Raw genomic sequence first — 114549 nt, forward strand, 5'->3', positions numbered from 1 at the left:
CAAGAAGGTCCTCGACAATATCCACCTGTCCTTCTACCCGGACGCGAAGATCGGCGTGCTGGGCGTCAACGGCTCGGGCAAGTCCACGCTGCTGCGCATCATGGCCGGCATCGACAAGGAGTTCGTGGGCGAGGGATGGGTCGCCGAGGGCGCGCGCGTCGGCTACCTGCCGCAGGAGCCGCAGCTCGATCCCAACCTCTCGGTCCGCGACAACGTGATGCTCGGCGTCGGCCCGCAGAAGGCGGTGCTCGACCGCTACAACGAGCTGGCGATGAACTACTCGGACGACACCGCCGACGAGATGATGAAGCTGCAGGACGAGATCGAGGCCAAGGGCCTGTGGGATCTCGACAGCAAGGTCGACCAGGCGATGGACGCCCTGCGCTGCCCGCCCGACGACGCCGAGGTCGCCAAGCTCTCGGGCGGCGAGAAGCGCCGCGTCGCACTGTGCCAGCTGCTGCTGTCGCAGCCCGAGATGCTGCTGCTCGACGAGCCCACCAACCATCTCGACGCCGAGACGGTGGCCTGGCTGGAAGGCCATTTGCGCACCTATCCCGGCGCCATCCTGATCGTCACCCACGACCGCTACTTCCTCGACAACGTCACCGGCTGGATCCTCGAGCTCGACCGCGGCCGCGGCATCCCCTACGAGGGCAACTACTCCTCGTGGCTGCAGCAGAAGCAGAAGCGCCTGATGCAGGAGGGCCGCGAGGAGGAGGCGCGCCAGCGCGCGCTGGAGCGCGAGAGCGAGTGGATCGCCGCGTCGCCCCGCGCCCGCCAGGCCAAGTCCAAGGCGCGCATCCAGCGCTACGAGGACCTTCTGCAGAAGCAGAACGACAAGGCGCCGACGACCGCGCAGATCGTCATCCCCGTCGCCGAGCGCCTGGGCACCAACGTCATCGACTTCGACGGGCTGTCGAAGGGCTTCGGCGACCGCCTGCTGATCGAGAACCTCACCTTCAAGCTGCCGCCCGGCGGCATCGTCGGCGTGATCGGGCCGAACGGCGCGGGCAAGACGACGCTGTTCCGCATGATCACCGGCCAGGAAAAGCCGGACGCCGGCAGCATCTCGATTGGCGAGTCGGTGAAGCTCGGCTATGTCGACCAGTCCCGCGACGCGCTCGACGACAAGAAGACCGTCTGGGAGGAAATCTCCGGCGGCAACGACGTCATCTATCTCGGCAAGCGCGAGTTCAATTCGCGCGCCTATTGCGCGGCGTTCAACTTCAAGGGCGGCGACCAGCAGAAGAAGGTCGGCATGCTCTCGGGCGGCGAGCGCAACCGCGTCCACCTCGCCAAGATGCTGAAGTCCGGCGCCAACGTGCTGCTGCTCGACGAGCCGACCAACGACCTCGACGTCGACACGCTGCGCGCGCTGGAGGAGGCGCTGGAGGACTTCGCCGGCTGCGCCGTCATCATCAGCCACGATCGCTTCTTCCTCGACCGCGTCGCCACGCACATGCTCGCCTTCGAGGGCGACAGCCATGTCGAGTGGTTCGAGGGCAACTTCCAGGACTACGAGGAGGACAAGAAGCGCCGCCTCGGCATCGACAGCACCATCCCGCACCGCATCAAGTACAAGAAGTTCGGCCGCTGAGGCGGCCGGTGGCGAGCCGAGGCGGAGCGGTCAGAGTCCGTTCCGTCGCGGCTGCCCGTTCTCCGCCGACGCCGCTCCCGACCGGTCAGTCCGTCAGGAGCGGCTTCTGAGGCGGATGTTCTTGTTGTCGATTTGCAGGTCGAACCTGGACAGGAAGCTCATGCCGAGCAACCCGTCGACCTTGTTCCCGAACCCGACGGCGGTTTCCTGGACGACCACGGCGACGCCCTCGGCCTTGATGCTCCTGAACTGAACCGTCTGCGCTTTGCCAGTGCGTGCGCTGGCGACTCCGTTGGCGGTGCGGATCTGGACGAGGCTGGCGCCGTCCGTCTGGATCCCGGCCCTGGCGGCGAAGTCCCGCGTGAGCGACACGAAGGTTGCGCCGGTGTCGAGGATGAACAGGCCCTTCGCGCCGTTGACGGTGACGGGAATCGTCACCGTCTCGCCGAGCCGGGCGATCGGGATCGTCTCCTCGCGACCCGTCGTCGCCGGGCAGCCGCCCTTCGCGCGCAGACCGGCGAGGATCGCCTGCGTCTGACTGTTATCGTTCCGGACCGGGTCGATCGCGACCCATGTCGCGATGGGGGTCATCGCGTCGCACGGACGACCGAGCTCTTCGTAGCTCTTCGACATGGTCACGTAGGCCGAGCTCGAGATGCGGGTTTTGTCGCCGAACAGCGCGACGGCGGTCGCCATGTCGTCGATCGCGCGCTCGTAGTCCTTCGCGCCAAATCGCGCCAGCCCGCGCAAATAATAGCCGTTGTCGTCGTAGGGGCTCAGCTTGATCAACTCCGTCGCGGCATCGGCGGCGCCGGCGTGGTCGGACAGGCGGTAGAGGATGTTCACGGCGGTGCGGAGGGATCCTGCGTCGCCGCCGCAATCCCTTGAGAACGCGATCAGCGCGCGCGCCGCGTCCCGTCGCCTTCCCGCGGTTTCAAGCGCGGCGCCCAGGTTGCGGATTGCGGTCTTGTCGCAGGGCTCGCGGGACAGCTCGTCCAAGCTGTTCCAAACCTTCTTTTGCTCCACCACTTCGAGCGGCAGGTTCAATCCAAATCTCTCGAGAGCGGGAAGGCGGTCCACGTAGGGACTATCCTGCGCGAGAGACGGAGCGGCCAGCACCAGGACGGCTGCGGCGGCAAGCGGCGATAGCAATCTCACAATCAAAAATCCCGATGAAAAACGGCTGAAGCTTAGCAAGCGGATTTGGCCCGCGAAAGACGGCGCTCGTCGCGCCCGTCGCGATTGGGTCGGCGCTGTCGGAGGGGCGCAACGACGTTCTATCGCGCTCGCGCCGGACTGGACGCGGTGGGCCGCGCCGGCTTAGTTTCGAGCCCGTGAGCACCATCGACATCCCGGGCGCGGCGGGGACACGCAGCCGCGAAGCCATCGCCACTCCCGAGGAGGCGGTCGACCGCCTCGCCGAGCTTTTCAACGCGGCGACCGGCGCTCTGCGCGCCAGCGTCGAGCGGTTCCTGGATACCGGCGCGCCGCCCACTCCCGAGGAGCGGCTGACGTTCCGCTATCCCGAGCTGACGCTGACCTACCGGCCCGAGGGCGTGCCGGCGACGAGCCCGCGCGCCTTCGCCAAGTTCGCCGAGGCGGGCATCTACACGACCACGGTGACGCATCCCACGGCGTTCCGATCCTACCTGCTGGAGCAGCTGCGCCCGCTGGTCGGCGAGTTCGGCGCGACCATCGAGGTCGGCGTCGGCCCGCAGGAGATCCCCTATCCCTACGTGTTCGAGCGCGGCGACGAGCTGGGCCGCGGCTCGGCGACGGCGGCCGAGCTGGCGCGCTTCTTCCCGACGCCGCTGCTCTCCAGCGTCGGCGACGAGATCGCCGACGGCGTCTTCGAGTTCGTGCCGGGCGAGCCGCGGCCGCTCGCTCTGTTCGACGCGGTGCGGGTGGACTACTCGCTGCGCCGGCTCGTCCACTACACGGGCACGGACTGGCGGCACGTGCAGCCGTGGATCCTGCTCACCAACTATCATCGCTATGTCGACCAGTTCGTGCAGTGGGGCGTCGAGCAGCTGAGAGGGGAGGGCGCTTACGAGCGGCTCGAACTGCCCGGCGGCGTGCGCCTGACGCGCGACATGGATGACGCCGAGATCGAGGCCAGGATCGCCGCCGCGCCCTGGCACCGCTTCCAGATGCCGGCCTACCACGCGGTGGCGCCCGGCGGGCGCGGGGTCACGCTCGTCAACATCGGCGTCGGCCCGTCCAACGCCAAGAACATCACGGACCACCTCGCCGTGCTGCGTCCCCATGCGTGGCTGATGGTGGGCCATTGCGGCGGGCTGCGGCAGTCGCAGCACATCGGCCACTACGTGCTGGCGCACGGCTATCTCCGGCAGGATCGCATCCTCGACGCGCTGGTCCCCACCGACGTGCCGATCCCGGCGCTGGCGGAGGTGCAGGTGGCGCTGCAGGAGGCGGCGGCGCGGATCACGGGCGACCGCGGCGAGGCGCTGAAACGGCGGCTGCGGACCGGCACCGTCGTCACCTATGACGACCGCAATTGGGAGCTGCGCTGGAGCCAGGAGCGGCGGCGCATCAATCTCTCCCGCGCCATCGCCGTCGACATGGAGAGCGGCACCGTCGCGGCCCAGGGCTTTCGCCTGCGCGTCCCCTACGGCACGCTGCTGTGCGTCTCCGACAAGCCGCTGCACGGCGAGATCAAGCTGCCGGGCGCCGCCAACGCCTTCTACGAGCGCGCCGTGAGCGAGCACCTGCGCATCGGCCTCGCGGCGCTCGACCAACTGCGCAGCCAGCGCGAAGGGCTGCATTCGAGGAAGCTCAGGAGCTTCGACGAACCGCCGTTCAGGTAGTGCGAATTGCGGGCTCCCGCCACGACCCCTTGCAGCTTGACAGGCCCGCCGCGTTTGGCGAGGCAGGGGTGTCCTGCCTCCGCTCCAGCCCGGTCCGCGTGATGCCCCTCAGCCTCGACATCGGCGAACTCGTCCCCGCCTTCCCCGACTTCTCCGCTGCGCTCGTCGTCGCGGAAGGGCTGTCGATCCCGGCCGAGCGGCCCGAAGCGCTCGACGCGGAGATCAGGAGGCGCGAGGCGGAGTGCCGGGAGCGCTGGGGCGGCACGGAGTTGTCCGCCATCCCCGGCGTCGCCGCGTGGCGCGCGGCCTACCGGGCGTTCGGCATCAAGAAGACGAGCTATCGCTGCTCCGTCGAGCGCATCGTCAAGAACGTGCTCGCCGGCCGCGAGCTGCCGCGCATCAACGCCTTCGTGGACGCCTACAACGCCGTGTCGCTGGCCCACGTGCTGTGCGTCGGCGCGGACGACGTCGACCGCATCGAGCCGCCGCTCGCCTTCCGCTATTCGCGCCCGGGCGACAGCTTCGTCGACATGGCGGCGGAGCCGGGCGAAGACCCCAACGATCCGCCCAAGCCCGGCGAGGTCGTTTACGCCGACGCGCGGCACGTGCTGTGCCGGCGCTGGAACTGGCGGCAGGACGCGCGCACGCTGGTGACCCCGCAGACCACGGGCGCGGTGGTGACGCTGCAGGCGAACGGCGTGGGCGATCCACTGGCCGCCGCCGACGACCTGGCGCGGCTGCTGCGCGACTCGTGCGGCGGCGCGTGCCGGGTCGCTGTGGTGTCGGCGGCGTCGCCTCGCGTGAGCCTCTGAGCGGCGACGCGCAGGCCCCAGAGATTGCAGACTTCGCCTCGGGGGTGCTGCCCTCGCGCCGATTTCGCTTGTCTCCACAAAACCGTCTTGCGCACATAAAGATATGTTTATATCAATCATGATGGAGATTGACGCGGGACGGCGATGGACCAGCAGGGAATGAGGATCGGGCTCGACGCCCTCGTCGCCAGCCTTCGGGCGGCGGGCGAGGACACGCGCCTGCGCATCCTCGCTCTGCTCGACCAGGGCGAGCTGAGCGTCTCCGACCTCACCGACATTCTCGGCCAGTCGCAGCCGCGCATCTCGCGCCATCTCAAGCTGATGGCGGAGGCGGGACTGGTGGTGCGCCATCGCGAGGGCGCGTGGGCGTTCTTCCGCATCGCCGACCGCGACCCGGCCGGGCAGCTGGCGCGCCAGATCGTCGGGCGGGTCGACCCGGTCGACCCCGTGCTGGCCGCCGACCGGGGACGGCTCGCCGCCGTGCGCTCCGCCCGCGCGGCGGTGGCGCAGGCTTATTTCGACCGCCACGCCGCCGAGTGGGACCGCATCCGCTCCCTGCACGTCGCCGACGACGTCGTCGAGGCGGCGATCCTCGATTGCATCGGCGCTGAGCCGGTGCGCGCGCTGCTGGATCTGGGCACCGGCACGGGCCGCCTGCTGGCGCTGCTCGCCGGCCGTGCCGGGCGGCTGGTGGGGGTGGACACCAACCACGCCATGCTGGCGGTGGCGCGCGCCAACCTGGAGCGCGCCGGCGTGATCCGCGCCGAACTGCGCCAGGGCGACATCTACGCGCTGCCGGTGGAGCGCGGGGCGTTCGACCTCGTGCTCGTCCACCAGGTGCTGCACTACCTCGACGATCCTGGGCGCGCCATCCGCGAGGCGGCGCTGGCGCTGGCCCCGGGCGGCAAGCTCGTCGTCGTCGATTTCGCGCCGCACGGCCTCGAGTTCCTGCGCGAGCGCCACGCCCATCGCCGCCTCGGCTTCGAGCGCGCGCAGGTGGAGGCCTGGTTCGAGGACGCCGGGGTCGAAGCTCTCGACCACCGGACGCTGGAGACGGCCGGCGAGGCCGGCGACAAGCTGACGGTGTCTCTCTGGGTCGGCCGCGGCCGGCGAACGGCGCCCGGCCCGGTGAAGGAGGTTGCGTGATGACCCTGTCCCCCGTCCGCCTGAGCCGCCGCGCCGGGCCGCTGGGCCTGCGCGTGTCGTTCGAGTTCTTCCCGCCGAAGAGCGCCGAGGCCGAGGCGACGCTGTGGGACGCCATCGCGCGGCTCGCGCCGCTGCGGCCGGACTTCGTGTCGGTGACGTACGGGGCCGGGGGCTCGACGCGCGAGCGCACGCTCAACACCGTGGCGCGGCTGGTGCGCGAGACGCCGCTGAAGCCGGCGGCGCACCTGACCTGCGTCGGCGCGACGCGCGACGAGATCGAGACGGTGGTGCGCGGCTTCGCGGAAGCGGGCGTGCGCCACATCGTGGCGCTGCGCGGCGACCCGCCGGGCGGCGCGGGCGCGCACTACGAGACGCATCCGCAAGGCTTCGCCAGCACGGCCGAGCTGGTGGGGGCCGTGAAGGCCATCGCCAATTTCGAGGTGTCCGTCTCCGCCTATCCGGAGAAGCATCCCGACAGCCCGAGCATGGCGCACGACCTCGACGTGCTGCAGGCCAAGGTCGACGCCGGCGCGACGCGCGCCATCACCCAGTTCTTCTTCGATAACGACGTGTATTTCCGCTACCTGGACAAGGTGCGCTCGCGGGGCATCGACATCCCGGTCATTCCCGGCATCGTGCCGGTGCAGAATTTCCGCCAGACGGCGGAGTTCGCGCGCCGCTGCGGCGCGAGCATCCCGGCCTGGCTGGCGCACCGCTTCGAGGCGCTGGACGACGACCCGGCCACGCGCCGGCTGATCGCGGCCGCCGTGGCGGCCGAGCAGGTGATCGACCTGCTCGACCGCGGCGTCAGGGACTTCCACTTCTATACGATGAACCGCGCGGACCTCGTCTACGCGATCTGCCACCTGCTCGGGCTTCGCCCGACGCCCGCCGAGGACGCGGCCTGAACGCTCAGGCGCGGCCCTCGCGGCTGGCGCGGAACCGCTCGTAGGTCTCGCGTCCGCCGGAGCGCTCGCGGGCGAGGAAGGCGCGGAAGGCTTCCACTTCCTCCTCGATGCGGCGGCGGTCGGCCTCCAAGCGGGCCCAGTCCTCGCGAATGTGGGCGTCGAACGCCTCGTTGCCGGTGACCGGCGGAGCGCCCGCCGGCGCGGCGGCGCCGGCGCCGAACGACGCCATCATCGAATCGAAGCCGGCCTGAAGCCGCTCGAAGCCGACGCGCAGCACCTGCTCGAGGTCCTGCGGGTTGGGCTGGCGGTCGTTCCAGATCTTCCACGCCAGCACGACGAGGCCGAGCGGCCAGAACACGATGAAGGCGACGACGAGCAGCGCGATGTCGAGAGGCTTCCAGCGCCAGCCGCGACCGCCGCCGTAGCCGTGGCCGTAGGCCGGGCCCGTCTGGTTGGGGTAGTCATTCGAGTGGTTCACGGAGACCTCCTGCGTGGCGCGGACGCGCGCCGATGGGATCGCAGATGGGGACCGATTACGGCGCACGCAAGGCGCGTCAGGCGGCGGACGCGGGGAGGGCGCGCAGCAGGTCGCGCAGCGTGGTCAGGGTCGAGCGGTCGGCCACGCCGTCCACCAGCTCCTGCCGGAAATGCCGCTGGAAGGCGCGCACCACCGCCTCGGTCGCCTCGTCGAACACGCCGGTGACGTCGAGCCCGTAACCGTACATCGCGAACATCGCCTGCAGGGCCTGGACGGGCTGGCCCTCGTCGCCGCGCGCGAAGGCGCGGCCGTCGCCGGGCGGCGTCGGCTCGACCCAGTGACCGACGCCGTCGCGGTGCAGGCGACGCCACGGGAACTTCTCGCCGGGGTCCGCCTTGCGGCGGGGCGCGATGTCGGAGTGCGCGAGCACGCGCTGCGGGGGAATGCCCCAGCGCGCCGCGATGTCGGCGCACAGCGCGCTGGTGGCGGCCACCTGCGCCTCCGGGAAGTCCGGGTAGCCGCCGTCATGGCCGGGGTTGACGATCTCGATGCCGATCGAGGCGGAGTTCAGGTCGGTGTCGCCGGCCCAGTTGGAGACGCCGGCATGCCAGGCGCGCGCCGATTCCGGCACGAGCTGGAAGATGCGCCCGTCCTCGAGCACGAGGTAGTGGGACGACACCTCGGCGAGCGGGTTGCACAGGCGCTGCAACGCCGAGGCGGCGCCCGGCATGCCGGTGTAGTGCAGGACGATCATGTCCGGCCGGCGCGCGTCCCGCCGCTCGCCTTGGTTGGGCGAGGGCACGACCTTCGCCGCCAGGCGGCAGTCGGGGGCGGGGAGGCCGCTCACCGCAGTCCCCGCTGGCTGGCGACGCGGTCCCAGGCGGCGTTGATCCGCGCGAGGCGGTCGCCCGCGATGCGCACGGCCTCGGCCGGCAGGCCCAGCGCCATCTGGCGGTCCGGGTGGTTCTCGGCGACGAGCCGGCGATAGTGCCGGCGCAGCGTGGCGTCGTCCCAGTCGCGCGACGCGCCGAGCACCAGCCACGGATCGTCGCGGGTGATGACGTGGCGGGCCTCGACGCGGGCGAACGCCGCCTCGTCGAAGCCGAAGATGCCGGCCACGCGCGCCACGTAGCGGTGCTCGGCCTCGTGGACCGCGCCATCCGCCTTGGCGATGTGGAACAGGCCGTCGAGCACGTCCTCCAGCAGTTCGGGCTTGTCGGAGAACCGCTCGGCGATCTGCGCGGCGTAAGCCTCGAAGCCGTCCGAGGTCTGGCGCGCCAGGTCGAACAGGCGATGCACGCGCGCGGCCTCGGTCGGCGGCACCTCGACGATGCGGCGGAACGCGGCCTCCTCGTCCAGCGTGACGACGCCGTCGGCCTTCGCCATCTTGGCGGCGAGCGCGATCAGGCCGGTGGTGAAGACGATCTCGGGATCGGCGGCGAAGGGGGAGCTGTCGCTGTCGACGACGTAGTGCCCGGCCAGCGCGCCGAGCAGCGCGCCCAGCGGGCCGCCCAGCGCGAAGCCGAGGCTGGCGCCGCCGATCTTGCCCCACAGGCTGACGCCGCCGGCTTTCGATTCGCTCATGGATGGCCCAACAGGGTGGCCCGACGAGAAACGACGCCGACGGGGGGCCGGCGTCGTGTCCGCTTCGCGTGGGATGGCTCAGTAGTTCTTGGTGCAGACCCGCCGGCCGTCGGAGCGGCGCGTGTAGCACTTGGTGGGCGTGGTGGCTGCGCCGATGATGGCGCCGCCCGCCGCGCCGATCACGCCGCCGGCGACCGCGCCGCCGACGCTGTTGGACGCCAGGCCGCCGATGATCGCGCCGCCCGTGCCGCCGATGGCCGCGCCGGTGAGGGCCCGGTCGCCCTGCCGCGTGCCGGTCCCGGTGCAGGCCGAAAGCGACAGCGCGGCGGCGGCCACGATGACGCAACTACGAACGTAAGTCAGCAAAGGACCCTCCTTTTGGTTGCTCCCGGCGCATCCTAATCGGCCCGGTGATGTGGCGCTACCACAACTTACGCGAGTGGTTCCGTCAACTGAGGGTCTGTGTAGAACGACCGATGGATATTCCGGAGGTAAGAAGAAGGTTTTGCATTCTTAAGAATAGATTAAAGAACTGTATATGGCCGAGTAATTGGAGTTCTGTCCTATTTGGCGATCCGTAATGGCCTGCCACATCATGGCCGCATTTGCTGCTACTTTGTTGTTCCCGTGTCGGGGAGGGGGAACATCAGGATGAAGTCGGGCTAATCGAAAAGGAGTTGCCATGAAGATCGGAGCATGCGGGTCCGCGCTGCGGACCAGCTTTGCCCTGGCCATGATGGCGGGGGCAGCCCAGGCCGGCGAAACCGGCAAGGCGGCCGGAGCCCCCGGCGAGAACGCCGGCGGCATCCGCGCCATGATCGCCCGCCACGCCGCCGCGCAGGGCATTCCGGTTCCGCTCGCCGACGCCGTGGTGCGCGTCGAGAGCCGCTACAATCCCCGGGCGCGCAACGGCGCCAATCTCGGCCTCACCCAGATCAGCTTCCGCACCGCCCGCGCCATGGGCTACGACGGCGCCCCCGCCGGGCTGCTCGACGCCGACACCAATTTGCGCTTCGGCATGATCTATCTCGCCCGCGCCTACCGGCTCGCCAACGGCGACACTTGCCGCACGGTGCTCAAGTACCAGGCCGGCCACGGCGCCACGACCATGACGTCGGCGGCGCGCGGCTATTGCGCCAAGGTCAACCAGCAGATCGCCTCCCGCTGATCCCACCTGCCGGCCGCCGGTCCGGGCGCGCTCGACGCGTCCGGTCGCGGTCGTTTCCCGCCGATCTCCGGCCCGCCCGGGCCGGCCCGCGCCTGCGCGGGGGCGGTCTCGCGGACGCCGCCCGGCGTCCACTTCCGGCGCGGACGCTCCGTCCTGTCCCGCCGTCCCCCACCTCGGAGCCAGTGAATGAACGTGAAATTCCCGACGCTGCCCATCCTGTTCGCGTGCGCGGTCGTCTCGGCCGGTCCCGCCCTCGCCGAAGGCGGGGAGAGCATCGCCAACATGCAGTCGATGATGGGCGGTGTCGTCCCGCGCACGGAGGCGGCCGCGCCGGAGACCACCGGCAGCCTCGGCGTCGCGGCGTCCTCTCCCACGGCCGAGCCGGCCGGCAAGGTGACGCGCTCCCGTAACGGCGCGCTTGGCTACGTCAGCGGCGAACGCTCGCGCTTCCAGGACCTGATCGCCCGGCACGCGGCCGAGAACGGCGTCCCCTTCGCGCTCGCCGACGCGGTGGTGCGCATCGAGAGCCGCTACAACCCCGGCGTCACCAATGGCGGGGCGGTCGGCCTCATGCAGATCAAGCCGCAGACGGCGCGCGGCCTCGGCTACGAGGGCGGCGCGGCCGGCCTGAAGCAGCCCGAGACCAATATCCGCTACGGCATGAAGTACCTCGCCCAGGCGTACAGGATGTCGCGGGGCGACACCTGCGCCACGGTGATGCGCTACCAGAGCGGCCATTACGCGACGCGTCTGTCGGGCGCCAACCGCGCCTATTGCGCCAAGGCGCGAACCATCATGGCGGCGAATTGAGCCGCGCCGGACGTCGGCGCGCTTGACCCGGCGCGCCGGTCCTCCTAACTCAGCCCGGCCAGTCGGCCGGACGGCCGCCGCCCTCGCGGGCGGAGGAAAGTCCGGGCTCCATGGAAACACGGTGCCGGATAACGTCCGGCGGGGGCGACCCCAGGGAAAGTGCCACAGAAAGCAAACCGCCTCGCCCCGGCTTCGGCCGCGGCGCGGCAAGGGTGAAAGGGTGCGGTAAGAGCGCACCGCGCAACCGGCAACGGGGGCGGCACGGCAAACCCCACCGGGAGCAAAACCGAATAGGGGCGACGGCGGCGGGCAACCGCCGCGGGGGCGTTTCCAGCCCTTGTCGCCCGGGTTGGTTGCTCGAGGCGGCCGGCGACGGCCGTCCCAGAGGAATGGCCGTCACGCGCGGGGCGACCCGCGCCATACAGAACCCGGCTTACAGGCCGGCTGGCGCTTTTCTCCTTCCCGCCGCGGCGATTCACGGCCGCCGGAGTCCCTTGCGCCGACGGCCGAAAAGGCCCGCCGACGTCGCGGGAATCCGTGTTTCTCAACCCATCGTTAACCCTAACGCGGTGTTATGCGGGAGAGCCGGCAAAGGCCGACTTGCGGCCCCGTGTCCATTGACGACCATGTAATCCCATGCTATCCCAAACCATCCCGTTTCAAGTCACGCGTATCGGTCTGCGGGGCGTAAAGGCGCGGCTCCTCGCCGCCTCGACCGCCGCCGGCCTGTCGTGTCTTGAGGGGACTGGTGCGGAGCGGGTGCAGGGTTTCGATGGATCGCTTCGTCTCCAGCTTCACGAACCGGCTCGACGCGAAGGGCAGGGTCTCGATTCCGGCGCCGTTCCGGGCGGTTCTCGCCAGGGACGGCTACGAGGGGCTGTACGTGCATCCCTCGCTGGAGGCGAAGGCGCTGGACGCCGGCGGCAACGGCCTGCTGGCGGAGATCGACGCGCTGATCGGCCAGCTGCCGCCGTTCTCGGACGAGCGGGATCATTTCTCGACCGCGCTCTACGGCATGAGCGAGGTGCTGAAGGTGGACCCGGAGGGCCGCGTCGGCCTGACGGAGAGCTTGAAGGCTCACGCGGGGATCGGCGACGCCGTGACCTTCGTGGGGCTGGGACACAAGTTTCAGATTTGGGAGCCCTCGCTTTTCCAACGTCATCTCGACGAGGCCAGGCGAAAGGTGAGGGAACTCAAGAAGGAGCTCGGCTCGCTCACGCGGCCGGGCCCCGCTCCCGGAGCGCGGGAACGATGACGGGTCGCGGCGTTCGGACCTCCGACGCCGCTGGCGGACCGGCTCGTCACGTTCCCGTGCTGCGGCGGGAGGTCATCGACGCGCTCGGATTGAAGCCAGGCGGCGTCTATTGCGACGGCACGTTCGGCGCCGGCGGCTACACTCGCGCCATCCTCGAAGCCCGGCCCGACATCCGCGTCCTCGCCATCGACCGCGACCCGACCGCCATCGCCGGCGGGCAGGATCTCGTGCGCGAGGCGGACGGGCGGCTCACCCTCGTCCACGGACGTTTCGGCGATCTCGACGCCATCGCGCGCGACGCCGGCCTGACGCCGCTCGACGGCGTGGTCCTCGACATCGGCGTCTCCTCCATGCAGATCGACGACCCGTCGCGGGGCTTCTCGTTCCGCCACGACGGGCCGCTCGACATGCGCATGGAGATGGCGGGCGAGAGCGCCGCCGACCTCGTGAACGGCCTCGAGGAAGGCGCGCTCGCCGACCTGATCTACCTTTATGGCGAGGAGCGGCGTTCGCGCGCCGTGGCGCGCGCCATCGCGCAGGCCCGCAAGGTCGAGCCCATCGTCACCACGAAGCGGCTGGCCGACATCGTCGCCGGCGTCGTCCGCGCCGCGCGCGACGAGATCCACCCCGCGACCCGCACCTTCCAGGCGCTGCGCATCGCGGTGAACGACGAACTCGGCGAGCTGGAGCGCGCGCTGGCCGCGGCCGAGGCCGCGCTGGCGCCCGGCGGCCGCCTGGTCGTGGTCACCTTCCATTCCCTCGAGGACCGCATCGTGAAGCGTTTCATGACCGAACGGACCGGCCGCGAGGCCTCCCCGTCGCGGCACGCGCCAGCCGCGGCGGCGCGCACGCCGACCTTCGCGACGGTATCCCGCAAGCCCGTCGTCGCGGGCGAGGCCGAGGTCTCCGCCAACCCCCGCGCCCGCTCGGCCAAGCTGCGCGTGGTGGAGCGCACCGACGCGCCGCCGGAGCCGCCGGCGCGCGTCGCGGGCCGGGGGAGGCGCTGATGGGCCGCTTCCTGCACCTTGCCGCCATCCTCGCGCTGATCGGCTCCGCGCTGTTCGCCTACCGGATCAAGTACGACACCATCAGCCTGGGCGAGGAGGTGGTGAAGCTGAACCACCAGATCGCCCGCGAGAAGACGGCGATCGCCGTGCTGCGCGCCGAATGGCAACTGGTCGGGCGTCCGGACCGCATCCAGGCCCTCGCCGACAAGCATTCCGACCTCGTGCCGGCTTCGATCAACCAGCTCGTGCGCTGGCAGGACGTGCCGAACCGCCCCGCGCCGTCGGACGGCATCGGGCAGAAGCTCGAGGCGCTCGGGCTGTTCGCTCCCACCAACACGCCGACGACGGCGAAGGCGACGGACGCCCGCACGCCGACCGGCCGCAAACCGTGAGGCGAGGATGAACGCGCCCGTCGATCCCCGTCACGACCTGCACGATCCGCGCCCAGCCGTCGGCTACGACGACGCGCATCCCGACGCCGGATTCCACGACCGCACCCGCGAGGCGGAACAGCCCGGCCGCACGCGCCGCCAGATCGTCTGGGACCAGCTCACCGACCTGTTCCGCATGCGGCTCGACAAGAGCGGGCATCGCGTCTTCCTGGTCGCCGCCGCCTTCACCATCCTCTACGCGCTGATCGCCGGGCGGCTGGTGCAGCTCGGCCTGCGGCCCGACGCACCGACCGTTCACCGCCGCGCCGCGGCCGAGACCTCCGGCGCGCGCCCCGACATCGTCGACCGCAACGGCGAGATCCTCGCCACCGACGTCAAGACCGTCTCGGTGTTCGCCGAGCCGCGCCGCATCGTCGACAAGGACGAGGCGGTGGAGCTGCTGACCGCGGTGCTGCCTGGCCTCGACGCGCGCGAACTGCGCGAGAAGCTCGCCCAGAAGCGCGGCTTCGTCTGGATCAAGCGCGAGATCACGCCCAAGCAGCAGCAGGAGGTCTATCGCCTCGGCCTGCCCGGCATCGGCTTCGCGCCCGAGAACAAGCGCGTGTACCCCAATGGCCCGGTGGTCTCCCACGTGCTGGGCTCGACCAACCTCGACAATGTCGGCATCGCGGGCATCGAGAAATACATCGACGGGCAGGGCCTGGCGGCGCTCAGCCTCGCCGGCCTCACCACCGACTCGTCCGAGCTGAAGCCGGTGGCGCTGTCGCTCGACCTGCGCGTCCAGCACGCCATGCGCGACGAGCTCGTCAAGGGCATGGAGAAGTTCAAGGCCAAGGCGGGCGCGGGCCTCATTCTCGACGTCAACACCGGCGAGGTGATCTCGCTGGTGTCGCTGCCCGACTTCGATCCCAACAACGCCGCCGACGCGCTCGATCCCAACCGGATCAACCGCATCAATGTCGGCGTCTACGAGATGGGCTCGACCTTCAAGGCCCTGACCACCGCGATGGCGCTGGACTCCGGCAAGGTCAACATCAACTCGAGCTTCGACACGCGCGGTGTGCTGCGCTTCGGGCGCTTCACCATCCACGATTATCACGCCACCGGCCGCGTGCTGAACGTGCCCGAGATCTTCATCCACTCCTCGAACATCGGCTCGGCCCGCATGGCGCTGGCGGTGGGCGTGGATGGGCACAAGGCCTTCCTCAAGAAGATGGGCCAGCTCGACCGTCTGCGTACCGAGCTGCCGGAGACGGCGGAGCCGATCCTGCCGGCGCGCTGGGGCGAGCTGAACACCATCACCATCGCCTTCGGCCACGGCATCGCGGTCGCCCCGCTGCAGGCGGCGGCGGCGGTCGGCGCGCTCGTCAACGGCGGCAACTGGGTGACGCCGACCTTCCTCAAGCGGGACTCGCACGACGTCGAGCTGGCCAGCCACCGCGTCATCAAGCCCGAGACCAGCGAGGCGCTGCGCTTCGTGATGCGCCTCAACGCCGAGCGCGGCTCGGCGAGCAAGGCCGCCATTCCGGGCTTCTTCGTCGGCGGCAAGACGGGCACGGCCGAGAAAGTGATCGGGGGCCGCTACAGCAAGAACCGGCTGTTCACGACCTTCATGGCCATCGCCCCGGCGGACAAGCCGAAATACCTCTTCGTCGTGCTCTACGACGAGCCGCAGGGCCTGCCGGAGACCTACGGCTTCGCCACCGCCGCGTGGAACGCCGGCGCGACGACCGGAAAAATCATCGAGCGCGCCGCCCCTCTGCTCGGGATTCCGCCGCGATTCGAGCCTCCTGTGACGCCATTCCCGACCATGACCCGACTCGGGGCCTGGGGGACGCGGTGAGAGCGGAGGCGGCATGATTCTCGGAGAACTCTTCCCCGGCGAGATCGGCGGGCCCGAGGCATGGATCCCGGTCGCCGGGCTCACCGCCGACAGCCGCGCGGTCGGACCCGGGAGCGTGTTCTTCGCCGTTCCGGGCACGCGGGCGGACGGCCTGGCCTTCGCCGGCGCGGCGCTGGCGGCTGGGGCGGTCGCCGTGGTGGCGGAAGCCGAGAAGCCGGCCGACTTTCCTGCCGACAAGCCGTTCATCCGGGTGCGCGACGTGCGGCGCGCGCTGGCGCTGGCCGCTGCCGCCGCTCATCCCGCCCAGCCCGGCGTCGTGGCGGCCGTGACCGGCACCAGCGGCAAGACCTCCGTCGCCGACTTCACGCGGCAGATCCTCGCCGCATGCGGGCGTCAGGCCGCGAGCCTGGGCACGATCGGCGTCGTCGCTCCGTCAGGGGCACATTACGGCACGCTGACCACGCCGGATCCGGTGACCCTGCACGTCATGCTCGAAACGCTGGCGCAGGACGGCGTCACCCATCTCGCCATGGAGGCCTCCTCGCACGGGCTCGACCAGCGCCGCCTCGACGGCGTCAAGCTCGCGGCCGGCGCGTTCACCAATCTGGGCCGCGACCATCTCGACTACCACCCCACGGTCGAGGACTACCTGAAGGCCAAGCTGCGGCTGTTCGACACGCTGCTGCCGGACGACGGGGTCGCCGTGGTCAACGCCGACGGCGCCCATGCCCGCGAAGTGATCGAGACCGTCAAGGCGCGCGGCCTCAAGCTCATGACGGTGGGCCGGGCCGGCAAGCAGCTCCGGCTGGCCTCGCTGGCGCGCGACGGCTTCGGCCAGGCGATGATCGTCGAGGCCGAGGGCCGGCGCTTCGACGTCCATCTGCCGCTGGCGGGCGAGTTCCAGGCGGCCAACGCGCTGGTCGCGGCGGGGCTCGCCATCGCCGTGGGCGAGGACATGTCGCGCGTGCTCGCCGCCCTGCCGAAGCTGGCCGGCGTCAAGGGCCGACTCGAGAAAGTGGGCGAGCGCAACGGCGCGCCGGTGTTTGTCGACTACGCCCACAAGCCCGACGCGCTGGCGCAGGTGCTCGACACGCTTCGGCCCTACGCGACGGGCCGGCTCGTCTGCGTGTTCGGCTGCGGCGGCGACCGCGACCGCGGCAAGCGCTTCATCATGGGCCAGATCGCCGCCGACAAGGCCGACGCGGTGATCGTCACCGACGACAATCCGCGCAGCGAGGACGCGGCCTCGATCCGCGCCGCGATCATGGCCGGCGCGCCCCGGGCCCGCGAAATCGGCGACCGCGCCCTTGCGATTCGCTCCGCGATCGGCGAACTGCAGCCGGGCGACGTGCTCGTCGTCGCCGGTAAGGGCCATGAAACCGGCCAGGTCGTCGGCGATCGCACGCTTCCCTTTTCCGACCATGATGCGGTGGCCGCGGCGCTCCGCGACGCTGGCGAGGCGCCATGACGACGAACTCCACCCTGTCCCGCCCGGCCGACGCCGCCGCGCCGCTGTGGCAGCCCGACGACCTGCTCGCCGCGATGGGCGCGCGGGCCGACGGCGCGCCGCTGCGCGAGGTGACGGGCGTCTCCATCGACACGCGCACGCTGCAGCCGGGGGACCTGTTCTTCGCCATTCGCGGCGAGGCCCGCGACGGCCACGATTTCGTGCCGGCGGCGCTGGCGCGCGGCGCCGCCGCGGCCGTCGTGGCCGAGGACCGCGCCGCCGAGTTCCGGGAGCTGGGGCCGCTCTGCGCCGTGCCCGACGTGCTCGACGCTCTGGTGGCGCTCGGCCTCGCCGCGCGGGCGCGCACCGGCGCGCGCATCGCCGCCATCACCGGCTCGGTCGGCAAGACCGGCACCAAGGAGGCGCTGCGCGCCGTGCTGGCGGCGCAGGGGCCGACGCACGCCTCGGCGGCGTCCTACAACAATCACTGGGGCGTGCCGCTGACGCTGGCGCGCATGCCGTCCGCGAGCCGCTTCGGCGTGTTCGAGATCGGCATGAACCACGCCGGCGAGATCACCCCGCTCACCGGCATGGTGCGCCCGCACGTCGCGGCGATCACCACGGTCGAGCCGGTCCACCTGGAGAACCTCGGCTCGATCGAGGCCATCGCCGACGCCAAGGCGGAGATCTTCGACGGGCTGGAGGAAGGCGGCGTCGCCGTGCTGCCGCGCGACAATCCGCACTTCGAGCGCCTGCTGCGCCACGCCGAGGCGTCGCGCGCGACGCGCATCGTCACCTTCGGCGAGCACGCGGAGGCGGACGTGCGCCTCGTCGGGCTCGCCATGAAGCCGGACATGTCGATCGTGGAGGCCAGCGTTCATGGCTCGGCCGTGGCCTACCGGCTCGGGAGCCCCGGCCGCCATGTCGCGCTGAACAGCCTGTGCGTGCTGGCGGTGTGCGCCGGTCTCGGCGCGGACGTGACGCTGGCGGCGCTGGCGCTGGCCCATGTGCGCCCGCCCTCCGGGCGCGGCGAGCGCATCGTGCTGTCCGCGCCGGGCGGCGACATGGCGCTCTACGACGAGAGCTACAACGCCAACCCGGCCTCGATGCGCGCGGCGCTGTCGATCCTGGGCCAGGCCCCCCTGGGTCCGGGCGGACGGCGCGTCGCCGTGCTCGGCGACATGCTGGAGCTCGGCCCGGAAGGGCCGGCGCTGCACGCCGGGCTTGCCCCTGCCATTGCTGACGCCGGCGTCGACGTCGTGTTCTGCGCCGGGCCGCTGATGAAGAACCTGTTCGACGCGCTGCCGGCCGCGCGGCGCGGCGCTTGGGCCTCCTCCGCCTCCGAGCTCGAGCCCGCCGTGGTCGCCGCCGTCCGGGCCGGCGACGCCATCACGGTGAAAGGCTCGAACGGCAGCCGCACCGCCACCATCGTCGCCGCCCTCAAGTCCCGCTTCGCGCCGCCCGCTTCCTGACCAGGACCACGCCTCATGTTCTTCTGGCTCGCCGACTACGCGACGCAGTTCAACTTCCTGAACGTGTTTCGCTACATCACGTTCAGGACGGGCGCGGCGACCGCGACGGCGCTGTTCTTCGTGTTCTTCTTCGGGCCGGCGGTCATCGCCGGTCTACGCCTGAAGCAGGGCAAGGGCCAGCCGATCCGCGAGGACGGGCCGCAGTCGCACCTGCTCACCAAGAAGGGCACGCCCACCATGGGCGGGCTGATGATCCTCTCGGGCGCCATCGCCTCGACGCTGCTGTGGGCCAATTTGAAGAGCCCCTATGTCTGGATCGTGCTGTTCGTCACGCTGGGCTTCGGCGCCATCGGCTTCTACGACGACTACCTGAAGGTGACGAAGCAGAGCCACAAGGGCTTCTCCGGCCGCTCGCGCCTGCTGATCGAGGCCGCGATCGCCGCCATCGCCTGCTATTTCCTCGCCCGGCACGGCGCGCCGCGTCTCGCCACCTCGATCGCGCTGCCGTTCTTCAAGGACCTGCTGATCGACATCGGCATGTTCTTCGTCGTGTTCGGCGCGCTGGTCATCGTCGCCTCGGGCAACGCGGTCAACCTCACCGACGGGCTGGACGGCCTCGCCATCGTGCCCGTGATGATCGCGATGGGCACGTTCGGCTTCATCGCCTACCTGTCGGGCAACGCCATCTTCGCCAACTACCTGCAAATCAACTTCGTGCCCGGCACCGGCGAACTGGCGGTGATATGCGGGGCGGTGATCGGGGCGGGGCTGGGCTTCCTGTGGTTCAACGCGCCGCCGGCGCAGATCTTCATGGGCGACACCGGCTCGCTGGCGCTGGGCGGGTTGCTCGGCGCTGTCGCCGTCGCGGTGAAGCACGAGATCGTGCTCGCCATCGTCGGCGGCCTGTTCGTGCTGGAGGCGCTGTCGGTCATCATCCAGGTGACCTCGTTCAAGCTCACCGGAAGGCGCGTGTTCCGCATGGCGCCGATCCACCATCATTTCGAACAGCTCGGCTGGTCCGAGCCGCAGGTCGTCGTGCGCTTCTGGATCATCGCGGTGGTGCTCGCGCTGGTCGGCCTCTCGACGCTGAAGCTGAGGTGAGGCGATGATCCCCGTCGCAAGCTTCGCGGGCCGGGAGGTCGCCCTCTTCGGGCTCGGCGGGTCGGGCCTGGCCACCGCCCGCGCGCTGGCCGAGGGCGGCGCGCGCGCCGTGTGCTGGGACGACAGCGACAAGTCGCGCGGCGCGGCCGCGGCGGCGGGCCTCGCCGTCGAGGATCTGGCGCTGGCCGACTGGTCGCGCTTCGCCGCGCTGGTGCTCGCGCCCGGCGTGCCGCTCACCCACCCCCGCCCGCACTGGACGGTCGAGAAGGCCAGGACCGCCGGCCTGCCCATCCTCGGCGACATCGACCTGTTCTGCCGCGAGCGCGCGCGCCTCGCGCCCGACGCGCCGTTCGTGGCGATCACCGGCACCAACGGCAAGTCGACGACGACGGCGCTCACCGCCCACCTCGTCGCCGCCGCCGGGCTCGACGCCCAGATGGGCGGCAATATCGGCACGGCGATCCTGTCGCTCGCGCCGCCGGCCGCCGGCCGCGTGCACGTCGTCGAGTGCAGCTCCTACCAGATCGACCTCGCGCCGACGCTCGCGCCGAGCGTCGGCATCCTGCTGAACGTCACGCCCGACCATCTCGACCGGCACGGCACGATGGAGAACTACGCCGCCGTCAAGGAGCGCCTCGTGGCGCGCGCCGGGACGGCGGTGGTGGGCGTCGACGACGACTGGTGCCGGGCCATTGCCGACCGCCTGGAGGCCGCCGGCCGCCGCGTGCTGCGCGTCTCGGTGGAACGCGCCCTGCCGGAAGGCCTGTACCTGGACGGCTCGGCGGTGGTGTGGGCCGAAGGCGGGTCGCGGCGCGTGTTCGACCTCGCCGGCCTCGGCTCTCTGCGCGGCGCGCACAACGCCCAGAACGCCGCCGCTGCCATCGCCGCCGTCTCGACCATCGGCGTGGCCGACGACGCCATCCGCGCCGGGCTGCGCGGCTTCCCGGGCCTCGCGCACCGCATGGAGCAGGTCGGCCGCGTCGGGCGCGTGCTGTTCGTCAACGACTCGAAGGCGACCAACGCCGACGCGACGGAGAAGGCCCTCGCGGCGTTTCCGGGCGCGATCCACTGGATCGTCGGCGGCGTGCAGAAGGAAGGCGGCATCGCGCCGCTGGCGCCGCTGTTCGGCCGCGTGGCGCGCGCCTATCTGATCGGCAAGTCGATGGACGACTTCGAGGCCACGCTGGCGGGCCGCGTGCCGATCACGCGCTCGGGCACGATGGACCAGGCCGTCGCCGACGCCGCCGAGGCGGCGCGGGCCTCTGGCGACGCCGAGCCGGTCGTGCTGCTCTCGCCCGCCTGCGCCTCGTTCGACCAGTATCCCAACTTCGAGATTCGCGGCGCGCACTACCGCGACCTCGTCCTCGCGCTCCCCGGCATCCTCCCGCTCGGAAAGGCCTGACCATGGCATCGCGCCTCGAACGCACGCCCTTCGCGGAATGGTGGTGGACCGTCGACCGCCTGCTGCTGTTGGCGCTGGTCATCCTGATGGTGGCCGGCATCGTGCTGGGCATGGCGGGGAGCCCGCCGGTCGCCGAGCGGCTGGGCCTCTCGACCTTCCACTTCGTCAACCGGCAGGTGATGTACCTGATCCCGGCCGTGCTGGTGATGCTGACGATCAGCTTCCTGTCGCCGCGGTACGTGCGCCGCACGGCGCTGCTGGTCTACGTCGTCGCGCTGGCGATGGTGGTGGGCACGCTGTTCTTCGGCGCCGAGGTGAAGGGCGCGCGGCGCTGGCTCAACTTCGCCGGCATCGCCGTGCAGCCGTCGGAGTTCGTCAAGCCCGCCTTCGTGGTGATGGCGGCGTGGGCCTTCTCGGAAGGCGGGCGGCGCACCGACGTGCCGGGCAACATCGTCGGGTTCCTGCTGCTCTTCCTCACCATCATCCCGCTGGTGATGCAGCCCGACATCGGCCAGACCATGCTGATCACGCTCGTCTGGGGCGGGCTGGTGTTCCTCTCCGGCCTGCACCTGTTCTGGGTGCTGGGGCTCGGCGGGCTCGGGGCGCTGGGGCTGTTCGCCGCCTATACGGTGCTGCCGCACGTGGCGGCCCGCATCGACCGCTTCCTCGATCCCCAGTCCGGCGACACGTTCCAGGTCGACAACGCCATCGAGAGCTTCGTGCAGGGCGGCTGGCTGGGCAAGGGACCGGGGGAGGGCACCGTCAAGCGCATCCTGCCGGACAGCCACACCGACTTCATCTTCGCCGTCACGGCCGAGGAGTTCGGTATCGTCGTCTGCCTCGCGCTGCTGGCCATGTTCATGCTCGTGGTGCTGCGCGGCATGGTGCTGTCGCGGCGTAACGAGGAGCCGTTCTGCCGGCTCGCGGCGGCGGGGCTGATCATGCTGTTCGGCCTGCAGTCGGTCATCAACATGGCGGTGAACGTCCACCTCATGCCCGCCAAGGGCATGACGCTGCCGTTCATCTCCTATGGCGGCTCGTCGCTGATCTCGCTGGCGCTCGGCATGGGCTTCCTGCTGGCGGTGACGCGGCGCAGGCCCCGCGCCGAGTATTTCGACCGCATCGTGCCGGCGGGCAGCATGGAGCGCACGCGCTGATGGCGACCGCCCGCCCCATCCTCCTCGCCGCCGGCGGCACGGGCGGGCATCTCTTCCCGGCCGAGGCGCTCGCCGTGGCGCTGGGCCGGCACGGCGTGACCGTGCACCTCGCCACCGACGAGCGCGCCTCGCGCTACGGCGGCCAGTTTCCGGCCGAGGCGATCCACGAGATCCCCTCGGCGACGCCGAGCGGCGGCTCGGTGGGCGGCAAGGTCGTCGCGGCGCTGAAGCTCGGGCAGGGCGTGCTCGAATCCTTCTTCATGGAGAACCGCGTCAAGCCGCTGGCGGTGGTCGGGTTCGGCGGCTATCCCACCGTGCCGCCTGTTCTGGCGGCCTCGCTGCGCGGCATCCCCACCGTCATCCACGAGCAGAACGGCGTGCTCGGCCGGGCCAACCGGCTGCTGGCCCCGCGCGCGCGGGTCATCGCCACCGGCTTCGCCGAGGTTCGCGGCCTCGCGCCGGGCCTGCGCGGACGGCTCGTGCAGACCGGCAACCCCGTGCGGCCCGCCGTGCTCGAAGCGGCGAAGACGCCGTTCTCGCCGCCGGGGCCCGACGGAACGCTCGACCTCGTCGTGTTCGGCGGAAGCCAGGGCGCGCGGGTGATGAGTGACATTCTGCCGCCCGCGCTGGCGCTCATGAAGCCGGCCCACCGGGCGCGCCTCTCCATCGTGCAGCAGGCGCGCGAGGAAGACCTGGAACGCGTGCGCGCCGCCTACGCGGAGCTCGGCGTCAAGGCCGAACTGGCGCCCTTCTTCCGCGACCTGCCGGCGCGCATCGCCGCCGCCGACCTCGTGGTCGGCCGCTCCGGCGCGTCGACGGTGGCGGAGCTGGGGGTGATCGGCCGCCCAGCGATCCTGGTGCCGCTGCCGCACTCGCTGGACGGCGACCAGGCCGCCAACGCGGCCGCGCTCGCCGCGGCCGGCGGAGCGGTGGTGATCCCACAGGCGGACTTCACACCTGAGCGGCTGGCCGGCGAACTCGCCGCCCGCCTCGAAGACCCCGACACCCTCGTCCGCGCGGCCGACGCCGCCCGGCGGTCCGGCATCTCCGACGCGTCCGAACGGCTCGCCGCCGTGGTGATGCGGCTGGCCGGGCTTCAGCTCAAGGAGACGGCCGCATGAAGCTGCCCGCCACGCTCGGACCCATCCACTTCGTCGGCATCGGCGGCATCGGCATGTCCGGCATCGCCGAGGTGCTTCACAATCTCGGCTACACGGTGCAGGGCTCGGACGCCACCGACAACGCCAACGTCAAGCGCCTGCGCGACAAGGGCATCCGGGTCGCCGTCGGGCACGACGCGGCCAATCTCGGCGAGGCCGAGGTCGTCGTCGTGTCGACCGCCATCCGGCGCGGCAATCCCGAGCTGATGGCGGCGCGCGAGAAGCGCCTGCCGGTGGTGCGGCGCGCCGAGATGCTGGCCGAACTGATGCGCCTGAAGCAGTGCGTCGCCATCGCCGGCACGCACGGCAAGACGACGACCACGTCGCTGGTCGCCACCCTGCTCGACGCGGGCGGGTTCGACCCCACCGTCATCAACGGCGGCATCATCAACGCCTACGGCACCAATGCGCGCCTCGGGGCCGGCGACTGGATGGTGGTGGAGGCCGACGAGTCGGACGGCACCTTCCTCAAGCTCCCGGCGGACGTGGCCATCGTCACCAACATCGACGCCGAGCACCTCGACCACTTCCACACCTTCGAGGCGATCAAGGACGCGTTCCGCGCCTTCGTCGAGAACCTGCCGTTCTACGGCTTCGCGGTGATGTGCCTCGACCATCCCACCGTGCAGGAGCTGGTCGGCAAGATCGAGGACCGCCGCGTCGTCACCTACGGCGAGAACCCTCAGGCCGACGTGCGGCTGATGGACGTCGACCTCACCGGCGGGCGCTCGCGCTTCCGCGTCGTCATCCGCGACCGCAAGACGGGACGGCTGACGGGCATCGAGGACATCACGATGCCCATGCCCGGCCACCACAATGCGCTCAACGCCACGGCCGCGATCGCGGTGGCCTACAATCTCGGCATGCCGCTGGAGACGATCCGCGAGGCGCTGAAGGGCTTCGGCGGCGTCAAGCGCCGGTTCACGCGCACCGGCGAATGGCACGGCGTCGCCATCTTCGACGATTACGGCCACCACCCGGTGGAGATCGCCGCCGTGCTGCGCGCCGCGCGCGCCTCGACGCCGGGGCAGGTGATCGCCGTCGTGCAGCCGCACCGCTATACGCGCCTGTCGTCGCTGTTCGACCAGTTCGCGACCTGCTTCAACGACGCCGACACGGTGATCGTCGCCGACACCTACGCCGCCGGAGAGGCTCCGATCCCGGGCGCTGACCGCGACTCGCTGGTGCAGGGCTTGAAGGCGCACGGCCATCGCCACGTGCTGCCGCTCGGCTCGCCGGCCGACATCGCCGGCATCGTCCGCGACCTCGCCAAGCCGGGCGACTACGTCGTGTTCCTCGGCGCGGGCACCATTACCAACTGGGCCTACGCCCTGCCGGGCGAACTGGCTGCGCTGGACGGGAAGTGAGCACGCTCGACGACCTCCCGCCCGTGCGCGGCGCGCTACAGCGCAACGCGCCGCTCGCGCCCCTGTCGTGGTTCCGCACGGGCGGCGCGGCCGACGCGCTGTTCACGCCGGCCGACGAGGACGACCTGGCGCGCTTCCTGGCGCGCTGCCCCGCCGACGTGCCGGTCACCGTCATCGGACTCGGCTCCAACCTGCTGGTGCGCGACGGCGGCGTGCGTGGCGTCGTGATCCGCCTCGGCAAGGCGTTCCAGGACATCGCCGTCGAGCCCGGATCGCGCGTGCGCGCCGGGGCCGGCGCGCCGGACGTGAAGGTGGCGCGCGCCGCCGCCGAGGCCGGCGTCGCTGGGCTGTCTTTTCTGCGCGGTATCCCCGGCACGATCGGCGGAGCTCTGCGCATGAACGGCGGCGCGTATGGCGGCGAGACTTCCGACGTGCTGGCGTCGGCGCGCAGCCTCGACCGGGCCGGCAACGCGCGCGTCTGGACCAACGCCGAGATGGGCTTCGCGTACCGCCATTGCGGCGCGCCGGAGGACGTCGTCTTCGTCGAGGCGATTTTCGCGGGGCGGCCCGGCGACCCGCAGGCCATCCTGGCCGAGATGAACGCCATCACCGAGTCGCGCTCGGCCACCCAGCCGGTCAACACGCGCACCGGCGGCTCCACCTTCCGCAACCCGGACGGCGACAAGGCGTGGCGACTGATCGACGCCGCCGGCTGCCGCGGCCTGCGCGTCGGCGGCGCGCAGGTGTCGGAGATGCACTGCAACTTCCTCATCGCCCACCCCGGCGCGACCTCCGCCGACGTCGAGGCGCTGGGCGAGGAGGTGCGCCGCCGCGTCCGCGAGACGAGCGGGGTCGACCTGCACTGGGAAATTCGGCGCATCGGCGAACCCGCGCCGGCGTGACGCGGGGCCGCAGCGGCCGCAACACGATTCGCACGAGAGGCCAGGACGGCCAGGAGGGACGATCATGACCAAGCACGTCGCGGTTCTGCTGGGCGGCCTGTCCGCCGAGCGGGAGGTGTCGCTGCGGACCGGGGCGGCCTGCGCCGACGCGCTGGAGGGCGAGGGCTATCGCGTCACCCGCATCGACGTGGGGCGCGACATCGCGCAGACGCTCGCCGCGCTGAAGCCCGACGTCGCGTTCAACGCCCTGCACGGGCGATTCGGGGAGGACGGCATCGTCCAGGGAATCCTGGAGATGATGCGCATCCCCTACACGCATTCGGGCGTGCTGGCCTCGGCGCTGGCGATGCAGAAGGACAGGGCCAAGGCGGTGATGGCCGCCGCCGGCGTCCCGGTGCCGCACGGCGTCACCGTCCACCGTCTCGAAGCGGCACAAAAGCACGTGCTGGAGCCCCCCTATGTGGTCAAACCCGTTAACGAGGGTTCTTCGGTCGGCGTCATCATCGTGCGCGAGGAGCGCAGCCATCCGCCGCAGGAGCTGAGCCGCCCCGACTGGCCGCTCGGCGACATGATGCTGGTGGAAAAATACGTTGCGGGACGGGAACTTACCTGCGCCGTCATGGGCGACAGGGCGCTCGGCGTGATCGACATCCAGCCCGCCGCGGGGGTCTTCTACGACTACGAGGCGAAGTATGCGAAAGGGGGGTCGATCCACGTCCTGCCCGCGAAAATTTCACCGAATATTTACCAACTCGTTCAACAGTTGGCGTTAACGGCGCATCAATCTCTCGGATGCAGGGGCGTCAGCCGTGCCGACTTTCGATACGACGACCGCCCGGACGGTACGGGCGAGCTGGTCTGCCTCGAAGTCAACACGCAGCCCGGAATGACCGAGACATCTCTTGTGCCGGAGTTGGCGGCCCATGCGGGCATGACATTCGGCGGGTTGGTTCGATGGATGGTGGAGGACGCCTCCTGCGATCGTTGAGTCTGCACCAGGGCGTGCAGCTCCCGGCCGCGCCCGCCTACGCGGGTTCCGGCGCGATCGCGGTTCCGGCGCGGACCGGACTGCCGGCCCGGCGGGCGACGCCGCGGCCGCGCCAGCCGGTGCGCGTCGCCGAGCGGGGCGTCGCGGGGCGCGCGCCGCGCTTCCTCGGCACCGTCCTGCTGCTGCTGTTCTTCGGCATTGTCGGCCTCTACGGCGCCGTGCGCGGAGGCCAGTACGAGACCTTCGTCGCCATGCAGGGCGACCCGCGCGACCTCGTCGCCCGGGCGCTGGGCATGGGCATCGCCGAGGTCCGCATCTCCGGCTTCGTCGACCTCGACAAGACCGAGATCCTGCAGATCGCCGGCATCGACCCGCGCGGATCGCTGCCCTTCTTCGACGCCGCCGCCGCGCGTGAGCGGCTGCTCGCCGCGCCGCTGGTGAAGGATGCCACCGTCCGCAAGCTCTACCCCAACGCGCTGTCGATCACGATCGTCGAGCGCGATCCCTTCGCGCTGTGGCAGCGCGACGGCGAGGTGTTCGTGGTGGCGGCCGACGGCACGGTGATCGACCAGCTCCGCGACGAGCGCTTCGCCCGTCTGCCCCTGGTGGTCGGCGAGGGCGCCAACCGCCGGGTGGTGGCGTTCGGCAAGCTGCTCGAATCGGCGAGCCCCGAGTTGCGCGCCCATGTCCGCGCCGGCACGCTCGTCGGCCAGCGCCGCTGGACGCTGAAGATGGACAACGGCGTCGACGTGCGCCTGCCGGAAGAGGGCGCGGCGCAGGCCGTGGCCCGCCTCTCGGAGCTGCAGCGCGACCACCGCATTCTCGACCGCGACATCCTCGCCATCGACCTTCGCCAGCCCGACCGTGTGGTGATGCGCCTGGGCGAGGAAGCCGCCTCCGCCCGTGCCGCCGAGCTGGCCAAGAAGCCCAAGCAAGCCAAGGGGAACCCCACGTGAGCCATCGCAGGCCGAGCCTTACGCCGCGTCTGAAGCCGCTCTCGCCCCGCAAGAGCGCGGTGCTGTCGGTGCTCGACGTGGGCACCAGCAAGGTCGTGTGCCTGGTGGCGCGGCTCGACCCCGTGGCGGAGAGCGAGGCGCTGCGCGGTCGCACCCACCGCGCGCGCATCATCGGCATCGGCCACCAGCGTTCGCGCGGCCTCAAGGGCGGCGCCATCGTCGACCTCGAGGGCGCGGAGCAGGCGATCCGCCTGGCGGTGGACGCCGCCGAGCGCATGGCGAAGGTGGAGATCCGCGCCGCCATCGTGAACATGTCGGGCGGCCGGCTCGGTTCGGAATCCTATCACGCGGACGTCGCGCTGCGCGGCCACTCGGTGAGCGACGGCGACGTCCAGCGCGTGCTGGAGGCGGCGAGCACGACAGGCTCGCGCCCGGGCCGCACCGTGCTGCATTCGCTGCCCACCGGATTCGCGCTCGACGCGACGCGCGGCATCAACGACCCGCACGGCATGGTGGGCGAGAAGCTCGGCGTCGACATGCACGTCGTCTCCGCCGACCACAACGCGGTCCGCAACCTCATGCTCGCGGTCGAGCGCTGCCACCTCGACGTCGAGGCCGTGGTCGCCACGCCCTACGCCGCCGGCCTCGCCACGCTCGTCGACGACGAGGCGGAAATGGGCGCGGTTGTCATCGACTTCGGCGGCGGCACCACCTCGATGGGCGTGTTCATGGGCGGGCACCTCGTCCACACCGACGCGGTGGCCGTCGGCGGCAACCACGTCACCATGGACATCGCGCGCGGCCTGTCGACCACCGTGTCGCACGCCGAGCGGCTGAAGACGCTCTACGGCTCGACCATCCTGTCGGCCTCCGACGATCGCGAGACGATCGCCGTGGCGTCGGTCGACGACGACGACCGCGACGCCGTGAACCACGTTCCCAAGTCCCACCTCGTGCGGATCATGAAGCCGCGCGTGGAGGAAATCCTCGAGCTCGTTCGCGACCGGCTGAAGGCGGCCGGCTACTCGGCCGAAACCGGCCGTCGTGTCGTGCTCGCGGGCGGCGGCGCCCAGCTCACCGGGCTGGCCGAGCTGTCGCGAACGCTTCTGTCCAAGCAGGTCCGGATCGGGCGTCCGCTCGGCGTACAGGGCCTGCCCGAGGCGGCGAAGGGGCCCTCCTTCGCCGGGCCGGTCGGCCTCCTGGTGTATCCGCAGGTGGCCGCGCTGGAGCACTTCGTGCCGCGCCAGTCCGGGGCTTTCCTCGGCACCGGCACGGACGGTTACCTGTCGCGTGTCGGACGGTGGATCAAGGACAGTTTCTGAACCAGCGGGGTCCGGCGCGGCGGCCGGGCTTCGTGATGAAAAAAAGACGGCGCTGCCGGGCGCCCATACCGAGAGGCCTACTATGACGATCAATCTCCATGTTCCGGATATCCGTGAACTGAAGCCCCGCATCACGGTGTTCGGCGTCGGCGGCGCCGGCGGAAACGCCGTCAACAACATGATCGAGCTGGGTCTCGTCGGCTGCGAATTCGTGGTGGGCAACACCGACGCCCAGGCGCTGACCATGTCGAAGGCCGACAGGGTCATCCAGATGGGCGTGCAGGTCACCGAGGGCCTGGGCGCCGGCTCGCAGCCCGAGGTCGGCCGCGCCGCCGCCGAGGAGGTGATCGACGAAATCCGCGACCAGCTGGCCGGCGCACACATGGTGTTCGTCACCGCCGGCATGGGCGGCGGCACCGGCACAGGCGCGGCCCCCGTGGTCGCCCGCGCCGCGCGCGACATGGGCATCCTGACGGTCGGCGTCGTCACCAAGCCGTTCCAGTTCGAGGGTCAGCGCCGCATGCGGCTGGCCGACAGCGGCATCAACGAGCTGCAGAAGGCGGTCGATACGCTGATCGTCCTGCCGAACCAGAACCTGTTCCGCGTCGCCAACGAGCAGACGACCTTCGCCGACGCCTTCGCGATGGCCGACCGCGTGCTCTACTCCGGCGTCTCCTGCATCACCGACCTCATGGTGAAGGAAGGCCTCATCAACCTCGACTTCGCCGACGTCCGCGCCGTGATGCGCGAGATGGGCAAGGCGATGATGGGCACCGGTGAGGCCACCGGCGAGAAGCGCGCCCTGCGCGCGGCCGAGGCGGCCATCGCCAACCCGCTGCTGGACGACGTGTGCATGAAGGGCGCGAAGGGCCTGCTCATCTCGATCACCGGCGGTTCCGACCTGACGCTGTACGAAGTCGACGAGGCGGCCACCCGCATCCGCGAGGAGGTCGACCAGGACGCCAACGTGATCTTCGGCGCGACCCGCGACGACTCGCTGGAAGGCATCGTGCGCGTCTCCGTGGTCGCCACCGGCATCGACCAGGAGATCGGCCGCGACGCCGCCCCGGTGATGGAGCCGCGCATCGCCGAGGTCACGCAGCGCCTGCGCGAGGAGGCCCGCCAGCGCCAGGACACGCTGACGCAGCACCGCCAGGCGCGCATCGAGACCCCGGTCGAGACGCAGGCCTACCAGCAGCCGACCTTCCAGCCGCCGGCCTACCAGCCGTCGCAGATGGCTCCGGTCGCGGTCTCCGAGGACGTCACGATCCGCCAGGCGCCGCCCAAGCCGGTCTACGCCGAGCCGGTCGCCGAGCGCGCTCCGCAGCCCGAGCCGGCCGCGCCGCAGGCCGCCTTCATCCCGCCGCGCGCGGAGGAGGTGGTGCGGGCGCCGCGCATGCCGCGCGCCGACGAGCTGCCGATCCCCGGCCAGCGCATCCTCGAGCAGAAGGGGGCCGCCGCGCCCGCGCCCGAGAAGAAGCGCGTGACGCTGATGGAGCGCCTCGCCCAGGCGGGCTTCGGCCGCCGCCACGAGGACGACCACGCTCCGGCTCCGCAGCCCCGGCCCGTGCAGCAGGGCTATGCCCAGCCGGCGCAGCAGGCCCCCGCGCCGGTTCACCAGGAGTACGCCAAGCGGCCCGCGCCGCAGCCGGCCCACCGCCAGCCGGCCCAGGGCCAGCTCGACATGCACGGCCGCCAGCCGGCCCCGCAGCGGCCCTACGAGGACGATCACCTCGACATTCCGGCCTTCCTGCGGCGCCAGTCGAACTGATCGAAGCGGACCGCGCAATCGGGACGAGAAAAAGCGAAGGCCCGGCCCACAAGCCGGGCCTTCATCCTTTTGAAACCATGATGAAAATTCCTTTTCGCATTTCGTGAAGATGCAACCGAGGCGAGTGTTACAAACCGTAAAAAAGCGTGATTTGGAACGACTCCGCCGGGCGACTAAGGTCCGGGTCAACAAAAGGAGCCCACGAGAGGCTCCACTTGCGAGGGTGTGCACGGCCGGTAGCGCCGCAGTTCATCCCGCGAAGGCGGTCTTCGGTCGCCTGGGGCGCGTCAAAGAGAGCACGGACACCCATCGGATGGCGGCAGCCGTCGTGAATCCGGTCGGCGAAGTGTGGAATCGGAAGCATGGCATTTCAGAAACAGGTCACTCTTCGCGACCGCACTGAACTCACGGGGATCGGCGTCCATTCCGGCGCTCCCGTCAGGATCAGCCTCAACCCCGCGGACGCGAACACCGGCGTGACCTTCCTGCGGACTGGCCTCGATGGCGGCCGCGAGCGCCTGATCGAGGCGCGGCACACCGCCGTCAGCGCCACCGAGCTCTGCACCATCATCGGCGACACGCAGTCCGGCTCGGTCGCCACGATCGAGCACCTGATGTCGGCCCTGTCCGGGCTCGGCGTCGACAACGTGCATGTCGAGATCGACGGCCCCGAAGTGCCGATCATGGACGGCAGCGCGGCTCCGTTCGTCGAGGCGATTGACCGGGTCGGCCTCGCGCGGCAGGCCGCCGGCCGCCGCTACATCAAGGTTCTCAAGCCCGTCCGCGTCGAGCACAACGGCGCCTTCGCCGAGTTGCGGCCCTTCGCCCGCGGCTTCCGCCTCGACATCGAGATCGACTTCCCGACGCCGCTGATCGGCCGCCAGAAGCGGTCGCTCGACCTCGACCCGACCGTCTTCCGCCGCGACATCGCGCGCGCCCGCACCTTCGGCTTCATGAAGGACGTCGAGAAGCTCTGGAAGGCGGGCCTGGCGCTCGGCGCATCGCTCGACAACACGGTGGCGCTGGGCGACGACCGGGTGATCAATCCCGAGGGCCTGCGCTTCGCCGACGAGTTCGTGCGCCACAAGACGCTCGACGCCATCGGCGACCTGGCGCTGGCCGGCGTCCCGCTGCTGGCCCACTACCGCTCCTACCGCGGTGGCCACCGCATGAACGTCGCGGTGCTGCAGGCGCTGTTCGCCGACGCCTCGGCCTTCGCCGTAGTCGAAGCGCCGCGCCGCGAGGCCGCGCACGCCGACGTCGCAGCGCTCGCGCCGGCGCTGGCCTACGCCGCCGACCACCACTGAAGCTTGCCGACGCCGTCGCGCGCTACTCCCGCGCGCGGCGTGCGCGTTTGCGCGCGATGGCCGGCCGTCCCCGCTAGCCGCGGGGCCTCTGTTGCGCTACACAGTCCGGCGCGCCGCGTTCCCGGCGCCTCCGAATCCCCCAGGAATTCAGCGAGGGCCACCCCTTTCATGCGTTCTGGATTGCGACCCGTTCCTGGCTCCACCGGTGCGTTGGCCCGGCCCGGCGCCGGCCTCATCCGCGCCGCCGCCGCTCTCGCGCTCATCGCGCCGCTGGCCGCGTGCGACACCATTTCGTCGTTCAACCCGTTCGACAAAAGCGAGACCTACAAGCCCGAGATCGTGCCGGAGGTCCCGGCCGAGCAGCTCTACAACGATGGCCTCGGCTACCTCGCGAAGAACGACTACGAATCGGCGTCCAAGCGCTTCGCGAGCCTCGACCGGCAATATCCGTTCTCGAGCTGGGCGAAGAAGGCGCTGATCCTGCAGACCTTCGCCAATTATTCCAACCGGCAGTACGACGACGCCATCGCCAACGGCAAGCGCTTCCTGGCGCTGAACCCGACCTCGCCGGACGCCGCCTACGCGGCCTATCTGGTGGCGATGTCCTACTACAACCAGATTCCGGACGTCTCGCGCGACCAGGAGCGCTCGGAGAAGGCGCTGGTGGCGTTGCAGGAAGTCGTGCAGCGCTGGCCCAAGTCCGAGTACGCCGAGGACGCGCGCTTCAAGCTGAACGTCGTGCGCGACCAGCTGGCCGGCCGCGAGATGACGATCGGCCGCTACTACCTGCAGCGCCGCAACTACACCGCGGCGATCAACCGCTTCCGCAACGTGGTCAGCCAGTACCAGACCACGAACCAGATCGAGGAGGCGCTGTCCCGCCTCACCGAGGCCTATCTGGCGCTGGGCGTGGTGCAGGAGGCGGAGACGGCGGCGGCGGTGCTGGGCCACAACTTCCCCGACAGTCCGTGGTATCGCGACACCTACAAGCTCATGCAGAGCAAGGGTCTTGAGCCGCGCGAGAACGAGGGGTCGTGGATCAGCAAGGCGTTCAAGTCGGTCGGCCTCGGCTGAGGCGCCGACGGGCGCGGCGGGCTCTCCCGGCCTGTTGACGTTTCGCCCACCGGCCGCGAGGAATAGGACATGCTCGTCCAGCTCGCGATCCGCGATATCGTCCTGATCGAACGGCTCGACATCGGCTTCGCGGCCGGGTTGAGCGTGCTGACCGGCGAGACGGGCGCCGGCAAGTCGATTCTGCTCGACGCGCTGTCGCTGGCGCTCGGCGGGCGGGGCGACGGCGGGCTGGTCCGCCACGGCGAGTCCAGGGGGCAGGTGACGGCGGTTTTCGACCTGCCGGGCGACCACGCGGCCCGCGTTCTGGCGCGCGACAACGACATCCCCGACGACGGCGACCTGATCCTGCGGCGCGTGCAGTTCGCCGACGGGCGCACGCGCGCCTTCGTCAACGACCAGCCGGTGAGCGTCCAGGCGCTGCGCGCCATCGGCGCGGCCCTCGTCGAGATCCACGGCCAGCACGACGAGCGCGCCCTGGTCGACCCGGCCGCGCACCGCGCGCTGCTCGACGCCTTCGGCGGCCACGACAGCCGCGCCACGGCGCAGGCGCACCAGCGCCTGCGGGCGGCGCGGCAGGCGCTCGACGACCACCGCGACCGCATCGAGCGCGCCCGTCGCGAAGCCGACTTCCTCGCCCACGCCGTCGACGAGCTGAAGACGCTCGCGCCGATGCAGGGCGAGGAGGAGGAGCTGGCCGCCAGCCGGCAGCGGATGATGCAGGCAGAGAAGGTCGTCGGCGAGATCAACGAGGCCTACGACGCGGTGGCGGGGCACGCCTCGCCGTCGCCGGCGCTGTCCTCGGTGCTGCGGCGGCTGGAGCGGCGGGCGGCGCAGGCTCCGTCCTTGTGCGAGCCCAGCGTCAAGGCGCTCGACGCCGTGCTCGCCGCGCTCGACGAGGCGCGGCTGGCGCTGGAGGCGGCGCAACGCGAGGCGGCGTTCGACCCGCGCGAGCTGGAGCGGACCGAGGAGCGGCTGTTTGCGCTGCGCGCCGCCGCCCGCAAGTACAACGTCGCCGCCGACGACCTCGCCGCGCTGCGCAAGCGCTACGAGGCGGACCTCGCCGCCATCCACGCGGGCGAGGAGGAGCTGGCCGCCCGCGAGACGGCGGTGGCCGAGGCCGAGGCCGCGTATGGCGCGGCGGCCCGCGCGCTGAGCGCGGCGCGGCGCGCGTCGGCGTCGGCGCTGGAGGAGGCCGTCAACCGCGAGCTGCCGCCGCTGCGGCTGGAGCGCGCCCGCTTCATCGTCCACATCGAGACGGACGAGGAGCAGCGCGCCGCCGAGGGTTTCGACCGCGTCGAGTTCTGGGTCCGCACCAATCCGGGCACGCGGCCCGGCCCGCTGATGAAGGTGGCCTCCGGCGGCGAGCTGTCGCGCTTCATGCTGGCGCTGAAGGTGTCGCTCGCCGACCGCGGCTCGGCGCCGACGCTGGTGTTCGACGAGATCGACAGCGGGGCCGGCGGCGCGGTGGCGGACGCCATCGGCGCGCGGCTGGCGCGGCTGGCGGCCCGGGTGCAGGTGATGGCCGTGACGCACGCGCCGCAGGTGGCCGCGCGCGCCCAGCGTCACTTCCTGATCAGCAAGGACAGCGTGAGCGAGGAGGCAGGCGGAGCGACCGAGCGCATCGCCACGCGCGTGCTCGCCATCGAGGCGGCGGCGCGGCGCGAGGAGATCGCCCGCATGCTGGCCGGCGCCACCATCACCGACGAGGCGCGCGCCGCAGCGCAGCGCCTGCTCGAAGCCGCGGATTGACCATGGCCAAAGCCGCTTCCTCCGTCACGGCCGCGCGCCGCGCCGCCGCCCCCGACCAGTTGACCGCCCGCGAGGCCAAGGCCGAGCACGCCGCGCTGGCGGCCGAGATCGCCGAGCACGACGTCCGCTACCACCAGCAGGACGCGCCGGTGATCTCCGACGCGGAGTACGACGCGCTGCGCCGGCGGCTCGAGGCGCTGGAGGCCCTTCACCCGTCTCTCGCCGGCAAGGAGGAGGTGTCGGTCTCGGTCGGGGCGAAGCCGTCGGAGAAGTTCGCGAAGGTGCGCCACCGCGTGCCCATGCTGTCGCTCGCCAACGTGTTCGCCGACGAGGAGGTGCGCGACTTCGTGGAGCGCGTGCGCCGCTTCCTCGCGTGGCCGGCCGACCGGACGCTCGCCTTCACGGCGGAGCCGAAGATCGACGGCCTGTCCTGCTCGCTGCGCTACGAGGGCGGCCGCCTGGCCGTGGCGGCGACGCGGGGCGACGGCGAGGAGGGCGAGGACGTCACCGCCAACGTGCGCACCATCGCCGAGATTCCCCACGTGCTCGACGGCGCGCCCGAGGTTCTGGAGGTGCGTGGCGAGGTCTACATGACCAAGGCCGACTTCGCGGCGATGAACGCGCGGCAGGAGGCGGAGGGTAAGCCGGCGTTCGCCAACCCGCGCAATGCGGCGGCGGGCTCGCTGCGTCAGATCGACCCGCGCGTCACCGCGGCGCGGCCGCTGCGCTTCTTCGCCTACGCCTGGGGCGAGTGGAGCGAGCCGCTGGCGGAGACGCAATCCGGCGTGGTGCGCCGCTTCGCCGAATTCGGCCTGCCGACCAATCCGCTGACGCGCGTGTGCGACGACGTCGAGGCGATGCTGGCGCATTACCGCGCCATCGAGGCGCAGCGCGCCAGCCTGCCCTACGACATCGACGGCGTCGTCTACAAGGTGGACGATCTCGGCCTCCAGCGCCGGCTCGGTTTCGTGTCGCGCTCGCCGCGCTGGGCGACCGCGCACAAGTTCCCGGCCGAGAAGGCGACCACCCGCCTCGTCGGTATCGACATCCAGGTCGGCCGCACCGGCGCGCTGACGCCGGTGGCGCGGCTGGAGCCGGTGACGGTCGGCGGCGTGGTCGTCACCAACGCCACTCTGCACAACGAGGATGAGATCGCGCGCAAGGACATTCGCATCGGCGATACGGTGCAGGTGCAGCGCGCCGGCGACGTCATTCCCCAGGTGCTCGGCCACGTGCCCGAAAAGCGCCCGGCGGACGCCGAGCCCTACCAGTTCCCCCATGAATGTCCCGTCTGCGGCAGCCACGCGGTGCGCGAGATTGACCCCAAGACGGGCAAGGCGGACGTGGTGCGCCGCTGCACCGGCGGCCTCGTTTGCCCGGCGCAGGCGGTGGAGCGGCTGCGCCATTTCGCCTCGCGCAACGCCTTCGACATCGAGGGGCTCGGGGACAGGCAGATCGAAGCCTTCTACGCCGACGGGCTCATCCGCGCCCCGCAGGACATCTTCACGCTGGCGGCCCGCGACGCGGCGCAGGGCTCGCCGCTGAAGCGGCGCGAGGGCTACGGCGAAACCTCGGTGCGCAACCTGTTCGCGGCCATCGAGGCCCGGCGCAGCGTGCCGCTCAACCGCTTCCTGTTCGCGCTCGGCATCCGGCACGTGGGCGAGACCACGGCCAAGGTGCTGGCGCGCCATTTCGGATCGCTGGAGGCGCTGCGCGCCGCCGTAGCGGAAGCCGCGCCGCCGGACTACGGCCAGCTCACCCATGTCGAGGGCATCGGCGCGGTCGTCGCCGAGTCGATCTGCGACTTCTTCGCCGAGCCGCACAACACGCAGGTGGTGGACGCGCTGCTGGAGCAGGTGACGCTGGAGCCGATGGAGGCAGTGGCCTCGGAAAGCCCGGTCGCCGGCAAGACGGTCGTGTTCACCGGCTCGCTGGAGCGCATGACGCGCGAGGAAGCCAAGGCGATGGCCGAGCGCCTCGGGGCCAAGGTGGCGGGCTCCGTCTCCAGGAAGACGCACATCGTCGTGGCGGGCCCTGGCGCGGGCTCGAAGCTCGACGCCGCGCGCGCGCTCGGCGTCGAGGTGATGGACGAGGACGCCTGGCTGAAGCTGGTGGGCGAGGAGGCCTGACGCTCAGCGCCCGATCGGCCGCGTCGCGCCTTCCAGCCAGGCCAGCGTCTCGCCCTCGACCTGCGGAGCCACCAGCTCGCGCACGCGGGCGTGGTAGTCGTCGAGCCAGGCGATCTCCTCGGCGTTCATCAGCGACGGCTCCACCAGGGCGAGATCGATGGGCGCGAAGGTCAGCGTCTCGAAGCCGTACATCTCGCGCTCCGCCCCCGGGATCTCGCGCCGCTCCACCAGGATCAGGTTCTCGATGCGGATGCCCCAGTGGCCGGCCTTGTAGTAGCCCGGCTCGTTGGAGAGCAGCATGCCGAGCTCGAGCGGGGTGACGCCCGTCTTGGCGATGCGTTGCGGGCCCTCGTGCACCGACAAATACGAGCCGATGCCGTGGCCGGTGCCGTGGTCGAAGTCGAGCCCGGCCTCCCACAGCGGCTTGCGGGCGAAGCTGTCGATCTGGGCGCCGGAGGTTCCCTTGGGGAACACGGCCCGCGCGATGCCGATGTGGCCGCGCAGCACGCGGGTGAAGCGGTCGCGCATCTCTGCGGTCGGCTCGCCGATGGCGACGGTGCGCGTGATGTCGGTGGTGCCGTCCTGGTACTGCGCGCCGGAGTCGATCAGGTAGATGCCGGGCTCGAGCACGCGGTCCGTCTCGTGCGAGACGCGGTAATGCGGGATGGCGGCGTTGGGCCCCGCGCCTGAGATGGACGGGAAGGAGATATCGCGCAGCGCGCCGGTGGCGTGGCGGCATTCCTCCAGATGCACGGCGGCGCTCACCTCCGTGACGACGCCCTTCGGCGCCTCGCGCGCCAGCCAGGCGAGGAAGTTCGCCATTGCGGCGGCGTCGCGCAAATGCGCGGAGCGGCTGCCGGCGATCTCCGCCGCGTTCTTGGCCGCCTTCATCAAGGCCACGGGGTCGACGCCGATGTCGGCGCTGCCGCCCGCTTCGACGACGAGCGAGACGAGGCGGTGCGAGGCGGTCGCCTGGTCGAAACGGACACTGGACTTCGCCGCGCCCAGCTCGCGCAGCGTGGCGTCGAGCGCCGACGGCTCCTCGATATCGGCCACCGAGGCCAGCGCGTCGCGGACGGCATTGGAGAGCTTGCGGCCGTCGATGAAGAGGCGCGGCCGGCCTTCGCGCGGCGTCACCGCGTAGCCGAGCGGCAACGGCGTGTGCGACACGTCCGCGCCGCGGATGTTGAAGGTCCAGGCGACGGCGTGGGGATCGGAGATCACCAGCGCGTCGGCCCCGAGCCCGGCGAGCTTGGCGCGGATGCGGTCCAGCTTGGCGGCGACATCCTCCCCCGCCAGCTCGGCCGGATGCAGGGCGACCGCGCCGAGCGGCGGGGCGGGCCGGTCCTCCCAGATCGCGTCGACCGGGTTGCCGTCGACCGGCGCGAGGCTCGCGCCGGCGCGGGCAGCGGCCTTCTCGTAGCGCTTCACCGCGTCGGGCGTCTTCAGGGCGGGGTCGTAGCCGAGATTCATGCCCGGCTTCAGATGCTTCTCCAGCCAGGCCTCGGGCGGCGTCTCGATCAGATGCTCGGGCGTGAAGACGTCGGTGTCGACCTGCTCGCGCACCTGCACCGTGTAGCGGCCATCGACGAAGATCGCCGCCTCGTCCCTGAGCACGATAGCGACGCCCCACGAGCCGGTGAAGCCGGTGAGCCAGGCCAGCCGCTCGGCGTGCGGCGGCACGTACTCGTTCTGGTGCTCGTCGGTGCGCGGCACGATGAAGCCGTCGAGGCCGCGCCGCGCGAGTTCGGCGCGCAGACGGGCCGCGCGGGCCGCGCCCTGGCTGCGGTCGGAACGGCTTTCGAAGGACTGAAACCTGGCGGTCTTCTTCACGGACATGGACGCCTCGCGCGGACTGGTCCGGCGAACGCGCCGGGCGACAACGGGTGCACGCGACGAACCCGCGCGTCAAGGCTGCCCTCCGCCCCAAGCCGTTGCGGCGGCGTGACAAACCCCGGAAGTCGCTCTGCACCGGCGGGAGACGGGACATGCGCGCTGCGCAGTGGGCCGTGTCCGCGAATTCGACTAAGGATGGAGCCGGTACGCGGCGTCATCGCACGCCCGACCGGAAACGCCCGGATGGCTTCACGATTGGAGCGATCCCATGGCCCAGGCCATTCCCCTCCGGCATTACGCCGGCGTCACCGCCACCGTCCACGCCCGTCCGCAGTCGGGCGTCGCCATGCGCCTGCTGCGCGCGGTCGCGTCGCACATTGTCGAGCGCCGGGCGCGCCGCGCCGAGGCGGAGCTGCGCCGCCACCAGACGTTCGGGCCGCTGATCAAGGTGAAGCACATCGGGCTCGCGACGGGCGACCTGCTGCCCTTCCTCCGCGACGAGTGAGGCGAGGCGAGCCGTTCAGCCCGGCGTCGCGCCGCCGGCGCGCACCAGCAGGGTGGCCCAGCCTTCCAGTTCCAGCCGCCGCGCCAGGGTGAGCCCCTGGGCGCGATAGGCGGCCAGCACCCCCGGCACGTCCCGAGGGATGAGCCCGGAGAGCACGACGTCCGCGCCGGGCGCGGCGACCGACGCGATGGACGGCGCCAGCCGCATCAGCGGCCGGGCCAGGATGTTCGCGAAGATCAGGTCGTAGGGGCGGCCGGCCGCCAGCAGCGGATGATCGACGCCCTTGGCGACCACGGGCCGCACATACGCGCCGGCGCGGTTGTTGCGCGCGTTCTCGCGGGCCGCTTCGACCGCCACGGGGTCGATGTCGCCGGCCGCGACGGGCCGGCGCAGGGCGCGCGCCGCGGCGATGGCCAGCACGCCGGTGCCCGTGCCCACATCGAGCACGCGCGCCGGGCGGCGGCGCTTGAGGATTGAGTCCAGCATCAGCAGGCAGCCGCGCGTAGTGCCGTGATGGCCGGTGCCGAAGGCGAGCGCCGCCTCGATCTCGATGGCGATGGCATTGCCGGCGATCCGTCCGCGGTCATGACTGCCGTGGACCACGAAGCGCCCGGCCGGAACGGGCGCGAGTCCCTCCAGCGACGACTTCACCCAGTCCTTCTCGCCGATGGCGTCGAAGGACACGGCGGCCGCGGCCTGCGGCCCGGCGGCGGCTTCGATCAGCTCGCGCACCGACGCCTCGTCGGGAGGGGCGGAGAAATAGACCTCCACTTCCCAGGCCAGCGTCTTCTCGTTCTCGAACGCGGCGGCGGCGGTCTCGGCGGGGTCGAAGGTCTCGACCACGATGTCGGCGACACGTCGCGCGGTCTCCTCGTCCGTGACGAGGCGCATGAGGTGGGTGGGCTTGTGCGGAGGCAGTCCTTCGAGCATGGCCGTCGTCCTATACGAGCGGACGCGCGGTGTCGACCGGCGCGCGCTCAGGCCGCCTGCACGAAGCTGTCGAGCACCATCTTGCGGCCGGCCTTGTCGAAATCGATGGTCAGCTTGTTGCCGTCCACGGCGGCCACGGTGCCGTTGCCGAACTTGATGTGGAACACGCGCTGGCCCTGCGCGAAGGCTGACGACGCGCCGGTCGACTTCGCCACCAGCTCGCCTTCCAGCAGCATCGGCCCACTCTTTCGGCCCGGCGGGCGGTAGGACCCGGCGTCGCGCTCCCCGAATCCGCCGCCCGAGCCTCCGGAGCCGCCGCCCTGCCGCGTGCGCTCCTGCGCGCGCTGCCAGCCGGGCGTGTTGTAGCTGGAGCCGAACGGCGTCATGCGGTCGAAGCGGCTGCCGCCATAGCCGCCGAAGCTGGCCGGCGCTTCCGTCACCTCGACGTGGCTCTCGGGAAGCTCGTCGACGAAGCGCGAGGGAATCGTCGATTGCCACATGCCGTGGATGCGGCGGTTGGAGGCGAACATGATCTTCGCGCGGCGCCGCGCGCGGGTGATGCCGACATAGGCCAGCCGCCGCTCCTCCTCGAGGCCGGCCTTGCCGCTCTCGTCGAGCGCGCGCTGGTTGGGGAACAGGCCTTCCTCCCAGCCCGGCAGGAACACGGTGTCGAACTCCAGTCCCTTGGCGCCGTGCAGCGTCATGATCGAGACGCGCTCGGTCGCGTCGTCGTCGATCATCTCCATCACCAGCGAGACGTGCTCGAGGAAGCCGGCGAGGTCCGGGAACTCCTCCATGGAGCGCACCAGCTCCTTCAGGTTCTCCAGCCGGCCGGCGCTCTCGGCGGTCCGCTCCTTCTGCCACATCTCGGTGTAGCCGGACTCCTCCAGCACCATCTCGGCCAGCTCGTTGTGCTTCATGGCGTCCACCTGCGCCGCCCAGCGGGCGAACGAGGTGGAGAGGTCGCGCAGCGCGCCGCGGGGCTTAGGCTTCAGCTCGTCCGTCTCGACCAGCAGCCGGGCCGCCTGCATGAGCGGGATGGATTTGGCGCGGGCGAAGCGGTGCAGCACCTCCAGCGTCGCGTCGCCCAGGCCGCGCTTCGGCGTGTTGAGGATGCGCTCGAAGGCGAGGTCGTCGGCGGGGTTGGCGACGCAGCGCAGATAGGCGAGCGCGTCCCTGATCTCCAGGCGCTCGTAGAAGCGCGGGCCGCCGATGACCCGGTAGGGCAGGCCGAGTGTGAGGAAGCGGTCCTCGATCTCGCGCATCTGCGCCGAGATGCGGACGAGCACGGCGATGTCGGCGAGCGAATGGCCCTTGGCCTGCAGCGCCTCGATCTCCTCGCCGATCAGGCGGGCTTCCTCCTCGCTGTCCCATGCCCCGGTGAGCGTGACCTTCTCGCCCTCCTCGTCCTCGGTGTGCAGCGTCTTGCCGAGGCGGTCGGTGTTGTGGGCGATGAGGTGGGAGGCGGAGGCGAGGATGTGCCCGGTCGAGCGGTAGTTCTGTTCCAGCCGCACCACCGTGGCGCCGGGAAAGTCGTGCTCGAAGCGCAGGATGTTGTCGACCTCCGCGCCGCGCCAGCCATAGATCGACTGGTCGTCGTCGCCGACGCAGGCGACGTTGCGGCGGCCCTGGGCCAGCAGGCGCAGCCAGAGATACTGCGCGACGTTGGTGTCCTGGTACTCGTCCACGAGGATGTAGCGGAAGCGCTCCTGATAGCCCATCAGCACGTCCGGGTGCTCGCGGAACAGGCGCAGATTCTCCAGCAGGAGGTCGCCGAAATCGGCGGCGTTGAGCTGCTTCAGCCGCGCCTGGTAGAAGGCGTAGAGCTTGGCCCCGCGCCCCGCCGCGAAGGCCGCCGCCTCGCCGGAGGGCACCTTGTCCGGGGTGAGGCCGCGGTTCTTCCAGCCGTCGATGAAGGCGGCGAGCGCGCGCGCCGGCCAGCGCTTCTCGTCGATGCCCTCGGCCTGGATGACCTGCCGCATCAGCCGCAGCTGGTCGTCGGTGTCGAGGATGGTGAAGTCCGAGCGCAGGCCGACCAGTTCGGCGTGGCGGCGCAGGATCTTGGTGCCGATGGCGTGGAACGTGCCGAGCCACGGCATGCCCTCGGCCACCCCGCCGAGCAGGTGGCCGATGCGCTCCTTCATCTCGCGCGCCGCCTTGTTGGTGAAGGTGACGGCCAGGATCTGCGAGGGATAGGCGAGCCCGGAGGCGATCAGATGGGCGATGCGCGTCGTCAGCACGCGGGTCTTGCCGGTGCCCGCGCCGGCCAGCACGAGGACGGGCCCGTCGGTGGCCTCCACGGCGCGGCGCTGCTCGGGGTTGAGCCCGGAGAGATAAGGCTGCGGCGTCGCGACGGAGGCGCGCGCCCGCGCGGCGAGGCCGCCGGGGCGGGGCGTGAAATCGTCGTCGAGGCTCAGCGGGTCGGTCACGTGCGATGTTCCAGGGGCTTCGGCGGGGGAGGCGGGCCGCGCCGCTCGTCCTTGCGTCGGGATTGGCGTGGCCGGCCGCGAGCCCGATTCGTTCTCGGTCCAAAATGAAGCGAAAGGACGGCGCTGTCGACCGTCGGGCGCGTCGCGCGGCGGGAGGTTGCAAACACGCGCCCGATATGGCCAGAGGGAGGGGCGGCCCGAACGGGGCCGCGCCCGCCCCGCCCGAGGTGCCCCATGAGCGCCAATTTGTTCACCGCCACCGTGATCGCCGGCTTCATCTACGCCGTGACGCCGGGGCCGGCCTTCCTCGCCGTATTCGCCCTGGCGGCGCAGCACGGACGCATGGCGGGCGGGCGCTTCCTGTTCGGGCACCTGGCAGGCGACATCGTCTGGGGGGGGCTCGCCCTGGCCGCCATCGTCGGCGTCAACCAGCTCGGCCCGGCGCTGTTCGACGCGCTGGGCGTCGCTTGCGGCGTCTATCTCATCTATCTCGGCGGCAAGGCGGTGCTGGCGAAGGGCGACGGCGCCGGCGCGGTGGCCGGCGGGCTGCGGCCGCTGCGCACCGGGCTGATCTTCGGCCTCACCAACCCGAAGGCCTATCCGGTGTCGCTGGCCGTGTTCACCGCGCTGACGGTGCGCTACGCCTCGCAGATCGGCTGGGACACCGCGCCGGGCCTGATGGCGGCCGCCATCGCCGGGTTCCTGCTGGGCTACGTCGTCATCCTGTTCTGGGCCGGCCTGCCGCGGGTGCGGCGCTTCTTCCTCAAGCACGGACGGGTGGTGAACCGCGTCGTCGGCGTCACCTTCGTGCTGTTCGGCATGAAGTCGATCGCCGACGCCGGGCGGAGCATGCTCGGCCGCGCCTGACGAGGCTTAGTGGACGCCCGGCCGGCCGGACTTCGCCTTCTTCGGGATGCCGATGGCCTCCCCCAGCGTCGGCGGCCGGGGCAGGCCGGAATGCGCCGCCTTCATGATGGCGAGGCTGGCCAGGATGTCGGCCGGGAACGGCGCCACCTTGCGGCGCGCGAGGTCGACATGGAGGTTCAGGCTCTCCACGGCGGCGGCCATCCACAGCTCGCGGGCGTGGCGCATCTCCATGTAGAAGTGCATGCGCTTGTCGTCGAACTCGATGAGCTGGACGGTGACGCGCACCGGGTCGTCGAGGCCCAGTTCGCGGGCGTAGCGGATGCGCCATTCGCCGGTGAAGGTGGAAAAGCCGGCGTCGCGCGCGTAGTCCGGCCCGAGCCCGAGCGCGCCCAGCGCCTCGTCCAGCGCGCGGTCGAACAGAACGGCGTAGTAGGCCATGTTGAGATGGCCGTTATAGTCGATCCAGCCGGGTTCGATGGCCATGCGCGAGGACACGAAGGGCGCGAAGAATAGCGGCTTGGCGTCGATGCCCGCGCTCATGGTTCGTCTCTCGCACCTCTCGCTCGCGCGCGGTCGCGCCGACTTCGGAGTCGGTCGCTGTTGCCCACCCTCGCCGTGAATGCAAAATAGTCCTGAATCGAAGCAGAATTGGCAAGCCTCCGCCCATGATTCCGTCGTCCGACACCCCCGCGCCGCCGCGTCCGCGCCCGGAGGCCGCCGCCATCGCCGCCGTGCGCGAGGGGCTGGAGGCGCGGTTCGGCAATCGCCTCACGACCAGCCTGGCGGTGCGAGAGCAGCACGCCAACACGCTGAGCTGGGCCGCCAACCAGCCGCCCGACATGGTGTTCTTCGCCCACGACGTCGATGAGGTGGCGGCGGCGGTGACGCTGTGCGCGCGCCACGGCGTGCCGGTGATTCCCTACGGGGCGGGCAGCTCGTTCGAGGGCCACACCAACGCGCCGCTGGGCGGGCTGTGCATCGACGTGGCGGCGATGGACAAGGTGCTCGCCGTCCACGCCGAGGACCTCGACTGCGTGGTGCAGCCGGGCGTCACGCGCAAGCGGCTGAACGAGCACCTGCGCGACGCCGGCCTGTTCTTCCCCATCGACCCCGGGGCGGACGCCTCGATCGGCGGCATGACCTCGACCCGCGCCTCCGGCACCAACGCGGTCCGCTACGGCACCATGAAGGACAACGTGCTGGCGCTGCAGGTCGTGCTGCCGGACGGCCGGGTGGCGCGCACCGGCACGCGGGCGCGCAAGTCCTCCGCCGGCTACGACCTGACGCGGCTGATGGTGGGCGCGGAGGGCACGCTGGGCGTCATCACCGAGATCACGCTGAAGCTGCAGGGTATTCCGGAGGCGATCTCGGCGGCGACGTGCCCGTTCCCGACCGTCAGGGCCGCCTGCGACGCCACCATCCTCGCCATTCAGTCCGGCTTGCCGGTGGCGCGCATCGAACTGGCCGACGCCGCGCAGGTGCAGGCGATCAACCTCTACTCGAAGCTCGGCCTGCCCGAGACGCCGATGCTTTTCATGGAGTTTCACGGCACCGAGGACGGCGTGCGCGAGCAGGCGCTGCGGTTCGGGGAGATCGCCGCCGAATTGGGCGGGGGGCCGTTCGAGTGGGCCACGGCGCCGGAGCACCGGACGCAGCTGTGGCAGGCGCGGCACGACGCCTACTGGGCGGCGATGGCGCTGCGGCCGGGGGCGCGCACGCTCGCCACCGACGTCTGCGTGCCGCTGTCGCGCCTGGCCGAGTGCGTCGAGGAGACCCAGCGCGACATCGCCGAGAGCGGGCTGGTCGCGCCCATCGTCGGCCATGTCGGCGACGGCAATTTCCACGTCTGCCCGGTCGTCGACCCCGACGACGCCGACGAGGCGCGCCGGCTGCAAGGATTCCTGGAGCGGCTGGTCGACCGCGCGCTCGCCATGGAGGGCACCTGTACCGGCGAGCATGGCGTCGGACAGTCCAAGATGAAATACATGGAACGGGAGCACGACGCCGCGTCACTCGACATGATGCGCGCGGTCAAACGGGCTCTCGACCCCGCGAACATCATGAACCCCGGAAAGATCATCAGGCTGTGACCCTGGGAAACCATGTTCAACCCGGCGTCACCCTGCCGCCACGAAGTGCGCTATGCTCGCGGGCCGTGACCCGAGCGCCCGGACGGCTTCAACTTGCGTGACATTCTGACCGGTCTAGCGATCCTGCTGATCGTCGTCCTTTCGGCGGCGCTCGCGGGGCCGTATCTCGTCGACTGGTCGGCGCGCCGCGGCGACGTGGAGGAGCGACTGTCGCAGCTCGCCGGCGTCCCCGTCACCGTGGCCGGCCACATCGACGTCAAGCTGCTCCCCACGCCGCAGCTCAAGCTGGAGCAGGTCTCGGCCGCCGCGCCTTCGGGTGGCCCGCGGCTGACCATCCAGCGCCTGTCCCTGGAAATCGCCGTCATGCCACTGCTGCAGGGGCAGGTGCGCGTGCTCGAGGCGGTGATCGAGGGGCCGCGACTGCAAGGCCGTCTCGGCGCCGACGGCTCCGTCGACGGGCTCGGCCCGGCGCTCGACGGCATGGGCGACGCCAGCGCCGTGGCGGTGGAGCGGCTCTACGTCACCGATGGCGAAGTGCTGCTGGCCGACGCGCAGGGCGCGCGGACCCTGCGCCTCGCCGACATCGACGCGGAAGCCGACGCGCCGGCGCTCGCCGGCCCGTGGCGCGCCAACGGCCGCGCCACGCTGGGGACAGCGCCCATCGATTTCCGCGTCGCGACCGGCGCGCCCGAGGCGGAGGGGACGCGGCTGAAACTCGTGGTGCAGTCGCTCTCCGACTCGCATCGCGGCGAATTCGACGGACGCGCGTCCATGGGGCGATCCGGCCCGCGGCTCGACGGCCGCGTCGTCGTGAGCGGCAGCGCGCGCTGGCCCGAGCGCGACGGCTTCGCCCGCAGGCCATGGGCGTTCGCTTCGGGACTGAAGCTCGACGGCCGCGTCGGACGGCTGGAAGGGGCGGAGCTGACCGCCGGCGGCGACGACGCGCCCATCAAGCTCACCGGGTCCGGCGACCTTTCGCTCGGCGAAGCCCCTCGGCTCGCTTTGGCGCTGGAAACAAGGCAGATCGATTTCGACCGGCCCTTCGTGGGCGCGCCCGACGCCGCGCAGCCGGGCCGCGTCCCGGCCATCGCCAACGTCGCCTCGACATGGCTGTCTGCGCTCGCTCCGAACGAAGGGCGGCTGCATCCCGCGCTGCCGGTGGAGATTTCGCTCAAGATCCCCAACGCCATCGCCGGCGGCGACACGATCACCGGCCTGGCGGCGGACCTGGCGCTGGCCAATGGACGTCTGCTGGTTCCCCGGCTGGCGGCGACGCTCCCCGGCGGCGCGACACTGGAGGCGAATGGCGAGGCCGCGCTGGCGGGCGTCGGCCAGTTCGTCGGCCGCATGGCGCTGCGCGCCAAGGACCCGGGCCGGCTGGCGGGATGGTTGGAAGGCGAGGGCGGCTCGCGCTCGGCCCGGCTCGGCGACGTGCGCGACCTGTCGCTGCAGGCCAACGTGGTTCTGTCCTCGACGGTGGCGGCGGCGCGCGACATGCGCCTCACGCTCGACAAGTCGGCCGTGCAAGGGTCGATGCGCTACGAGGTTCCGGAAAGGGGCGGACGCCCGAAATTCGAGGCGCAACTGACCGCCGACGGCCTCACGGTCGAGCAGATGCCCGACGTGTCGACGCTCACGGCGGCGGCGCGCGGCATCGACGTGGCGCTGACGGTGGAGGCCCGCAACGTCCGGGTCGGGCAGTCGGGCGGGCCCAATATCGGCGCGGGACGCGTGGGGCTGAAGGTCGGCGTCACGGAGGCCGGCGTGCGGATCGACACGCTGGAGGTCGCCGACGTCGGCGGCGCGTCGCTGCGCGCTACCGGCGAGGTCGGCCGCACCGGCGGGCGCATCGAGGCGAATGTCGACGCGCGGCGGGTCGAACCGCTGGCCGAGCTGCTGCGCAAGATCGTCCCCGGGCGCTTGCCGGCGCTCGTCGCCGACCGCGCCTCCACGCTCGGGCCGCTGCGCCTCAAGATCGTCGCCCAGCGCGGGCCGGAGGTGGACGCGCAGACCGCGTTCTCGATCGACGGCACGGCCGCCGGCTCGCTCGTGTCCGGCTCGGCCCGGATTTCCGGCCCGCAGGGGGCGGACCGGATCGTCGGGTCGTTCCGCCTCGAATCCCCGGACAGCGCCGCCTTCCTCAACCAGCTCGGGCTCGACGCCCTGCCGCTGCCCGGCTTCGGCCGCGGACGGCTGGCGCTCGATCTCGATGGCCGCATCGGCGAAGGCGCGGCGGTGACGGTGGCGGCGGAAGCGGCCGGCGCGACGCTGAAGGGCGAGGGCCAATGGCGCTCGGGCGACATCGACCTGGCCGGCTCGCTGGCCTTCGAGGCGGCCGATGTCGGCCCTCTGACGCAGCTTTTGGCGCTGCCGGGCCCCGACCAGCTCGGCCGGCTGCCGATTTCGGCGAAGGCCAAGGGGACGCTCGCCGGCTCGCGGCTGGCGCTGGACGGCATCGAGGCGCGCTTCGCCGGCCAGGCCGTCACCGGCGGCCTCGCCTACGTGGGCGAGAAGGGGCGGCTGGACGGCGCGCTGTCGTTCGAGCGCCTGTCCTTGGGCGGACTGGCCGCGCTCGGGCTCGGAAACCTTCAAGCCCCGCTGCCCGGCAATGTCTGGCCGGCGGGGCGCTTCGGCGGTGTGCTGCCGCCGCCCTTCGAAATCGCGCTCGGGCTGAAGGCGCGCTCCTTCGATGCCGGCTTCGGCCCCGAGGCCCGCGACGCCTCGCTCGATCTGCGCTGGACCCCGGAGCTGGTCGAAGTGAGCCGCGGCGACGCGGCGTTTGCCGACGGGCGGCTGGGCGGCGGCTTCACCGTGCGCCGGCAGGGAGGGCTCGCCGCCATCTCGGCCCGGGTGGCGCTGCGCGACGTCTCGACGCCGGCGCTGCTGCCCCAGGCCGGCCTCACCGGCCGGCTCAGCGCTGAGCTGGACGCCAGCGGCTCGGGGGAGACGGCGGCGGCGGTCGTCACCTCGCTGGCCGGCGGCGGGCAGGCGCGGCTGCGCGACGCCGCCCTGGCGCGGCTGAACCCGCGCGCTCTCATCGCCTCCACGGCCGCCTTCGACGCGCAGCGCGACCCGCCCGACCTCGCCAAGGTGCGCGAGGGCGTGGCGAGGGGGCTGGACGCCGGCCAGCTCGCGGCTTCCGCCATCGACACGCCGCTCACCCTCTCGGGCGGGCAGTTGCGGGTTGGGCCGCTCGCCGTGAAGGCCGAGGGCGTCGACATCAACGGCTCGGTGGCGATCGACCTGCGCAATTTGCGCGTCGACGGCCGCGCCACGCTGGCGGCCAACCCCGTCCCCGACGGCTGGAGCGGGCCGACGCCGCAGGCGACGGTCACCTGGCGCAGCGGCCGCACCGGGATCGAGCGCGACGTCGACGTCGCCATGCTCACCAACCTGCTCACCACCCGCGCCGTGGCGCGCGAGCTCGAGCGGATCGAGGCGGCCGAAGCCGACCTGCGCGAGCGCTCGTTCTTCATGCGCCGGCTCAAGGCGGAACGAGACACCCGCGAGCGCGAGTTGCGCGAAGCCGAGGAGGCGCGTCTCGCCGAAGAGGCCCGCAAGGCCGAGGAAGCCCGCCAGGCCGAGGAGGCGCGCCGGGCCGAGGAAGCCCGCAAGGCGGAGGAGGCGCGCAAGGCGGAGGAAGCCAGGCGCGCCGAGGAAGCTCGTCAGGCCGAGCTGGCCCGGCAGGCGGAGGAAGCTCGACGGGCCGAAGAGGCCCGCAAGGCGGAAGAGGCCCGACAGGCGGAGCTGGCGCGCCGCGCCGAGGAGGCTCGCAAGGTCGAGGAAGCCCGCAAGGCCGAAGAGGCCCGCAAGGCGGAGGAAGCCCGCAAGGCGGACGAGGCGCGCAGGCTGGAGGAGGCCCGCCGCGCCGAGGAAGCGCGCAAGGCCGAGGAAGCGCGCAAGGCTGACGAAGCCCGCAACGGCGCGGCGGCCGTGCCGCGCGCGACCGGCCAGCCGCTCGTACTGCGCCCGCCGGGCCCGTCCGCCGAGGACAGCGGCCTGGCCGAGGCGGCGCGCATCCTGGGCGCGCCGGCTCCCGTCGTCGCGCCGCAGCGCGCGCCCTGATCGCGCCGTCCCGACCCCTAGAGCCGGCTGGCCCCGAGGGCCGAAGCGTCAGCTGACCCGCGTCAGCGCGCGGTAATGCGCGAGCACGGCGAGCCGGATGGCGGAGGAGAGGTTGGTGGTTGCGCGCTCGGCGTCGATCTCGGCGATCAGCGCGCTGACGCTCAGGCCCCGCGCCTCGGCGATGTCGCGCAGCGCCGTCCAGAACGGAGCCTCGACGGACACGCTGGTGGAATGGCCCGCGATGCGCACCGACCGCTTGACCACCGCGTCGTCAGTCACGCCCCGTCCTCGTCCTCTCCGGGCCGGTCGAGCCGGTGGCCTTCCAACCGGCTGGCGTCCAGGCGGGCGATGGCGTCGGCGCGGGAGCGTTCAGCCTTGGGCTGGCCGAAGCGGATGCGGTTCTCGGCCGCCTGCGCGTCCTTGTCGGCGCGCGCCTTCGCCTTGCGGGCGCGGCGGAGATTGACGATGTCGGCGGTCACGGCGGGCCGGCCGCTCAGGGCTTCTTGCGGAAGGCGTCGAGGCTGACGACCTCGGCCGGCTTGCCGTCCTCGGCCGGCGTGGCGCCGGCCGGCGCCTTGGTCGACTTCGCGTCGGGCTTGGAGCTCGCCTTGGCGTCGCCCTTCGCGTGGCCCTTGGCCTTGTCGCCCGCGGGGGCCTCCTTCGCCTCGTGCCGGCGGGCGGCGGGCGATGGCAGGGAGGTCGGCGGGGACGGCGCGGGCCGCTCGGCCTCGGCCTCCTCGGCGTCCTCCTCGTCGTTGTCGGCCGGCTCCGCCCCGGACAGGTCGAACTTGAGGCCGAACTGCACCGACGGGTCGAAGAAGCCGGTCAGCGCGTCGAAGGGCACCAGCAGCCGCTCCGGGATGCCGGAGAAGGACAGCCCCACCTCGAACGTGTGCTCGGTGACGATCAGGTCCCAGAACTGGTGCTGCAGGACGATCGTGATCTCCTCCGGGTACTTCTCGCGCAGGCGCGCCGAGATGCGCACGCCGGGGTCGGTCGTCCGGAACGAGATGAAGAAATGATGGTCGCCGGGAAGGCCCGACACGGCCGCGTCCGTAAGGATCTTGCGCACCACGCCCTTCAGCGCTTCCTGGACGAGGAGGTCGTAGCGGATCAGGTCTTGCGGCATGAACGGGACGGTTTCGCGCTGTTGGGAAATGAGTGGAGGTTTCTGTTGCCAGGTACCTCCGAACCCCGCCTTACGGTGCTACCCGCAAGGGCTTTGTTTCGGTGTCAGAGACCGCTTACGCGGCCACCGCAACCGGAGCATAGTTGTCGTTGGCAACTATATGTTCGGCCCGATAACGGCGGAACCATGCCGGGCGAAAAACCAACCTTTACACCCTCGTCGATCCTATTTCGCCCCCGCCCGAGACCAGCCACGAACGGGCCGGAACTGGGCTCTGGTGGAGGCGCCGGGTACCGCCCCCGGGTCCGAAAGGCTTATTCCGATGGTCGTTTATCGCCATAGCCGCCTTGCGACGGCACACGGAATATAGTGCGCGCCACCGGCCGGAGGAAGCCCCCGGCGCGAAAGAATGCGGGGACAGCGGCCGGTGGACCGGCGGCGCGCGGCGGGTGCGGGGAGCGGGCAAAGGCCTTAGACTGTCGCCTCGATTCGAGGGCCGAGCCGCCATGCACGCCTATCACGATCTCCTGCGCCGCGTGATCGACGAGGGCGCCGCCAAGTCCGACCGCACGGGCACCGGGACCTTGTCGGTGTTCGGCCACCAGATGCGCTTCGACCTGTCGAAGGGCTTCCCGCTGGTCACCACGAAGAAGCTGCACCTGAAGTCGATCGTCCACGAACTGCTCTGGTTCCTCGCCGGCGACACCAATATCGGCTACCTCAAGGCGCACGGCGTCAGCATCTGGGACGAATGGGCCGACGAGCGCGGCGAGCTGGGGCCGGTCTACGGCGCGCAGTGGCGCTCCTGGCGCAAGCCCGACGGCGGCACGGTCGATCAGATCCGCTGGGTGGTCGACGAGATCCGCCGCAATCCCGATTCCCGCCGCCTCGTCGTCACCGCCTGGAACCCCGCCGAGCTCGACCTGATGGCTCTCGCCCCGTGCCACTGCCTGTTCCAGTTCTACGTGGCGGACGGCAGGCTGTCGTGCCAGCTCTACCAGCGCTCGGCCGACATCTTCCTCGGCGTGCCGTTCAACATCGCCAGCTACGCGCTGCTGACCCACATGGTCGCGCACGTGACAGGGCTGGAGCCGGGCGATTTCGTCCACTCCTTCGGCGACGCGCATCTCTACGCGAACCACATGGAGCAGGCCCGGCTGCAGCTGACGCGCGAGCCGCGCCCGCTGCCGCGCCTGCGCCTCAATCCGGAGGTGCGGTCGCTGTTCGACTTCACCTTCGGCGACGTGACCGTCGAGGACTACGATCCGCACCCCGCCATCCGCGCGCCGGTGGCCGTCTGATTCCGGACCTGTCATGAACCCGCACATCCGTCCCGCCCGGCCCGAGGACACGGCCGACATCTTCGCGCTCATCGGCGAGCTGGCGAGCTACGAGCGGCTGGCGCACGAGGTCGACGCCACGCCAGAGATGATCGCGGCGGCCCTGTTCGGGCCGGACCCGAAGGTCCACGCCGAAATCGCCGAGCTGCACGGCGAGGCGGCCGGCTTCGCCCTGTGGTTCTACAGCTTCTCGACCTTCCGCGGCCGCCACGGCATCTGGCTGGAGGACCTCTACGTGCGCCCGCGCCATCGCGGCCGCGGCCTCGGCAAGGCGCTGATGGGCGCTCTCGCCAAGAGGTGCATCGCCGAGGGCCTGCCCCGGCTGGAGTGGTCGGTGCTGGACTGGAACGCGCCGGCCATCGGCTTCTACAAGGAGCAGGGGGCGGAGCTGATGGACGGCTGGACCACCTGCCGCGTCACCGACGCCGGGCTCTGGCGGCTCGCCGACCAGGGGCTGTGACCATGGCCGGCCGCCTGCCCGTCGCGCTCGTCGTCGCCGTCGCGGAGAACGGCGTGATCGGGCGCGACAACGGCCTGATCTGGCGGCTGAAGACCGATCTGCGGCATTTCCGAGCGCTGACGCTGGGCCGTCCGGTCGTCATGGGGCGCAAGACGTTCGACTCCATCGGCAAGCCGCTGCCGGGCCGCGAGACCATCGTGCTGACGCGCGATGCCGGCTTCGCCGCGCCCGGCGTCACGGTGGCGCGCTCGCTCGACGAGGCGCTGGCGCTCGGACAGAAGATCGGCGAGCGGCTCGGCGCCGACAGCGTGACGGTGGCCGGCGGCGCGCAGGTCTACGCCCAGGCCATGCCCTTCGCCGACCGCCTCAACGTGACGCTCGTCCACGCCAGCCCCGAGGGCGACGCGCTGTTCCCGAAGGTGGACCCCGCCGTCTTTAGTGTGGTGCGTCGCGAGGACCATCCGGCCGGCCCGGACGACGAGCACGCCTTCAGCTTCGTGGACTATGAGCGTCGCCGGGCCGCCTGAACGTCAACCAAGCGGCACAGCCTCCGTTGACGAAATGGCGACGAGACCCCACTTCCGTGCGATAAGTTGCCTGATCGCAGCCCCGCCGGGGCGCGGTCGACCGAGAGGGAAAAGGGAAACTGGATGCCTTGGAGCAATCAGAGCGGCGGCGGCGGAGGAGGGCCCTGGGGACCCAGGAAGCCCGGACCCTGGGGCGGAGGCCCCCAGGGCGGAGGCGGCGGCGCCCCGCCCGATCTCGAGGAATTGCTGCGCCGCAGCCAGGATCGCATCCGGCAGGTCATGCCGGGCGGGCAGATGGGCGGCAAGGGCATTCTGGCCGTCGCCATCGGCGCGGTGCTGCTGTGGGCCGCGACCGGGTTCTACACGGTGCGACCGGATGAAGTCGGCCTCAACCTCGTCTTCGGTCGCTATGTCGGCACGACGCAGCCGGGCCTCAACTACAACTTCCCCTATCCGATCGGCAGCGTGGTGAAGCCGCGCGTCACGGTGGTCAACACGACCGAGGTCGGCTACCGCACCAGCGATCCGATGCGCCGGGTCTCCTCGCGCGACGTCACCGAGGAAAGCCTGATGCTGACCGGCGACGAGAACATCGTCGACATCGACTTCGCCGTGCAGTGGCAGATCAACCCGGCCAAAGCCGCCGACTACGTGTTCAACATTCAGTCGCCCGAGTCGTCGGTGAAGGCCGTGGCCGAGAGCGCGATGCGCGAGGTCGTCGGCCGGCGCAACATCCAGCAGATCCTGACGACGGACCGCGGCCCGGTCGAGGCCGAGGTCAAGCAGGTAATGCAGGACACGCTGAACCACTACGGCGCGGGCGTCGAAATCCGGCTCGTGCAGCTCCAGAAGGTCGACCCGCCGGCCCAGGTCATCGACGCGTTCCGCGACGTCCAGGCCGCGCGGCAGGACCAGGACCGCGCCCGCAACGAGGCCGACACCTACGCCAGCAAGGTCGTGCCCGAGGCGCGCGGCGAGGCGGCGCGCATCGTGCAGGAGGCCGAGGCCTACCGCGAGCGCGTGGTGGCGGAGGCGAACGGGCAGGCCAGCCGCTTCACGCAGGTCTACGAGGAATACCGCAAGGCCCCGGACATCACCCGCCAGCGCATGTATCTCGAAACGATGGAGCGCGTGCTCGGCGGGGCCGACAAGATCATCGTCGACCAGAACAGCGCGGGCGCGCAGGGCATCGTGCCCTACCTGCCGCTCAACGAGCTGCAACGCCGTCCGGGGACGGGAGCCCAGCGATGAGCAGCACTCTCCGTTTCGCCCTCGGGGCCGTCGTCCTCGCCGCGCTCGTGGTGCTGTTCAGCGCGATGTTCGTCGTGCCGCAGACCGCGCAGGCGCTGGTGTTCCAGTTCGGCCGGGTCGCCCGCCCGCCGATCACCCAGCCGGGCCTCTACTTCAAGTGGCCGCTCATCGAGAACGTCATCGAGATCGACAAGCGCATTCTCGACCTCGAGCTTCCCTCGCAGGAAGTCATCGCGTCGGACCAGAAGCGCCTCGTCGTCGACGCCTTCACGCGCTACCGGGTCGTCGATCCGCTGCGCTTCTACCAGAGCGTCAACAACGTGGCGGGCGCCAACATGCGCCTGACCTCGATCGTCAACTCGACGGTTCGCACGGTGCTCGCCGAGGCGAACTTCGCCACGGTGGTGCGCACCGACCGCGCCGGCCTGATGCAGCGCATCCGCGACGACGTGAACCGCCAGGCCACGGGCCTCGGCATCGAGGTCGTCGATGTCCGGCTGCGCCGCGCCGACCTGCCGGAGCAGAACAGCCAGGCGGTGTTCCAGCGCATGCAGACGGAACGCCAGCGCGAGGCGGCGGACATTCGCGCGCAGGGCTCGCAGCTGTCGCAGACGATCCGCGCCAAGGCGGACCGCGAGGTGACGGTGCTGCGCGCCGACGCGACGCGGCGGGCCGACGAACTGCGCGGCCAGGGCGAGGCGGAGCGGAACCGCATCACGGCGGAAGCCTTCGGGCGCGATCCCGAGTTCTTCGGCTTCTACCGCTCGATGCAGGCCTACGAGGCGTCGCTGCGCGGGAGCGACACGCGCCTCCTGCTCAGCCCGGACTCGTCGTTCTTCCGCTACTTCGCCGCGCCTTACGAAGCCAAGGAGCAGCAGCGCCTGCCGACCAAGGCTCCGGCCCCTGCGCCCGGCGCCCAGGCCCCTTCCGTCCAGCCCGGCGGCACGACCGGCAGCACCGCCGCGGCGACCCCGCCGGCGCCGGCGGAAGCGCCCAAGCCATGACCCGGCGCGCCGCGCGTCTCCCGCCAGGGACCGCGCGGCGCTCGCCGCATCGTGTATGATGATGTAGGCCCGGCCGGCTCGCCGGGCGATGGACGGCCTTGCAAGGTCGCCGTAATGCCCCAATTCTCATGCGAATCTTCAGGCCACCCCTGACCCAGAGAACGTCCATGTCGAACCGACTTCCTGCATCCCTCCGGCGGTTCGCCTTCGCCGTGGCCGTGGCGAGCGCCGCCGCGGCGACGGCGCTGCCGCCGACGCCGGCCCTAGCGCGGGCGGCCCCCGAATCCTTCGCCGACCTCGCCGCGAACGTGATCGACGCCGTCGTCAACATCTCGGCTGCCACGACGGTCACCGAGCAGCGCTCGCTGCAGGCGCCGCAGCTGCCGCCGGGCTCGCCGTTCCAGGAATTCTTCGACGACTTCTTCAACAATCGCGGTCCGAACGGCGGCGGCGACGCGCCGCGCCCGCAGCGGCGCTCCAGCTCGCTCGGCTCCGGGTTCGTGATCGACCCGTCCGGCATCGTGGTCACCAACAACCACGTCATCGGCGACGCCAACGACGTCACCGTCATCTTCGCCGACGGGCGCAAGCTGAAGGCGGAGATCGTCGGCAAGGACGCCAAGATGGACCTCGCCGTGCTGCGCGTGAAGTCCGACAAGCCGCTGAAGGCGGTGAAGTTCGGCGACAGCGAGGCGGCCCGCATCGGCGACTGGGTGATGGCGATCGGCAACCCGTTCGGCCTGGGCGGCTCGGTCTCGGCCGGCATCGTCTCGGCGCGCAACCGCGACATCTCCGACCAGTCCTACGGCCAGTACATCCAGACCGACGCGGCCATCAACAAGGGCAATTCGGGCGGACCGCTGTTCAACATGGACGGCGACGTCATCGGCATCAATACGGCGATCCTGTCGCCGTCCGGCGGTTCCATCGGCATCGGCTTCGCCGTGCCGTCGGCGCTGGCGAAGCCGGTCATCGACCAGCTGCAGAAATACGGCGAGACGCGGCGCGGCTGGCTCGGCGTGCGCATCCAGAACGTCGACGACGCCATCGCCGAGAGCCTGGGCCTCGGCAAGGCGCGCGGCGCGCTCGTCGCGGGCATCGACGACAAGGGGCCCGCCAAGCCCGCCGGCCTCGAGGCCGGCGACGTGATCGTCAAGTTCGACGGCGTCGAGATCAAGGAATCCAAGGACCTGCCGCGCATCGTCGGTCAGACGCCGGTCGACAAGGTCGTCGACGTGGTGATCGTCCGCAAGGGCCAGGAGCTCACCAAGTCGGTCAAGCTCGGCCGCCTCGAGGAAGGCGAGAAGATCGCCAAGGCCAACGCCGCGCCGGGCGAGGCCGAGAAGCCGGTCGCCAAGAAGGCGCTGGGCCTCGAGCTGTCGCCCATGTCCGACGAGCTGCGCAAGCGCTACTCCATCAAGGAGGGCGTGCGCGGCGTGCTGGTGACGCGCGTCGACCCGAACTCCCCGGCCGCCGACAAGCGCATTACCCCCGGCGACGTGGTGGTCGAGGTGCAGCAGGAACCGGTTTCGACCCCCGACGCCATCGTCAAGCGCCTGGAGACGCTGAAGAAGGACGGCAAGAAGTCGGCCCTGCTCCTGGTCGCCAACGCGCAGGGCGACGTGCGCTTCGTGGCCATCGGCATCGAGTAGCCCGAGCGCCGCCATCGAACTAGGATCGCCGGGCGCGCGGGCCGACCGCGCGCCCGGAGTGTTTTTGCGATGGACCTCGACCCCCGTTTTCTCGTCCGCGACGCGGCGGCGCTGCAGGCGCGCTACGGCGAGCCCGGCGAAGCCTCGCTCGTCAAGGAGCAGGATCGCCTCACGGCCGAGTACCGCGCCCTGATCGAGGCGAGCCCCTTCGTGGCGCTCGCCACGAGCGGGCCGGGCGGGCTGGACGTCTCGCCGCGCGGCGAGTGGCCGCGCATCGTCACCATCGAGGACGACCGCACGCTGCTGCTGCCTGACCGGCGCGGCAACAACCGCATCGACAGCCTGCGCAATGTCGTCGCCGACCCGCGCGTGGCGCTGCTGTTCCTCATCCCCGGCTCGGGCCAGACGCTGCGCGTCAACGGCCAGGCGGCCATCAGCGTCGACCCGGCGCTGCTGGCTCGCTTCGCGGTCGAGGGCAAGGAGCCGCGCTCGGTCCTCGTCGTGCGGATCGAGACGGTGTTCTTCCAGTGCGCGCGGGCGGTGCTGCGGGCCGGGCTGTGGGATGCTTCGCGCCACGTCTCGCCGCGCGACCTTCCCAGCGCCGGCGACATCCTCGCCGCCTGCACCGCCGGCCGCTTCGACGGCAAGGGCTACGACAAAGAGTGGCCGGCGCGCGCCAAGGCGACGATGTGGTGAGGCCGGGCGCGGCTCAGGCTACGAACTCGTCGCGGCGATAGCCCTGCACGTAGAGCAGGGCGGAGAGGTCGGCGTGGTCGATGCGCGCGTGCGCGGCGGCGGCGACCGCGGGCTTGGCGTGGTAGGCGACCCCGAGCCCGGCCTCGCCGAGCATGGCGAGGTCGTTGGCCCCGTCGCCCACCGCCATCGTCTCGGCCGGCGTCAGTCCGTGGCGCTCGCGCAATTCGATGAGCGAGGCCAGCTTGGCCTCGCGGCCGAGGATCGGCTCGCTGACAAAGCCGGCGAAACGGTCGTCCTCGACCACCAGCACGTTGGCGCGGTTCTCGTGGAAGCCGAGCTCCTCGGCGATGCGCGAGGTGAACAGCGTGAAGCCGCCGGAGACGAGCGCGGTGTGCGCGCCGTTGGCGCGCATGGTGCGCACCAGCTCGCGCCCGCCCGGCGTCAGCGTGATGCGCTCGGCGACGACCTGCGCGACGATGCCGGCGTCCAGCCCGCGCAGCAGGGCGACGCGCTCGCGCAGCGCCGGCTCGAAGGCGATCTCGCCGCGCATGGCGCGCTCGGTGATGGCCGCGACGTGGGCCTTCTTGCCGACGAAGTCGGCCAGCTCGTCGATGCACTCCTGGCCGATCATGGTGGAGTCCATGTCGGCGAGGAACAGCTTCTTGCGGCGTCCGGCGCGGGGCTGCACCACCACGTCGATGGGCGCGCCGTCGAGGGCGGCGCGCACAAGGTCGGAGAGGGCGCGCGGATCCCCGTCCACCTCGCCGAACGGCAGGTCGGCGGCGACGCCAGGGGCCAACCAGGCCGGCGCGCCGGCGCGCGGCAACACTTGCGCGGCGCGCGCCAGAAGGGCATCGGTGAGCGCGGGGCGCGCCGGGCTCGACACCAGGGTCGCGACGCACGGCAGGGTCTGATCGGCGGTCATGGTCACTCTCGGGCCCTCGGGTCCGTTCATTGCGGGGCAGCGCGTGGCGCATCCATTTCGGGCCATCCTCATCGCAGGCCCCACGGCCAGCGGCAAGTCCGCGCTCGCCATCCGCCTCGCGCAAGAGCTGGGCGGGGCAGTCGTCAACGCGGATTCGATGCAGGTCTACCGCGACCTGCGCATCATCACGGCCCGGCCGACGGAGGAGGAGGAGGCGCAGGCCCCGCACCGCCTGTTCGGATACGCCGACGCGGCCGAGAACCTGTCGGTGGCGCGCTGGCTGGAGGCGGCGCGCGCCGCCGTCGCGGAGGTCGAGGGGCGCGGGCTGCTGCCGATCGTGACGGGCGGCACCGGGCTCTATTTCCGCGCCCTCACGGAGGGGCTGTCCAACATCCCGCCCGTGCCCGCCGATCTGCGCGAGCGGCTGCGCGCCCTGGCGGAGACGCTGCCGGCCGAGGAACTGCACGCCAGGCTGGCGGAGCGCGACCCGGCCACCGCGGCGACGCTGAAGCCGGCCGACCGCCAGCGCACGCTGCGGGCGCTGGAGGTGTTCGAGGCGTCGGGGCGGCCGCTGCTCAGCTTCCACGGCGAGCGCGAGGGCGCGGTGCTGGAGGCGGATTCCTGCCTGCGCGCGTTCCTCGCGCCAGACCGCGACGACCTCTACGCCCGCATCGACCGGCGCTTCGACGCGATGATCAGCCTCGGCGCTCTGGAGGAAGTGCGCCGGCTGGCGCAGCGCGAGCTGAGCCCGGCGCTGCCGGCGATGCGTGCCCACGGCGTGCCGTGGCTGACGCGGGCGCTGCGCGACGAGATGACGCTCGGCGAGGCCATCGAGCGCGCCAAGCTCGACACCCGTCACTACGCCAAGCGGCAATTCACCTGGTTCCGGCACCAGGGGCAGGGGTGGGACTGGCTCGCCCCGGACGCGGCGGAGGCGGAGATCCTGCGCCGCCTGGGCCGGGTGTGACGGCGGCCCGGCGGCCCCGGTCGGTGCGAAATTCGCCCCGCCAGTCCTTGACGCCGACCGGCGGGACGACTAGTGTCCCGCAACTTTCCACGCCGAGGAGCGCATCGTGCGCAACATTCTTATCGTAAGCGGAGCGCCAGACACGGGACGGCCCTAGGCCGGCATCCTGCAACTGGCGCTGCGACCGAGGCCCCCTGGAGGGCCTTTTTTATTGCCCCGACTTCCGAACATCCCGGCCCGAGCAGACAGGCCGACCAGCATGAACCCGATGGGAGCAGACCGATGACCCGACAGATGACCGGCGCCGAGATGGTCGTCCAGGCGCTTCAGGACCAGGGTGTGGAGCACATCTTCGGGTATCCGGGCGGGGCGGTGCTGCCGATCTACGACGCGCTGTTCCACCAGGACAAGGTGCGCCACGTCCTCGTCCGCCACGAGCAGGGCGCGGTCCACGCGGCGGAGGGCTACGCCCGGTCCTCGGGCAAGGTCGGCTGCGTGCTGGTCACCTCCGGCCCCGGCGCGACCAACGCGGTCACCGGCCTCACCGACGCGCTGCTCGACTCCATCCCGCTGGTCTGCATCACCGGCCAGGTGCCGACGCACCTCATCGGCTCGGACGCCTTCCAGGAGTGCGACACGGTCGGCATCACGCGCCACTGCACCAAGCACAACTACCTGGTGAAGCGCATCGAGGACCTGCCGCGCATCCTGCACGAGGCCTTCTACGTCGCCTCGAACGGGCGGCCGGGCCCCGTCGTCATCGACATCCCGAAGGACGTGCAGTTCGCCAAGGGCCAGTATGCGCGGCCGATGTCGAACCAGCACAAGACCTACCGGCCGCAGATCAAGGGCGACGCCGGCAAGATCAAGGCGGCGATCGACCTGATGGCCACGGCCAAGCGGCCGGTGTTCTACACCGGTGGCGGCGTCATCAATTCCGGCCCGCAGGCCTCGGAGCTGCTGCGCGAGCTGGTGGCGCTGACCGGCTTCCCGATCACCTCGACGCTGATGGGCCTGGGCGCCTATCCGGCGGCGGGCCCGCAGTGGCTGGGCATGCTCGGCATGCACGGCACCTACGAGGCCAACCTGGCGATGCACGACTGCGACGTCATGATCTGCATCGGCGCGCGCTTCGACGACCGCATCACCGGCCGGCTGGACGCCTTCTCGCCGAAGTCGAAGAAGATCCACGTCGACATCGACCCCTCGTCGATCAACAAGAACGTGCATGTCGACATCGGCATCGTCGGCGATTGCGGCCACGTGCTGGAGGACATGGTGCGCCTGTGGCGGGCCCAGTCGCCGCAGGTGGACAAGCCCGCGCTGGCCGAGTGGTGGAATCGCATCGACGGCTGGCGCGCGCGCAACTGCCTGGCCTTCCGCAAGGACGCCAACGTCATCAAGCCGCAATACGCCATCCAGCGCCTCTACGAGCTGACCAAGGACCGCGACGTCTACATCACGACCGAGGTCGGCCAGCACCAGATGTGGGCGGCGCAGTATTTCCACTTCCAGGAGCCGAACCGCTGGATGACCTCGGGCGGGCTCGGCACGATGGGCTACGGCCTGCCGGCGGCGGTCGGCGCGCAACTCGCGCATCCCGGCTCGCTGGTCATCGACATCGCCGGCGAGGCCTCGGTGCTGATGAACATGCAGGAGATGTCGACGGCGCTGCAGCATCGCCTGCCGATCAAGGTGTTCATCCTCAACAACGAGTACATGGGCATGGTGCGCCAGTGGCAGGAGCTGCTGCACGGCGGGCGCTACTCGGAGAGCTATTCGGCGGCGCTGCCGGACTTCGTGAAGCTGGCCGAGGCCTATGGCGGCCATGGCATCCGCTGCTCGGACCCTGCCGACCTCGACCGCGCCATCCTCGAGATGATCGACACGCCGAAGCCGGTGATCTTCGACTGCCTCGTCGCCAAGGAGGAGAACTGCTTCCCGATGATCCCGTCGGGCAAGGCGCACAACGAAATGATCCTGCCCGACTTCGAGGGCAAGACCGGCGACATCATCGACGCGCGCGGCCGCGAGCTGGTGTGACCGGGAGCGCGGGGCGGGCGGCTTCCGAGGAAGCGTCCGTCGCCGCGAGGGGGGCGACATGCGGACCATCGGCCTCATCGGCGGGATGAGCTGGGAATCGACGGCGATCTACTACCGCCTCGTCAACGAGGCGGTGCGCGCGCGGCTCGGTGGGCTGCACTCGGCGCGCGTGCTGCTGTGGTCGTTCGATTTCGACGACATCGCCCGCATGCAGACGGCGGGCGACTGGGACGCCGCCGGCGCGGCGCTCGCCGGGGCGGCGCGCGGGCTGCGGGACGGCGGCGCCGAGGCGCTGGTGCTGTGCACCAACACCATGCACAAGGTCGCCGACGCCATCGCCGGGGCTGTCGACCTGCCGTTCATCCACCTCGCCGACGTCACCGCCGCCGCGATCCGGCGCGCCGGCTGCCGCAAGCCGCTGCTGCTGGCGACGCGCTACACCATGGAGGACGACTTCTATGTCGGCCGCCTTCGCGACCGGCACGGCATCGAGGCGATCACGCCCGACGCCGAGGGGCGGGCGCTGACCCACTCCATCATTTACGACGAACTGTGCCGCGGCATCGTGCGCGACGCCTCGCGCGAGGCGCTGCTGGGCGTCGTCGCCGCCGCCCGCGCTCGGGGGGCCGACGGCGTCATCCTGGGCTGCACGGAGCTCGGCATGATCCTCGACCGGACCTGCTGCGCCGAACCCGTCTTCGACACCACGAGGCTGCACGCCGAGGCGGCGGTCGACTTTTCCCTCGCCGCCTGACCGGAGGACACGATGCTCAAGCTCGTCATCGCCAACAAGGCCTACTCGTCCTGGTCCCTGCGGCCATGGATCCTGATGCGCGCCCTCGACATCCCGTTCGCCGAGGACCTTATCCCCCTCGACACGCCGGAGTTCCGGCCGCGCGTCTCGGCCTACAAGGCCGGCTCCACGGTGCCGATCCTGGTCGACGGCGACGTCACCGTCTGGGAATCCCTCGCCATCATGGACTACCTCGCCGACCGCTTCCCCGAGAAGCAGGTCTGGCCGGCCGACATCAAGGCCCGCGCCTTCGCGCGCACCATCTCGGCGGAAATGCACGCCGGCTTCCGCGGCCTGCGCGCCGCCTGCCCGATGAACCTGCGCAAGCGCTACGAGGCGCGCGACCGCGGCGAGCTGGTGAGCCGCGACGCGACGCGTGTCACCGAGCTGTGGCGTCGCGCCCGCGAAGGCTACGGCGCGCAGGCGGGCGGGCCGTTCCTGTTCGGCGCGTTCACCGCCGCCGACGCGATGTACGCGCCGGTGGTGACGCGCTTCCACAGCTACGGCATCGAGGTCGACGCCTCGCTGCGCCCCTACATGGACGCGATGCTGAACCATCCCGCCTTCGTGGAGTGGCAGGAAGCGGCCATGCGCGAGACGTGGATCGTCGCGCACGACGAGGCGGACGAGCCCGTCATCGGGCCGTTCCGCTGAGCCTTCCCTTCGCTGTTCCTCCGGATCCGCCATGAATGCACCATTTCCGAGCAAGGCCGCACCGATGAAATCCCACTACTCCGACGCGCCCAAGGCGCAGCCGATCCTGCGCCACACCTTGTCCGTGCTCGTCGACAACGAGCCCGGCGTCCTCGCTCGCGTCGTCGGCCTGTTCTCGGGCCGTGGCTACAATATCGAGAGCCTTACGGTCTCGGAGACGGAGCACGAGCAGCACGTCTCGCGCATCACCATCGTGACGGCGGGCACCGACCAGGTGATCGAGCAGATCCGTCACCAGCTCGAGCGCCTCGTGCCGGTGCATCGCGTCACCGACCTCACCGTCCAGGGCGAGTCGATCGAGCGCGAGCTGGCGCTGGTCAAGGTGGCCGGCAAGGGCGAGGCCCGCGTCGAGGCGCTGCGGCTGGCCTCGGCGTTCGGCGCGCGCACGCTGGACGCCACCGTGACGTCCTTCGTGTTCGAGCTGACCGGCTCGTCCGAGGAGATCGAGCGCTTCCTGCGCCTGATGGGCGAGGTGGGTCTCGTCGAGGTGTCGCGCACCGGCATCGCGGCGATGGCGCGCGGCGCCGAGACAATCTGACCGCCGCCATGATCAAGCTCTATCACTCCCCGGGCGCGTGCTCCTTCGCCGCTCACCTGGCGCTGGAAGAATCCGGCCTTCCCTTCGAGGTCGTCCGCGTCAACCTCGCCGGCGGCGAGCAGCGCACGGCCGACTACCTCGCCATCAACCCCAAGGGCCGGGTTCCCTCGCTGGTGGACGGCGAGTTCGTGCTGACCGAGGTGCCGGCGCTGCTGCGCTACGTGGCGCTGCGCGCGCCGGAGAAGGGCCTGTGGCCGCGCGACCCGCGCGACGACGCGCGCTGCGCGGAGTGGCTGGCCTGGATCTCGTCCGGCGTCCACGTCGCCTACGCGCATGTGCGGCGGGCCGAGCGCTACGCCGACAGCGAGGCGGGCCGGGCGGAGGTCGTCGCCAAGGGGCGCGTCACCGCGCGCGACACGTGGGAGATGGTCGAGCGCCGCCTGGCCGGGCGGACCTGGGCCGCCGGCGACGCGTTCAGCGTGGCCGATCTCTATCTCGTCGTTTTCTGGACGTGGGGCCGCGGCCAGGTGCTCGCCTACGACATGCCGGCCGACTTCCCGGCCTGGACCGCCCACGCGCGCCGCGTCGCGGAGCGGCCGGCCGTCCGCCGCGTGTTCGAGCGCGACGGCATCGCGCTGCCGTGAGCCTTCCTTCCGTCGAGGGAAACGTCCGATGAGCGGGGAACCCACGTTCCCGCTTGACCCGATCCACCGCGCCGCTTAAGCGCACCCCACGATCCACGACCATCCCGTCAAGGCGAGCACCCAAGGAGCTTCAACCATGCGCGTTTATTATGATCGCGACGCCGACATCAACCTGATCAAGGGCAAGAACGTCGCCATCGTCGGCTACGGCTCGCAGGGCCACGCGCACGCGCTGAACCTGCGCGACAGCGGCGTGAAGAACATCGCCGTGGCGCTGCGCGCCGGCTCGCCGACGGCCAAGAAGGCTGAAGCCGAGGGCCTCAAGGTGATGACCGTGGTCGAGGCCGCCAAGTGGGCCGACGTCGTCATGATGCTGACGCCCGACGAGTTGCAGGCCGACATCTACCGCGACGAGCTGCACGCCAACATGAAGCCCGGCGCGGCGCTGCTGTTCGCCCACGGCCTCAACATCCACTTCAACCTGATCGAGCCGCGCAAGGACCTCGACGTGTTGATGGTCGCCCCGAAGGGCCCCGGCCATACCGTGCGCTCCGAGTACCAGCGCGGCGGCGGCGTGCCGACGCTGATCGCCATCCACCAGGACGCCTCGGGCAACGCCCACGACCTCGGCCTCTCCTACGCCTCGGCCAATGGCGGCGGCCGCGCCGGCGTCATTGAGACGACCTTCAAGGAAGAGTGCGAGACCGACCTGTTCGGCGAGCAGGTCGTGCTGTGCGGCGGCCTCGTCGAGCTGATCCGCGCCGGCTTCGAGACGCTGGTCGAGGCGGGCTACGCCCCCGAGATGGCCTATTTCGAGTGCCTGCACGAGGTGAAGCTGATCGTCGACCTCATCTACGAGGGCGGCATCTCCACCATGAACTACTCGATCTCGAACACGGCCGAGTACGGCGAGTACGTCACCGGCCCGCGCATCATCACCAAGGACACCAAGGCCGAGATGAAGCGCGTTCTGGACGACATCCAGTCCGGCAAGTTCACGCGCGACTGGATGCTCGAGAACAAGGTCAACCAGACCTCGTTCAAGGCCGTCCGCGCCCGCAACGCCGCCCACCCGATCGAGGAAGTCGGCGAGAAGCTGCGCGCCATGATGCCGTGGATCAAGGCCAAGGCGCTGGTCGACAAGGCCAAGAACTGAGCCGTCCGCCCCTTCGGGCGAACGCTCCAGGCTTCGCGCCCCGGCGGTCTCCGCCGGGGCGTTTTCATGTGGGGCGCATTCGTCCGGAGCCAAAACCGGGGCGCGCCTTGCCGGGGGCGCGCGGCGAAACTAGGCTGGCCGCCCGCTCCGCGCTTCGCGGCGCACGCCTCGCCGGGGGGAGACAGGTGGCGCGATGCTGAACATCCTCTCGGTGCAGTCCCACGTCGCCTACGGCCACGCCGGGAACTCGGCCGCGGTGTTCCCGCTGCAACGCCTCGGCTGCGAGGTGTGGCCCGTCCATACCGTGCAGTTCTCCAACCACACCGGCTACGGCGACTGGAAGGGCCGCGTGTTCGACGGCGCGTTCGTCACCGAGGTCCTCGACGGCATCGAGGCGCGCGGCGTGCTGCCCGCCTGCGACGCGGTGCTCTCCGGCTACATGGGCGCGCCCGACATCGTGACGGCGGTGATCGCCGCCGCCGGGCGGGTCAAGGCGGTCAACGCCGACGCGCAATGGTGCTGCGACCCGGTGATCGGCGATGTCGGGCGCGGCGTCTTCGTGCGGCCGGGCATCCCGGAGCTGCTGCGCGCCCAGGCGCTGCCGGCCGCCGACATCGTCACCCCGAACCAGTTCGAGCTGGCGATGCTGACCGGCCGGAACGTCGCCTCGCTCGCCGACCTGCGCGCCGCCGTGGCGGACCTGCACGCCGCCGGGCCGCGCACCGTGCTCGTCACCTCCGTGGAGATCGACGACGTCCCCGCCGACGCCCTCGACATGGCGGCCTCGGACGGCAATTCGCTGTGGCGGGTGCGCACGCCGCGGCTGCCGGCCGCCCTCAATGGCGCCGGCGACCTCGTCTCGGCCCTGTTCCTTTTCCACATGCTGCGCAGCCGCTCGGTGCCCGAGGCCCTGGGCGAAGCCGCCTCCGCCGTCCACGCCGTGCTGCGGCGGACGGTGGAAACCGGCGCGCGCGAGCTGGCGCTCGTCGCGGCGCAGGAGGAGCTGGTCAACCCCGCCCGGCGCTTCGTCGCCGAGCCCGCCTGACCCCCTGCCGCGGGAAACCCTTGCCATGGAGATCGCGATGCGCCGCCGCTTTTTCACCCTCGACGTGTTCACCGACCGCGCGCTGGGCGGCAACCCGCTGGCCGTCGTGCTCGACGGGCAGGCGCTGAGCGACGCGGCGATGCAGGGCATCGCCCGCGAGTTCAACCTGTCCGAGACGGTGTTCGTCCTTCCGCCGGCGGACCCGCACCAGCGGGCCTCGCTGCGCATCTTCACGCCGGGGCGCGAGCTGCCCTTCGCCGGCCATCCGACGGTGGGGACGGCGGTGCTGCTCGGGCTGCTCGACCACGGGCACGGCCACGGCGTGCTCGCCTTCGGGCTGGAGGAGAAGGTGGGGCTGGTGCCGTGCGCGGTGGAGACGCGCGGCGAGGGCTTCGGCCACGCTGCCTTCACCCTGCCGCGCCTGCCGGAGCCGATCGCCGACGCCGCGCCGGACGCCGCCATCGCCGCGGCGCTGGGGCTGGAGGCCTCCGACATCGGCTTCGAAGCGCACCGCCCGTCGGTGATGTCGGCGGGCGTCGGCTTCACTTTCGTGCCGGTGGCGAGCGCCGAGGCAGTGGCGCGGGCGCGGCCCCGCCTCGACGCGTGGCGCGACGCGATCCGCCCCGCCGACCACGCCAACGCATTCGTCTATTGCCGCCAGACCGAGACCCAGGGCCACGCCTTCCACGCCCGCATGTTCGCGCCCGACATGGGCGTGCTCGAGGACCCGGCGACGGGCGGGGCGGTGGCGGCCTTCGCGGGGGTGGTGATGGCCTTCGAGCGGCCCGGCGACGGCGAGCACGAGCTGGTGATCGAGCAGGGCTACGAAATGGGTCGACCGTCCCAGATCACGCTCGGGCTCACGGTGGAGAAGGGACGCCTCGTCAAGGCGACGATCGGCGGCTGCGCCGTCGTCGTCTCTGAGGGGGCGCTGCGGCTGTGAACGACACGACCCGTTTTCGCGACGTCGCGGCCGTCTCCTTCGCCTTCGAGCCCGCGCCCTGGGCGTGGGCCGAGGCGCACGCCGAGCGCATCGACCGCCACTGGGCCGGCCTCACCGCCGCCAACCCGACCTTGTTCGACGGCCATGTGCTGGTGCTGCGCCGGGGCGAGTTCGTCGGCGACGAATTTCACGGCGCGTATCTGGAGACGCGCTACTCGCGCTTCATCGCGTGGCGCGACTTCGGCTTCCCGGACCCCAGCCTGCGCAATTGCTTCGCCATGGCGGCGCTGCGGGCGCGCGACGGCGGCTTCCTGCTCGGCGTGATGGGGCCGCACACCTCCAACCCCGGCAAGATCTACTTCGCGGCGGGCACGCCGGACCGCGAGGACATCGTCGACGGCGTCGTCGACGTGGCCGGCAGCGCCGTTCGCGAGCTGGCCGAGGAGACGGGGCTCGACCCCGCCGGCCTCGACGTCGAGGAACGCTGGACGGTGGTCGAGCACGGGCCGCGCATCGCGCTGATGCGCCGGGTGAGGGCGGACGCGACGGCGGCGGAGCTGCGCGAGCGCATCCACGCCAACCTTGCGGCGCAGGAGCAGCCGGAACTCGCCGGCATGGTAATCGTGCACGATGAAAACGACATCGCCGCGCACGAGGCGGCGATGCCGCCTTTCCTCGCCGCCTATCTGCGGCGCGAGCTGGCGCTTCAGCCCTGCGGGTAGCCGTGGCGGGCGCGCGAGGCGCGCACCATGGCGCTCGCCTCGGCGCTCCGGCCCGCCGCGCAGGCCGAGGAGGCCTGGGCGATCTCGCCCTGGATCTGGTCATAGACCTTCTGGTTCACGTGGCCGGAGTTGAGGTCGTTGTCCTGCAGCGCCTTCCAGCGCGCCACGTCGGCGGCGCAGCCGGAGCCGCTCGGCAGGTGGAAGCCGGCCGGCGACACGCCGGGCGCGAGCCCCGCATAACTGGAGGCCGGCTGCGGCGCGCTCGCCTGGGGCGCGGCGGTGTTGCAGGCGGCCAGCGTCGCGAGGAGCGGCAGCAGCGCGGCGGCGAAGAGAGGGGGGCGGGGCATGGCGTCGTCCGTGCGGAATCGCGGGATGGCCAGAGTGGAGCGCCGGGGCGCGGCCGGTCAATGCCGCGCCGGCGCGTCCGACCCGACGCCGGACGACTTGCGCAAGCCGCGCGGGGCTTGTAGAGAGGGCGACGCGCGATCGAGGACGGTCGCCGGGGGCCGCTCGCCCCAGATCGGGAGATGGACGCCGTGGCCGCTTACGCCACCTTGCGCAACGACCTGACGGAGGCCCTGGCGGCCGCCGCGGCCCTGCGCGCGCCGTCCGTTCCCGCGCTGCCCGCTCGACTTCTGCTCCTTAGCCGCCCCTGAGGGCCGGCCGGGCGCGCGCGCCTGGGCGCTCAGGGGAGCTTGCAGACAGACAACCGAGCCGCCAGCGCCCCCGGACGGGCGATTATCGATGAAGGAAACTCCCATGACCGCAGCCACCGGATCCGCCAAGGACCGCGTCCTGATCTTCGACACCACGTTGCGCGACGGCGAACAGTCGCCCGGCGCCACGATGACGCTGGAAGAGAAGCTGGAGATCGCGGACCTGCTCGACGAGATGGGCGTCGACATCATCGAGGCGGGCTTCCCGATCGCCTCGCAGGGCGATTTCGAGGCCGTCACGCAGATCGCCGGCCGCGTCAAGAACGCCACCGTGGCGGGCCTGGCCCGCGCCGGCGACAAGGACATCGACCGCGCCGGCGAGGCGGTGCGCCACGCCCGCCGCGGCCGCATCCACACCTTCATCTCCACCTCGCCCGTCCACATGAAGTGGAAGCTGCAGATGGAGCCGGACGCCGTGCTGCAGAAGGTGATCGCCTCCGTCACCCGCGCCCGCAACCTCGTCGAGGACGTCGAGTGGTCGGCCGAGGACGGCACGCGCACCGAGCTGGACTTCCTGTGCCGCTGCGTCGAGGCGGCCATCAAGGCCGGGGCCACCACCATCAACATCCCCGACACGGTGGGCTACACCGTGCCGGAGGAGTACGCGCAGCTGTTCCGCACCGTGCGCGAGCGTGTGCCCAATTCCGACAAGGCGGTGTTCTCCGTCCACTGCCACAACGACCTCGGCATGGCGGTGGCCAACACGCTGGCCGGCGTGGTGGGCGGCGCGCGGCAGATCGAGTGCACCGTCAACGGTATCGGCGAGCGCGCCGGCAACGCCGCGCTGGAAGAGATCGTGATGGCGATCCGCACGCGCGGCGACAAGTTCCCGTTCCAGACGGGCGTCGAGCCGACCATGCTGATGCGCGCCTCCAAGCTGGTGGCCGCCGCCACCTCCTTCCCGGTGCAGTACAACAAGGCCATCGTCGGCCGGAACGCCTTCGCGCACGAGAGCGGCATCCACCAGGACGGCATGCTCAAGAACACCCAGACCTACGAGATCATGACGCCGGAATCGGTCGGCGTGCTGAAGACCTCGCTGGTGATGGGCAAGCACTCGGGCCGCCACGCCTTCAAGGAGAAGCTGAAGGAGCTGGGCTACGAGCTGGGCGAGAACGCACTGGAGGACGCCTTCAAGCGCTTCAAGGACCTCGCCGACCGCAAGAAGCACGTCTACGACGAGGACATCGAGGCGCTGGTCGACGACGAGCTCGTCACCGCGCACGACCGCATCAAGGTGGTGGCGCTGACGGTGATCGCCGGCACGCAGGGGCCGCAACTCGCCACGCTGACGCTGGACGTCGATGGCGCGCACCGCACCGTTCAGTCGCGCGGCAACGGCCCGGTCGACGCCACCTTCAACGCCATCCAGGAGCTGGTGCCGCACCAGGCCAAGCTGGAGCTGTACCAGGTCCACGCCGTCACCGAGGGCACGGACGCGCAGGCGGAGGTATCGGTGCGGCTCGCCGAGGACGGCTATTCCGTCACCGGCAAGGCGTCCGACCCCGACACTCTGGTCGCCTCCGCCCGCGCCTATTTGGGCGCGCTGAACCGCCTGCAGGGCAAGCGCGACCGCGTTACCGACGGCGGCAAGCGGCTGCACTCGACGGCGCCGCTCGGCGGCGTCTGACGCCTCCGGCGCCGGCTTCCGCCAGGGGGCCCGGCGCTGCGTTCCGCCCGGGAATCCCGAGGGAAAATCCGGCGGAAATCAACGGCTTGGCGCATGACAGTCATGCGCCGCGAAAAAAGATCGGCGGCCGGGCCGCTGCGCGCTGGACAGGCCCGCCGGTCTTTGCTATCCACCCCCTCGTCGCGACGGCCTCGCCTCCGCGACCGGTTTTGATGGGCGCATAGCTCAGTTGGTAGAGCAGCTGACTCTTAATCAGCGGGTCCTAGGTTCGAGCCCTAGTGCGCCCACCATCAAAGCCCCCAATCTTTTCAGGTGACGACCATCGCCGAACCGCCGAGCATCCTGCCGGCGGCGATGAGCGCTGGCTCAACTTAGTTTGCTTGACATAAGATACGCTAGGCCCCGACATTAAGCTGAAATAGCCAAGCTTAATGATTGTTCAGGGGACGACATGCTGACCAAGCGCGAACTGCTACACTCCGCCGCGTGGCTCGCCGCCGCCGGCCTGCCCTGCGGCTCCGCCGCGTTCGCGCAGACGGCGCGGCCCGGGATCGTCAAGGCGGCGGAGATCGCCGAGGCGGGGTTCATCTACGGCCTGCCGATCGTGATGAACTACGGCGTCATGTACGAATACGCCGTCGACCGGAACTCCGGGCAGTTCAAGGCGCCGTTCAACCAGATCGCCAACGAGGCGCGTGTCTTCACCTACAAGGACACGGCCATCGTCACGCCCAACAGCGACACGCCGTATTCCTTCCTGTGGATGGACCTGCGGGCCGAACCGACGGTGCTCTCGGTGCCCGCCGTCGACCCGAAGCGCTACTACTCCGTCATGCTGTGCGACGGGAACACCTACAATTTCGGCTATATTGGCAGCCGGGCGACCGGCAGCGAAGCCGGCGTCTACATGGTCGCGGGGCCGGACTGGAAGGGCGAGACGCCGCCAGGCGTCAGGAAGGTGTTCCGCTCCTCCACCCAGTTCGCCGTGGCGGGCTATCGCACGCAGCTCTTCAACCCCGCCGACATGGACAACGTGAAGAAGGTGCAGGCTGGATACACGGCGCAGCCGCTCTCCGCCTATCTCCGCCAGCCCGCGCCGCCCGCCGCCGCGAAGATCGACTTCCCGAAGTTCGACAAGAAGCTCGTGAAGACGAACTTCTTCGAATATTTGGACTTCGCCCTGCAGTTCGCGCCGGCCCAGGCCGTGGACAAGGACATTCGCGAGAAGCTCGCGCTGATCGGGATCGGTCCCGGCAAGAGCTTCAACTTCAAGGACCTCTCGCTGAAGGACAAGCTCGAGATCGCGGTCGGCATGAAGGCCGGCCAGCGCAAGGTCGACGAGAAGACCAAGACCATCGGGAAGGACGTGAACGGCTGGCGGCTCGCCTCGGCCTTCGGCGACAGCGCCTTCTACAACGGCGACTGGCTGCTGCGCGCGGCCGCGGCGACGATGGGCATCTACGGCAACGACGCGGTGGAGGCGGCCTATCCGGTGACGAAGATCGACGCCGACGGCAAGCCGCTCGACTGCGCGAAGGCCAACTACACCATCACCTTCCCGGCGGGGCAGCAGCCGCCGGTGAACGCCTTCTGGTCGGTGACCATGTACGACGGCAAGACGCAGTTCCTGGTCAAGAATCCGCTCGACCGCTACCTGATCAACTCGCCGATGCTGCCGGGCATGAAGCTCGACCCGGACGGATCGCTGACGATCTACATCCAGGCGAAGTCGCCGGGGAAGGACAAGGAGAGCAACTGGCTCCCCGCGCCGGCCGGCCCCGTCTACCTCGCCATGCGGCTCTACTGGCCGAAGGAGCCGCCGGGCCTGTCGGTGCTGCCGCCCGGCGACGGCAGCTGGCGGCCGCCCGGCGTCAAGCGTGTGGGGGCGGCGGGGGCGTAGGCTCGGGGGCGGGCGCCGAGCCCGCTTGCGCCGCGCCGCTGGCGTCAGGCGGCCTCGAAGGCGACGCCGATGCGGTCGACGAGTCTCCAGGCCACGCGGCAGGCGCGGGGCGGGTGGTCGGGAATCCGCAGTTCGAAGGCGGCGGGCACGCCGGCGGTCGTCGGCAGGCCGAGCAGCGCGCCGCCCGTCGACAGGTTGCGCACCGTGCAGTCCAGCACGCTCTTGGCGTTGTTGAAGACGATCGTCGCGCCTTTCAGCGTGCGCTGGCGCGGGGGGCGGTCGGGACGCATGCGGCCTCCGGTGGCAAACCTCTCGTGGCCCGCGCGGGCGGGCGCGCCGCGTCACCGACTTTCCGTCGAATGAAGTTCAATTGCGGCCAAATCAACTTAATCTTGGCCGGTTAAGGAGTCGTGGCGGGCAGGCCCCGGGGGGCGCGCGTCGGGGCCGTGCTCGCGCGCGTCCCGGCCGGCATCGCCCCTCCTGTGCCCGGCGGGCGGTCGGACAGCGTTTCAAGCCGCGCTCCTGCGCATCCCGGTCGGCCCGTGTGCCCTGGCCGACCCCCACCCCAACCCGTAAAGGCAAGCGGTGGATGCCGCGCGCCCAAGGGCTGGCCCGGATTTTCGGGGCCGTGCTAGCCTGCCCCGCATGGAAGCGCCCTTCACCATCTCTCCCGTCGAGACGGCGGACGACCTCGCCGCCGCGGCGGGACTGTTCCGGGCCTACGCCACGTCGCTCGACGTCGATCTCGCCTATCAGGGCTTCGCGGCGGAGCTGGCCGGCCTGCCGGGGCTCTACGCGCCTCCCGCCGGCGCGCTGCTGCTGGCGCGGGGAGGGGACGGCGCGCCGCTCGGCTGCGTCGCGCTGCGCCCCACCGGCGCGCCCGGCGCGTGCGAGATGAAGCGCCTCTATGTCGCGCCGGAGGGGCGGGGGCTCGGCCTCGGCGTCGCGCTGGTGCGGGCGGCGCTCGCCGCCGCCTCGCGCGCGGGCTACGCCGAGATCCGCCTCGACACGCTGCCCTCGATGCATGAGGCCATCGCGCTCTACCGCAAGCTCGGCTTCGATCCGATCGAGCCCTATTACGACACGCCGGTGGCCGGCACGCTGTTCCTCCGCCGCCGGCTCGACGACGCGGCGGCGTAAAGCCGGGCGGCGGTGGCCGCCCGGAGCGAGGTCAGAGCGCCAAGGCTCTCAGAACGCGAACGCTGTCACAGAATGAAGTCTGAGGCGCTCAGCGTCGTCACGTTGGAAATCGCGATCGCGAAGTCCGCCTCGCGGTCGCCGTTGACGTCGGCCTGCAGCAGGCCGGCCGAGAATCGCAGCTGGCCGGCGTGGCCGTCGAAGGCCGCGGCGCCGATGAAGGCGAAGGCCTCGTTCGCAACCGTGTTGGCCTTGGCGTCGATGTCGCCAAGGTTGATGCGGTCGACGCCGCGCGTGAAGTCGGTGATCGTGTCGGCCGCTCCACGCATGCTCTGCCACAGGGCGGTGTAGACGAAGGTGTCGGAGCCGGCATTGCCGGTCAGCCGGTCCGCCCCGGCATTGCCGAAAATGCGGTCATTGCCGTCGCCGCCGAGGATGGTGTCGTTGCCGATGCCGCCGTCGAACGAGTCGTTGCCGGCGCCGCCCGACAGCACGTCCCCGCCGACACTGCCGGTGATCGCGTTGGCCAGCGAATTGCCCGTGCCGGAGAGGCCGGCGGTCCCGGCGAGGATCAGGTTCTCGACATTGGCCGCGAGCGTCCAGTCGACGGAGGCGAGCACGGTGTCGACGCCCTGGTTGGACAGCTCTTCCGTCACGTCCGACGCGTTGTCGACGATGTAACGGTCGTTGCCCGAACCGCCGGCCATTCGGTCCGCGCCCGCGCCGCCGTCCAGCGTGTCCGCGCCCGCGCCGCCGGAGATGGTGTCGTTGCCGGCGCCACCCGACAGCGCGTTCGCGCCCGAGTTGCCGGTAAGCGTGTTGGCCAGCGAGTTGCCCGCGCCGAAGAGGCCGGCTGACCCCATGAGGGTCAAGTTCTCGACATTCGCCGCGAGCGTCCAGTCGACCGAGGCGAACACGGTGTCGAAGCCCTCGTCGGCCGCCTCGTCGGTCGTGTCCCACACGTAATCGACCCGGTAGAGGTCGTTGCCGAGGCCGCCGACCATGCGGTCCGCGCCAGCTCCGCCGTCCAGCGTGTCGCTGCCGGCATCGCCGATGAGGGTGTCCGCGCCCGCGCCGCCGTCCAGCGTGTCGTTGCCGACGCCGCCCATGAGGGAGTCCGCGCCCGCGCCGGCTACGATCGTGTCATCGCCCGCGCCGCCGTCAAGGGACTGGCCGCCCCAGCTCGCGGTGCCGTTGATGGAATCGTTGCCTTCGCCGCCGTAAACCCCATCCCAACGGCTTGCCACGATCGTGTCGTCGCCGGCGCCGCCGTCGAGCACGTTGCCCCATCCGGAAATGCCGTCGATGGAATCGTTGCCGTCGCCACCGTAAACCGTATCCAAGGAGCTTGCCACAACCGTGTCGTCGCCGGCGCCGCCGTCCAGCATCTGGCCCCATCCGGAAATGCCGTCGATGGAATCGTTGCCGTCGCCGCCATAGGCCGTATCATAAGGGCTTGCGACAATCGTGTCGTCGCCGGCGCCCCCGTCGGCGTAAAGTGAGGTCATCCAGGGCGCCGCTCCCTCGATGTAATCGTTGCCCTCGCCCCCGTAGACCGTACCCGAAGAGTTTGCCATGATGGTGTCATCGCCGGCGCCACCCTCGATCCACGTTCTCGGAGCGGCCGTGCCGTCGATGGAATCGTTGCCTTCGTCGCCGTAAACAACACTACCCGCGCTTGCCACAATCGTGTCGGCGCCACCGCCGCCCGACAGGCTGTTCGCGCCCTCGTTGCCGATGATGATGTTGTCGAGCGCATTGCCCGTGCCGGAGAGGTTGTCGGAGCCCGTGAGCGTCAGGTTCTCGATGTTGTCCGCCAGCGTCCAACTGACCGAGGCGAGCACCGTGTCGACGCCCTCGTCGGCCAATTCGTAGGTCGTGTCCCACGCGTTGTCGACAACGTAGCGGTCGTCCCCCGTGCCGCCCATCATGAAGTCCAGGCCCGAGCCACCATCGAGCGTGTCGTTGCCCGCGTCGCCATACAGCTCGTCCTCGCCGTCGCCCGCCGCGAGGCTATTCGCGCCCGCGTTGCCGGTGAGCGTGTTGGCCAGCGAGTTGCCCACGCCGGAGAGGTTGGCGGTCCCCGTGAGGATCAACTCCTCGACATTGGCCGCGAGCGTCCAGTCGAGCGAGGAGAGCACGGTGTCGAGGCCCTCGTCGGCCGCCTCGTCGGTCGTGTCCGACGCATTGTCGACGATATAGCGGTCATTGCCGAGGCCGCCGGCCATTCGGTCCGCGCCCGCTCCGCCGTCCAGGGTGTCGCCGCTGGCCTGGGAGTCGTCGCCGTCGCCGCCGTCCAGGGTGTCGTTGCCTTCGCCGCCGGAGAGGAAGTTCGCGCCCGTGTTGCCGGTGACCCTGTTGTCCAGCGAATTGCCCGTGCCGGAGAGGTTGATGGTCCCGGTGAGGGTCAGGTTTTCGACATTGTCGCCGAGCGTATAGGAGAACGCGGCCTCGACCGTGTCGACGCCCTCGCCGGCTAGTTCGACCACGGAATTCGAGCCTGAATTGAGGATGTAGGTGTCGTTGCCCTCGCCGCCGAGGAGGGTGTCGATCCAGCCGCCGCCTCTGATCGTGTCATCGCCCGCGCCGCCGTTCAGCGACTTGCCCCAGCCCGCCGTGCCGTCGATGGAATCGTTGCCCTCGCCGCCGTAAACTCCATCCCAAAGGTTGGTCACAATCGTGTCGTCGCCGGCGCCGCCGTCGAGCATCTTGCTCGATCCGGAAATGCCGTTGATGGAGTCGTTGCCTTCGCCGCCGTAAACCGCATCCCAAAGGCTTGCCACGATCGTGTCGTCGCCGGCGCCGCCGTCGAGCAACTTGCTCGATCCGGACGTGCCGTCGATGGAATCGTTGCCTTCGCCGCCGTAAACCGTATCCCAAAGGATCGCCACGATCGTGTCGTTGCCGGCCCCGCCCTCGATACGAGCAAGGATGTCCGTGGCCGTGATGCTGTCATTTCCGTCGGTCGAAGTAGTCATGGAAATGAATTCTCCCAGCGCAGATGTGCGCCGAATTATTTGAGTGATCTTTCATCCTATATTTACAAAGTTCTGAACGCAATTGAGAAAATCGATGTTTGGCACGTTCAACCTTAAGTAATCGATCAGTCGATACTTATACTCAGAGTTGCGCCACGCGTCTCTATTCGCGAATTGACGACGTCTTCCGCCCAGCGTTGGAGAGCGATATTCGCCTCGCCTCAACTCCGGAAACGGAGCGAGCCTACGCGGCGGCCCGTGACGGAAGCGGCGGGCTCGCGAAAATGGGCCGGGGGTCTTCGGCTCGGGCGGGAGTCGATCCCGCTGCATCGGGTCACTCGCCCCAGCGCTGCCACCGGAAGTCACTTGGCGAACTCGCCGCGAGGGGCATCGACACCGTCGCCATTCGGCGGGAGCGGGATGGGCTCGGGTGACGGAGAGGGGCGCCGGGCCAGCGGCTGTCGCGGCGGCGCACGGATCGGGCCGCGCGCGGGCCGATGCGCGGCAGTTCGCTTTGTGAAAAACGCCGCCCGGCGGGAGCGGGCGGCGAATGCGATGGGCCGGGGCGGGGATGGCGCGCCGGGCCGGCGGCGGTTCGGAGGCGCGCGGCTTGGGCGGGGCGGGGCTTGGGCGGCGACGCGTTTGTGTGCGCCTTCGCCCCGCCCCGTCTTCGTCACAAGCCCCGCGCGCCCCGCGCTCCGCGCCCTGTCAGAGCAGGAAGTCCCCGGCGCTCAGCGTCGTCACGTTGGAGATGTTGACGATGAAGTCCGCCACACGGTCGCCGTTGACGTCGGCCTGCAGCAGACCGGCGGAGAAGCGCAACTGGCCGGCGTGGCCGTCGAAGGCCGCGGCGCCGATGAAGGCGAACGCCTGGTCCGTCGCGCTGCTGGCGGCGACGGCGTCGATGCCGCGCAGGTCGATGCGGTCGACGCCGCGGGTGAAGTCGGTGATCGTGTCGACTGTTCCGCGCATGCTCTGCCACAGGGCGGTGTAGACGAAGGTGTCGGCCCCGGCGTTGCCCGTCAGCCGGTCCGCCCCGGCATTGCCGAAGATGCGGTCCGCGCCGTCGCCGCCGAGGATGGTGTCGTTGCCGATGCCGCCATCGATCGAGTCGTTGCCGGCGCCGCCCGACAGCACGTCCGCGCCGGCGCTGCCGGTGATGGCGTTGGCCAGCAAATTGCCCGTGCCGGAGAGGCCGGCGGTCCCCGTGAGGATCAGGTTCTCGACGTTGTCCGCCAGCGTCCAGTTGACCGAGGCGAGCACGGTGTCGACGCCCTGGTTGGACAGCTCTTCCGTCACGTCCAAGGCGTTGTCGACGATGTAGCGGTCGTTGCCCGAACCGCCGGCCATGCGGTCCGCGCCCGCGCCGCCGTCCAGCGTGTCGTTGCCGGCTCCGCCGGAGATCGTGTCGTTGCCGTCGCCGCCCGACAGGATGTTCGCGCCCGTGTTGCCGGTGAGCGTGTTGGCGAGCGAATTGCCCGTGCCGGAGAGTCCGGCGGTTCCCGCGAGGGTCAGCTTCTCGACATTTTCCGCGAGCGTCCAGTTAATCGACGCAAGCACCGTGTCGACGCCCTGGGTGGACAGCTCTACCGTCACGTCAGACGCGTTGTCGACGATGTAGAGGTCGTCGCCAGAACCTCCGACGAGGCTGTCCGCGCCCGCGCCGCCGTCCAGCGTGTCACTGCCATCGTCGCCGGAGATCGTGTCGTTGCCGGCGCCGCCCGACAGGGCGTTCGCGCCCAAATTGCCGTCGAGGGAGTTGTCCAGCGAATTGCCGGTGCCGGAGATGTCGGCGGTCCCGGTCAGCATCAGGTTCTCGATGTTGTCCGCCAGCGTCCAGCTGAGCGAGGCGAGCACGGTGTCGACGCCCTCGTCGGCCGACTCTTCGGTCGTGTCGGACGCGTTGTCGACGATGTAGAGGTCGTCGCCGAGGCCGCCCACCATGCGGTCCGCGCCCGCGCCGCCGTCGATCGTGTCGTCGCCCGCCAGCGCGCTGATGGTGTCCGCGTCCGAACCGCCGATGAGGCTGTCGCTGCCCGAGGTCGCGACCGGCGCGGGCTCGGTCGAGTCCCCTGTCAGCGAGGACGCGAGCACGGAGCCATCGGAGAACTGGAAGGTCTCGACGTTGGAGAGGGTGTCGACGCCATCCGCGCCGGTCACGGTGAAGAGGCCGGTGGCCGCGTCGTACGAGACGGCGTAGGCGCAACGCAGGCCGGAGAACACGGCCGTGTTATCGCCCGCGCCGCCGTCAATCGTGTCGCCGCCAGCCCCGCCGTTGAGCGTGTCGTCGCCGTCGCCGCCGGAGATCGAGTCGGCGCCGGCGTTGCCGGTCAGTTGGTTGGCGAGGGTGTTGCCGAGCAGGGTGTCATTGCCCGCGCCGCCCACCGCGTTCTCGATCCAGGCGGTATGCGCGATGGAGACGTTGTAGGTCATCATGTCGCAGTTCGAGAACGAGCCCGGCGCGAGGTTGATGAGCGAGGACGAGGAGAAGCCGGAGAAGTCGAGCGTGTCGATGCCGCCGGCATCGTAGATGCACAGGATCGGGTGGGTGTTCTGCGTGAAGTCGAACACCACCGGAATACCCGAGGTGGCGTGGAAGCCGTACGTGGTGTCGCCGAGGCGGGTCGTCGGGTCCGCGCCGTAGATGGCCTGGATGGCCATGACGTCGTGCAGCAGCGGTGTCTGCGGGCCATGGAACCAGTTGTCGCTGGCGAACCTGTCGGCCCCCGTGGCGTCCGAGGTGAACTGGGACATCACGGAGTACATCTGGCTGTCCTGCGCGTACTGAGCGTACTTGTCGTAGGTATGAATTTTACCGTCGGAGATGGTGGGGATCCTGATGCCGAGCGTGGCGCCGATCCCCTTGATGTAGGTCGTGAAGCCGTAGTCGCCGATCGTCGGCGTCATGAGGTTCCTGGACCCGCCCTTGACGGAGTCGTAGCGCGAGTCGAACCACACCGAGCCCCCGCCGGACCATCCGGTGGGAAGATACGCGGCCGCGTAATCGACGTTCGAGTACGTATTCATGAACTTGATGTTGGCGGTGGTGGGATTGGCGGCGAGCGTGAAGTTCGGCGCGATGAGGTCGTCCCACAGGCCGATCGCCAGCGTCGCGGCGGCGCGCTGCGCGCTGTTGAGCGACGAAGAACCCAACGTCTCCAGACCCCAGAACCATCCCGATGTGGAGGTCGGGAAGCCGTAGGTCAGGTCCGTCCCGGACTGGTGGTAGCCGCTGTCGAGCGTCGAGATGATCTGCTCGTCGGTATAGACAGGTTTTTCCGCCATGATTTTCACCAAATGAAAAAATTAAAAAAAGATTACAGAATTTGGACAATGTGTAGTGCCGTTCCCTGTCGGATAACAAGTCCCTTGGCGGCGCGTGGCGGCTTTTTCACCACGATGGCTAACGGCCCGGCGAACGCCGACAACGCCCGCCGCCGGAGGCGGGGGCGTTGCTGTCGAGGCGGGGAGAGCCGGCGCGCCGCTCGAGGTTTCGGCGGCGCGCCGCGGGGGGCCGGGCGCGGTTCGCCCGGCGCGCTCAGAGCAGCAAGGCTGTCAGAGCAGGAAGTCCGCGGCGCTCAGCGCCCACTGGCCGGAGACGGTGACGCTGAAGTCCGCCACGCGGTCGCCGTTGACGTCGCCCTGCAGCAGGCCGGCCGCGAAGCGCAGCTGGCCGGCGTGGCCGTCGAAGGCCCCGGTCCCGATGAAGGCGAAGGCCTCGTCGGTCGTCGTGGCGGCGATGGCGTCGATGCCGCGCAAATCGATGCGGTCGTAGCCGCGCGTGAAGTCGGTAATCGTGTCGGCCCCGGCGGGGCCGCTGTCCGACACGGCGGCGATGACGAAGATGTCGTTGCCGCCATTCCCGGTCAGGCGGTCCGCGCCCGCCTGGCCGGATATGACGTCCGCTCCGTCGCCGCCCAGGATGGTGTCGGCGCCGCCGCCGCCCTGGATCGTATCGTTCCCCGCGCCGCCGGACAGGACGTTCGCGCCCGCGTTGCCGACGAGCATGTTGGCCACCGTGTTGCCCGTGCCGGAGAGGGCGGCGTCGCCGGTGAGCGTGAGGTTCTCGAAGTTGGTGGCGAGCGTCCAGCTGAGCGAGGCCACGACCGTGTCGACGCCCTGGCCGGCGGACTCGTAGATGAAGTCGCGCGCGCTGTCGACGACGTAGCGGTCGTCGCCCGTGCCGCCCATCATGAAGTCCGCGCCCGCGCCGCCGTCGAGCGTGTCGTTGCCGGCGCCGCCGGACAGCATGTTCGCGCCGGCATTGCCGGTGAGCACGTTGGCCAGCGCGTTGCCGAGGCCCATGAAGTCTCCGGTCCCGGTCAGCGTGAGATTCTCGACGTTGTCCGCCAGCGACCAGTTCAGCGAGGCGAGCACGGTATCGGTGCCCTGGCCGGCCAGCTCGGTGATGACGTCCCGCGCGTTGTCGACGATGTAGCGGTCGTCGCCGAGGCCTCCTGCCAGGCGGTCGGCTCCCGCACCGCCGTCGATCGTGTCGTCGCCGGCCAGCGCGCCGATGGTGTCCGCGCCGGCGGTCCCGACGAGGCTGTCGGCCCCGGAGGTCGGAGTCGACGAGGTCGTGGGGGTGGTGGGGGTGGTCGGGGTGGTGGGGGTGGTGGGGGTGGTGGGCGTCGTGCCGCCGGTCAGCGAGGAGGCGAGCACCGAGCCGTCCGAGAACTGGAAGGTCTCGATGCCGAAGAGATCGTCGACGCCCTCGGCCGCGCTCGTCACCGTGAAGTGCGCTGTAACGGAGTTATAGGAGATCGTGTAGGCCGAGCGCGCGCCGGCGAACACGGCGGTGTCTGTCCCCAAGCCGCCGTCCAGCATGTCCGAGCCCGCCCCGCCGACGAGCCGGTCGTCGCCCGCGCCGCCGGAGAGCCGGTCATCCCCGGCGTCGCCCGAGAGCGAGTCGGCGCCGGCGTTGCCGGTCAGCACGTTGGCGAGTGTGTTGCCGAGCAGCGTGTCGGCTCCGCCGCCGCCCACCGCGTTCTCGATCGCCGCCGTCTGCGCGATGGAGACGTTGGAAGTCATCATGTCGCAATTCGAGAACGAGCCCGGCGCGAGGTTGATCAGCGAGCCGGAGGCGAAGCCCGAGAAGTCGAGCGTGTCGGTTCCGCCCGCGTCGTAGATGCAGACCACGGGGTGCATGTTCTGGGTGAAGTTGAACACCATCGGAACGCCGGCGGTGGCGTTGAAGCCGTAGGTGGTGTCGCCGAGGCGGGTGGTCGGGTCCGCGCCGTAGATCGCCTGGATGGCCATGACGTCGTGCAGCATCGGCGTCTGCGGGTAGTACCACCGATTGTCGCTGGCGTACCAGTCGGCTCCCGTATTGTCGGCGGTGAAGTAGGACATCAGCGTGTACATCTGACTGTCCTGCGCGTAGAGCGCGTCGGTCGCGTAGGTCGGGGAGCCGCCGTTGTACTCGCCGGGGTGGTCGAGGCCGAGCGCGTGGCCGGTCTCGTGGACGAAGGCGGTGAAGCCCCACGCGCCGATCTTCGGCGTCACCAGATCGCTCGTCCCGGAGATGGCGTCGTATCGGTTGTTGAACCACACCGAGCCCGCGCCCGACCACGAGCCCGGGTAATAGGCGTGGGCGTAGCCGACGCCGGTGGTGGAGTTGTCGTACTTGATGTTGGCGGTGGAGCCGTCGGCGGCAAGCGTAAAGTTCGGCTTGATGAGGTCGTCCCACAGGCCGATCGCCATCGTCGCGGCGGCGCGCTGGGCGCTGTTCAGGGGCGAGGAGCCGGCCGACTCGTAGTAGGGGAACCAGGAGGCGGTGGAGGTGGGGAACCCGTAGGTCAGGTCCATCCCCTCCCAATGATAGGTGCTGTCGAGCTGCGAAATGACCTGGCTGTCGCTATATTTGAGCTTCGTCGCCATGAATTTGCACCTAATGAATAGCGGGAAAAATAAACGGAAATATCTTTAAGCATCGGACATCAAATCCATGCCCGCAGACCACGCTATCGTCGACGTATTACGGTTTCTTCATCGGTCTTGCTAGAGTTTTAACGAGCGCCGATGCCGCCCGCCGCCGGAGGCGGGGGCGTTGCCGTCGAGGCGGGGAGCGGCGGGGCCGGGCGCGAGCCGCCCGGCGCGCGCTCAGAGCAGGAAGACGATCAGAGCAGGAAGTCGGTGGCGCGCATCGCCGTCTGGTTGGCGATGGCGACCGCGAAGTCCGCCACGCCGTCGCCGTTGACGTCGCCCTGCAGCAGGCCGGCCGAGAAACGCAGCTGGCCGGCGTGGCCGTCGAAGGAAGCGGTTCCGATGAAGGCGAAGGCCTCGTCGGTCGTCGTGGTGGCGGCGTTGGCGTCGATGCCGCGCAGGTCGATGCGGTCGTAGCCGCGCGTGAAGTCGGTGATCGTGTCGGCCCCGGCGGGGGCGCTGTCCGACACGGCGTTGAAGATGAAGTAGTCGACGCCGGCGTTGCCGGTCAGCCGGTCCGCCCCGGCCTCGCCGTAGATGCGGTCCGCGCCGTCGCCGCCGAGGATCGTGTCGGCGCCGTCGCCGCCGAAGATCGAGTCGTTGCCGATGCCGCCCGACAGGATGTTCGCGCCAATATTGCCGGTGAGCGTGTTGGCGAGCGAATTGCCCGTGCCGGAGAGGCCGGCGGTCCCGGTGAGGGTCAGCTTCTCGACATTGGCCGCCAGCGTCCAGTTGAGCGAGGCGAGCACGGTGTCGACGCCCTGGCCGGAGAGCTCGTAGGTGACGTCCAGCGCGTTGTCGACGACATAGCTGTCGTCGCCGTAGCCGCCGACCAGGCGGTCCGCGCCCGCGCCGCCGTCGATCGTGTCGTTGCCGGCCAGCGCGTTGATGGTGTCCGCGCCCGAGGTTCCGATGAGGTTGTCGGCGCCCGAGGTCGGCGTCGCCATGGGCGCGACGGTTTCGGTCGTCGTGGTGGCGGTGGTCGTGGTGGTGGTCGTCGTGCCGCCGGTCAGAGACGAGGCGAGCACCGAGCCGTCGGAGAACTGGAAGGTCTCGATGCCGACGAGAGTGTCGACGCCCTCGGCCGTGCTGGTCACCGTGAAGTGCGCGGTGGCGGCGTCGTAGGCGATGGAATAGGCGGAGCGCAGCCCGGCGAACAGGGCGGTGTCGTTCCCCGCGCCGCCGTCCAGCATGTCCGCGCCCGCGCCGCCGACGAGCCGGTCGTCGCCGTTGCCGCCGGAGAGCGAGTCGTTGCCGGCGTTGCCGGTCAGCACGTTGGCGAGGTCGTTGCCGAGCAGCGTGTCGGCCCCCGCGCCACCCACCGCGTTCTCGATCGCCGCCGTCTGCGCGACGGAGACGTTGTAGGTCATCATGTCGCAATTCGAGAACGAGCCCGGCGCGAGATTGATGAGCGAGGCCGAGGAGAAGCCCGAGAAATCGAGCGTGTCCGTGCCGCCGGCGTCGTAGACGCACAGCACCGGGTGCTTGTTCTGCGTGAAGTCGAACACCATCGGAATGCCGGCGGTGGCGTTGAAGCCGTAGGTGGTGTCGCCGAGGCGCGTCGTCGGGTCGGCCCCATAGATCGCCTGGATGGCCATCACGTCGTGCAGCATCGGGGTCTGCGGGTAATACCAGCGATTGTCGCTGGCGTACCAGTCAGCCCCCGTGTTGTCGGCGGTGAAATAGGACATCAGCGTATACATCTGGCTGTCCTGCGCGTAGAGCGCGTCCGTCGCGTAGGTCGGGGAGCCGCCGTTGTAGTCGCCGGGATGGTTGAGGCCGAGCGCGTGGCCGGTCTCGTGGATATAGGTCATGAAGCCCCACGCGCCGATCTTCGGCGTCACCAGGTCATTGGTGCCGGTCGTGGAGTTGTAATTGTTGTTGAACCAGACCGAACCCGCGCCGGACCATCCGCCCGGGTAATAGGCGTGGGCGTAGCCGATGCTGGTGGTGGTGTTGTCGTACTTGACGTTGGCGGTCGAGCCGTCGGCGGCGAGCGTGAAGTTCGGCTTGATGAGGTCGTCCCACAGTCCGATCGCCATCGTCGCGGCGGCGCGCTGCGCGCTCGTCAGCGCCGAGGAGCCGGTCGACTCGTCATAGGGGAACCACGACGCGGTGGAGGTCGGGAAGCCGTAGGTCAGGTCCGTGCCGACCCAATGATACGTGCTGTCCAGCTGGGAAACGATCTGGCTGTCGCTGTAGGTGGGCTTCGTCGCCATGTTGTGCTGCGCCTGGACGGTTAACAGGGGATGTATTGTGGCCCGATATTCTTGTTACGCGTGTGTAAGACTAGTTATGCGCGTAATGAGTGTTACTCGCATTTCATTACCGTTTCCTGATCCCGGTCGTTTAATTCCGGCGGAAGAGCGGTCCGGGGCGCCGGCGACGCGGCGGCCCGGTGGGGCTCAGAAGATGAAGTCGGCCGCCTGCAGGTCGGCGATCTTGACGTTCTGCAGCGTGAAGCTCTCGCCCGCGTTGGCGATGGTGGCGAAGCCGAGCGAGCTGGTCGTGGCGTGGGCGAGCACGTCGGCGAAGTCGACGAGGCCCATGCCATGCACGTCCAGATGGTCGTAGCCGCGCTGGAAGTCGGTCACCAGCGCCGAGCCGAGGCCGTCCGCGGCCGTGAACACGAAGGTGTCCGCGCCGGTGTAGCCGGTGAGCGTGTCGCAGCCCGAGCCGCCGGAGATGAGGTCCGCGCCCGCGCCTCCGTTGAGCCGGTCGTTGCCGCCCGCACCGAACAGCGAGTCGTTGCCGTTGCCGCCGACCAGCGAGTCGACGCCGCCGCCGCCTGTGATGACGTTGGCGAGGCCGCTGCCCGTGCCCTTGAAGTCGCCCGTGCCGGTATAGGTGAGGTTCTCCACGTAGCCCGACAGCGTGTAGCTGGCGAGCGAGGTTTCGACCGTGTCCGTGCCCCCGCCGGACTTCTCGACGATGGTCTTGCCGGCGGACGACACCACGTACACGTCGTCTCCCGCGCCGCCGGACAGAGTATCGTTGCCCAGGAGACCGTCCATCCGGTCGTTCCCGGACGTGCCGACGAGAGAGTCGTTGCCGTTGGTGCCGTAGATGGTGGGGTCGGCGACGACCGCCGTCTCCGTCGTGGTCGGGGTGGTGGTGGAGGTCGTGTCGGTCGGGGCCGGCGCGGGGGCCTCGAAGATGAAATGGGCGTCGGTGAGCTGCGCCACCTTGGAGACGCCGCCCAGCGTCAGGCTCTCCGCGCCGAAGTGCAGCACGACCTGGCCGTTGATGTTGACGGTCGCGCCGTTGATGGCCTCCGCCAGCGACGTGAAGTGCAGGGCCGAGACGTCGATGCGGTCCTCGGCGAGGCCGAAGGAGACGACGAAGTCCTGCCCGCCATGGCCGGCGACGTAGACGTCCTTGCCGGTCCCGCCGTCCATGCGGTCGTTGCCCGCGCCGGCGTCGAGCGTGTCGTCGCCGGCCGCGCCGACCAGCGTGTCGGCTCCCGCGCCGCTGACGAGGAGGTTGGCGAGCGGGTTGCCGTTGCCCTTGAAGGCGCCGGAGCCGGTGTAGCGCACCGCGTCGAGATAGCCGGTCAGCGTGTAGGCCGAGAGCCCGGTCACCACCGTGTCGAAGCCGCCATTGGCGATCTCGTAGAAGGTGTCGCCGGTCTGGTTGACGATGTAGGTGTCGTTGCCGACGCCGCCGGCGAGGTAGTTGACGCCCGAGCCGCCGGAGATGGTGTCGTCGCCCATGCCGCCGATCAGGCGGTCGTCGCCCGCGCCGCCGTCCAACGAGTCGTTGCCGGCGGCCGCCAGCACGGTGTCGTTGCCGTCGCCGGCGGTGATGACGTCCGCGCCGTCGTTGCCGAACAGCTTGTCGGCGGACGCCGTGCCGTTCAGCGTCACGGAAGCGAGGTTCTTCTCGTCCTGCCAGACGCGGATGTAGTCGATCTTCATGGTCGCCGGCCACGGCGTTGTGGCGTCCGGGCTGCCCGGCCAGGTGCCGCCGAGCGCCAGGTTGGCGATGAGGTACATCGGCACCTTGAGGCTGTCGGGCGTGGCGACCGCGCCCGTCTTCTGGCCGTCGACGTAGAAGGTGATGAAGTCGGGCTGCCAGTCGACGCCGTAGGTGTGGAAGCCCTGCGTGAAGTCGGTGGAGGTGACGGTGCGGTTGACCTTGAGGATCGAGCCGTCGTCGGTGTGCACCGTCTGGTTGGCGACCTTGGGCTGGCCGCCGATGATCTCGAAGATGTCGATCTCCGCCTTCACCGAGGAGTCGGCGTTGCGCAGCCAGAAGGCCGGGAACGTGCCCTTGCCGCCGGGGATGTCGCAGCGGATCTCGAAGAAGCCGTACTTGAACTGGTACTGGTCGTAGGTGTTGATCATGCCCGACGTGTAGCCGAAATTCTGCACGTCGCTCAGCAGGTTGGCGGGCGTGGGGTTGCCCGTGATGGTGAGCGCGCCGTCGCCCTGCAGGCTGAACGGCTGGATCGGCACCGTGCGGCCGTCCGAGGTGCGGTAGTCCTGGTCGAGGTAGATCTGCTTCTCGCCGTTGAGGCCGCCGCGAATATTGCCGGGGTAGACGGTGTTCCAGACGGCATGCGTGGCGTCCGGAAGCTCGGTTCCGTTGAATTCCTGGGCAAAGGCCGAGACCATTCCGGTGCGCGGCGCAGTATTGTTGGTTCCGGTGGTGAACATCGTTCTGGCGTCCCCGTCCAAATCGGCGGCGTTTGGTCGGAGCGGAACCTATCCATTTCGCCGGGGGATGAAATTCGGCGTCATGACTTAGGTTGAGCGGAGGGTAAAACTGGGGGTTCCCTTATGCCGGCTGGTCTAAGGACAAACGCGTAGCGGAGGCTGTGCCGTACGCGGGACTGCGTAGAACCGGCCGCGCTCACGCTGCCAGCGGGCCGTCTGGCGGCGCGGCGGCCTAGGGCGACAGGCCGAATGGCGGCGCGCGGCCCTTTTGGTGTTGATGCGCCTCGGCGCTCCTCCCCCGCCGGCGCCGTTTGCCCGATTCCCCTCCGAAGGTCCCGGCATGCGTCCCGACCCATGTTCCGAATCCGCCCGGCCGCCCGAGGCCGAGGCGCTGCCCGTCGCCGCGCTGCGCTCCGCCTACGGCGCGATGCTGCCGGCGCTCGTGGCGCGCTTCGCGGGCGAGATGGAGGGGCGGCTCGCGGCTTTGGAGCGCGCGCTGGAGCGCGGCGGTTCGCGGCGGGTGCGCCGGGCCGCGCTGTCGCTGGTCGGCCCGCTCGCGTGCCTGGGCGCGCTCGACGCGGCGCGGCTGGCGGAAGCCTGCGCCGGAGCCCCCGCCGCCACGGCGCGCTCGACCGGCTGCGTCGCGCTCGCCGAGGCGCGCCGCGCGGTCGCCGCCGCGCTCCGCTACGCGCAAGAAAATTGTCAAGCTGACGATTGAAAAGCGGCTGACGAGCGGCTATCCACAACTTCATTGATCTTGCATCGCTGCAAGGCCAAACCGTTCAGGTTCTTACTTACATTGTCATCGCGGCGGGCAAGTGCTACTCCAACACATGCTAAAGCCGGCGCGCGCAACCGCTCGCGCCGCCTTCGCATCCGAGTCCTCGATGCCTACGACGCATGCCAGTACCGCCACGGCCCTGATCGCCGACGACGACGCCTTCTTCCGCATGGCGCTGTCGGCGATTCTGACGGCCCGGCTGGGCGTGCGGGAGGTGCTGGAGGCGGGCTCGCTCGACGAGGCGGTGGAGCGCCTTTCCGCCCATCCGGAAGTGACGTTCGCGCTGTTCGACCTCGCCATGCCCGGCATGGACAGCGCCGCGAGCCTGCGCGGCGTGCGCGACTGCTTCCCGAAGATCAAGGTGGCGGTGGTGTCGGGCTCGCAGCGGCGGGGCGACATCCTCGCGGCGCTGGAGGCCGGCGCGCACGGCTACGTGCCGAAGAGCCTCGGCGTCGTGGAACTGCCCAACGCGCTCCGGCGCATCATGGACGGGGCCATCTTCGTGCCGCCCTCGCTGGCCGAACTGCCGGCGGCCGAGAAGCCCGCCGCCGAACCCGGCGCCGGGCCGGCCTGCCCGGAGGGCCTGACGCCGCGCCAGCGCGACGTTCTGGAGCTCCTGGTGCGCGGGCTCTCCAACAAGGAGATCGCCCGCACGCTCGACATCGGCGAGGGCACGGTGAAGGTCCACATGGCGGCGCTGTTCCGCGGGCTCGGCGTCTCCACCCGCGCGGCCGCGGCGGCCGTCGGGGCGCGCCTGCTGGAGGCCGCGCCGGCCCGCTGAGGCGGCGACGCGCGCCTAAGCCTGCGGCGGGGCGGTGACGTCGGCGGCTTCCGCCTTCGGACGCTCGAGCGCGAGGTTGTGGCCGGTGACGAGGTAGTACACCGTCTCCGCCACGTTGGTGGCGTGGTCGCCGATGCGCTCGATGTTCTTGGCGCTGAACAGCAGGTGCGTGCAGAAGCCGATATTGCGCGGGTCTTCCATCATGTAGGTCAGCAACTCGCGGAACAGCGAGTTGTAGAGGTGGTCGATCTCGCCGTCGCGCTCCCACACGGCGAGCGCCGCGTGTTCGTCGCGCTGGATGTAGGCGTCGAGCACGGCCTTGAACTGCGCCAGCGCCATCACGCTCATGTTGTTGAGCCCGGCCAGCAGGCTCTGCGGCGGGAAGCGGCCTTCCAGCGCGAGGATGCGCTTGGCGATGTTCTTCACCAGGTCGCCGACGCGCTCGAGGTCGTTGGCGATGCGGATCGTCGCCACCACGTCGCGCAGGTCGATGGCCATGGGCTGCCGGCGGGCGATGGTGAGGATCGCCTTCTCCTCGATCTCGCGCTGAAGCTGGTCGAGCGCCGGATCGGCCGCGACGACCGCCTGGGCGAGGCGGATGTCCTGGCGCATCAGCGCGTCGATGACGTCGGACTGCATCTTCTCGGCGATGCCGCCCATCTCGGCGATTTTGCGCTGCAGCTCCTTCAGCTCGGCATCGAAGGACGCCACGGTGTGCTGGGTCATGCTGCTCTCCCTCAGCCGAAGCGGCCGGTGATGTAGTCCTGCGTCGCCTTGTGGCGCGGCGCGGTGAAGATGGTCGACGTGTCGCCGAACTCGATCAGTTCGCCGAGATACATGAACGCGGTGAAATCCGAAACACGCGCCGCCTGCTGCATGTTGTGGGTGACGATGGCGATGGTGTAGCGCTCCTTCAGCTCGTCGATCAGCTCCTCGACCTTGGCGGTGGAGATGGGGTCGAGCGCCGAGCACGGCTCGTCGAGCAGGATCACCTCCGGCTGCACCGCGACGCTGCGCGCGATGCACAGGCGCTGCTGCTGGCCGCCGGAGAGCGACAGGCCGCTGGCCCCGAGCTTGTCCTTCACCTCGTCCCACAGCGCCGCGCCGCGTAGCGCAGCCTCGACGCGCGCGTCCATCTCGGCGCGGGGCAGGTCCTCGTACAGGCGCACGCCGAAGGCGATGTTGTCGTAGATCGACATCGGGAACGGCGTCGGCTTCTGGAACACCATGCCGACGCGGGCGCGCAGCAGGTTCACGTCGACGTCGCGGCCGAGGATGTTGTGTCCGTCGAGCAGCACCTCGCCTTCGGCGCGCTGGCCGGGATAGAGGTCGTACATGCGGTTGAGCACGCGCAGCAGCGTGGACTTGCCGCAGCCCGACGGGCCGATGAAGGCCGTCACCCTGCGCTCGTGGAGCGGCAGGCTCACGCCCTTCAGCGCCAGGCTGGCGCCGTAATGGAAGCGCAGATCGCGGACGGTGATCTTTTCGGGAAGGGCGGGGACGGTCATGCGGACGATCTCGCGGTCAGGGCGCGGGCGGCGATGCTCAGCGCCAGCACGGTGAGGGTGATGAGCAGCGCGCCGGCCCAGGCCAGGTCCTGCCACTCCTTGTAGGGGCTCATGGCGAACTGGAAGATCACGGCCGGCAGGCTCGCCATCGGCGCGCCGAGGTCGGCGCTGAAGAACTGGTTGTTGAGCGCGGTGAACAGCAGCGGCGCGGTCTCGCCGCTGATGCGCGCCACGGCTAGCATGACGCCGGTGATCATGCCGGTGCGCGCCGAGGCGTAGACGATGCGGCGGATCACCAGCGAGCGCGGCATGCCGAGCGCGTAGGCGGCCTCGCGCAACTGCGTCGGCACGAGGCGCAGCATGTCCTCCGTCGTGCGCAGCACCACCGGCACGACGATGACGGCCAGCGCCGCGCCGCCGGCGAGGCCGGAGAAATGGCCCATCGGCCGCACGGCCACCTCGTAGACGAACAGGCCGACGACGATGGAGGGCGCGCTGAGGAGGATGTCGTTGATGAAGCGCACCACGGCGGCGAGCGGCGAGGAGCGGCCGTACTCGGCCAGGTAGGTGCCCGCCAGCACGCCGATGGGCGCGCCGGCGACGACGCCGATGGCCGACATCATGAGGCTGCCGACGATGGCGTTGAGCAGGCCGCCCGCCGCGCCGGGCGGCGGCGTCGTCTGGGTGAACACGGCGGGGCCGAGCGCGGTGAAGCCGCGCCACAGCAGCGCGCCGAGGATGAGCCCGAGCATGGCGAGCCCGAACGCGGTGGCCGCCATGCACAGGCCCATCCACACGCGGTTGCGGCGGGCGCGCCCGGCATAGCGGCGCATGTCGCGGACGGCGGGGCCGAGGTCGTGGCTCATGGTCATGCTCCCTGCCGCCGCTCGAGCTGCATCAGCATCAGCCGGGCCGCCGCCAGCACCACGAAGGTGATGACGAACAGGATGAGGCCGAGCGCGATGAGCGAGGCGGTGTAGAGGTCGCCCACCGCCTCGGTGAACTCGTTGGCGATGGAGGCGGAGATGGTGGTGGCGGGGGCGAGCAGCGAGGCCTGGATCTTGTGCGCGTTGCCGATGACGAAGGTCACCGCCATCGTCTCGCCCAGCGCGCGGCCGAGGCCGAGCATGACGCCGCCGATCACGCCGGCGCGCGTGTAGGGCAGCACGACCCGGCGCACGACCTCCCACGTGGTGCAGCCGAGCCCGTAGGCGGATTCCTTGAGCATCGGCGGCACGGTCTCGAACACGTCGCGAGACACGGAGGTGATGAAGGGCAGCACCATCACGGCCAGGATCAGCGAGGCGGTGAGCAGGCCGATGCCGTAGGGCGGACCCTCGAACAGCGGGCCGATCAGCGGCGCGCGCCCGAGCGTGGCGATCAGCGCCGGCTGCACCGTCTCCTGCAGGAACGGCGCGAGCACGAACAGGCCCCAGACGCCGTAGATGATCGAGGGGATGCCGGCCAGCAGCTCGACCGCGATGCCGATGGGGCGGCGCAGCGGGCGGGGGCACAGCTCGGTGAGGAACACCGCGATGCCGAGCCCCACCGGCACGGCGATGAGCATGGCGATGAGCGAGGTGACGACGGTGCCGTAGATCGGCGCGAGCGCGCCGAAGCGCTCCTTCACCGGGTTCCAGGTCGAGGTGGTGAGGAAGTCCAGCCCGAAGGCCGAGAAGGCCGGCCACGCGCCGCGGGCCAGCGACACGATCACGCCGCCCAGCATGACGAGCACGGCGAGGGCGGCGGCGCGGGTGAGCGCGGCGAACACGGCGTCCGGGATGCGGTGGCGCGCCAGCGCCCGCGCCCGGTCGGCCGTGGCCGTCGCGAGCGCTCGGCTCGGGTGCAGGCTGGCGTCCGTCATCGTCGGTCCTTCGGCTGCGCCCGGCGGCGCGCGGTGAAAACGGTGGCGGCCGGTCCCGACGACGGCGGGGCCGGCCGGTTCGGGGGCGGGGCGCGGCGCGAGGGGATCGCCGCGCCGCCCCTTGGCTTACTTGGCGGCGGCGGTCCAGACCGGCTTGCCGGCCGGGTCGACGACCTGCGTCCAGCTCTCCTCGACCATCTTCACCACGGCCTCGGGCATCGGGATGTAGTCGAGGTCGGCGGCCATCGTGTCGCCCTTGCGGTAGGCCCAATCGAAGAACTTCAGCGCCTCGGCGGCGGCGGCCGGGTCCTTCGGCTGCTTCGGCAGGAGGATGAAGGTGGGCGAGGTGATCGGCCACACCGTGTCGCCGGCCTGGTTGTTGAGGTCGATGCCGAAGCCCGGCTTGCTTTTCCAGTCGGCGCTGGCGGCGGCGGCCTGGAAGGACGGGGTGGAGGGCTCCACCACCTTGCCGGCCTTGTTGACCAGGCGGGCATGCGTCAGCTTGTTCTGCTTGGCGTAGGCGTACTCGACGTAGCCGATGGCGCCCTTGGTCTGCATGACGTTGTTGGCGACGCCCTCGTTGCCCTTGGCGCCGATGCCGACCGGCCACTCGACGGCGGTGGCGGAGCCGACCTTGTCGTCCCAGTCCTTGCTCACCTTGCCGAGATAGTCGGTGAACACGAAGGTCGTGCCCGAGCCGTCCGAGCGGCGCACCGGGACGATGGCCTGGCTCGGCAGCTTGAGGCCGGGGTTGAGCTTGACGATGGCGGCGTCGTCCCAGCTCTTGATCTCGCCGAGATAGATCTTGGCCACGGTCGGCCCGTCGAGCACGAGCTGGCCGGGGGCGATGCCTTCCAGGTTGGCGACGAGCACGATGCCGCCCATCACCATGGGGAACTGGATGAGGCCGTCCTTGTCGAGGTCCGCGCCCTTGAGCGGCGCGTCGGTCGCGCCGAAGGTGACGGTGCGGGCCTGGATCTGCTTGATGCCGCCGCCCGAGCCGATGGACTGGTAGTTGAGCCCGGCGCCGGTCTCCTTCTTGTAGGCGTCCGCCCACTTCGCGTAGATCGGGTAAGGGAACGTCGCGCCCGCGCCCGAGATGTCGGCGGCGAGGGCGGGCCCGGCGGACGCGGCGGCGATCCCCGCCGCGACGATCATGGCCTTGAAGTGCATGTCGGCTCTCCTGTGACGGCGCCCGGCCCTTGGCGGACGAGGCGTCCCGCAATTCGGGAGGCGCGCCGTCCCGGCGGCCTCGCGGCAGGGAATAGGACGGTTGCGTGACACTCGGATGACGGTCGGCGCGTTGCGGGGCGGCCTTGAGTTCGCCTCCCGGCTGCGACATCCTCCCCGTCCTTTCGACCGCCCGAGGAGTCCCGACATGGCCGAAGCCGCTCGCATCAAGGCCGCGTGGGATGCGCTGGCCACGCACCGCCAGGCGACGGCGGGCGAGACGCTGAAGAGCCTGTTCGCGGCCGACCCGGCCCGCTTCGAGACGTTCTCGTTCCGCCTCGACGACCTGCTGCTCGACCTCTCGAAGACGGCCATCGACGCGCGCACGCTGGAGCTGCTGACCGACCTGGCGCGGGCCTGCGAGGTGGAGGCGCGGCGCGACGCCATGCTGTCGGGCGAGACGATCAACGTCACCGAGGGCAGGGCGGTGCTGCACACGGCTCTGCGCAACCGCTCCGGCGCGCCCGTGCTGGTCGACGGCCGCGACGTGATGCCGGAGGTGCGCGCCGTGCTGGAGGCGCTGGCGGCGTTCGCCGGCGGCGTGCGCGACGGCTCCATCGCGCCGGCCCGGGGCGGGCGCTTCACCGACGTGGTCAATATCGGCATCGGCGGCTCCGACCTCGGCCCGGCGATGGCGACGCTGGCGCTGGCCCCCTGGCACGACGGCCCGCGCTGCCACTTCGTCTCCAACGTCGACGGGGCCCACTTCGCCGACACGGTGAAGCGGCTCGACCCGGCGACGACTTTGTTCATCGTCGCGTCCAAGACCTTCACCACCGTCGAGACCATGACCAACGCCGCCTCGGCGCGGCGGTGGATCGTCGAGGCGCTCGGCGACGGGGCGGTGGCGCATCACTTCGCCGCCGTCTCGACGGCGCTCGACAAGGTCGCCGCCTTCGGCATCCCCGTGGAGCGCGCCTTCGGCTTCTGGGACTGGGTGGGCGGGCGCTACTCGGTGTGGTCGGCGGTCGGCCTGCCGGTGATGATCGCCATCGGGCCGGAGCAGTTCGGCCGCTTCCTCGACGGCGCGCACGCCATGGACCGGCACTTCGCCGAGACGCCGCTGGAGAGCAACCTGCCGGTGCTGCTCGGGCTCGCCGGCGTGTGGCACCGCGACGTGTGCGGCTACGCCTCGCGCGCCATCCTGCCCTACGAGCAGCGCCTGCTGCGCTTCCCCGCCTATCTGCAGCAGCTCGACATGGAGTCGAACGGCAAGAGCGTGACGCTGACCGGCGAGCCGGTGGAGCGCCCGACGGGCCCCATCGTCTGGGGCGAGCCCGGCACCAACGGGCAGCACGCCTTCTACCAGCTCATCCACCAGGGCACCGACGTCGTGCCGTGCGAGTTCATGGTCGGCGCGCGCGGCCACGAGAGCGAGCTGGCGCATCACCACGCGCTGCTCGTCGCCAACTGCCTCGCCCAGTCGCAGGCGCTGATGAACGGCCGCAGCTACGACGAGGCGCGCAACCAGCTCCTCGCCATGGGGCGCAGCGAGGCGCAGGCCCAGAGCCTCGCGCCGCACCGCGTGTTCCCGGGTGACCGGCCCTCGCTCACCATCCTCTACCGCACGCTGGACCCGTTCACTCTCGGCCGGCTGATCGCGCTCTACGAGCACCGCGTCTTCGTCGAGGCGGCGATCTGGAACATCAACGCCTTCGACCAGTGGGGCGTGGAGCTGGGCAAGGAGCTGGCGAGCGCCCTGCTGCCGGTGGTGGAGGGCGCCGCCCCGCCGGCCGACGCCGACGGCTCGACCGTCGGCCTGGTGCGGGCCCTGCGCGCCATGGCCTGACCGGCCGGGGGGCGCCGGCGCGCCGCCGGGCGCGGCGAGGGGGCAACCGGGGTCGGCGAGGCCCGCAACCCCGACGTGTTCTGTCCGATTTCTCTCGATTTGCTGGCGAGCGGCCCGCGGCCGCATCGCCCGGTTGCGCGCGCCGCCGAATGCGCGCGGGGCGCGGGCCTGCGCCCGCCCGGGCCGAGTTCCAACGGAAATCCATGCGAAGACGCGATCTTCGAAGGAACGCCGATCGGACGTTTCGATCAAGGCGCACGAAGGCGTCGAATTCGCATCGGAACACGGCCCGAGCGCCGCGCATTCCAGACGCGCGTTTCCAACGTCCCGCCGCCGCTTGACAGACGCCGGGCGCGACCGCTATGTAACCAACCAGTTACTAAAGACGCACGGGGAGGACACGACATGGCGACGCACAGGCTGGGCATGATCATGCACGGCGTCACCGGGCGCATGGGCTACAACCAGCACCTCGTGCGCTCCATCTGCGCCATCCGCGACCAGGGCGGCGTGCTCCTGCCCAACGGCGACAAGGTGGTCCCCGACCCGATCGTGGTCGGCCGCAACGCCGAGAAGATCGCCGAAGTCGCTGGGAAACATGGCATTTCCCGCACGACCACGGATCTAGACGCGGCCCTCGCCAACCGCGAGGACACGCTGTTCTTCGACGCCGGCTCGACCCAGATGCGCGCCGAGCTGCTCACCCGCGCCATCGAGGCGGGCAAGGACATCTACTGCGAGAAGCCGATCTCCGACGACTTCGCCGCCGCCGAGAAGCTCGTCCGCCTCGCCCGCTCGCGCGGCGTGCGCAGCGGCGTGGTGCAGGACAAGCTCTTCCTGCCGGGCCTGCTCAAGCTGAAAATGCTGAGGGATTCCGGGTACTTCGGCCGCATGCTCTCGGTCCGCGGCGAGTTCGGCTACTGGGTCTTCGAGGGCGACTGGCAAGCGGCGCAGCGGCCGAGCTGGAACTACCGCAAGGGCGACGGCGGGGGCATCATCCTCGACATGCTGTGCCACTGGCGCTACGTGCTGGACAACCTCTTCGGCGAGGTCGAGGCGGTGAGCTGCCTGGGCGCGACCCACATCCCCAGCCGCGTCGACGAGACCGGCAAGGCCTACGTCGCCGACGCCGACGACGCCGCCTACGCCACCTTCCAGCTCGCCGGCGGGGTGATCGCGCAGATCAACTCGTCCTGGTGCACCCGCGTGCGCCGCGACGACCTCGTGACCTTCCACGTCGACGGCACCCTCGGCTCCGCCGTGGCCGGCCTCACCCGCTGCTTCACCCAGCACCGGGTCAACACGCCCCGCCCGGTGTGGAACCCGGACCAGCCGCAGACCATGCCCTTCCTCGACCAGTGGGAGGAGGTGCCCGACAACCGGGTCTACGACAACGGCTTCAAGACGCAGTGGGAGGACTATATCCGCCACCTCTACGCCGGCACGCCGTGGACGTTCGACCTGCTCGCCGGGCTCAAGGGCGTCCAGCTCGCCGAGGCAGGGCTGAAGAGCTGGCAAGAGCGCCGCTGGGTCGACGTGCCGAAGCTGGAGGTGTGAGATGACGACGATCAACCTGCCGACCGCCGCGCGGACGCTGGAAAGCTACACCGTCCGCAACCGCCCGCTGGCCGCCCCGCCGAAGGGCGCGAGCCTCGGCTTCAACCGCATCGCCTACGCCGCCGCCCACGTGGTGGCGGACCCGTGGGCCGAGCAGGACCCCTGGCTCGACGCGCCCATCGACTGGGAGCGGACGCTCGCCTTCCGGCACTATCTGTGGGACCTCGGCTTCTGCGTCGCCGAGGCCATGGACACCGCCCAGCGCGGCATGGGGCTCGACTGGACGGCGGCGCGCGAGCTGATCCGCCGCGCGCTGGCCGAGGCCAGGACGCGCCCCGGCGCGCTGATCGCCTGCGGGGCGGGCACCGATCACCTCGCCCCCGGGCCGGACGTCACGGTCGACGACGTCATCCGCGCCTACGAGGAGCAGGTCGAGGCGGTGGAGTCGATGGGCGGCCGCATCATCCTGATGGCCAGCCGCGCGCTCGCAAAGGCGGCTCGGGGGCCGGACGACTACGCCCGCGTCTACGACCGCATCCTCTCCCAGGTCCGCCAGCCCGTGGTCATCCACTGGCTCGGCGAGATGTTCGATCCCGCGCTGGCGGGCTACTGGGGCGCGGCCGACCACATGGAGGCGATGGAGACCTGCTTGCGCGTGCTCCAGGCCAATGCCGCCAAGGTCGACGGCATCAAGATCTCGCTCCTGTCCAAGGAAAAGGAGATCGTCATGCGCCGCCGCCTGCCGCAAGGCGTGCGCATGTACACCGGCGACGACTTCAACTACGCCGAGCTGATCGCCGGCGACGAAAAGGGCCATTCCGACGCGCTGCTGGGCATTTTCGACGCCATCGCGCCGGCCGCTTCGGCCGCGCTTTCGGAGCTGGGGGCGGGCCGCGAGGCGGAGTTCCACGCCATCATGGCCCCCACCGTCCCGCTCAGCCGGCACATCTTCAAGGCGCCGACGCGCTTCTACAAGACCGGCGTCGTGTTCCTGGCCTGGCTCAACGGCCTGCAGGACCACTTCACCATGATCGGCGGCCAGCAAAGCGCCCGCTCGATCCAGCATTTCGCCGAGCTGTTCCGGCTGGCTGACGCCGCGCGCGTGCTGCGCGACCCGGACCTCGCGGCGGAGCGCATGCGGCGGCTGCTCGCCGTGCACGGCATCGCGTGAGCGCCATGGGCGCGAACCCCGAGGGCTTGTCGCTCAACCTGGCCACCACGCGCCAGCAATGGGACATGCGGCAGGCCGTGGAAGCCTGCGTGCGCCATGGCGTCACGGCGATCTCGCCGTGGCGCGACCAGATCGCCGCCATCGGCCTCGACGAAGCCGTGCGGATCGTCAGGGCGAACGGCATGCGCCTCACCGGCGTCTGCCGGGGCGGCATGTTCCCGGCCGCCGACAAGGCGGGCCGCGCGGCCGCCCTCGACGACAATCGCCGCGCCATCGACGAGGCGGCGGCGCTCGGCGCGGACTGCCTCGTGCTGGTGGCCGGGGGCCTTCCGCGGGGCTCGAAGGACATCGCGGGGGCGCGCGACATGGTGGCCGAGGGCATTCTGGCCATCCTGCCGCACGCCCGCGCCAGCGGCGTGCCGCTGGCCATCGAGCCGCTGCATCCCATGTACGCCGCCGACCGGGCCTGCGTGAACACGCTGCGCCACGCCCTCGACATCTGCGAGGCGGCGGGCGAGGGGGTCGGCGTGGCGATCGACGTCTACCACGTCTGGTGGGACCCCGAATTGGCGGAGCAGATCGCCCGGGCCGGGCGCATGGGGCGCATCCTCGCCCACCATATCTGCGACTGGCTGGTGCCGACGCGCGACCTGCTGCTGGATCGCGGCATGATGGGAGACGGCGTCATCGATCTTCGCGGCATTCGCCGCATGATCGAGGCCGCCGGCTTCCGCGGGCCGCAGGAGGTGGAGATCTTCTCGAGCCAGGACTGGTGGACGCGCCCCGGCGAGGAGGTGCTGCGCACCTGCATCGAGCGCCACGACACGCTCTGCCGGGCGTAGAGGCAAAAGGCGCGGCGTCGAACCGCCCAAACGCCGCGCCCCGCTGGCCGGGGGGCTTGGCCAACGGGGCGCTTTCGCTCTTCAGGATTCGCCTACGATTGGCAGGTTAACGCGGGCCGGCGGGCCGGGTTCCAGCAGGATGCGGCCCGATTGTCGCAGTTTCGTGTGTCGCCGCGCGGAAAGCCTCTTGTATGCTGGCCCGGTCCCGACCGGGAGGTTCCGATGCCGCACCGCGCCGCCGCGCTCCGCGCTCGTTCCACGCCGCGCTGGCTGGCGGCGCTCGTGGGCCTGTTCGCCTCGCTGACGCCGGCCTTGGGCCAGACGCAGGAGGGCGACCCCTGCACCGGCCTTGTCTCGTCCCGCCGCCTGCCGATCATCCCCGCCGCGCTGGGCCCCGGCGAGGTGGGGCTGACCTTCGTCGGCCACGCGACCTTCCTGATCGAAAGCCCCGGTGGGGTGAAGATCGCCACCGACTACAACGATTACGTGCGGCCGCGCGCGACGCCCGACGTCGTGACGATGAACCACGCCCATTCCACCCATTTCACGACGCATCCGGACCCCGCTATCGCGCACGTGCTGCGCGGCTGGGATCCCTCCGGAGGGCCGGCGCGGCACAATCTCGCCGTGGGGGACGTCATCATCCGCAATGTTCCGACGAATATCCGCGACTGGGGCGGCGGCACCGAGCGCGACGGAAACTCGATCTTCGTGTTCGAAACGGCGGGGCTGTGCGTCGCCCATCTCGGCCACCTGCACCACACGCTGCTGCCAGGCCATCTGAAGATGCTGGGGCGAATCGACGTGTTGCTCGTGCCGGTGGACGGTGGGTACACGCTCGACACGGACGGCATGCTGGAGGTGATAGGGCAGATCAACGCGCCGCTGATGATCCCCATGCATTATTTCGGCCCTTCCACGCTGAACCGCTTCATCAGCCGCGTCCGGGAGAAATATCCGGTCGAATTCAGCCGCTCCTCGTCCATAACCGCGTCGCGCGAGTCCTTGCCGACATCCCCCAAGATGCTGGTGCTCCCCGAGCAGTGAACGGGTCGTGGATTGCGGGCGGGGGCCGCGGCGTCTAAAACTTCCCGACTGAAGCGCGGCCGTGGAGCCGCGCGCAATCCCAGACAAGCGCCAGCGCCATGACCCGTTTCCGCCCGCAAACCTCCATGCGCCGCCTCGCCCAGGCCGGAACGGCCGCCCTGGCGATCCTCGCGGGCGCCGGGGCCGGGCAGGCCCAGGACGGCCGCAAGAAGATCGACGACCTCATCGCCAGGATGACGCTGGAAGAGAAGGTGGGGCAGCTCAACCTGCTCTCCGGACACCACGCGACGACGGGGCCCTACGCGCGCTCGGACGTGCGGGCGGCGGTGCTGAAAGGGCAGGCCGGGGCGCTCTTCAACGTCTACGGCGCCGAATACACGCGCAGCCTGCAGGAGATGGCGGTCACGCAGACCCGCCTGGGCATCCCGCTGCTGCTCGGCTTCGACGTGCTGCACGGCTATGGATCGATCTTCCCCGTGCCTCTCGCGCAGGCCGCGACCTGGGACCTCGAGGCGATCGAGCAGGCCGAGCGCATTTCGGCGCGCGAGGCGGCTTCGGCCGGCGTCAACTGGATCTACGCCCCCATGGTCGACGTCACCCGCGACCCGCGCTGGGGTCGCGTGGTGGAGGGCGCGGGCGAGTCCACCTGGCTCGGGGCGCGCATCGCCGCCGCCCGCGTCAAGGGCTTGCAGGGCGACAAGCTGTCAAACCCCGAGAGCGTCGCCGCGTGCGTCAAGCACTTCGCCGGCAACGGCGCGACGGAGGCGGGGCGCGACTACACCGCCTCGGACCTCTCCGAGCGCGCCATGCGCGAGACGCAGTTGCCGCCCTTCAAGGCGTCGGTCGACGCCGGCGCGCGCTGCTTCATGTCCGCCTTCAACGCGGTGGACGGGGTGCCCGGCGTGGCCAACGACCGCTTGCTGAAGGACCTGCTGCGCGACGAATGGGGCTTTCGCGGCATCGTCGTGAGCGATTTCGGTGCGATCCGCGAACTGACGGTGCACGGCGTCGCCGAGACGCCCGAGGAAGCGGGGCGCATGGCGTTCCGCGCCGGCACCGACATGGACATGGAAAGCCGCACCTATGTCGAGGCCCTGCCGGGCATGGTGCGCGACGGGCTGGTGCTGCAAGGCGAACTCGACAACGCGGTCCGCCGCGTGCTGCAGCTCAAGATGGACCTCGGGCTGTTCGACGATCCCTACGGGCGCAGCGACGCGTCGCGCGAGAAGCAGACGGTGGGGCGCGCCGACCACCTCCAGGCGGCCCGCGTGATGGCCGAGAAGTCGCTGGTCCTGCTCAAGAACGCCAACGAGACGCTGCCCTTCTCGACGTCGCTCAAGCGCGTCGCGGTGATCGGGCCCCTCGGCGACGCTCCGGCCGATACGCTCGGGCCGTGGGCGGCCAACGGCAAGCCGGACGAGGCCGTGACCCTGCTCGCCGGCGTGCGCACCGTGCTGGGTTCGGAAGCGGAGGTGAGCTTCGCGACAGGCGGCACGGTCGACCGCTCCAGCCCCGCCGACATCGCCGCCGCGCTGAAGGTGGCGAAAGCGGCGGACGCGGTGATCCTGGCGCTCGGCGAGCGCGCGACCCAGAGTGGCGAGGCGGCGAGCCGCAGCGTCATCGACCTGCCCGGCGACCAGCTCGCGCTGGCGCGCGCGGTCATCGCCCTGGGCCGGCCGACGGCGACGGTGCTGTTCAACGGCCGCCCGCTCACCATCGAGGATCTCGACCGCGAGGCCCCGGCCATCCTCGAAGCCTGGTATCCGGGCAGCGAGGGCGGGCTCGCCGTGGCGCGCGCGCTGTTCGGGCTCGCCGAGCCGCAGGGTCGGCTGCCGATCACCTTCCCGCGCTCCGTTGGGCAGATCCCGATCTACCACGACGCCCGTCCGACCGGTCGTCCGGCCGTCGAACAGGGCCGTCCCTACACCGCCTCCTACCTCGATCAATCCCCCGATCCCTTGTATCCGTTTGGTTACGGGCTGACCTATACGAGCTTCGCCTACGGCCCGCCGCGCCTCGACAACCCCGCGTTGGGTCCCTCCGGGTCCGCAACCGTTTCCGTCGACGTCATGAACACCGGAAAGCGCAGCGGAACGGCCCAGGTTCAGCTCTATATCCGCTACAAGGTGGCGCGGGTGTCGCGCCCGATCCGCGAGCTCAAGGGTTTCGGCCGCATCACCCTGCCGCCGGGCGGGGTGGGCGTGGTGAAGATGCCGCTGACCGAGCGCGATCTGGCCTTCTGGCAGCCGGACGGACGCTTCGCGCCGCCGGACAGCGCGGTTGTCGAGGTGCTGGCGGGACCGGACGCCGCGACCCTCAAGTCGACTCTGCTGACCTATCGCCCCCGCGGCCAGGCCGCCGCTTCCGGTCGCGGCGGGGGCTGACCGCGCGGAACCCGGTGGTTGCGGACCCGTTAACGCGGTTCAAAACCACCGGAGTCACCGCAATGTCCACGCAGGATACCGCTCGCGAGCTCTTCATCGTCGGCGCGCGCAACGCGCACGCGCTGGAGAAAGAAGCGCAACGAATAATCAATCGCCAGCTCGACCGGCTTGAAAGCTATCCCGAGATGGAGGAGCGCCTGCGCCGCCATCTGGCGGAGACCAAGCGCCAGGAGGAACGGCTGGACCGCATCCTCGAAGGCATGGACGAGAGCTCCTCGTCCGTGAAGGCACGGTGATGAGCCTGATGGGCAACATGGCCGCGCTCGTCCATGCGCCGGCCGACGACGAAGTCCTGAAGAACACCTTCGCCAACCTCGCCTTCGAGAACTACGAGATCGCCGCCTACAAGTCGCTGATTGCGATGGCCGAGTCGGCCAACATGTCCCAGGCGGCGGCGCTGCTGCGCGAGTCGCTGCAGGAGGAAGAGGACATGGCGCGCTTCATCGACGGCAACGTCGAGACCGTGACGCGGACTCACCTGCAGCTGAAGGAGCGCGGCGAGAAGGCTGATCGCTGACGGATGCGTTCGGCGGGAGATGGGAGGCTCCCGCCGGCTATTTCCGCGTGATATTATGTAAAATAACCATTCAGTCGCATTCTAATGTAGAATATTTGCCAGAACCGCTCGTGCGTGTAATATGGCTCACGGGATTGCCCCGGATGCCGGAGGTCCACCATGAGCGATGCGCGCGCGACGATCTCTCGGACGCGGTTGGCGGACGGGGGCGCGATGCTGTCCGGCCTCGCCCTTCGCCTGCGCGGGGCGGCGGGCCGCCTGCTGGCTGGAGCGCTCGCCGCGGACGCCTTCCTGGTGCTGCGCGGCGCGACCTCCGTCGCCGTGCTGATCCGGCGCGACGACGCCTATACGCTGGTCGCGCGTTGCGCCGCGCTCGCGGAGCTCGACGGCCGGCTTTTCCGCAACTCTGACGAGGCGTTGACGGCTACCGCCTCCGCAACGGGCTTGCTAGGGTCCGAGCCGCTGTCCTTGCAGCCCGTCTGGTTCAACTAAGCGCCGCAGGCGTACCAATGTCGGCGCACGACGAAAGCAAACGCATGTCCATTCGCACAGGGATCGTCGACGCCGTCGGCAACACGCCGCTGATCGAGCTCAGGGGGCCGTCGGAGATCACGGGGTGCCGCATCCTCGGCAAGGCGGAGTTCCTCAACCCCGGACAGTCCGTCAAGGACCGCGCCGCCCTCTTCATCATCAAGGACGCCATCGCGCGCGGAACGCTGCGGCCGGGCGGCACGATCGTGGAAGGCACGGCGGGCAACACCGGCATCGGCCTCGCGCTGGTCGGCAACGCGCTCGGCTTCCGCAGCGTCATCGTGATCCCCGAGACGCAGTCCCAGGAGAAGAAGGACATGCTGCGGCTGGCGGGCGCGGAGCTCGTCGAGGTTCCGGCCGTGCCCTACGCAAACCCGAACAATTACGTGAAGGTCTCCGGCCGGCTGGCCGAGCAGTTGGCCGCCACTAACCCCAATGGCGCGATCTGGGCCAACCAGTTCGACAACGTGGCCAATCGGCAGGCCCATATCGAGACGACCGGGCCCGAGATCTGGGAGCAGACCGGCGGCCGCGTCGACGGATTCATCTGCGCGGTCGGCACCGGCGGCACGCTGGCCGGCACGGGCATCGCGCTGAAGGAGCGCAACCCCGGCGTGACGATCGGCCTCGCCGACCCGATGGGCGCGGCGCTGTTCAGCTACTACACGACCGGTGAGCTGAAGTCGTCCGGGACATCGATCACCGAGGGCATCGGCCAGGGCCGCATCACGGAAAACCTGAAGGGCGCGCCGATCGACGTCGCGTTCCAGATCCCCGACGAGGAGGCCTTGCCGGTCTGCTTCGACCTGCTGGAGAACGAGGGGCTGTGCCTCGGCGGGTCCTCGGGCGTCAACGTGGCCGGCGCCGTCCGGCTCGCCCGCCAGCTCGGACCGGGCCACACCGTCGTGACCGTGCTGTGCGACTACGGCACGCGCTACCAGTCCAAGATGTACAACCCGGAATTCCTGCGCTCCAGGAATCTGCCGGTCCCGGGCTGGCTGGAGCGCACCCCCAGCGTCCGCGCGCCGCTCGTCTGAGCGGCGTCGCCGATCCTTTATTCCGGTTGGATCAGGAGGCCCGCAGCCAGCGGCGGGCCGGGTTCGGAGCGGCCTCGCGGCCCTCGCGCGCCGAAGTCTGGTAGTGCACCGTCACGCCGCGCACGCGGCCCTCGCGCAGCGCGCGGAGCGTCGGCTCGTGCGTGACCTCGAGGCTGTCGAAGCCGCACCGCAGCATCAGCGGGATCTGGTCGTGGAGCACGTCGCCGACAGCGCGCAGCTCTCCGCCGTAGCGGTGGCGCTCGCGCAGCAGCCGCGCTTTTGAGTAGGACCGGCCGTCGGTGTACTTCGGGAAACGCAGCGCCACGAGCACCAGACGGGGCAGGTCGCCGACGATGTCGTCCAGCTCCTCGCCGGCCTCCACCGCGACGCCGACCGGGCCCACACGCCCCAGCAGCGCGTCGCGCTGGGCGATAAAGTCGGCCAGGGCGATGATGATGTCGCCCTCCGCCGGGACGGGCGCGCCGGCGGCGACGACGGTCCAGGAGTCGTGGTCGAGAACCGTGCCATTGCGGAAGATCGCCATGTCAGGCCGCCTTTGCGGGATAGAGCGCTTCGACGAAGGGCGCTTCGCCCAACCGCCTGAAGGCCTGGAGGAAGGTTTCGTCCGGTCCGGTCCGCAGCGCCAAATAGGTGTCGATCACCGTTTCGACGGCGTCGACGATCTCCGCCGAGGAGAAGCCCTTGCCGACGATCTCGCCGATCGAGCAGGTCTCGTCTCCCGTGCCGCCGAGCGTGATCTGGTAGAATTCCTCGCCCTTGCGCTCGACGCCGAGGATGCCGATGTGCCCGACGTGGTGGTGACCGCAGGCGTTGATGCAGCCGGAAATCTTGAGCTTCAGGTCGCCGATCTCGCGCTGGCGCGCCGGGTCCGCGAAACGCTCCGAGATGCGCTGAGCGATGGGGATCGAGCGCGCGTTCGCCAGGGAGCAATAGTCGAGCCCCGGACAGGCGATGATGTCGGTGACGAGGCCTGCGTTGGACTCGGCGAGGCCGTTCCTTTGCAGTTCCGCGAACACCAGCGGCACGTCGTCGAGCCGCACGTGTGGCAGCACGAGGTTCTGTTCGTGTGACACGCGGATTTCGTCGAAGGACCAGCGCTCGGCGATGTCGGCGATGGCTTCCATCTGCGAGGAGGACGCGTCGCCGGGCGGCAGGCCGATGGGCTTCAGCGAGATCGTGAGCGCCGCGTAGCCTTGCTGCTTGTGCCTGACGAGGTTGCGCTCGACGAAGCGGGCGAAGTCCGGGTCGCGGAGCAGGGCGGTTTCGAAGGCGGCGGAGCGCTCCGGCAGGCTCTCGAAGGCCGGCGGGGCGAAGTAGGCGGAAATCCGGGCGATCTCCTCGGCCGGGACGCTGAGCGTCTCGTTCTCGGCGCGCAGCGCCTCGTATTCCGCTTCGATGTCGCGCTTCAGCTCCTCGATCCCGGTCTCGTGGACGAGGATCTTGATCCGCGCCTTGAACTTGTTGTCGCGCCGTCCGTACAGGTTGTAGACGCGCAGGATCGCCGTGCAGTAGGCGAGCAGTTCCGCCTCGGGAAGGAAGTCGCGCACCTTGCGCGCCACCATCGGAGTTCGGCCCTGACCGCCGCCGACATAGACGGCGAAGCCGATCTCGCCGGCTTCCCCGCGGCGCAACTCGAGCCCGATGTCGTGCACCTGGATCGCGGCGCGGTCGTTCGGCGCGCCGGTCACGGCCAGCTTGAACTTGCGCGGAAGATAAGTGAACTCCGGATGGATGGACGACCACTGGCGCAGGATTTCGGCGTAGGGGCGGGGGTCCGCGATCTCGTCCGCCGCCGCGCCGGAGAACTGGTCGGCGGTGACGTTGCGGATGCAGTTGCCGGAGGTCTGGAGGCAGTGCATCTCGACGTCGGCGAGGTGGCCGAGAATCTCGGGCACGTCCTTCAGCGCGATCCAGTTGAGCTGCATGTTCTGGCGGGTGGTGAAGTGCCCGTAGCCGCGGTCATAGGTGCGCGCGATGAAGGCGAGCTTTCGCAACTGACGGGACGACAGCGTGCCGTACGGGATCGCGATCCGCAGCATGTAGGCGTGGAGCTGCAGATAAACGCCGTTCATCAGCCGCAGCGGCTTGAACTGGTCCTCGCTCAGCTCGCCGGACAGACGGCGCGCCACCTGGTCGGAAAATTCCGCGACGCGCTCCTCGACGAAGCGGCGGTCGAACTCGTCGTAGCGATACATCGGCGATCCGTTCAGGCTGCGCGGGAGAGAGCGGCGGCGTCGCCGATCTCCACGATGGTGGGGCCCGACACGCGGATCAGCTCGCGAAGCCGCGTGGGAACGAGGCGGTCGCCCTCGGCGGCGACCTCGATCAAATAGGGGTCCACCACGATGGTCTGCCGCGCGTCGGCCTCCGCGCGAGCCAGCAAGTTCTCGCCCGCTTCCTTGGACTCGGCGACTTCGGCCTCGGAGACGTCCTGCGACCACGCGCCGGTCGGCGTGCGGAAGACGGCCCGGCCGTTGCGCGTGTCGTTGCCCGTGACGGCCAGCGTCGTGGCGGATCGGGGCTTCTTCATCATGGACGGCGTCTCCGAGGACCAATTCACGCAAGAAAACGTATATTTCTTATAATTCACATTACACCAAGAGATATGGAATGGGAAGCGCGGTCATGGACGTATGATGAATGCGTGGAGACGCGCAGGTCAGCGGCCCGCAACGCGACGGGGCGCGCGACAGCGTGGCTCTGCGGAGCCGTCTTCACTTCAGAGGTGAGATAAGATTCAGGCGGCCTGAACGCGGGTGACGACGTCTTCGGGCTCGGAGCCCGGCGCAAGGCGCACGCGCAGGCCGTCGAGCTCTTCGGTCGTCAGGATCTGGCAGGAGAGGCGCGACAGCTCGGTCACGGAATGAGCCTCGTCCAACCTGTCGAGTTCTTCGTCGGTGGGCGCGGGGAGGCGGTCGATCCAGGCCGGATCGACGTAGACATGGCAGGTGGCGCAGGCGCATGCGCCACCGCACTCCGCCTTGATGCCGACGCCCCAGTCGCGGATCACTTCCATCACGCGCCAACCCTCGAGTGCCTCGAGCTCGTGCTCAGCGCCGTGATGGTCGGTGACGAAGATGTGCATGGGCGAGGGATCCGGTGACGAGCCTGTGCCGATTCATCGCCGACAGAGGGTTGAATGTCTTTGAGACGTATCAAACGGGGCGAGGAAGCGGAACGCCACGCGACGGCCTGATTGTGCCCCAGCGCGGGTCTAAAATCAACAAGAACGAATGTAGTTTCTCATAAATCACAGCCATGATCGTTAATTGCTGCTCCGAGCCACACCCGAGAGGGCGCGGTCTTCCGCGTCGATGCGGATTGCGAGCAGGGCGGCGTGGATGCAGCTTCCCAGGATGGCGTAGGCGACGAGGCCCAGCGCGAGCGGCAGGACGGCGATCTCGCTCGCGACCAGCACGTAGTTCGGATGGCTGAGGAAGCGATACGGTCCCCGCCGGACCAGGCGCTCGCCAGGGCGCACGAGTATCCGGGTCGTCCAGCGGCGCCCCAGCGTGGCGAGGACCCACACGCGAAAAACCTGCAGCCCGACGAACACGCCCACCCACGGCATGTCCAACTCCTGGCCGGCGCCGAAAATCCACAGCCCGGCCAGCCAGGAAGCGTGAAACGCGACGAGCCAGGGATAATGGCCCGCGCCTTCCTCGCGAGCTCCCTCGGAGAGCAGGCGGCGGGTGTTCAGCCGCGCCCACACCAGCTCGGCCGCCCGCTGGGCGGTCACGAAGAGCAGAAGCGCGACGGACCCGCTCACGCCCGGCCCGCGATCAGACTGACGGCACTTGCGGTGAAGCCCGGTCCCATCGCGGTCAAAACCGCGCGACCGCTCAATCCCGCGTCCAGCGCGCGCTGCAACACGAACAGCGCCGTGGGGGCCGACATGTTGCCATTGTCGGCGAGCACTTCGCGCTCGTGGTCGAGGGAGCCCTGGTCGAGGCCGAGCGCGCGTTCCAGCGCCTCGATCACCTTGGCGCCGCCGGGATGGCACACGAAACGGCCCACCTCGTCCCGCCGCAGCCCGAGCCGCGCGAGAATGGCGTCCATCGCGCCCGCGAAGTTCTCTTCGGCGAAGGGCGGAATGGCCCGCGCGAAGATCACGCCCAGGCCCTCCGCCTCGGCGTCCCAGCCCATGATGTCCAGCGTGTCGGGCCATTGGTGCTCGCCCGAGCCTTCGATCACCGCGACGCCGCTGTCGCCGCCGCCGGCGCGAACCAGCGCGGCGGCCGCGCCGTCGCCGAACAGCGCGGTCGCCACAATGTTCGCCTTGCTCAACGCGTCGTTCCGGAAGGCGAGGGTGCACAGTTCCATGGCGACCACGAGCACCAGGCTCCCCGGCCGCGCCTCGGCGAGTCGCGCCGCGAGCCCCAGCCCCGTGACGCCGCCCGCGCACCCCAGGCCGAACACCGGGACGCGGGACGTCTCCGGACGCAGGCCCAGACGACGCGCCGCCCGAGCTTCGAGACTGGGTGTGGCGATGCCGGTGGACGAGATCGTGACGACGGTGTCGACATCGCGGCCGGTGAAGCCGGCCTTGGACAGGACGCGCTCGGCCGCCTCGGCGAACAGCGCCTCGCCGGCCTCCAGATAGGCCGCGGTGCGCTCCGGCCAGCCACCCGGCTCGTCGTACCAGGCGAGCGGGCGCGCCGCCCAGCGCCGCCGGATTCCGGCGGTGCCGAATACGCGGGCCATGCGCTCGAAATCGGCGAAGCGGCCGCCGAAGATGCCGTGCGCGCGCGCCGTCACCTCGCGCTGGTCGAGTTCGTAAGGCGGGACGGCGGTGGCGACTCCAATCAGGACGGCGTTTTCGCGGGCCACGTTTGTACCTCGGTCGGAGGCGGTTGGCCGCGAAGCGGCGCGCCTGGTGCGGATGCGTCGCGGAAGAAGGTCAGGCGTCGTCGTTGCGGCCGCCCATGGCGCCGAGGGCGGGCTTCCACTGCGATTCCGGCCCGAATTCGCCGGTGGATCGCACGGACAACAGTTCGGCGAGGCGGTTTCGGGCGCGGTTGACCCGGCTCTTGATGGTGCCCACGGCGCAGCCGCAGATCTGGGCCGCCTCCTCGTAGGACAGGCCCGAGCCGCCGATCAGAATCAGAGCCTCGCGCTGGTCCGGCAGCAATTGCTGCAGGGCGGAGCGGAAGTCGACGAGGTCCATGTGACCGTCCTGGGAAGGATGGGTCGCGAGCCGGGCGGCCATTTGCCCGTCGGCGTCCTCGACCTCCCGCCGTCTCTTGCGATGCTCCGAGTAGAACACGTTTCTGAGGATCGTAAAGAGCCAGGCCGAGACATTGGTGCCGGGCGTGAAGCTGTCGCGGTTGGCCCACGCCTTGAGCAGCGTCTCCTGCACGAGGTCATCGGCCCGGTCGGGATTGCCCGCGAGGGACATCGCAAAAGCGCGGAGCGCCGGGACGGCGGACAGAATGTCCTCCTTCATCCGACGGCCGGCGGGGTCATCCATCATTCCTCGTCCTTTGCCGTCCCGGTCTTCTTGTCGAGTTCGTTTAAAAGTTCGAGGAAGCGGTCGGGCACTGGTTGGTTCAGGACGCTGTCGTAGACCGCGCGCAATTGCTGCCCGATATCCACCTGAAAGTCCGGCTTGGCGGAGGGTTCGGGCTGCCGAGAGGGCGATTTGGACGCAACAATGTCGATCTGGGGCATTCCCGTCCCTGTCCGGTCGCGTCGACTGTTCTTGTCGGACATTCAGTTTCTCCACGATCCCAACCGGCCGCGCGTGACCCGGGCGAACGACTGCAGCGACCTGCAAGACCGTGGTCTCCGGGGTCAACGCCGGGTCTGGCAGGCAGTTCCGCGAGGCATCGGAACTTTTCGGCCGCAATAACGTTTCGACTAGGCTGTTTCCCCGCCTCGTCAATTTCTTTCGAAAACCACGGAGGGTCGGTATGTCAATCGCCCAGGCGATCGCGCCGCATCTGCCTTATCTCAGGCGTTTTGCCCGGGCCCTGTCGGGCACGCAGCAAGGCGGCGACGCCTATGCGCTTGCGACGCTGGAAGCCCTGGTCGCCGATCCCGACTCCTTCGACGAAACGCTCGAGCCCCGGGTGGCGCTCTACCAGGCGTTCCTCAAGGTATGGAACTCGATCGCGGTCAATCGGATCCCAGACGCTCCGCCGACGCCCGGAGCCATGCAGGCGGGCGTGGGCCGCAGCCTCGCGGCGCTGACGCCGCCGGCTCGCGTCGCCTTCCTGCTGAACTGCGTCGAGGGCTTCACGCCCCAGCAGATCGGCCAGGCGATGGAGAAGACCGACGAGGAGATCGACGAGCTGATCTCCGCCGCCGGCCGCGAGATCGCGCAACAGATGGCCACCGCGGTGCTCATCATCGAGGACGAACCGATCATCGCGATGGACCTCGAAGCGCTGGTCGAAGGCCTCGGCCACCGCGTCATCGACATCGCGCGCACCCGCTCCGAGGCGGTGGACGCCGTGCAGCGCCAGCAGCCGGGGCTCGTGCTCGCCGACATCCAGCTGGCGGACGGCAGCTCGGGCGTCGACGCGGTCAACGACATCCTGGGCGACTTCGAAGTGCCGGTGATCTTCATCACCGCCTACCCGGAACGCTTCCTCACCGGGCAGCGGCCGGAGCCGGCCTTCCTCATCACCAAGCCCTTCCGCACCGAGACGGTGAAGGCGGTGATCAGCCAGGCGCTGTTCTTCGACCAGAAGTCGCACCGCACCGAAAAGGCCGCGGCGGGCTAATCCCCGCCACTTTCGTGGCCAGGCAAACACCAGAGGCGGCGCCTCGCGGCTCCGCCTCTTTTCGTCGGCCGCTGGTCGGCCATCGATCGGGCTTTTCGTTCGCGCCAATAAAGAAGACCCGCACCGGGTTGCCCCGGTACGGGTCTAGGCGGCGACGGGCGAACTGGGAGGGGGCATTCCGTCATTCGGCGCGTCGCTGACAATCCGATAACGCGGGACCCGCGCCAGGGTTCCACGCCAGCGCAAAATTCCGTTGCAAACGCGCTCGCGGCCCTCACACGGCGCGGGGCTGCGGCGGCATGGGATCGCCCGTCGGCGGCATGCCGGGGATCGGCTGCACGTCCGGCGGCGACTCCACCGGCGTCGGCGGCTCAGGGAGGTCAGGCTGGCGCGGCGGAATGCCCGGCGAGGGGCCGGGTTGCGGGTTCGGCCGCGGCGCCGGACCGGGCTGCGGCTGGGGATCTGGTGTCGGTGTGTCCGGCGCCATGGTGGCCTCCTCGCGTCGTCGTGAGCGGTCTCGGGCGGCAACGTCCCGTCGAGGGAGCGGTTCCGGATGCGGCGGGCGGAGGGGTCGGGCGGCAGGAACCAGTTCCGCCGAGGTTGCGTTGCTGCATCACCGGACGCCGTGCCGGGTTTCTTCTCCAGGGTTGGCCATGCGCTACGACGTCGTTCGACGATCGTTCCCGCCTTAGGCGGGACAGTCCACTGACGCCGAGCCGCCGTCGGCGGATCGCCGGCGCGGCCCCATTTTCAACACCCTGTATCGGTCCCTCGCCGACCTGCGGCGCCGATCTCAACTTTTGGCATCATCATGAGCGAACATCGTCACCCCTCCGGACGTCTCCTCGGGGCTCGTCCCGCGCGGAGCGAGGAGCAGGACGAGATTCTGGAAGACCTGCGCGCCTTCGCCGAGGAACTCGGCGTGCCTGGATGCGCGGGCATGACCAAGGAGGAAATCGTCGAGAGCCTTCGACAGCGCTACGTGTTCGACTCGCTGCTGAACCGCACGGACGGCATCCCGAAGCGCCGAACGCAGCGCGTCTGGCGCCACTGATCCGGGCGCTTTCGTGGGCCGGGCGGCCCGCGCCGGCAGGCGGCTCGACCATCTGGCGGGGTGATGCATGATCCAGTTGCGGCTGCTGGTGATCGCTTCGCTGCTGGCGCCCGCGCTGGTCTTTGGCGCGCTCGGCTGGATGACGTGGCTGCGCGAGCAGACCGAAGCCAGGCGCTCGATCACCCAAACGCTCGATCTCGTCCAGGAACACACGCTCAAGACGTTCGAGACGGTGTCTCTCGTGGCCGAGGGCGTCGACCAACTGGTCAGCGCGATGAGCGACGCCGACATCCGACGCTCCGAGGCGGACCTGCATCTGCGCCTGCGTCGGATCGCGGACACGCTGGCCCAGGTAGAGGACATCTGGATCTTCGACGCGGAAGGCGTACCGCTCGTCTCGGCGAGCCTGTACCCGGCCCCGAAGTCCCTTTCGGCCGCGGATCGGGATTATTTCCAAGTTCAGCAAGGCGCGGACGCCAAGGTCTATGTCAGCCGCATCCTGAGCGCGCGCGCCGGCGACCAGCGCTTCTTCCAGTTCAGCGTCAAGCGGTCGGACGCCACGGGCGCGTTCCGCGGTGTCACGGCCGTTTCGGTCGAACCGGACTACCTGCGGGATTTCCAGCGTCGCGTGGTGGTGGGCAGCGGCTTGTCGGTGGCGCTGGTCCGCGAGGACGGCGACGTGCTCGCGCGCTTCCCGACGGAAACGCGCGACCTCGTCGACCGACCGCAGACGCTTCCCGGCTTCGTCGAATTGCGCAAGTCGGCGCCGGAGCAGGGGCTCGTCAAGACGTCGTCGATGTTCCAGGGCGGCCAGCGACTGCTTGGCTATCGCCGGCTGCCGAGCTTCCCGGTCTACATCACGGCGGCGATCGGCACGGATGCGATCGCACGATCGTGGCTGGACGCGATGGGCGGCTACCTGCTCATCGGCGTGCCATCGACGCTCGGCCTGTTCCTGCTCAGCGTGCTCGCGCTGCGCACCTTCAAGCGTGAGAACGCGGCGCTGGCGGCGCTCCAGAGCGAGGCGGAGCGGCGCGAGGCGGCCGAGGCGGCGCTGCGGCAGGTGCAGAAGATCGAGGCCGTCGGGCGGCTCACGGGCGGCATCGCGCACGACTTCAATAACCTGCTCACGGTCGTGCTGGGCAATCTCGACATGCTGCTGCACCGGCTCGATCCGGCCGACGCCCGGGCCCGCCGGGCCGCGACGCTAGCGAAGGAGGGCGCGATCCGGGCCGCGCTGCTCACCCAGCGTCTGCTCGCCTTTTCGCGCCAGCAACCGCTGAGCCCCCAGCGCGTCGACGCCAACGCGCTCGTGGCCGGAATGTCGGACCTGACCCGCCGTACGCTCGGCGAGAAGATCAAGGTGCGCTGCGTTCTCCCGCGCGACCCGCTGCCGGTGAACATCGACGCGAACCAGCTGGAGAGCGCCATTCTCAACCTGGCGGTGAACGCCCGCGACGCCATGACAGATGGCGGCACGCTCACCATCGAGACCGCGGGCGAGCGCGTCGCCCAGCCGTCTCGGGACCCTGAATCGCCGCCGCCGGGCGATTACGTTGTGATCAGGGTGCGCGATACCGGCAGCGGCATTCCGTCGGACGTGCTCCCGAAAGTGTTCGAGCCCTTCTTCACCACGAAGCCGCACGGCCAGGGCACCGGCCTCGGGCTGTCTCAGGTCTATGGCTTCATCAAGCAGTCGGGCGGGTACGTCATCGTGGAAAGCGCGGAAGGGCGGGGGACGACGGTGTCGCTCTACCTGCCGCCCGCCGGCGAGGCCCAGGAGACCGCGCAGACGGACCAGCCTCCGGCGGGGGCGTCGGCGAGCGAAACGCCCGGCCGGGATCGCGTCGCCCTGGTGGTCGAGGACGATCCGAACGTGCGTCGCTTCAGCGTCGAGGCGCTGCGACAACTCGGCTTCGAGGTGATCGAGGCCGCCGACGCGGTTGGCGCCATGACCGCGCTTGCGAGCCGGCCCGATGTCGACCTGCTGTTCAGCGATGTCGGCCTGCCGGGCAGCGACGGCCGCGCGCTAGCCCGCTCGGCCCTGGCGCGCAACCCGCGCCTCCACGTCCTCCTGACCTCGGGCCACGCCAACCAGATCGGCCGCGCCTCGCAGGACGACAGCTTCGAACTGCTCCCCAAACCCTTCTCCGTGGAGCAGCTCGCCGAGCGCATTGGCGCGGCCTTCGCGGCCTGAATAGCGACGGAACCAGGCCTGAGGCAGCGCCGTTTCAGGCACTGGAGCGAGGAGGATGAAATGGCATCGCGACGACGGGAGTCAGAGGCGCCGCGCCCGGGCT

At 70.4% G+C, this 114549-nt stretch carries 100 protein-coding genes, 1 tRNA gene and 2 other RNA genes (1 of these 103 cut by a window edge); 68 read left to right on the forward strand and 35 right to left on the reverse strand.

Translation table 11 applies throughout. The features are described 5' to 3' along the window. A protein-coding gene (gene ettA, locus NK718_RS01390; protein WP_254737827.1) for an energy-dependent translational throttle protein EttA crosses the window boundary here: on the forward strand, positions 1-1597 show its 3' portion. Its footprint begins 59 nt before the window's first position; only the last 1597 of its 1656 coding nucleotides appear in the window; the start codon falls outside the window, past its left edge; it ends in the stop codon at positions 1595-1597. Between the two features lie 93 nt (positions 1598-1690). Here the strand turns inward: ettA and NK718_RS01395 are convergent, their stop codons facing one another. Further along, a complete protein-coding gene (locus tag NK718_RS01395; protein WP_254737829.1) occupies positions 1691-2644 on the reverse strand; it encodes an aspartyl protease family protein in 954 nt (317 codons plus the stop codon). A 287-nt stretch (positions 2645-2931) separates the two neighbouring features. Here NK718_RS01395 and NK718_RS01400 point away from each other — a divergent pair, with 287 nt between their 5' ends. The 4 genes from NK718_RS01400 to metF all read left to right on the forward strand — a co-directional run bounded on the left by NK718_RS01400 (position 2932) and on the right by metF (position 7291). Beyond that, positions 2932-4425, forward strand: a complete 1494-nt coding sequence (locus NK718_RS01400) for an AMP nucleosidase (protein WP_371877191.1) — start codon at positions 2932-2934, stop codon at positions 4423-4425. 101 nt (positions 4426-4526) lie between these two features. Beyond that, positions 4527-5237 carry a B3/B4 domain-containing protein gene (locus tag NK718_RS01405; RefSeq protein ID WP_254737831.1) on the forward strand — a complete coding sequence of 237 codons (711 nt, stop codon included), beginning with the start codon at positions 4527-4529 and terminating at the stop codon, positions 5235-5237. Positions 5238-5381: 144 nt separating this feature from the next. Then, entirely contained in the window at positions 5382-6383 is a 1002-nt protein-coding gene (locus NK718_RS01410; RefSeq protein ID WP_254737833.1) for an ArsR/SmtB family transcription factor, read from the forward strand. Continuing rightward, positions 6383-7291, forward strand: a complete 909-nt coding sequence (gene metF / locus NK718_RS01415) for a methylenetetrahydrofolate reductase [NAD(P)H] (protein WP_254737835.1) — start codon at positions 6383-6385, stop codon at positions 7289-7291. Before NK718_RS01410 ends, metF begins: the two co-directional genes overlap by 1 nt. Before the next feature lie 4 nt (positions 7292-7295). Here metF and NK718_RS01420 read toward each other — a convergent pair whose 3' ends face one another. The 4 genes from NK718_RS01420 to NK718_RS01435 form a co-directional block, all read right to left on the reverse strand. Then, on the reverse strand, positions 7296-7769 hold the full coding sequence (locus NK718_RS01420) for a DUF2852 domain-containing protein (protein WP_254737837.1): 474 nt from the start codon (positions 7767-7769) through the stop codon (positions 7296-7298). Between the two features lie 76 nt (positions 7770-7845). Further along, a complete protein-coding gene (locus NK718_RS01425; protein WP_254737839.1) occupies positions 7846-8616 on the reverse strand; it encodes an N-acetylmuramoyl-L-alanine amidase in 771 nt (256 codons plus the stop codon). Continuing rightward, positions 8613-9353 (reverse strand): molecular chaperone DjiA, encoded by a 741-nt coding sequence (locus NK718_RS01430; RefSeq protein ID WP_254737841.1) that lies wholly within the window; start codon positions 9351-9353, stop codon positions 8613-8615. Before NK718_RS01430 ends, NK718_RS01425 begins: the two co-directional genes overlap by 4 nt. A 78-nt stretch (positions 9354-9431) precedes the next feature. After that, positions 9432-9719 carry a YMGG-like glycine zipper-containing protein gene (locus tag NK718_RS01435; protein WP_254737843.1) on the reverse strand — a complete coding sequence of 96 codons (288 nt, stop codon included), beginning with the start codon at positions 9717-9719 and terminating at the stop codon, positions 9432-9434. 316 nt (positions 9720-10035) lie between these two features. Here NK718_RS01435 and NK718_RS01440 point away from each other — a divergent pair, with 316 nt between their 5' ends. The 23 genes from NK718_RS01440 to ligA all read left to right on the forward strand — a co-directional run bounded on the left by NK718_RS01440 (position 10036) and on the right by ligA (position 37132). Then, positions 10036-10521: a lytic transglycosylase domain-containing protein gene (locus tag NK718_RS01440; RefSeq protein WP_254737845.1), complete on the forward strand. Its 486-nt coding sequence runs from the start codon at positions 10036-10038 to the stop codon at positions 10519-10521. Positions 10522-10707: 186 nt separating this feature from the next. After that, positions 10708-11331, forward strand: coding sequence for a lytic transglycosylase domain-containing protein (locus NK718_RS01445; protein ID WP_254737847.1), 624 nt, complete (start codon positions 10708-10710; stop codon positions 11329-11331). Positions 11332-11389: 58 nt separating this feature from the next. Next, positions 11390-11783: RNase P RNA component class A (rnpB, locus tag NK718_RS01450), an RNA gene on the forward strand. A 320-nt stretch (positions 11784-12103) separates the two neighbouring features. After that, positions 12104-12586 (forward strand): division/cell wall cluster transcriptional repressor MraZ, encoded by a 483-nt coding sequence (locus NK718_RS01455; protein WP_254737849.1) that lies wholly within the window; start codon positions 12104-12106, stop codon positions 12584-12586. Next, positions 12583-13593, forward strand: a complete 1011-nt coding sequence (rsmH, locus tag NK718_RS01460) for a 16S rRNA (cytosine(1402)-N(4))-methyltransferase RsmH (RefSeq protein WP_254737851.1) — start codon at positions 12583-12585, stop codon at positions 13591-13593. The genes NK718_RS01455 and rsmH overlap by 4 nt, the downstream gene beginning before the upstream one ends. After that, positions 13593-13985, forward strand: coding sequence for a cell division protein FtsL (gene ftsL, locus NK718_RS01465; RefSeq protein ID WP_254737853.1), 393 nt, complete (start codon positions 13593-13595; stop codon positions 13983-13985). Before rsmH ends, ftsL begins: the two co-directional genes overlap by 1 nt. Before the next feature lie 7 nt (positions 13986-13992). After that, positions 13993-15828: a peptidoglycan D,D-transpeptidase FtsI family protein gene (locus NK718_RS01470; RefSeq protein WP_254737855.1), complete on the forward strand. Its 1836-nt coding sequence runs from the start codon at positions 13993-13995 to the stop codon at positions 15826-15828. 13 nt (positions 15829-15841) lie between these two features. Beyond that, positions 15842-17296, forward strand: coding sequence for a UDP-N-acetylmuramoyl-L-alanyl-D-glutamate--2,6-diaminopimelate ligase (locus tag NK718_RS01475; RefSeq protein ID WP_254737857.1), 1455 nt, complete (start codon positions 15842-15844; stop codon positions 17294-17296). Continuing rightward, positions 17293-18747: a UDP-N-acetylmuramoylalanyl-D-glutamyl-2,6-diaminopimelate--D-alanyl-D-alanine ligase gene (locus NK718_RS01480; RefSeq protein ID WP_254737859.1), complete on the forward strand. Its 1455-nt coding sequence runs from the start codon at positions 17293-17295 to the stop codon at positions 18745-18747. The genes NK718_RS01475 and NK718_RS01480 overlap by 4 nt, the downstream gene beginning before the upstream one ends. Before the next feature lie 15 nt (positions 18748-18762). Continuing rightward, on the forward strand, positions 18763-19848 hold the full coding sequence (gene mraY / locus NK718_RS01485) for a phospho-N-acetylmuramoyl-pentapeptide-transferase (RefSeq protein WP_254737861.1): 1086 nt from the start codon (positions 18763-18765) through the stop codon (positions 19846-19848). A gap of 4 nt (positions 19849-19852) precedes the next feature. Beyond that, positions 19853-21250: a UDP-N-acetylmuramoyl-L-alanine--D-glutamate ligase gene (murD, locus tag NK718_RS01490; RefSeq protein WP_254737863.1), complete on the forward strand. Its 1398-nt coding sequence runs from the start codon at positions 19853-19855 to the stop codon at positions 21248-21250. A 2-nt stretch (positions 21251-21252) separates the two neighbouring features. Further along, the gene (ftsW, locus tag NK718_RS01495; protein WP_254737865.1) at positions 21253-22407 is read left to right on the forward strand and encodes a putative lipid II flippase FtsW; all 1155 of its coding nucleotides are present in this window, start codon (positions 21253-21255) and stop codon (positions 22405-22407) included. After that, complete coding sequence (gene murG / locus NK718_RS01500; RefSeq protein WP_254737867.1) at positions 22407-23528, forward strand: undecaprenyldiphospho-muramoylpentapeptide beta-N-acetylglucosaminyltransferase; 1122 nt, start codon at positions 22407-22409, stop codon at positions 23526-23528. Before ftsW ends, murG begins: the two co-directional genes overlap by 1 nt. After that, positions 23525-24934, forward strand: coding sequence for a UDP-N-acetylmuramate--L-alanine ligase (gene murC, locus NK718_RS01505; protein WP_254737868.1), 1410 nt, complete (start codon positions 23525-23527; stop codon positions 24932-24934). The genes murG and murC overlap by 4 nt, the downstream gene beginning before the upstream one ends. Next, the gene (gene murB, locus NK718_RS01510) at positions 24931-25836 is read left to right on the forward strand and encodes a UDP-N-acetylmuramate dehydrogenase (protein ID WP_254737869.1); all 906 of its coding nucleotides are present in this window, start codon (positions 24931-24933) and stop codon (positions 25834-25836) included. Before murC ends, murB begins: the two co-directional genes overlap by 4 nt. Positions 25837-25900: 64 nt before the next feature. Further along, a complete protein-coding gene (locus NK718_RS01515; protein ID WP_254737870.1) occupies positions 25901-26824 on the forward strand; it encodes a D-alanine--D-alanine ligase in 924 nt (307 codons plus the stop codon). Beyond that, positions 26821-27780 carry a cell division protein FtsQ/DivIB gene (locus tag NK718_RS01520; protein ID WP_307730312.1) on the forward strand — a complete coding sequence of 320 codons (960 nt, stop codon included), beginning with the start codon at positions 26821-26823 and terminating at the stop codon, positions 27778-27780. The genes NK718_RS01515 and NK718_RS01520 overlap by 4 nt, the downstream gene beginning before the upstream one ends. After that, positions 27777-29102 carry a cell division protein FtsA gene (gene ftsA / locus NK718_RS01525; protein ID WP_254737872.1) on the forward strand — a complete coding sequence of 442 codons (1326 nt, stop codon included), beginning with the start codon at positions 27777-27779 and terminating at the stop codon, positions 29100-29102. The genes NK718_RS01520 and ftsA overlap by 4 nt, the downstream gene beginning before the upstream one ends. A gap of 82 nt (positions 29103-29184) precedes the next feature. Continuing rightward, a complete protein-coding gene (ftsZ, locus tag NK718_RS01530; RefSeq protein ID WP_254737873.1) occupies positions 29185-30873 on the forward strand; it encodes a cell division protein FtsZ in 1689 nt (562 codons plus the stop codon). A 362-nt stretch (positions 30874-31235) separates the two neighbouring features. Further along, the gene (gene lpxC / locus NK718_RS01535; RefSeq protein ID WP_254737874.1) at positions 31236-32180 is read left to right on the forward strand and encodes a UDP-3-O-acyl-N-acetylglucosamine deacetylase; all 945 of its coding nucleotides are present in this window, start codon (positions 31236-31238) and stop codon (positions 32178-32180) included. Between the two features lie 168 nt (positions 32181-32348). Continuing rightward, positions 32349-33254: an outer membrane protein assembly factor BamD gene (locus NK718_RS01540; RefSeq protein WP_371877192.1), complete on the forward strand. Its 906-nt coding sequence runs from the start codon at positions 32349-32351 to the stop codon at positions 33252-33254. 69 nt (positions 33255-33323) lie between these two features. Further along, positions 33324-35003, forward strand: coding sequence for a DNA repair protein RecN (gene recN, locus NK718_RS01545; protein ID WP_254737876.1), 1680 nt, complete (start codon positions 33324-33326; stop codon positions 35001-35003). 2 nt (positions 35004-35005) lie between these two features. Further along, the gene (gene ligA, locus NK718_RS01550) at positions 35006-37132 is read left to right on the forward strand and encodes an NAD-dependent DNA ligase LigA (protein ID WP_254737887.1); all 2127 of its coding nucleotides are present in this window, start codon (positions 35006-35008) and stop codon (positions 37130-37132) included. Between the two features lie 3 nt (positions 37133-37135). Here ligA and NK718_RS01555 read toward each other — a convergent pair whose 3' ends face one another. Continuing rightward, positions 37136-38971, reverse strand: a complete 1836-nt coding sequence (locus tag NK718_RS01555) for an aminopeptidase P family protein (RefSeq protein ID WP_254737889.1) — start codon at positions 38969-38971, stop codon at positions 37136-37138. Positions 38972-39236: 265 nt separating this feature from the next. On the opposite strand from NK718_RS01555, the gene NK718_RS01560 reads away from it, so the two are divergent. Next, a complete protein-coding gene (locus NK718_RS01560) occupies positions 39237-39473 on the forward strand; it encodes a hypothetical protein (protein ID WP_254737891.1) in 237 nt (78 codons plus the stop codon). 15 nt (positions 39474-39488) lie between these two features. Here the strand turns inward: NK718_RS01560 and NK718_RS01565 are convergent, their stop codons facing one another. Together NK718_RS01565 and NK718_RS01570 are read right to left on the reverse strand one after the other, a co-directional pair. Further along, positions 39489-40403, reverse strand: a complete 915-nt coding sequence (locus NK718_RS01565; protein WP_254737893.1) for a 50S ribosomal protein L11 methyltransferase — start codon at positions 40401-40403, stop codon at positions 39489-39491. A 47-nt stretch (positions 40404-40450) separates the two neighbouring features. Further along, the gene (locus NK718_RS01570; protein ID WP_254737895.1) at positions 40451-42832 is read right to left on the reverse strand and encodes an ATP-dependent helicase; all 2382 of its coding nucleotides are present in this window, start codon (positions 42830-42832) and stop codon (positions 40451-40453) included. A gap of 234 nt (positions 42833-43066) precedes the next feature. Here NK718_RS01570 and NK718_RS01575 point away from each other — a divergent pair, with 234 nt between their 5' ends. Further along, positions 43067-43699: a LysE family translocator gene (locus NK718_RS01575; protein WP_254737897.1), complete on the forward strand. Its 633-nt coding sequence runs from the start codon at positions 43067-43069 to the stop codon at positions 43697-43699. A 6-nt stretch (positions 43700-43705) separates the two neighbouring features. On the opposite strand, the gene NK718_RS01580 is transcribed toward NK718_RS01575, so the two are convergent. After that, positions 43706-44239, reverse strand: a complete 534-nt coding sequence (locus tag NK718_RS01580) for a thioesterase family protein (RefSeq protein WP_254737899.1) — start codon at positions 44237-44239, stop codon at positions 43706-43708. A 125-nt stretch (positions 44240-44364) separates the two neighbouring features. Here NK718_RS01580 and NK718_RS01585 point away from each other — a divergent pair, with 125 nt between their 5' ends. Then, on the forward strand, positions 44365-45789 hold the full coding sequence (locus NK718_RS01585; protein WP_254737901.1) for an FAD-linked oxidase C-terminal domain-containing protein: 1425 nt from the start codon (positions 44365-44367) through the stop codon (positions 45787-45789). A gap of 93 nt (positions 45790-45882) precedes the next feature. Next, positions 45883-49854, forward strand: a complete 3972-nt coding sequence (locus NK718_RS01590; RefSeq protein ID WP_254737903.1) for an AsmA family protein — start codon at positions 45883-45885, stop codon at positions 49852-49854. Positions 49855-49902: 48 nt separating this feature from the next. Here NK718_RS01590 and NK718_RS01595 read toward each other — a convergent pair whose 3' ends face one another. From NK718_RS01595 to ssrA, 4 genes are all read right to left on the reverse strand, one after another. Further along, complete coding sequence (locus NK718_RS01595) at positions 49903-50133, reverse strand: ribbon-helix-helix domain-containing protein (protein WP_254737905.1); 231 nt, start codon at positions 50131-50133, stop codon at positions 49903-49905. Beyond that, positions 50130-50333: a DUF4169 family protein gene (locus NK718_RS01600; RefSeq protein WP_254737907.1), complete on the reverse strand. Its 204-nt coding sequence runs from the start codon at positions 50331-50333 to the stop codon at positions 50130-50132. Before NK718_RS01600 ends, NK718_RS01595 begins: the two co-directional genes overlap by 4 nt. Before the next feature lie 14 nt (positions 50334-50347). After that, a complete protein-coding gene (locus NK718_RS01605) occupies positions 50348-50983 on the reverse strand; it encodes an SspB family protein (RefSeq protein ID WP_254737909.1) in 636 nt (211 codons plus the stop codon). Positions 50984-51014: 31 nt separating this feature from the next. Next, positions 51015-51379, reverse strand: a transfer-messenger RNA (tmRNA) gene (ssrA, locus tag NK718_RS01610). Positions 51380-51489: 110 nt separating this feature from the next. Here ssrA and NK718_RS01615 point away from each other — a divergent pair. The 7 genes from NK718_RS01615 (at position 51490) to NK718_RS01645 (ending at position 57913) form a co-directional block, all read left to right on the forward strand. After that, positions 51490-52284: a thymidylate synthase gene (locus NK718_RS01615; RefSeq protein WP_254737911.1), complete on the forward strand. Its 795-nt coding sequence runs from the start codon at positions 51490-51492 to the stop codon at positions 52282-52284. 13 nt (positions 52285-52297) lie between these two features. Further along, on the forward strand, positions 52298-52783 hold the full coding sequence (locus NK718_RS01620) for a GNAT family N-acetyltransferase (RefSeq protein ID WP_254737913.1): 486 nt from the start codon (positions 52298-52300) through the stop codon (positions 52781-52783). A gap of 2 nt (positions 52784-52785) precedes the next feature. Continuing rightward, on the forward strand, positions 52786-53310 hold the full coding sequence (locus tag NK718_RS01625) for a dihydrofolate reductase (protein WP_254737915.1): 525 nt from the start codon (positions 52786-52788) through the stop codon (positions 53308-53310). 123 nt (positions 53311-53433) lie between these two features. Beyond that, complete coding sequence (gene hflK / locus NK718_RS01630) at positions 53434-54561, forward strand: FtsH protease activity modulator HflK (RefSeq protein ID WP_254737917.1); 1128 nt, start codon at positions 53434-53436, stop codon at positions 54559-54561. After that, positions 54558-55565 (forward strand): protease modulator HflC, encoded by a 1008-nt coding sequence (hflC, locus tag NK718_RS01635; protein WP_254737919.1) that lies wholly within the window; start codon positions 54558-54560, stop codon positions 55563-55565. The genes hflK and hflC overlap by 4 nt, the downstream gene beginning before the upstream one ends. Before the next feature lie 167 nt (positions 55566-55732). Then, complete coding sequence (locus NK718_RS01640; RefSeq protein WP_254737921.1) at positions 55733-57217, forward strand: Do family serine endopeptidase; 1485 nt, start codon at positions 55733-55735, stop codon at positions 57215-57217. A 69-nt stretch (positions 57218-57286) separates the two neighbouring features. Next, positions 57287-57913, forward strand: a complete 627-nt coding sequence (locus tag NK718_RS01645; protein ID WP_254737923.1) for a pyridoxamine 5'-phosphate oxidase family protein — start codon at positions 57287-57289, stop codon at positions 57911-57913. Between the two features lie 13 nt (positions 57914-57926). Here the strand turns inward: NK718_RS01645 and serB are convergent, their stop codons facing one another. Further along, positions 57927-58820, reverse strand: coding sequence for a phosphoserine phosphatase SerB (serB, locus tag NK718_RS01650; protein ID WP_254738214.1), 894 nt, complete (start codon positions 58818-58820; stop codon positions 57927-57929). Positions 58821-58836: 16 nt separating this feature from the next. Between serB and miaA the strand changes: the two genes are divergently transcribed. The 10 genes from miaA (at position 58837) to NK718_RS01700 (ending at position 68403) form a co-directional block, all read left to right on the forward strand. Continuing rightward, positions 58837-59805, forward strand: coding sequence for a tRNA (adenosine(37)-N6)-dimethylallyltransferase MiaA (gene miaA / locus NK718_RS01655; protein WP_371877193.1), 969 nt, complete (start codon positions 58837-58839; stop codon positions 59803-59805). Positions 59806-60087: 282 nt separating this feature from the next. Next, the gene (locus NK718_RS01660) at positions 60088-61848 is read left to right on the forward strand and encodes an acetolactate synthase 3 large subunit (RefSeq protein WP_254737927.1); all 1761 of its coding nucleotides are present in this window, start codon (positions 60088-60090) and stop codon (positions 61846-61848) included. A gap of 58 nt (positions 61849-61906) precedes the next feature. Next, positions 61907-62602: an aspartate/glutamate racemase family protein gene (locus NK718_RS01665; RefSeq protein WP_254737929.1), complete on the forward strand. Its 696-nt coding sequence runs from the start codon at positions 61907-61909 to the stop codon at positions 62600-62602. A gap of 12 nt (positions 62603-62614) precedes the next feature. Continuing rightward, complete coding sequence (locus tag NK718_RS01670; RefSeq protein WP_254737931.1) at positions 62615-63295, forward strand: glutathione S-transferase family protein; 681 nt, start codon at positions 62615-62617, stop codon at positions 63293-63295. 64 nt (positions 63296-63359) lie between these two features. Then, complete coding sequence (ilvN, locus tag NK718_RS01675) at positions 63360-63893, forward strand: acetolactate synthase small subunit (RefSeq protein WP_254737933.1); 534 nt, start codon at positions 63360-63362, stop codon at positions 63891-63893. 8 nt (positions 63894-63901) lie between these two features. Further along, complete coding sequence (locus NK718_RS01680) at positions 63902-64537, forward strand: glutathione S-transferase family protein (RefSeq protein WP_254737935.1); 636 nt, start codon at positions 63902-63904, stop codon at positions 64535-64537. Positions 64538-64673: 136 nt separating this feature from the next. Continuing rightward, positions 64674-65693, forward strand: coding sequence for a ketol-acid reductoisomerase (gene ilvC, locus NK718_RS01685; protein ID WP_254737938.1), 1020 nt, complete (start codon positions 64674-64676; stop codon positions 65691-65693). 196 nt (positions 65694-65889) lie between these two features. Further along, the gene (gene pdxY / locus NK718_RS01690) at positions 65890-66738 is read left to right on the forward strand and encodes a pyridoxal kinase PdxY (protein WP_254738216.1); all 849 of its coding nucleotides are present in this window, start codon (positions 65890-65892) and stop codon (positions 66736-66738) included. 25 nt (positions 66739-66763) lie between these two features. After that, positions 66764-67681: a PhzF family phenazine biosynthesis protein gene (locus tag NK718_RS01695; protein ID WP_254737940.1), complete on the forward strand. Its 918-nt coding sequence runs from the start codon at positions 66764-66766 to the stop codon at positions 67679-67681. Next, a complete protein-coding gene (locus NK718_RS01700) occupies positions 67678-68403 on the forward strand; it encodes an NUDIX hydrolase (RefSeq protein WP_254737942.1) in 726 nt (241 codons plus the stop codon). Before NK718_RS01695 ends, NK718_RS01700 begins: the two co-directional genes overlap by 4 nt. Here NK718_RS01700 and NK718_RS01705 read toward each other — a convergent pair. Beyond that, entirely contained in the window at positions 68388-68750 is a 363-nt protein-coding gene (locus NK718_RS01705) for a hypothetical protein (RefSeq protein ID WP_254737944.1), read from the reverse strand. The genes NK718_RS01700 and NK718_RS01705 overlap by 16 nt on opposite strands. Positions 68751-69162: 412 nt before the next feature. Between NK718_RS01705 and NK718_RS01710 the strand changes: the two genes are divergently transcribed. From NK718_RS01710 to NK718_RS01720, 3 genes are all read left to right on the forward strand, one after another. Next, the gene (locus NK718_RS01710) at positions 69163-70749 is read left to right on the forward strand and encodes a 2-isopropylmalate synthase (RefSeq protein ID WP_254737946.1); all 1587 of its coding nucleotides are present in this window, start codon (positions 69163-69165) and stop codon (positions 70747-70749) included. Positions 70750-70963: 214 nt separating this feature from the next. Next, a tRNA-Lys gene (locus tag NK718_RS01715) sits at positions 70964-71039 on the forward strand. A 161-nt stretch (positions 71040-71200) separates the two neighbouring features. Beyond that, entirely contained in the window at positions 71201-72649 is a 1449-nt protein-coding gene (locus NK718_RS01720; protein ID WP_254737948.1) for a DUF1254 domain-containing protein, read from the forward strand. A gap of 44 nt (positions 72650-72693) precedes the next feature. On the opposite strand, the gene NK718_RS01725 is transcribed toward NK718_RS01720, so the two are convergent. After that, positions 72694-72939, reverse strand: a complete 246-nt coding sequence (locus NK718_RS01725; protein ID WP_254737950.1) for a PilZ domain-containing protein — start codon at positions 72937-72939, stop codon at positions 72694-72696. 355 nt (positions 72940-73294) lie between these two features. Here NK718_RS01725 and NK718_RS01730 point away from each other — a divergent pair, with 355 nt between their 5' ends. Continuing rightward, the gene (locus tag NK718_RS01730; protein WP_254737952.1) at positions 73295-73789 is read left to right on the forward strand and encodes a GNAT family N-acetyltransferase; all 495 of its coding nucleotides are present in this window, start codon (positions 73295-73297) and stop codon (positions 73787-73789) included. Between the two features lie 65 nt (positions 73790-73854). On the opposite strand, the gene NK718_RS01745 is transcribed toward NK718_RS01730, so the two are convergent. The 5 genes from NK718_RS01745 to NK718_RS01765 all read right to left on the reverse strand — a co-directional run bounded on the left by NK718_RS01745 (position 73855) and on the right by NK718_RS01765 (position 87347). Next, positions 73855-76764: a beta strand repeat-containing protein gene (locus NK718_RS01745; protein ID WP_305883662.1), complete on the reverse strand. Its 2910-nt coding sequence runs from the start codon at positions 76762-76764 to the stop codon at positions 73855-73857. A 708-nt stretch (positions 76765-77472) separates the two neighbouring features. Next, positions 77473-80049, reverse strand: coding sequence for a M10 family metallopeptidase C-terminal domain-containing protein (locus NK718_RS01750; protein ID WP_254737954.1), 2577 nt, complete (start codon positions 80047-80049; stop codon positions 77473-77475). Between the two features lie 270 nt (positions 80050-80319). Further along, a complete protein-coding gene (locus tag NK718_RS01755; RefSeq protein ID WP_254737956.1) occupies positions 80320-82644 on the reverse strand; it encodes a M10 family metallopeptidase C-terminal domain-containing protein in 2325 nt (774 codons plus the stop codon). 239 nt (positions 82645-82883) lie between these two features. After that, the gene (locus NK718_RS01760; RefSeq protein ID WP_254737958.1) at positions 82884-84908 is read right to left on the reverse strand and encodes a M10 family metallopeptidase C-terminal domain-containing protein; all 2025 of its coding nucleotides are present in this window, start codon (positions 84906-84908) and stop codon (positions 82884-82886) included. 186 nt (positions 84909-85094) lie between these two features. Continuing rightward, positions 85095-87347, reverse strand: a complete 2253-nt coding sequence (locus NK718_RS01765; protein ID WP_254737960.1) for a family 16 glycosylhydrolase — start codon at positions 87345-87347, stop codon at positions 85095-85097. A 340-nt stretch (positions 87348-87687) separates the two neighbouring features. Between NK718_RS01765 and NK718_RS01770 the strand changes: the two genes are divergently transcribed. Both NK718_RS01770 and NK718_RS01775 read left to right on the forward strand, forming a co-directional pair. Beyond that, positions 87688-88065 (forward strand): hypothetical protein, encoded by a 378-nt coding sequence (locus NK718_RS01770; RefSeq protein ID WP_254737962.1) that lies wholly within the window; start codon positions 87688-87690, stop codon positions 88063-88065. Between the two features lie 169 nt (positions 88066-88234). Then, entirely contained in the window at positions 88235-88909 is a 675-nt protein-coding gene (locus tag NK718_RS01775; RefSeq protein ID WP_254737964.1) for a LuxR C-terminal-related transcriptional regulator, read from the forward strand. Positions 88910-88924: 15 nt separating this feature from the next. On the opposite strand, the gene phoU is transcribed toward NK718_RS01775, so the two are convergent. From phoU to pstS, 5 genes are all read right to left on the reverse strand, one after another. Next, the gene (gene phoU, locus NK718_RS01780) at positions 88925-89635 is read right to left on the reverse strand and encodes a phosphate signaling complex protein PhoU (RefSeq protein ID WP_254737966.1); all 711 of its coding nucleotides are present in this window, start codon (positions 89633-89635) and stop codon (positions 88925-88927) included. Between the two features lie 11 nt (positions 89636-89646). Next, on the reverse strand, positions 89647-90417 hold the full coding sequence (pstB, locus tag NK718_RS01785; RefSeq protein ID WP_254737968.1) for a phosphate ABC transporter ATP-binding protein PstB: 771 nt from the start codon (positions 90415-90417) through the stop codon (positions 89647-89649). Further along, entirely contained in the window at positions 90414-91250 is an 837-nt protein-coding gene (gene pstA / locus NK718_RS01790; RefSeq protein WP_254738220.1) for a phosphate ABC transporter permease PstA, read from the reverse strand. Before pstA ends, pstB begins: the two co-directional genes overlap by 4 nt. A gap of 35 nt (positions 91251-91285) precedes the next feature. Further along, positions 91286-92281, reverse strand: a complete 996-nt coding sequence (gene pstC / locus NK718_RS01795) for a phosphate ABC transporter permease subunit PstC (RefSeq protein WP_254737970.1) — start codon at positions 92279-92281, stop codon at positions 91286-91288. A gap of 126 nt (positions 92282-92407) precedes the next feature. Further along, positions 92408-93454, reverse strand: a complete 1047-nt coding sequence (gene pstS / locus NK718_RS01800; protein ID WP_254737972.1) for a phosphate ABC transporter substrate-binding protein PstS — start codon at positions 93452-93454, stop codon at positions 92408-92410. Between the two features lie 223 nt (positions 93455-93677). Between pstS and pgi the strand changes: the two genes are divergently transcribed. The 10 genes from pgi (at position 93678) to NK718_RS01845 (ending at position 104446) form a co-directional block, all read left to right on the forward strand. Beyond that, entirely contained in the window at positions 93678-95300 is a 1623-nt protein-coding gene (pgi, locus tag NK718_RS01805) for a glucose-6-phosphate isomerase (protein WP_371877197.1), read from the forward strand. A 405-nt stretch (positions 95301-95705) separates the two neighbouring features. After that, positions 95706-96857 carry a Gfo/Idh/MocA family protein gene (locus NK718_RS01810; protein WP_254737976.1) on the forward strand — a complete coding sequence of 384 codons (1152 nt, stop codon included), beginning with the start codon at positions 95706-95708 and terminating at the stop codon, positions 96855-96857. Between the two features lies 1 nt (position 96858). Continuing rightward, positions 96859-98028 carry a dihydrodipicolinate synthase family protein gene (locus NK718_RS01815; protein ID WP_254737978.1) on the forward strand — a complete coding sequence of 390 codons (1170 nt, stop codon included), beginning with the start codon at positions 96859-96861 and terminating at the stop codon, positions 98026-98028. Positions 98029-98033: 5 nt separating this feature from the next. Next, positions 98034-98870: a sugar phosphate isomerase/epimerase family protein gene (locus tag NK718_RS01820; RefSeq protein WP_254737980.1), complete on the forward strand. Its 837-nt coding sequence runs from the start codon at positions 98034-98036 to the stop codon at positions 98868-98870. A 222-nt stretch (positions 98871-99092) separates the two neighbouring features. Beyond that, positions 99093-99917 (forward strand): MBL fold metallo-hydrolase, encoded by an 825-nt coding sequence (locus NK718_RS01825; RefSeq protein ID WP_254737982.1) that lies wholly within the window; start codon positions 99093-99095, stop codon positions 99915-99917. 98 nt (positions 99918-100015) lie between these two features. Further along, the gene (locus tag NK718_RS01830) at positions 100016-102301 is read left to right on the forward strand and encodes a glycoside hydrolase family 3 N-terminal domain-containing protein (protein ID WP_254737984.1); all 2286 of its coding nucleotides are present in this window, start codon (positions 100016-100018) and stop codon (positions 102299-102301) included. Between the two features lie 62 nt (positions 102302-102363). Then, on the forward strand, positions 102364-102597 hold the full coding sequence (locus NK718_RS22250; RefSeq protein WP_503826995.1) for a DUF892 family protein: 234 nt from the start codon (positions 102364-102366) through the stop codon (positions 102595-102597). Continuing rightward, a complete protein-coding gene (locus NK718_RS22255; RefSeq protein WP_503826996.1) occupies positions 102597-102878 on the forward strand; it encodes a DUF892 family protein in 282 nt (93 codons plus the stop codon). Before NK718_RS22250 ends, NK718_RS22255 begins: the two co-directional genes overlap by 1 nt. A 159-nt stretch (positions 102879-103037) precedes the next feature. Next, entirely contained in the window at positions 103038-103370 is a 333-nt protein-coding gene (locus tag NK718_RS01840) for a hypothetical protein (protein WP_254737985.1), read from the forward strand. Between the two features lie 44 nt (positions 103371-103414). Continuing rightward, on the forward strand, positions 103415-104446 hold the full coding sequence (locus NK718_RS01845) for a cysteine synthase A (protein WP_254737986.1): 1032 nt from the start codon (positions 103415-103417) through the stop codon (positions 104444-104446). A 31-nt stretch (positions 104447-104477) separates the two neighbouring features. On the opposite strand, the gene NK718_RS01850 is transcribed toward NK718_RS01845, so the two are convergent. From NK718_RS01850 to NK718_RS21860, 8 genes are all read right to left on the reverse strand, one after another. Further along, a complete protein-coding gene (locus NK718_RS01850) occupies positions 104478-104990 on the reverse strand; it encodes a DUF934 domain-containing protein (RefSeq protein ID WP_254737987.1) in 513 nt (170 codons plus the stop codon). A gap of 1 nt (position 104991) precedes the next feature. Continuing rightward, complete coding sequence (locus tag NK718_RS01855) at positions 104992-106662, reverse strand: nitrite/sulfite reductase (protein ID WP_254737988.1); 1671 nt, start codon at positions 106660-106662, stop codon at positions 104992-104994. Between the two features lie 11 nt (positions 106663-106673). After that, on the reverse strand, positions 106674-107000 hold the full coding sequence (locus NK718_RS01860; protein WP_254737989.1) for a DUF2849 domain-containing protein: 327 nt from the start codon (positions 106998-107000) through the stop codon (positions 106674-106676). Positions 107001-107204: 204 nt separating this feature from the next. Further along, positions 107205-107552 carry a 2Fe-2S iron-sulfur cluster-binding protein gene (locus NK718_RS01865; RefSeq protein ID WP_254737990.1) on the reverse strand — a complete coding sequence of 116 codons (348 nt, stop codon included), beginning with the start codon at positions 107550-107552 and terminating at the stop codon, positions 107205-107207. Between the two features lie 180 nt (positions 107553-107732). Then, positions 107733-108236: an isoprenylcysteine carboxyl methyltransferase family protein gene (locus NK718_RS01870; protein WP_254737991.1), complete on the reverse strand. Its 504-nt coding sequence runs from the start codon at positions 108234-108236 to the stop codon at positions 107733-107735. Then, complete coding sequence (locus NK718_RS01875) at positions 108233-109297, reverse strand: type III polyketide synthase (RefSeq protein WP_254737992.1); 1065 nt, start codon at positions 109295-109297, stop codon at positions 108233-108235. Before NK718_RS01875 ends, NK718_RS01870 begins: the two co-directional genes overlap by 4 nt. Positions 109298-109367: 70 nt before the next feature. Beyond that, a complete protein-coding gene (locus NK718_RS01880; RefSeq protein ID WP_254737993.1) occupies positions 109368-109937 on the reverse strand; it encodes a sigma-70 family RNA polymerase sigma factor in 570 nt (189 codons plus the stop codon). After that, complete coding sequence (locus tag NK718_RS21860) at positions 109937-110179, reverse strand: NepR family anti-sigma factor (RefSeq protein ID WP_256515149.1); 243 nt, start codon at positions 110177-110179, stop codon at positions 109937-109939. The genes NK718_RS01880 and NK718_RS21860 overlap by 1 nt, the downstream gene beginning before the upstream one ends. A 200-nt stretch (positions 110180-110379) precedes the next feature. On the opposite strand from NK718_RS21860, the gene NK718_RS01890 reads away from it, so the two are divergent. After that, entirely contained in the window at positions 110380-111195 is an 816-nt protein-coding gene (locus NK718_RS01890) for a response regulator (protein ID WP_254737995.1), read from the forward strand. Positions 111196-111469: 274 nt separating this feature from the next. Here the strand turns inward: NK718_RS01890 and NK718_RS01895 are convergent, their stop codons facing one another. Next, entirely contained in the window at positions 111470-111682 is a 213-nt protein-coding gene (locus NK718_RS01895) for a hypothetical protein (protein WP_254737997.1), read from the reverse strand. Between the two features lie 324 nt (positions 111683-112006). Here NK718_RS01895 and NK718_RS01900 point away from each other — a divergent pair, with 324 nt between their 5' ends. Together NK718_RS01900 and NK718_RS01905 are read left to right on the forward strand one after the other, a co-directional pair. Then, on the forward strand, positions 112007-112249 hold the full coding sequence (locus NK718_RS01900) for a Rho termination factor N-terminal domain-containing protein (protein ID WP_254737999.1): 243 nt from the start codon (positions 112007-112009) through the stop codon (positions 112247-112249). 67 nt (positions 112250-112316) lie between these two features. Further along, positions 112317-114446, forward strand: coding sequence for a hybrid sensor histidine kinase/response regulator family protein (locus tag NK718_RS01905; RefSeq protein ID WP_254738001.1), 2130 nt, complete (start codon positions 112317-112319; stop codon positions 114444-114446). Positions 114447-114549 lie beyond the last annotated feature (103 nt).

Source organism: Alsobacter ponti (genome assembly GCF_024294805.1).
Classification (GTDB): Bacteria; Pseudomonadota; Alphaproteobacteria; order Rhizobiales; family Beijerinckiaceae; genus Alsobacter; species Alsobacter ponti.

Coding starts and splice junctions, on each gene's coding strand:
- NK718_RS01405 (WP_254737831.1), top strand. CDS start 4,527: ATGCCCCTCAGCCTCGACATCGGCGAACTCGTCCCCGCCTTCCCCGAC.
- NK718_RS01410 (WP_254737833.1), top strand. CDS start 5,382: ATGGACCAGCAGGGAATGAGGATCGGGCTCGACGCCCTCGTCGCCAGC.
- metF (WP_254737835.1), top strand. CDS start 6,383: ATGACCCTGTCCCCCGTCCGCCTGAGCCGCCGCGCCGGGCCGCTGGGC.
- NK718_RS01430 (WP_254737841.1), bottom strand. CDS start 9,353: ATGAGCGAATCGAAAGCCGGCGGCGTCAGCCTGTGGGGCAAGATCGGC.
- NK718_RS01440 (WP_254737845.1), top strand. CDS start 10,036: ATGAAGATCGGAGCATGCGGGTCCGCGCTGCGGACCAGCTTTGCCCTG.
- NK718_RS01445 (WP_254737847.1), top strand. CDS start 10,708: ATGAACGTGAAATTCCCGACGCTGCCCATCCTGTTCGCGTGCGCGGTC.
- NK718_RS01455 (WP_254737849.1), top strand. CDS start 12,104: ATGGATCGCTTCGTCTCCAGCTTCACGAACCGGCTCGACGCGAAGGGC.
- rsmH (WP_254737851.1), top strand. CDS start 12,583: ATGACGGGTCGCGGCGTTCGGACCTCCGACGCCGCTGGCGGACCGGCT.
- ftsL (WP_254737853.1), top strand. CDS start 13,593: ATGGGCCGCTTCCTGCACCTTGCCGCCATCCTCGCGCTGATCGGCTCC.
- NK718_RS01470 (WP_254737855.1), top strand. CDS start 13,993: ATGAACGCGCCCGTCGATCCCCGTCACGACCTGCACGATCCGCGCCCA.
- NK718_RS01475 (WP_254737857.1), top strand. CDS start 15,842: ATGATTCTCGGAGAACTCTTCCCCGGCGAGATCGGCGGGCCCGAGGCA.
- NK718_RS01480 (WP_254737859.1), top strand. CDS start 17,293: ATGACGACGAACTCCACCCTGTCCCGCCCGGCCGACGCCGCCGCGCCG.
- mraY (WP_254737861.1), top strand. CDS start 18,763: ATGTTCTTCTGGCTCGCCGACTACGCGACGCAGTTCAACTTCCTGAAC.
- murD (WP_254737863.1), top strand. CDS start 19,853: ATGATCCCCGTCGCAAGCTTCGCGGGCCGGGAGGTCGCCCTCTTCGGG.
- ftsW (WP_254737865.1), top strand. CDS start 21,253: ATGGCATCGCGCCTCGAACGCACGCCCTTCGCGGAATGGTGGTGGACC.
- murG (WP_254737867.1), top strand. CDS start 22,407: ATGGCGACCGCCCGCCCCATCCTCCTCGCCGCCGGCGGCACGGGCGGG.
- murC (WP_254737868.1), top strand. CDS start 23,525: ATGAAGCTGCCCGCCACGCTCGGACCCATCCACTTCGTCGGCATCGGC.
- NK718_RS01515 (WP_254737870.1), top strand. CDS start 25,901: ATGACCAAGCACGTCGCGGTTCTGCTGGGCGGCCTGTCCGCCGAGCGG.
- ftsZ (WP_254737873.1), top strand. CDS start 29,185: ATGACGATCAATCTCCATGTTCCGGATATCCGTGAACTGAAGCCCCGC.
- lpxC (WP_254737874.1), top strand. CDS start 31,236: ATGGCATTTCAGAAACAGGTCACTCTTCGCGACCGCACTGAACTCACG.
- NK718_RS01540 (WP_371877192.1), top strand. CDS start 32,349: ATGCGTTCTGGATTGCGACCCGTTCCTGGCTCCACCGGTGCGTTGGCC.
- recN (WP_254737876.1), top strand. CDS start 33,324: ATGCTCGTCCAGCTCGCGATCCGCGATATCGTCCTGATCGAACGGCTC.
- ligA (WP_254737887.1), top strand. CDS start 35,006: ATGGCCAAAGCCGCTTCCTCCGTCACGGCCGCGCGCCGCGCCGCCGCC.
- NK718_RS01555 (WP_254737889.1), bottom strand. CDS start 38,971: ATGTCCGTGAAGAAGACCGCCAGGTTTCAGTCCTTCGAAAGCCGTTCC.
- NK718_RS01560 (WP_254737891.1), top strand. CDS start 39,237: ATGGCCCAGGCCATTCCCCTCCGGCATTACGCCGGCGTCACCGCCACC.
- NK718_RS01565 (WP_254737893.1), bottom strand. CDS start 40,403: ATGCTCGAAGGACTGCCTCCGCACAAGCCCACCCACCTCATGCGCCTC.
- NK718_RS01575 (WP_254737897.1), top strand. CDS start 43,067: ATGAGCGCCAATTTGTTCACCGCCACCGTGATCGCCGGCTTCATCTAC.
- NK718_RS01580 (WP_254737899.1), bottom strand. CDS start 44,239: ATGAGCGCGGGCATCGACGCCAAGCCGCTATTCTTCGCGCCCTTCGTG.
- NK718_RS01585 (WP_254737901.1), top strand. CDS start 44,365: ATGATTCCGTCGTCCGACACCCCCGCGCCGCCGCGTCCGCGCCCGGAG.
- NK718_RS01605 (WP_254737909.1), bottom strand. CDS start 50,983: ATGCCGCAAGACCTGATCCGCTACGACCTCCTCGTCCAGGAAGCGCTG.
- NK718_RS01615 (WP_254737911.1), top strand. CDS start 51,490: ATGCACGCCTATCACGATCTCCTGCGCCGCGTGATCGACGAGGGCGCC.
- NK718_RS01620 (WP_254737913.1), top strand. CDS start 52,298: ATGAACCCGCACATCCGTCCCGCCCGGCCCGAGGACACGGCCGACATC.
- NK718_RS01625 (WP_254737915.1), top strand. CDS start 52,786: ATGGCCGGCCGCCTGCCCGTCGCGCTCGTCGTCGCCGTCGCGGAGAAC.
- hflK (WP_254737917.1), top strand. CDS start 53,434: ATGCCTTGGAGCAATCAGAGCGGCGGCGGCGGAGGAGGGCCCTGGGGA.
- hflC (WP_254737919.1), top strand. CDS start 54,558: ATGAGCAGCACTCTCCGTTTCGCCCTCGGGGCCGTCGTCCTCGCCGCG.
- NK718_RS01640 (WP_254737921.1), top strand. CDS start 55,733: ATGTCGAACCGACTTCCTGCATCCCTCCGGCGGTTCGCCTTCGCCGTG.
- NK718_RS01645 (WP_254737923.1), top strand. CDS start 57,287: ATGGACCTCGACCCCCGTTTTCTCGTCCGCGACGCGGCGGCGCTGCAG.
- miaA (WP_371877193.1), top strand. CDS start 58,837: ATGGTCACTCTCGGGCCCTCGGGTCCGTTCATTGCGGGGCAGCGCGTG.
- NK718_RS01660 (WP_254737927.1), top strand. CDS start 60,088: ATGACCCGACAGATGACCGGCGCCGAGATGGTCGTCCAGGCGCTTCAG.
- NK718_RS01665 (WP_254737929.1), top strand. CDS start 61,907: ATGCGGACCATCGGCCTCATCGGCGGGATGAGCTGGGAATCGACGGCG.
- NK718_RS01670 (WP_254737931.1), top strand. CDS start 62,615: ATGCTCAAGCTCGTCATCGCCAACAAGGCCTACTCGTCCTGGTCCCTG.
- ilvN (WP_254737933.1), top strand. CDS start 63,360: ATGAAATCCCACTACTCCGACGCGCCCAAGGCGCAGCCGATCCTGCGC.
- NK718_RS01680 (WP_254737935.1), top strand. CDS start 63,902: ATGATCAAGCTCTATCACTCCCCGGGCGCGTGCTCCTTCGCCGCTCAC.
- ilvC (WP_254737938.1), top strand. CDS start 64,674: ATGCGCGTTTATTATGATCGCGACGCCGACATCAACCTGATCAAGGGC.
- NK718_RS01695 (WP_254737940.1), top strand. CDS start 66,764: ATGGAGATCGCGATGCGCCGCCGCTTTTTCACCCTCGACGTGTTCACC.
- NK718_RS01705 (WP_254737944.1), bottom strand. CDS start 68,750: ATGCCCCGCCCCCCTCTCTTCGCCGCCGCGCTGCTGCCGCTCCTCGCG.
- NK718_RS01710 (WP_254737946.1), top strand. CDS start 69,163: ATGACCGCAGCCACCGGATCCGCCAAGGACCGCGTCCTGATCTTCGAC.
- NK718_RS01720 (WP_254737948.1), top strand. CDS start 71,201: ATGCTGACCAAGCGCGAACTGCTACACTCCGCCGCGTGGCTCGCCGCC.
- NK718_RS01725 (WP_254737950.1), bottom strand. CDS start 72,939: ATGCGTCCCGACCGCCCCCCGCGCCAGCGCACGCTGAAAGGCGCGACG.
- NK718_RS01730 (WP_254737952.1), top strand. CDS start 73,295: ATGGAAGCGCCCTTCACCATCTCTCCCGTCGAGACGGCGGACGACCTC.
- NK718_RS01745 (WP_305883662.1), bottom strand. CDS start 76,764: ATGACTACTTCGACCGACGGAAATGACAGCATCACGGCCACGGACATC.
- NK718_RS01750 (WP_254737954.1), bottom strand. CDS start 80,049: ATGGCGGAAAAACCTGTCTATACCGACGAGCAGATCATCTCGACGCTC.
- NK718_RS01755 (WP_254737956.1), bottom strand. CDS start 82,644: ATGGCGACGAAGCTCAAATATAGCGACAGCCAGGTCATTTCGCAGCTC.
- NK718_RS01760 (WP_254737958.1), bottom strand. CDS start 84,908: ATGGCGACGAAGCCCACCTACAGCGACAGCCAGATCGTTTCCCAGCTG.
- NK718_RS01765 (WP_254737960.1), bottom strand. CDS start 87,347: ATGTTCACCACCGGAACCAACAATACTGCGCCGCGCACCGGAATGGTC.
- NK718_RS01770 (WP_254737962.1), top strand. CDS start 87,688: ATGCGTCCCGACCCATGTTCCGAATCCGCCCGGCCGCCCGAGGCCGAG.
- NK718_RS01775 (WP_254737964.1), top strand. CDS start 88,235: ATGCCTACGACGCATGCCAGTACCGCCACGGCCCTGATCGCCGACGAC.
- phoU (WP_254737966.1), bottom strand. CDS start 89,635: ATGACCCAGCACACCGTGGCGTCCTTCGATGCCGAGCTGAAGGAGCTG.
- pstB (WP_254737968.1), bottom strand. CDS start 90,417: ATGACCGTCCCCGCCCTTCCCGAAAAGATCACCGTCCGCGATCTGCGC.
- pstA (WP_254738220.1), bottom strand. CDS start 91,250: ATGCGCCGCTATGCCGGGCGCGCCCGCCGCAACCGCGTGTGGATGGGC.
- pstC (WP_254737970.1), bottom strand. CDS start 92,281: ATGACGGACGCCAGCCTGCACCCGAGCCGAGCGCTCGCGACGGCCACG.
- pstS (WP_254737972.1), bottom strand. CDS start 93,454: ATGCACTTCAAGGCCATGATCGTCGCGGCGGGGATCGCCGCCGCGTCC.
- NK718_RS01810 (WP_254737976.1), top strand. CDS start 95,706: ATGGCGACGCACAGGCTGGGCATGATCATGCACGGCGTCACCGGGCGC.
- NK718_RS01815 (WP_254737978.1), top strand. CDS start 96,859: ATGACGACGATCAACCTGCCGACCGCCGCGCGGACGCTGGAAAGCTAC.
- NK718_RS01820 (WP_254737980.1), top strand. CDS start 98,034: ATGGGCGCGAACCCCGAGGGCTTGTCGCTCAACCTGGCCACCACGCGC.
- NK718_RS01825 (WP_254737982.1), top strand. CDS start 99,093: ATGCCGCACCGCGCCGCCGCGCTCCGCGCTCGTTCCACGCCGCGCTGG.
- NK718_RS01830 (WP_254737984.1), top strand. CDS start 100,016: ATGACCCGTTTCCGCCCGCAAACCTCCATGCGCCGCCTCGCCCAGGCC.
- NK718_RS22250 (WP_503826995.1), top strand. CDS start 102,364: ATGTCCACGCAGGATACCGCTCGCGAGCTCTTCATCGTCGGCGCGCGC.
- NK718_RS22255 (WP_503826996.1), top strand. CDS start 102,597: ATGAGCCTGATGGGCAACATGGCCGCGCTCGTCCATGCGCCGGCCGAC.
- NK718_RS01840 (WP_254737985.1), top strand. CDS start 103,038: ATGAGCGATGCGCGCGCGACGATCTCTCGGACGCGGTTGGCGGACGGG.
- NK718_RS01845 (WP_254737986.1), top strand. CDS start 103,415: ATGTCCATTCGCACAGGGATCGTCGACGCCGTCGGCAACACGCCGCTG.
- NK718_RS01850 (WP_254737987.1), bottom strand. CDS start 104,990: ATGGCGATCTTCCGCAATGGCACGGTTCTCGACCACGACTCCTGGACC.
- NK718_RS01855 (WP_254737988.1), bottom strand. CDS start 106,662: ATGTATCGCTACGACGAGTTCGACCGCCGCTTCGTCGAGGAGCGCGTC.
- NK718_RS01860 (WP_254737989.1), bottom strand. CDS start 107,000: ATGATGAAGAAGCCCCGATCCGCCACGACGCTGGCCGTCACGGGCAAC.
- NK718_RS01865 (WP_254737990.1), bottom strand. CDS start 107,552: ATGCACATCTTCGTCACCGACCATCACGGCGCTGAGCACGAGCTCGAG.
- NK718_RS01880 (WP_254737993.1), bottom strand. CDS start 109,937: ATGGATGACCCCGCCGGCCGTCGGATGAAGGAGGACATTCTGTCCGCC.
- NK718_RS21860 (WP_256515149.1), bottom strand. CDS start 110,179: ATGTCCGACAAGAACAGTCGACGCGACCGGACAGGGACGGGAATGCCC.
- NK718_RS01890 (WP_254737995.1), top strand. CDS start 110,380: ATGTCAATCGCCCAGGCGATCGCGCCGCATCTGCCTTATCTCAGGCGT.
- NK718_RS01895 (WP_254737997.1), bottom strand. CDS start 111,682: ATGGCGCCGGACACACCGACACCAGATCCCCAGCCGCAGCCCGGTCCG.
- NK718_RS01900 (WP_254737999.1), top strand. CDS start 112,007: ATGAGCGAACATCGTCACCCCTCCGGACGTCTCCTCGGGGCTCGTCCC.
- NK718_RS01905 (WP_254738001.1), top strand. CDS start 112,317: ATGATCCAGTTGCGGCTGCTGGTGATCGCTTCGCTGCTGGCGCCCGCG.